The sequence below is a fragment of the Bowmanella yangjiangensis genome, assembly GCF_017255015.1.
GTDB lineage: Bacteria > Pseudomonadota > Gammaproteobacteria > Enterobacterales > Alteromonadaceae > Bowmanella > Bowmanella yangjiangensis.
The window spans coordinates 57,672-173,014 of sequence record NZ_JAFKCS010000004.1 but is presented as its reverse complement, the minus strand read 5'-3'; the positions used below and the strand labels follow the sequence as shown (position 1 = coordinate 173,014).

Here is a 115,343-nt window from a genome sequence, read left to right as displayed (position 1 = left end):
ATAACGCGGGGTTGGTGACGCTCAACATGGGTCGACGCTCTGGCTACTGCATGTAAAAGTGGATAATCACGACGCAAGATCGCATCATCGCTAATCACTGCAACTTTTACAGCGCTATCGGCAAAAGCCAACTGACAGTATTCAGCAAATTGTGGCGGCGACATGCGCTCAGGTTCAGTACCACAAAGATCACGAGCCAGACGACGCCCGGCTTCCACCGCCATCAACCAGTCACAATCTACTGGGCTTGCGCTGTAAAGACCAATAGTCTTAATCGGCTCAATCTCACTTTCATTCAGGGCTTCTCTGGCTTCCAACGGCTGCCATAAGGCTTGGCAGGCAGCCAGATAGGCAACTTCCAATGCGTGAACAAAAGCCGAGCTGTCCGGCAACGCCCCCAGCACCAACAGCGGGTTCATCGCACCGGCTTCGCGGGCCATCAACACCGCTTGTTTGGCCGCATCCGCAATACGTCTTACATCATCCATATCACGCTGCAGACTGCCAACTGGAGCAAACACCAAGCGCCCGCCCGCTACATCAGGGCTCACCATTAATACGGTTTCACGGCCAATTCTGGCGTCTACTTTTTGATGCTGCATGATCTGCTGCACAAGCTTAGGGTTATCAATGCTGTTTACATCTGATGCAAGAACAATCACAGCATCCCAGGTGCTGTCAGGGGAAATTGCACAAAGAAGATCATGTTCAACTTTTGCTTGGGGAAATGCCATAACTAGCCTCATTGTTTACACCACCCATTATGCAGGGCTGATGCATTGAATATGGCCAGCTATTTTGCCTGTCTGTTTAATGACACTCAACAGAGGATAAGGGTAGCTCCAGTTGTAAACTGTCAGCTTCAGTTGGCAGGGCCACATGTAATCCAACCAGACGAATGCCCCGGCCAGCCTGACGATTCAATGCTTCAGACAACAAGGCACGAAAAAAATCCTGTTCTAAGCGCCCATGCTTAAGTTCGACAGTTGTCTGCTGAAAATCAGCAAATTTCAATTTGATACCCTGATTTTGGATGATCATATCAGGCTGGCACTGACCAAGACGTTTACGCAACCGCGGAAACAACTCCTCGATCACCCGCCAACATTGATTGAAGTCCTGTATATCCTGCGGCAAGGTGACTTCCACACCAACAGACTTACGCTGCCTGTCATGATGTACGTTTCGCTCATCCAACCCGTGAGCACGCTGCCACAATACAGGGCCAAACTTGCCGAACTGCTTAAGCAATTTGTCGAAGGGGTACTGGCGCACATCGGCACAGGTTTTCAGCCCCATGCTCTGCAACTTATCCCAGGTCACTTTGCCTACCCCTGGAATTTTCTTCAGCTCCAACTTTTGAACAAACTCATCTAATTGAGCAGGTGGGACAACACATAAACCGTCTGGCTTATTCACATCACTGGCAATTTTGGCCACAAACTTACAAGGCGCCACGCCAGCAGAGGCTGTCAAGCCGGTTTCGGCCAGGATACAACGGCGTATATCCTCGGCAATGAGCGTGGCGCTGCCGCCAAACAACATGGAATCACTAACATCCAGATACGCCTCGTCCAGTGATAAAGGTTCAATGTGTGGGGTGTAGCGAGCGAATATTTCACGGATCTGCCTGGAAACCTGCACATAGACATCCATTCGACCGCGGCGCAACACCAAATCCGGGCATAGCTTGAATGCAAGCGCCGTAGCCATCGCAGAGCGCACACCAAACTTGCGCGCCTGATAGTTGCAGGTAGAAATCACGCCTCGCCGGTCAGCACTGCCCCCTATGGCCAGCGGCACATGACGCAACGCTGGGTCATCACGCATTTCCACCGCAGCGAAAAAACAGTCCATATCAATGTGAATGATTTTACGCATCTCAAAATACTGTAAATATAAACAGTATCAGTTTGACAATTTAACCGAGCTTGTCAATCGCTTTCAATCAATAGTCAGGAGCCATTGAACGGGTATTAGGGCCGTCACGAAGAGGTCAGGCCCAATACAATCTGCGGTAACGAAAGATTATCCGCCCAGGTGCTTGCTTAAGTACTGGCTGACAGCCTGATAATAATCTGCGCGATTAGCCGCATTAGAAAACCCGTGTGCTTCGGTATCTTTAATAAACCATTCATAAGGCTTATCGGCTTGGTCAAGTGCATCACGTAATCGTTCGGCATGCTCGATGGGTACACGCCGGTCTTTTTTATTGTGAGCAATCATAATAGCCGCCTTAAGCTTGTCGGCGTTATATACCGGTGAAAAGGCGCGTAACTGCGCTTCATCCTTACCTAACACGTCGGACAGATAGCTCTCACCGTAAAGTCGCTCCGGAATATCTCCTTTTTCGAACATCAGCGGTAGATCATAAACCCCTACGGTGCCTATCACACAGCGGTATAAATCAGGTTCAACGATGGCTGCCTGCATAGCGGCGTAACCTCCGAAGCTGCCCCCCATTATGCAAATTTTGCTCGCATCAATCCGCTCTTGCCCAGCAGCCCAACGAGTTCCTTCGATAATATCCCGCATCATCAGGCCGCCCCATTGCCTATGGCCCGCTTCTCTAAATGCACGCCCATAGCCATCGGAGCCGCGGAAATTCACCCGTAATACGGCATACCCCTGAGATGCCAAAAGCTGTACCTCCCGGTCGAAAGACCAATAGTCCCGCACACCATGTGGTCCTCCGTGCACCAATACAACCAGCGGAACTTTCTGCTCATTAGAGTCAGATTGTGGATAAGTGAGATATCCAGAGATGGTTACCTTATCAGAAGTAACAAAACTAACAGGCTCGGACTGCGACAGGTGCTCGGCTTTAAGATGTGACAAATTGGCAAACATCGGCCGAAGAGCATGCATTTCTTTGTCATACAGGTGGTAAGTACCGGCATCAATATCATTACTTGCATACAACAACCACCAGCGGCCATCATCACTGCGGCTGGTAATAGAAATTTTGTACCCAGGAAAACTATGTAAGAACTGGCGATAAAGTTCCGCTTCGGGATTGCTGCTATTGAGCATCACATAAGTAGGATAATCTGGGTCAACACGAAGTGCATAAATGCTATTGCCGTCCGAGCTATAGGTGACAGAGGTGATATCGACCTGGTCATCTGTGTAGATTTCCCGCTTAGCGCCGCTTAGCATATCCAGCTCAAACAGCCCTTTCAGATCCTTTTTTGGATCATCAAGGTAATAGAGTTTGTCACCCGCCTCGTTTAGTGCAAGTGGGTAAAAACCTGGCCCGAACTCTGCGCTGATTTCCTTCCACTGGTCGTTCTCGTAGCGAAAGGTTCGCCTTTCACCCTCAGCATCCAGGCCGAAGGCAATCTTCAGGCTACCATTGCCGTCGGTAATAAAACGCGCATAAGAGACTGGAGAGCGAGTTAAGGCACTACTCATTTTGCCATCGTAGACATTTAGCTTGTGTATAGTGGCTCGACGTTCACCACCATCAGACATGGGAGTTGACGAGATAAGAATATGCTTAGGGTCGCCCGGCAAGATGCTAATCACATCCCCCCAGCCAAAGGTGTCTTCCTTTTTACGTAACCTACTGGCTTTGCTCTCCCCCGCGCCTACCCCATAGATTAATTCACCATTTTTACCGTTATAGTCCACGGCATAAAGCTGGCCATAAAACTTCGGTTGCTCATCCCAGGGTTCACTCTCAAGAAGCTTAATCACCAGACGCTCATTATTCACCCAGTACGCTTGCCCTGTTTCCTGACGACCAGGAAACTTAGCCCCTCCCACCATTTTCTTGTCTTGGGTTCGGAAAATTGCCAGTTGACGCTTACCCTCATGAACGATAGTCACAGCTAATAATTCGCCATTAGGTGAAAGTTCGGTATCCACAAAAGAATGGTCAGCGGCAAAGTCAGCGGGAGTAAGAAACGGCGCAGCCGCAATACATAAAGGTAGAAAGCAAACCAGTAGCAGTATACGTCTGCATAGATGTGAATAATGCATAAAGTCCCTTTTAATTATTCTGCTTATCAGTATGGGCGAGCAGACCGCCGAAACCTCCAATTTATCAGTATTTATCTACTGCTAAAACAAAAAAAGGCCTGGTTAAACAGGCCTTTTAAATCTCGAAATCACAATATTTGATTGCGCTGCCATTCCTTGAGCTTTTCCTGGCGGGCTTGCTCACGGGCTTCTCTGGCTTTACGCCTGTCACAGGGCTCAGGGCAATCACAGGCTTTTTCAATACCCAGTGCACCCAGGCCGCCGCAACTGCCGGAAATGGTTTTTCTCTGCAGTAAATAGCCGACAGACATCGCCACAACTACCACAAGAAAAAATCCAAAGGCTAGAAAAAAGGTACTCACGTTAAGTTCCTACTGCAAAAAGGGCTCAAATTCCGCGCTATTATACGCCTTAAATCCGTCCTTTTCTCGAGTGATCAACAAAACGGCTAAATTATGTTCCTCGGCAAAGGCTTTACCCTTTTCCGCTCCCATTATATTGATAGCTGTAGCCAAACCATCGGCTGTCATACTGGACGGGTGCACAACAGTAACTGACACCAAATTATGTTGGATTGGATAACCGGTGGTCGGGTCAATAAGGTGCGAATAGCGAATGCCGTTTTCTTCAAAGTAATTGCGGTAATCACCGGAAGTGGCCACTGCGTTATTACCTACACTGATAATCTGCTGCACTGCACGCTCCGAAGACAGAGGTTTCTCTATCGCGACACGCCAAGGTGAGCTATTGGCTTTTACGCCCGACAGGCGCATTTCGCCACCTATCTCCACCAGATAATCATGGAGTCCTTTCGCATCCAAGATGTCGGCCACCACATCAACGCCATAGCCCTTGGCAATAGTAGATAGGTCGACATACAAATCCGGCTGAGTCTTGGATGCAGAACGGTCTTGCAGCAGCAACTTGTGCAAGCCTGTCTGCGCCTTGGCGTCATCAATTATCTGTTGCGCCGGCACATGCTCTGGTCTCGCCTTAGGGCCAAAGCCCCACAAATTCACCAAGGGGCCAACAGTTACATCCAACTTGCCACCACTGATCTCACCTAAGCGTTTGGCCTCACGCATCACTTTAAGGGTTTGCGGCGAGAGCGAAAAAGGTTCCAGGCTTTGCCATTGGTTAAAGCGGGATAATTCAGAATCAGGGTCATAGGTAGACATTTGCTTATTGACCAGGGCCAGGGCGTCGTCAATCTCACTTTGCAGCGCCTGTTCATCCAGCTTGGCATGGTTAACAAACTTGATATGGTAAGTGGTGCCCATGGTCTTGCCGGCCAGCGCCACTTCGGTGGGTGCGGGCGAACAAGCCGCCAGTAACAGCCACAACAAGCCGAGACTAAAGAGTCGTTTCATTGAGGTTCCTGAAAATAAATAAATCGGATAGATCATGCATCTGTGCAGACAAACAAAAAAGGGGCGCGATGCCCCTTCTTTACTTTAGCCGCCGAAGTCATCCAGCAGGATATTTTCGTCTTCAACGCCCAAATCTTTGAGCATGTTGATAACAGCTGCGTTCATCATGGGTGGTCCACACATGTAGAATTCACAGTCTTCCGGCGCCGGGTGATCCTTCAGATAGTTTTGCAACAATACCTGGTGGATAAAACCGGTGTAACCTGTCCAGTTGTCCTCTGGTTGAGGATCAGACAGGGCCACATGCCATTTGAAGTTTTCGTTCTCGGCCTGCAGCGTGTCGAAATCTTCTACATAGAACATTTCGCGCAGTGAACGGGCACCGTACCAGAAAGAAATCTTACGCTTGCTATTCAAACGACGCAGTTGGTCGAAAATGTGCGAGCGCATGGGGGCCATACCTGCACCACCACCGATAAATACCATCTCGGCTTCGGTCTCTTTAGCGAAGAACTCACCAAAGGGACCAGAGATAGTCACCTTGTCACCTTCTTTCAGACTCCAGATGTACGAGGACATCTTACCGCAAGGCAGGCTCAGGTTATTTGGCGGCGGAGTCGCAATCCGTACGTTCAGCATGATAATGCCTTTCTCTTCCGGATAGTTAGCCATGGAGTAAGCACGGATTGTTTCATCATCAACCTTAGATTCCAGGTTGAAGAAGCCGAAGCGCTCCCAATCGCCACGATATTTCTCAGGAACATCGAAATCTTTGTACTTAACGTGATGAGGTGGCGCTTCAATCTGAATATAACCACCGGCACGGAAAGGTACGCTCTCACCAGCAGGAATCGCCAACTTCAGCTCTTTGATGAAGGTTGCTTTGTTATCGTTAGAGATAACAGTACAGTCCCACTTCTTGATACCGAAGATTTCTTCTTCCAGCTCGATCTTCATATCCTGCTTGATGGCTACCTGACAGGACAGACGGCAACCTTCGCGCGCTTCACGCTTGCTGATGTGATCCAATTCAGTAGGCAGAATCTCGCCACCACCATCGTGAATATGCACACGGCACTGACCACAAGAGCCACCACCACCACAGGCAGAAGATACGAAAATACCAGCATTAGCCAGGGCACCCAAGAGCTTGTCGCCGGGCTGCGCCTTAATGGCTTTGTTTGGGTCGTCGTTGATCAGAATGGTCACTTCACCGGCCGGTACCAGCTTAGACTTGGCGAACATGATAATGAACACCAAAGCCAGCACGATAGCGATGAACATGCCGACACCCAGATAAATTTCTATTTGATTCATTAGAACCTCCAAGTGCAGCGCGTTACAGAGAAATACCGGTGAAGGACTGGAAGCCCAGTGCCATCAAACCAGCAATCATAAACACCGAGCCCAGGCCACGCAGACCATCTGGGATATCGGCATACTTGAGTTTTTCACGTACCGCAGCCAGCAGGGTTATAGCCAAAGCCCAACCGATGCCGCTACCTACACCGTAAACAATGCTCTCAGTGAAGTTGTACTCACGCTGTACCGCAAAAGCTACACCACCGAAAATGGCGCAGTTAACGGTAATCAGCGGCAGGAAAATACCCAACGCGTTGTACAAAGCAGGGAAAAACTTATCCAGTGCCATTTCCAGAATCTGTACCAATGCGGCGATAACACCGATAAAGGTGAGGAAGTTCAGGAAGCTCAGGTCAGCATCAGGGAAACCGGCCCACGCCAGAGCACCTGGTGCCAGGATGCTGGTGTAGATAACCTGGTTAACAGGTACAGAAATACCCAGTACCACCACTACCGCAACTCCCAGACCCATGGCTGTTTTTACTTTCTTGGAAACGGCCAGGAAGGTACACATGCCCAGGAACAAAGACAGGGCCATGTTCTCGATAAAGATCGAACGAACAAACAAACTCAGATAATGTTCCATGCGTTACTCCTTGGGCTCAACTTGAGACGGCTTATAGGTACGAATGACCCAAATCAACCCGCCAATCAAAATAAAGGAGCTGAAAGGCAGAATCAGCAGACCATTGCCCTGATACCAGCCACCGTTTTGTACCAGTGGCAGAATCTCGAAGCCCAGAATAGTTCCGAAACCGAACAATTCTTTAATGGTACCGACAATAATAAGGATAAAGGAGTAACCTAAACCATTTCCGATGCCATCCATGAAACTCATCATAGGCGGATTCTTCATGGCATAAGCTTCAGCCCGACCCATTACAATACAGTTGGTAATTATCAGCCCGACAAAGACCGACAATTGTTTAGAGATCTCATAGGAGTATGCCTTGAGGATCTGGTCAACAACAATTACCAGTGAAGCGATGATAGTCATCTGGATGATGATTCGAACACTTGACGGAATCTGGTTACGAATCAAAGAGATGAATAAGTTGGAGAACGCAGTTACCGAGGTCAGGGCCAAGCCCATTACCAAAGCAGTTTCTAACTTGGTCGTAATTGCCAGCGCCGAGCAAATACCCAGAACCTGCAATGCGATAGGGTTGTTGTCCAGAATCGGACCAAACAATACCTTTTTGGTTTCTTTAGACATTGCCATTATGATTATCTCCTCAGGACTTCCAGGGTTGCTTGGCCAAAAACGGACCAAAACCTTGCTCACCCAACCAGAAATCCAACGTATGCTGCACACCGTTGCTGGTCAGGGTCGCACCGGACAGCGCATCGACCGCGAACTGATCATCAGGCGAAGCATTTTTCTTCACCGCAATGGCTACGTCACCGTCTTTGAACAACTGCTTACCGTCCCACTTAGCTTTCCAGCTTGGGTTCAGTACTTCGCCGCCCAATCCGGGAGTTTCTTTCTGCTGGTAGTAGACCATTTCACGGGCAGTTTTGCCGTCAGCATCGACAGCCAGAAAACCATACATAAGATCCCACAATCCGCTGCCGTGCACAGGCAACACGATACGGCTTACGGCACCCTGTTCATCTTTAACAAGATAAACAGAAGCAACATTAGGCTTACGCTGAAAACCGACATTGCTACCTTCCAGCTTAGTACTGGTGGCAGGATCTTTGGCGGCTTTATACATGTCATAATCAGCTGATGGCTTCTCAACATAATCGCCAGAGTTAAGGTCAACAAAACGCTCTTCAACACGCGCCTTATAAGTTCCGGCAATGTCACCTTTGGCATCAGCCAGTAAACCGGCCGCTTCCAAAATGTTAGTTTGCTTGTCCAACGCCGCATTTTGCTGTTGTAAAGACCGCAGGCCTACAGCAGCACCAGATACTACGATGGAACAAACCAGACAGACAGCGACAACAACGCCGACTGTTCTTCCTAAAGTTTCTTTCTTAGCTGACACGTGCCATCCTCCGTTTGATATTGCCTTGAACAACGAAGTAGTCGAACAGGGGTGCCCACAGGTTAGCGAACAGGATCGCCAGCATCATACCTTCAGGGAAGGCGGGATTGAGCACGCGAATCATCACACACATAAAGCCAATCAACAGGCCATATGCCCACTTACCCTTATTGGTAAAGGAAGCAGATACCGGGTCGGTAGCCATAAACAGCATACCGAAGGCAAAACCACCAGTAACCAGGTGCCAGTACCAGGGCATGGCAAACATGGCATTGGTGTCGCTACCAATCATATTCAGCAGGGTGCTGAACAGTGCCATACCGGCCATCACACCCAGCACGATACGCCAGGAGGCGATGCGCAGATACATAATGAACAAACCGCCAATCAGCAGTGCCAGCGTTGACGTCTCACCAACAGACCCCTGAATGCTACCGAAGAAAGCATTCCACCACTCAGCATTCATACTCCAATCAGTGATTTGACCAGACGCCGCTTGGCTCAAGTGCGTAGCACCAGAGAAACCGTCGGCCGCCGTCCAGATAGCATCACCGGAGATTTGCGCAGGATAGGCGAAGTACAGGAAGGCACGGCCAGACAAGGCCGGGTTTAAGAAGTTACGGCCAGTGCCGCCAAACACTTCTTTTGCGATAACCACACCGAAACTGATACCCAGGGCAACTTGCCATAGCGGGATAGTCGCAGGCAAGGTCAGGGCAAACAGCACCGAGGTTACGAAGAAACCTTCATTAACTTCATGCTTACGGATAGATGCAAACAGCACCTCCCAGAAGCCACCGACCGCAAAGGTCACAGCATAAATAGGCAGGAAGAAGCAGGCACCATAACCAAACATGGCCAGCCAGCCGGTACTTTGCGTACCTAATTCGCCGCCAAGGGCTGCAAACAAACCAGCCTGCCAGTAACCTTCAACTGTTGCCGCCCAAGTTATCGCATCACTGCCAAGAATAGCGTGGTGCGCTTGGTAACCAACGTTATACATACCGTAGAACATGGCCGGGAAGGTTGCCATCCACACCATAATCATGATGCGTTTGAGGTCAATACTGTCACGTACGTGAGTAACGGACTTGTTCACCAGACCAGGGGTATAGAAAATGGTCGCCGCAGCTTCATACAGGGCATACCATTTTTCGTATTTACCACCCGGCTCAAAATTGGGTTCGATTTTCTCGAGATATTCTTTCAAGCTCATGGATTAGCCCTCTTTCTCTATCTTGGTCAGGCAATCACGCAGTACAGGACCGTAGTTGTACTTGCCTGGGCAAACATAGGTACACAAACCAAGATCTTCTTCATCCAACTCAAGACAACCCAGTGTTTGGGCACTGTCTGTATCGCCTGCCAGCAAATCACGCAGCAACAGAGTAGGAAGAATATCCAAAGGCATCACACGCTCGTAGTTGCCAATTGGCACCATGGCACGGTCAGAACCATTGGTGGTAGTGGTCATATTGAACAGACGCTTAGGACTGAGGTGCCCCAAGTAGGCGCGCGTTACAGAATGCTTGTCGCTACCTGGACGCAGCCAACCAAACAGCTCTTTTTCACGACCTTCCGCCAGCAAACTAAGTTGCAGGTGGAAACGCCCCAAATACGCATGTACGCCGTGAGCGTGAGTACCACACAGTACCGAACCCGATACCACGCGAACTTCACCTGCTTGAGCTTCACCGGCAGTGAGTTGCTCAGTGCTGGCACCCACAAGGGTACGCACCAAACGAGGTGATTTAGCCGCTGGGCCAGCTAAGGCAACAACACGGCGGTTGTCAATTTCACCGGTAGTGAAAAGATGGCCTATCGCGATGACGTCCTGATAATTCAGGTGCCATACGACTTTTCCGGCACCGGCTGAATCGAGGAAATGGATATGGGTACCCACTAAACCAGCTGGGTGAGGACCAGCAAACTCGTTCACTTCAACCTGGGCCGAGCCGACGGCAATATCAGCACCTGGTGCCTTGCTTACGTAAAGCTTACCTTCAGTCAGGCGACGCAATACGTTCAAGCCGTTTGCAAAGTCATCTTTGCGCTCGGCAATGATAATGGCAGGATCCGCCGCCAAAGGATTGGTATCCATGGCATTGACGAAAATGGCACGGGGCGTAGTACCCAATGCTGGCGCCTTGCTATAAGGACGTGTACGCAATGCAGTCCACAATCCGGAATCCACCAGATTCTTTTCTACATCGTCACGGCTTAGTGAAGACAACTGACCTGCATCGTACTTAGCAAAGCTTTCCTGTTCATCACCGGCCAACTCAATGACCACTGATTGCAGAACACGCTTAGCGCCGCGGTTAACTTCCACGACGGTACCTGCAGCTGGAGCTGTAAATTTAACACCGGGATTTTTCTTGTCTTCGAAAAGCACCTGGCCTTTCTTGACAGTATCGCCTTGGGCGACGGCCATGGTAGGCCGCATTCCGACGTATTCCTCACCCAAAACAGCGACCCGGGTAATCCGGGGACCGTCATGGATCTGTTGTTGTGGCGCTCCCGTGATAGGGAGGTCCAACCCTTTGGTGATTTTTATCATACGCAATTGCACTACTTATTTACTGAATACTCATCAGGATTCATCCTGAAGTCTCACCAAGGCCAATCCTGATGAGTATTCGAAACTAACCCCACCTGTTGTCTGTCATCCAGTAACAAGCGCCTGCAATTCTCTTTACGATTTTCCCAGCCACTACTGCAATATCAATGCAAAAAAGCCTGTTTGCATTGACGAGCAACATCCTGTACTCAACATCTGCGAACCTTTACAGGTTCACAACACGCCTTACCAATGGGAGGGATCTTTGAAAAAGATAGACCTATCTCTCAAACCCGGCATTTTAGCATTAAACCCCGTCTCTTCGCCATGCAAATGTTTGTTTATGCCACTCATTTTCTGATACTTTGGTAGTAGCCCAGAGGAACATGTGGAACTTTTTAAGGCCCCTACCCCAAAACAATTCAGGCATAAAAAAACCGCCTCAAGGGCGGTCTTTTATCAACTTACCATTCAGCCAGAGGACTGACATCGGCGCCGTAATCGACATCTTCAAAGCCAAATCCGAACAAATGCAGGAATTCATTGTGATAGCCCACATAGTCGGTCATTTCATCAATAGTCTCTGTTTGCACGCTGTCCCAAACCTGCTGAACCCGTTGCTGCACAGAATCTTCCAGTTCTTTGTAGTTCTGGAACAAATGACCGCCTTCGTCAAAACGGCGCTCCTCAGCATACAAGTTATCGGTAAACAGGCCATAAATCTGTTCGATGGTTCCCTCATAGGTACCATCGCCTTTCATCACCTTGAAAAGGGCCGAAATATATAGCGGCATAATAGGAATGGCAGAGCTGGCCTGAGTTACCACTGCATTCAACGAAGAGACAAAAGCCTCACCGTTAAGGTCAGCCGTCATTTCACGGATCACTTGGGTAGCGCGATCCAGGTCTTCCTTAGCTTTACCTATAGTGGCATGACCATAGATAGGCCAGGTAAGTTCTTTACCAATATAAGTGTAGGACGTAGTAATAAAGTTCTCGGCCAGCACACCGGCATCTTTCAATGCTTTGATCCACAGTTCCCAGTCTTCACCACCCATGACTTTTACCGTGTTGGCGATTTCATCATCGCTTGCCGCCTCTACAGTTACTTCGTCAATGATACGCTTGGAGGTGTTAAGGTTTTTGGTCGTAATGCTACCGCCTATGGGTTTGAGCGTCGACGAATATACCTCACCGGTGTTGGGATCGGTACGACGCGGAGAGGCTAAGCTGTATACCACCAGATCGATTTTGCCCAAATCCGCCTTGATGATATCAATCACATCCTGCTTCATTTGGTTTGAAAAGGCATCACCATTTAAGGTTTTAGCATAGACTCCGGCATCCTTAGCCTTGTTATGAAAGGCAGCGGTATTGTACCAGCCAGCCGTCGCGGTTTTAGTTTCTGACGCTTCTTTTTCGAAACATACGCCCAGCGTATTGGCGCCGTAGCCAAAACCAGCAACGATGCGCGAGGCTAACCCGTATCCGGTAGAGCAGCCTAACACCAGAACATTTTTGGGGCCTTGCCCCTGTACGCCATGCTGCTTGACGTAATCGATCTGTTTTTGAACATTAACCGCACAGCCCACTGGATGCGCATTGGTACAGATAAAGCCACGTATTTTCGGCTGAATAACCATAGGGACCTTTCCTTTATAAGAAGTGCCGACATTGTAAAGACACCCGCGCCAGAAACAACTCTGAACACTTTATTTCCACTTTCATGCCTCACTCATCTGTGCAAGGGCAGCAAATTATAAATAAGTGATAGCGCCAAAAAACCAAGGGACGCCATCGCGTCCCCTTAACAATGAGACCTGAATTATCATTTTGCCTGACGGTTCTTGTAATACTCCATCTCTGACAATTCATGATAGGCGCTAACCTGCTGCTGAAACTTAGCATAAGAAGCGTAAACTTTAGCAAATTGCGCGTCTTGGGCGGCTTGCTCTTGTAAAACATCCAATGATGCAGCACGAAGGGCCAGCATCACATCCTCGGGAAGCGGTAACACTTTGATACCGTGTTTGTCCCTAAGTGCGGCCATGGCTTCATTATTGCGAGCCGTATACTCATCCAGCATGTCCTGATTAACTGCGCGAGTTGCCACTTCCACTATGCTCTGTAAATCGGCAGGCAAGCTGTTAAAGGCTTGCTCATTTACGGTAAATTCCAGCATGGCACCGGGTTCATGCCAGCCAGAATAATAGTAATAGTCCGCTGCCTTATGTAGTCCGAAGGCTAAATCATTGTATGGTCCAACCCATTCAGTGGCATCTATCGCACCGGTTTGCAAAGCAGTAAAAATCTCCCCTCCGGTCAGCGCAACCGGTATGGCACCGACTTTCTTCAATACTTCCGCCCCCAGACCGGGCATACGTATTTTTAGACCTGTAAAATCGTCAATGCTGTGAATTTCCTTTTTAAACCAGCCGGCCATCTGCACCCCGGTATTACCGCCAGCGAAAGGAATCACACCGAAGGGTTTATAGACCTCTCTCCACAACGCCAAACCGCCACCATAGTGCAACCAGCTATTCGTTTCCGTTACATTCATGCCGAACGGAATAGCAGTAAAAATCTGCGCGGCGGGGGCCTTGCCCTTCCAGTAATAACTGCCTGCATGGCCCATCTGTGCGGTACCGCTGGATACGGCATCAAACACCTCAAATCCTGGAACCAGTTCTCCAGCGCCGTACACTTTCACTTTCAGTCTACCGCCAGACATCTCATCTACCATTTTGGCAAAGGTCTCAGGTCCACGACCAAGTCCTGGAAAATTCTTCGGCCAGGACGTCACCAATTTCCACTCAAAGTGTTGCTGCTTGGCCCCGCTTTGGTCAGTGTTCGTCGGTTCTTTACCACACCCCAGCAGTGTTAGTGCTGCTGCGCCAGCCCAAAAGGCCGAATAAAACCACTTCATGTTCATATCTCCATGTTAGATAGGCTAGCTATATAAAGTGTCGGGAAGCCAAGTCACCAATTCAGGCCAGATTGCCAGCATGACTAGCAACATAAGTTGAATAACAATAAAGGGGATTACCCCTTTGTACATATCCGCGGTTCTTACCGACGACGGCGCTACACCGCGCAGATAGAAAAGCGCAAAACCAAAAGGAGGTGTTAAGAAAGATGTCTGCAAGTTCACCGCAATCATAATGCCCAGCCAAACCGGATCAACGCCCATGGCTAGGAGCACCGGACCAATGATAGGCACCACCACAAAAGTGATCTCAATAAAATCCAGAATAAAACCAAGTAAAAAGATCACCAGCATGACCAGCAACATCGCCCCTAGTATGCCGCCGGGCAGCCCGGTGAAGAAATCCTCAATCAAGGTTTCTCCACCCAGTCCCCGGAATACCAGTGAGAACACCGAAGCGCCGATCAAAATAAGAAACACCATAGAAGTCACTTTGGTGGTACCAAGCATCACGTCTTTGAGTCTATTAAGGCTAAGCTGACGCGAAAACAACGCCAGCACAATTGCCCCCATCGCCCCTACCCCTGCCGCTTCAGTAGGTGTAGCCAAACCAGCCAAGATGGAGCCTAAAACCAACAGCATTAATACCAGCGGCGGCAGCAGCGCCTTTAACAAAGGCTTTAGTTGCATAGATACGCCTTTCTCACTGGTACTCTCGAACCAGTGAGGGCGCAGTTTGGCACTCAGCAATACATAGGCGAGGTATAAGCCAACCAACATCAGCCCAGGGACTAAGGCGCCGACAAAAAGGTCTCCGACCGACACAGAGTCCGGGGAGAAAATACCCATATTAAGCTGCGCTTGCTGATACGCACTGGAAAGCACATCGCCCAGCAATACCAGCGCAATAGAGGGTGGGATAATTTGTCCCAGCGTGCCGGTTGCACAAATGCTACCTGTGGCAAATGCAGGGTGATAACCACGTTTTAGCATGCTGGGTAATGACAACAGCCCCATAGTCACCACAGTCGCCCCCACAATACCGGTGCTGGCAGCCATTAACATACCCACTAAAATCACAGATAGTGCCAGCCCCCCCCGAAAACGGCCAAATACCTGCGACATGGCAGCGAGTAAGTCTTCCGCCACTTTGGACTTTTCCAACATCATGCCCATAAATACAAAAAGCGGCACGGCCAGCAAGGTTTGATTGGTCATTATGCCGTACAGACGACTGGGCAAGGCATGCAGGTAGGCCATATCAAAGGCACCAAACAAGGCGCTGACAGACGCGAATAACAGGGCTGTACCTGCCAATGCATAGGCAACCGGGTAACCCAGCATTAACACCAGGCAAACCAGTACAAACAAAATCAGGGCAAGATATTCCATCAACCAGGCTCCTGGCTTGACGGCAAGCTCGAACCACCCAAGACCCGCCAATTAATCCAACTTTGCGCCAGGGCTTGCAGGCTCATGGTAAGGCAAAATAGCGGGATTAAGCTTTTAAGCAAAAACACCAATGGCAGCCCGCCGGCTTCAGGAGAGTCCTCTAACAACCGCCAGGAGGTGGCTACGTAGTCCCAACTCATAAAAAAGATAAAAATATTAACCGGTAACAGCAGAAACAACGCGCCAGCCAAGTCAATCATGGCGCGGGTTTTGGCAGACCAGTTACGATAGAAGATGTCTACCCGTACATGTTCATCGGCTTTTAAAGTATGTGCACAGCCAAGCATAAATACTGCCGCATGCAAATACATCGCCGACTCCTGCATGGCAATCCAGCCTAGATTGAAGCCATAGCGCAATAATACGATGGTGAACACAAGCACCACCATCAGCAGCGTGAGCCAGCTAATGACTTTGCACAAATACAGGTTTATTCGGTCTATAACCAGAGAAGATGACGTTACAGGTTGCACGAGTCGACAGTTTATTTTTTTAATTTGCAGCAAGCTTTTAACAAAATCTTTACCAGATTGGAACGGTGAGCCGTACAACGGGCATAAAAAAAGTGTCCTAAGACACTTTTCGTTTCAAACCACCGAGGCAGGCGGGTGAATCAGGGGCACCACCATACAATCCTTGCCATTCACTGTCTGTGTAGGTGTGCAATGCTAATGCATGAATATGATTTGCCAATTCATCTTTGAGCACGGCATTGACGGCCCTGTGTCGGTTAATCAGGCGCTCGCCACTAAACGAAGGCGAAACCAGCACCACTTTGAAATGCGTTTCTGAACCCATAGGCACATTATGTTGGTGGCTTTCATTGATCACTTCCAGATACGCCGGCTGAAAGTGGGACAACAATTTTTCTTCGATTACGCTTTGAATATTCATCTCTCAACCCTTTTTACTGCCATTTTCCGGCATGCATTGAAGCATTTTTACGCCGCCGCCGAATAACGCTCCGGCTATCATCCCTCTGGTTTAAATTTAGCTTTCGCCAGCAAGGTTACAACCCTCATTTACCTCATAAAGCCGGGTTTCAATGATAACCACCTGAGCCGTCGAGATATATTTTTTAAGCGAGGATATATACACATTTATAACCTTAGATTCGTCTAAATCAGGCAAGCTGTCCCTAAGCCTTGATATAACGAAAGGTCAGATTGATTCGTCCATCACTGACCCGGCGCGTCTTGGCAATGGCATGTTGCCAATATTGCTGGGTAGCGCCTTGCATTATCAGCAGACTGCCATGAGCCAAAGCAATTCGGTACTTTTCGTTGCTGTGAATATGGCGAAAATCCAGATTGCGGCAAGCCCCCAAACTGACTGACGCAATAACAGGGTTGTCACCCAATTCAGACTCGCTATCTGCATGCCAGCCCATACTGTCGTTGCCATCGCGGTACCAATTCGCCAGCACCGAATTAAATCTATGCCCGCAAGCTTGCTCACAGCGTTGCTTTAGCTCCCAAAGCTCCTCAGTCCAGGGCAAAGGCGTCATAGTTAAGCCAGAGTAACGATACGTACAGTCTGCATCGCCATACCAGGCTTGTAATCTGGGGATTTTCACCACTTTACCGTAGAGTTTGATAGAATCCTGCCGCCAATTTAATGACTGGCGAAAGCACAATAACAAGGCATCGGCTTTTGCCTGTGAGAGAAAATCTGTCCGGTAGTCCAACTCAGCCTGAGGGAGCGAAATTTTACCGGGATTGAACAAAGACGGCTGCATCTATTATCAACTGAGAGCGACGAATCCATGAAGGTCATTCTAACTGCAAATGAGCGCAGCCTTAAGCTGCAACGCTATCCCGCCCGTTTACAGGATAAAAGTGAGCAGGCCTGGGATGCAGCAGATGAGTTGCTATTAGAAGAGATCAAAGAGCTGCAAAGACCTGCCAACTTGCTGATTTTCAATGATGATTGCGGTGCATTAGGCTGTTTTCTGGCAGCGTGGTCTCCCGCCTGGATAAATGACTCACAGGTAAGTCGCCTGGCCTTGGCACAAAACCTCAATACCAATGGCATAGATGAGTCGCAAGTACGCTGGTTTGACAGTTTGAGTTTACCTGATGAGCCTGCCGATATGGTTTTGCTGAAGATCCCCAAAACCTTGGCCCTACTGGAACATCAGCTTATTCAATTACAGCCCAAAGTGAGCGAAAGCACCCGAATTATCGCTGCCGCCAAGGTCAATCAAATTCAAAAATCGACCCTGGCACTATTTGAAAAATATCTGGGGGCCACACGTACTTCACTGGCACGTAAAAAAGCCCGACTGATTTTTTGCCAGCCGGAGCCACGAACACCGGCTGTCAGTCCTTTTCCAACCATCTGGCAATTGGAGGGCAGCGGCCTGACCATACACAACCATGCCAATGTATTTGCCCGTGCTCAGTTGGATATAGGTGCACGTTTTCTGCTTAGCCATCTTCCAGATACCCGTCATAAACGTGTGATGGATTTGGGCTGTGGTAACGGTGTGCTGGGTTTGAGTCTGTTGCAACAAAGCCCACCGAGCAAATTACTTTTCGTCGATGAGTCTCATATGGCGGTGGCCTCAGCGCAGTTGAATGTCGCCAGTAATATGCCAGAGCACTTAGCGGTTTGTGAATTTATTGCCAGCAATTGTTTGGAGCAGGTGCCAGCCCAGTCAGTGGATCTTGTACTGTGCAATCCGCCCTTTCACCAGCAACAACGCATTACCGATCATATTGCCTGGCAAATGTTTAGCGATGCCCGGCATATATTGCGTAGCGGCGGAGAATTACGCATTGTCGGCAACCGTCATTTAGGCTACCAGGATAAACTGAAACGACTGTTTGGCGGCTGCCGACAGGTTGCAGTGAACAATAAATTCGTTATCTTATCGGCGTTCAAGAAATAAGGAGCATCACCATGCCACGCATTCTGGCCTTGCTGTTAATGTGTTTTTCCCCTTTGCTACAGGCTGCCGACGACGGTTCACAACTGCAAAAGGGTAACCTGTTCCCGAAGGTAAAACTGGAAACCAGTATGGGTGATATAGTTGTCGAACTTGACCGGGCTGCCGCTCCCATCACCACCAACAACTTTTTGCTGTACGTTGATAAGCGCAGCTACGAAGGCACCATTTTTCACCGGGTGATTCAGGACTTTGTGGTACAGGGCGGTGGCTACGACCAAGAGTTCAACACCAAACCTGTGATGAAAACTATTTTCAATGAATCCGGGAATGGTAACAAAAACGAGCTATACACTATTGCCATGGCCAGGGAGAACGATCCCCATTCGGCGGGCAGGCAGTTTTTCTTTAATATGAATGACAATCCCAGTCTGGATCCGGGCCGCAAATGGGGCTACGCAGTTTTTGGCCGGGTGGTAGAAGGAACAGAGGTACTGGACAAAATAGCCGCTGTGGAAACCCAGGTACATCCTACCTGGGGCTGGCCGGATGTACCGGTAGAACCGGTGATATTGTTAAAAGCGACGCTGTTGCCCCAAGAATTTTAACCTGCCAGGCTATTTTTCCCGCTGCTGACGAATTAGCTCGTACGCCGCCTGAATATCCTGCGCTTTGTTTTTAGCAATCTCCATGGCCTGTTTTGGCAGGCCCTTGGACACTAACTTGTCAGGATGGTGTTCCGCCATAAGCTTGCGATAGGCTTTTTTAATTTGTGCCATGTCGTCCTGCTTACTTACCCCTAGAATTTTGTAAGCATCATCTAAACTGTTGGCATCGGTGTAGGTCTGCCGACCTGCTTGCCCACTATATGTGCGTCTTTGGTGACTACGCGTTCGAAAACGCAGTTCAGCTTCGTACACTGACAACAAATACAGCAATTCATGCTTACGAAAGCCCAGATGACTGGCTGCGCTTTCCAACACCTTTTGTTCCGCAGCATCGAGGCTGCCATCGGCATAAGCCGCCTGAATCAGGATTTCCAGGAACACCTGCATAATATCCCGGCGCCCATGACAGGACTCACGAAACTCGAGCAGAATGTCTTTCAATGGAAAATCAGCCGCTTTGCCCTCACGAAAGGCCTGTTGTGCTTCTCGGCGGGTATCACCAGTCAAGCCCATCTGGTCCATCAGGCTGGTCGCCATCCTGATTTCTTCGTTGGTGACCTGGCCACTGGCTTTCGCTACATGCCCCATACAAGCAAACAGCGCATGGAAAAAAATAGCTTGGCGTTTGAAGTCATCGCCTTGTCCGAAGAAGCGCCCAAAACCGCCCATCTGGTCAAAATTCTGGCTATAACCTTTGTCAAACAGATGGCCGACAATAAAGCCGAGAATAGCGCCGGGGATCCTGCCAAACATAAAGCCAAAAAACGTACCTAGCAGTTTTCCCCATATGGGCATGAAGCGTATCCTTGTAGAAAGTAGTCAAGCTAATGGTTGCGCGGCTAAATATAACGAATCGGGACTAGCAAATGAAGACGGCAAGTACCTAAGTGAAACAATCCGCAAATAAAGATCGACATCCAATTGTCTCACCGTCGCAGAAAAAATCGCAATTTCACCCTGCTTTTCTGTAACTCTGCTGGTAAAACTGGTCGAAACCCTTAAAATCTGGCCATTAGCCAATAGTCACTGTTTATTCAATCAAAGGGACTTCCCACCACCTATGAGAATGAAGCGCCTGTCTTTTGCCATTTTCTGGCTGTTCAGCTCGGCTGCAGCGGCGCAACAAACTGAATGTCCAGTTCCTTTGATGCCACAACTGCCGCAAACCAACTTGAGCAACCCAGGCGACATCCATGTAAAAGCGGCAAAAACACAAATACAGCAGGATACTCTGGCACAGTTTAGCGGTAACGTCGAAATCGTCAGTGAACAAGGACATATTCAAGCCCAGCGCGCTGAAATCAATAAAGCGGACAAAACCTTGCATGCCGACGGCAATATCCGCTTTTTGGATCAGCAAATTCAGGTAAACAGTGAACAGATTGATTTGGATTTAGCATCAGGCCAATTGCGTCTGGACAGTACAGAATATCAAATGCTGGGCTTTGCAGGTCGTGGGCGAGCTGACAGTATTCAGCTAGACAACAAAGAAGGGTTAGCACTTAAAGACGTCAGCTTTACGACCTGTCCGGAAGGTAGTGAGGACTGGCAGATTCGTGCCAGTAGTTTGGAACTGAGCCCAAATGACAATTGGGGAACAGCACGCAATACCCGTTTTTATCTGGGCGGTGTGCCGGTTTTTTATCTGCCGTATTTTAAGTTTCCTGTAACAGACGAACGTCAAACGGGCTTATTGTTCCCAAAAATGTCTACCTCAGACAAAGTGGGGGTGAGCTATGAGCAACCCTTTTATTGGAACATTGCGCCTAATTATGACGCGACCTTCAGCCCCCGTGTGATGACCGACCGTGGTGTACAACTAAAAACAGAGTTTCGTTATCTGACCGAAGAACATCAGGGTCAGATTGATGTGGAATATCTGCCTGACGATCGACGCTATGATTTGGATAAGTCCCGCTACTTCTATCGTTTCCTGCACCAGGGCAAGCTGTCTGAGAACTGGCAAGTAAGCGCAGAGATAAACGGCCTGAGTGATGACAACTACTTTGTTGATTTAGGCTCTGATTACTTTAACCGGGGGGATACGCATATGTATCAAACCCTGGCGGTAAACTACTACTCCGAGCCGTTGGACTTTTCCGCTGAGGTGCGAGACTTTGAAATCATCGGTGACCACCCAAGTGCCTACCGGGCCGTGCCCGAACTTAAACTGAACTACCGCCAACCGTTATCAGAATATCTGAACTTCAGGGTGCGTTCAGAGCTGGCGCATTTTGAAGACGGGCGTGACGATACGCCTTCGGCGACGCGTTTACACATGATGCCGACTTTGAGCGTACCGCTGCAAAATGCCTGGGGCGAGTTGCTCACCGAAGCCAGCTTATTGCAAACCTGGTACAAGCAGGATTTACCAGAAGGTTCAGCATTGCAGGAAAATGTCAGTCGCACTCTGGGGCAAGGGCGGATTTATGGTGCCATCAATTTCGAACGCGAAACGGAACTCTTTGGCAGCAACATGACTCAGACACTGGAACCAAAGTTTCAGTATTTGTATACCAGCTACGAAAATCAGGATGGCATAGGGCTGTATGATAGTAACCGCTTACTCAATGACTATACAGGGTTGTTCAGAGGGCAGGAGTTTGTCGGCCTGGACCGCATCAGCGACTCCAACCACTTAACGGTTGGAGTAACTACCCGCCTGCTGGATAAAAACCATCAGGAGAGATTCAAACTCAGTCTGGGGCAGATATTTTACTTCAACAATACCAAGCTGAAGGAATACAGTCGGGAAGATGACCGTTCAGCCTTGGCCGCTGAATTGGATTGGCGTCTAAGTAGTAAATGGGTGGCGCGTTCAGCACTGCAATTGTCTTCTTCCAATCAAAAAGTGGAGCGTAGCAATCTGACGTTGGACTATCAGATGAGTGCTGACAAATTAGTACAAATTAGCCATCGCTACGTCAGGGACATTTCTGGAGAAGAAATTAACCAGTTGGGTGTTACTGCCAGTTGGCCACTCAGTCAGAATTGGCACTGGGTTGGCCGTTGGTACAAGGATCTACATGGCAAGCGTACCATCGAAAGCTTCACTGGCTTACAATATGAATCATGCTGTTGGGCCTTACAGTTCGGTAGTATGCGCTACTTGAGTAATCGCTTTGATACCGCTGGTGGTCAAAGTACTGAAGAGTTTGATACCACTATCTTGCTCGAATTCGTATTTAAAGGGGTTGGCAGTAAGAAGAGTTCGCGTACCCTGTTAGACGAAGGGCTGTTTGGCTACAGACAACCGTATTTTTTGAATAATTAATGATGAAAACTATGAAAATAAAAGCAGTATTGTGTTCCGCGCTGATGCTGGCAAGCATGGGCATTCATGCTAAACAGGTCGAACTGGATAAGGTTGCCGTGATTGTTGACCAGGGCGTGGTTCTTGAGAGTGAAATCCAGGAACTTGTTTCGTCGGTCAAAAAGAACGCCGTAACTTCAGGTCAGGAATTACCTTCCGATGCGGCACTTCGCACCCAGGCCACTGAACGTCTGATTCTGACCAATCTGCAAATGCAAATGGCTGAACGTATGGGGATCCAAATCAGTGACCCTCAGTTGGAGCAGACCATCGCCAATATCGCCCGCCAGGAAGGGGTCACTCTCGATACTCTGCGGGAAAAGCTGGCCGAGGAAGGGGTGAGCTACGACAGCTACCGCGAAGAAATTCGCCGCGAGTTGATCACTGGTGAAGTGCGCCGCGCCAACGTCCGCCGCCGCATCTACATCACCCCGCAGGAAATCGATAGCCTGGTGAAACTGATTGAACAACAAGGTCAGCAACAAGCCGAATATCACCTGGGACATATTTTAGTTGGTTTTCCACCTGAACCGACACCAGAAGATGTAGACGCGACTCGTGCCCGCGCTGAAAAGGTTTTGGAACTGCTCAACAATGGCTCAGATTTTGCCAAGATTGCCATCGCTTCCTCTTCCGGCGCAAAGGCACTTGATGGTGGTGACATGGGCTGGATGAATATCAACGCCATGCCAACGCTGTTCGCCGAGGCGGTACAAGGTAAAAAACAGAATGAACTGATCGGCCCCATCCGCAGCGGTGCCGGTTTCCACATTCTTAAGATCATTGATTTGCGCGGCGTTCAAACGGTAGAAATCACAGAAGTAAATGCACGTCACATCCTGATCAAACCCTCGGTGATTCTGAGCGAGGAAAAAGCCGAACAGATGCTGAAAGATTTCCGTGCCCAGGTACTGGCAGGTGAAGCTGATTTCGCCGCCTTAGCCAAGCAACACTCAGCCGATCCCGGTTCAGCCTTAAAAGGTGGCGAGTTGGGCTGGGCAGACCCCGAAATCTACGTACCAGAATTCCGCGACACCTTAAATGTGCTGGCTAAAGATGAGATCAGCCAACCATTCAGAACCGTTCACGGCTGGCACTTGGCGCAGTTACTGGATAAACGCACCGGTGATGCCACTGACAAAGTTCAGCAGGAAAAGGCCTACCAGTTGCTGTTTAACCGCAAGTTTGCCGAGGAAACAGATAACTGGCTAAGAGAGATGCGCGACGAAGCCTATATCGAGGTTTTGGAGTAAGTCCTTGAGTCAACGTTCAGTCAGAATAGCCATCACGCCGGGCGAACCTGCCGGTATCGGCCCGGATTTGGTCATAAATTTACTGCAGCAACAATGGGATGCGCAGTTAGTTTTATTTGCCAGCGGTGACATGCTGGAACAGCGTGCAGCATTGTTAGGGCTTCCCCTAGAGTTACAGCCCTATTCCACCGACAATCACAGAGTCTTAGGGCCAGGACAAGCTTACCTGGTCGATATTCCCGCTGAAGCCAAGGTGGTGCCCGGAGAGCTAAACAGTGCTAATGGCCACTACGTAGTTGAAACACTACGTCAGGCCAGTGAGAAGAATATCAGCGGTGAATTTGATGCCGTGGTGACTGGCCCAGTGCACAAAGGCATCATTAATCAAGCTGGGATTTCCTTCAGTGGCCATACGGAATACTTTGCGCAGCAGGCAAATACCCCGGATGTGGTTATGATGCTGGCCACCGAGGGATTGAGAGTGGTGTTAGCGACCACTCACATTCCCCTGGCTTATGTTTCAAAAGCCATTACCCGCGAACGACTGCATAAAGTCATTCATATAGTAAATACGGACCTGAAACTGAAGTTTGGCATCGCCAAGCCGAAAATTTTTGTTTGCGGCCTGAATCCGCATGCAGGGGAAGGCGGCCACATTGGCCGCGAAGAGCTGGACGTCATCATACCGGCCCTTGATGAGTTAAGAGCCGAAGGGCTTGATTTACAGGGGCCCTTGCCGGCCGATACGATTTTCCAGCCCAAATACCTACAGCAAGCAGATGCGGTACTTGCCATGTATCACGATCAAGGTTTACCCGTACTCAAGTATAAGGGCTTTGGCGCGTCCGTTAATATTACCTTAGGCCTGCCTTTTATCCGAACCTCGGTAGACCATGGCACAGCCTTGGATCTGGCTGGCACCTCACAAGCCGATGTTGGCAGCTTCTCTGTGGCATTGCACAGAGCCATAGAATTAGCAGGTATTCGCAAATGAGTAAGCAACATTTAGGGCACACCGCCCGCAAGCGTTTTGGTCAGAACTTCCTGCACGATCAATATATTATTTCTCAGATTGTCAGCGCCATTGCTCCAAAGTCGGGCCAAAATCTGGTGGAGATAGGTCCTGGCCTTGGTGCCATTACCGAACCTGTCTGTGAGTTGGTAGATAAACTAACTGTAGTTGAGCTTGACCGGGACTTGGCAGCCAGGCTGCGCACCCATCCTTTCATCGCCAGCAAATTGAATATCATTGAAAGTGATGCCCTGCGTTATGATTTTACGCAATTACTCGAGGACGGTAATCCACTGAGAATCTTTGGTAACTTGCCGTACAACATTTCCACCCCGCTGATGTTCCATTTATTCAGCTTCGCAGACAAAGTGCAGGACATGCACTTCATGTTACAAAAAGAAGTGGTGAAGCGCTTAGCTGCATCACCAGGTGGTAAAGATTATGGACGTCTGTCGGTTATGGCGCAGTATCATTGTCAGGTAATTCCAGTATTGGAAGTACCGCCAGGCGCGTTTAAACCGGCACCTAAGGTCGACTCTGCGGTTGTCAGACTGGTTCCGCACAAAGTAAAACCTGTGCAGGTTAATCGTCTGGAAGATTTGAACCGTGTCTGCGCGCTGGCTTTCAATCAACGTCGCAAAACTATCCGCAATAGCTTACGCGAACTGATTGACGAGCAAACCTTTGAGACACTTGGTCTCAACCCCGATTTACGCGCAGAGAATCTAAGTCTAAAAGATTTTGCAGCACTGGCGAATCACATCAAGCCAGAAGACCAAGCATGAAAACACCTATAGTTGTTGAAGTTCAAACCGAGTACCTGGTAGACAGTTCACATCCGGCAGGGAATAAGTTTGCTTTCGCCTACCATATCAGCATTACCAATCAGAGTAATGAACCCGTCCAGCTGCTCAACCGCTATTGGTTGATCACCGATGCCAATGGCAAGACTACGGAAGTATCAGGCGCTGGCGTGGTGGGTAAGCAACCCATTATTCAGGTTGGAGAGACTTACCAATACAGCAGTGGTGCCATGCTCGATACACCGGTAGGCAGTATGCAAGGCTATTATGAGATGCAGCGCCCCTGCGGGGAGTGCTTTCAGGCGCCAATAGCCGTCTTCCGGCTGGCGGTACTGAACCTGATCAATTGAATATGACTACTTTTGTTGTCGGCGACATTCAGGCTTGCCTTACCCCTCTTATCTCTCTGCTGGAAAAAGCCGGATTCAGCTCGAACACTGACCGGCTCTGGGCCGTTGGCGATCTTATCGGAAGAGGGCCACAAGCGCTGGAAACTATGCAATTTTTGTATGGCATGGGTGATAGCTTCGATACCGTCTTGGGTAATCATGATCTGCATTTCTTAGCGGTTTATGCCGGTATCAAACGAGATAAACCGTCAGATGGCTTCCAAGCACTACTCGCGTCACCCAACATCAAACAATTGGTAGACTGGTTACGCCAGCGCCCCTTGGCCGTATTACTGGATGAGCATACCTTGCTGTCGCATGCGGGTTTATATCCAGGATGGCAATTTGCCGACGCCTTGTATTGGGCAAACCAAGTATCCAATGCCCTTTGTTCCGATAAGTGGCAGGAGCTACTTAGGAACATGTACGGAAGCGAACCCAAAGCCTGGGATGAATGCACCAGTGACGAAGAAAGACTGATCTTCACTATCAATTGTCTGACGCGCATGCGTTTTGTCAGCAACAACGGTCAGTTGGATCTGCAAACTAAAAGCGGCGTAACCTCAGCATCTGCTAATCAGTATCCTTGGTTTACGCATCCCTCCTTGCAGCTTTTACCATCGCAGCAGGTGCTATTCGGCCACTGGGCTGCCTTAGAAGGTCACACAGGCAATAAGCAATGCCTGGCTCTTGATACCGGCTATATATGGGGAGGTCAATTGAGTTTATACGCCCTTGAAACAGAAATTTTTTATCGCGTAGATCAGCAATAGGGCGATTATCTGCTGCCCTTCAGGTTAAATCTTTTGCGTCGATACAATAAGTTGTCTTATTGTTAAGCCTTTCACAAAAAATAAAAACAAGCGTTCTGTCGGTTTTTGATGAAGTAATACTGCAAATTTGCAACAATCTTCTGATACCAAGCCGTTTGTATGGAGATCCGTATGAATCTTACCGTAGCCATGCGTGTTATAGGTGGTTTTGCCATCATTACCTTGCTGCTATTTGTCGTCAGCATTTCCTCTCTTGTTAATCTGAGTGATGTGGATAGTGCTACTGAGGAAGTAAACACCTTGGCGTTGCCTACGCTTCAAAGTAGTAGTGCGTTAAAAGTGTCTTTTGTCAATATGGGCAGAATTACTTTTGAGGCTTATTACGAAACAGACTTAGCCCGTTTGGACGATGCACTGCAACGTTTCTCATCCAGTCGAACTAACTTTGAGTCAGGTATGCAAAAGCTGAAGCAAATAGTAAGCGGTCAGGCTGAACTAAAAGCAACCTTGTCCAGAGTTGAAAAGGTCTATGCAGACTACAACACCAACGTTACCAGTATGTTCAATAATCGTCGCGCTGATTTAGAGCTCGCTCAGCGACTTGGTAGCCAGCTATCTGACCTGGAGGACTATACAGACGATACCTCAACGCTACTGCTGGATTTTTCAGATCTGGGTCAAGCAAGAGGTAACGGTGCACTCGCCGAGGCGGCTAAATTGGGACGTGAACTGGAAACCGGACTGATGTCGTTGGTAACAGTTGGCAATCAATATAGCCGTACCGAAGATCTAACTAAGGCTGAGACCATTGGTAACGAGCTGAAACTCTTATTAAGTAATGCCAAAGCTAGTGCCGACCAAATGGAAAAATCCGCTGCTGGTCGTGATAACAGCGGCATGCTGGAAGAAATACTGGAAATGGTGAACAGTATCAGTGACACCATTTCATCCGCGAAGGGTGTTTTAAACAATCAGGTAGAAAGACTTAACCATCAAAACGAAGCTGTCCGCGCTTTGCAGAATTCCGAAGCTAACATCCAATCAGGTATTGCCGATTTAGACCAACTACTTAAACAAGCCAACGATATTACCAGTCGTGTGAAAGAAGACGTAGCTGACTCAGTCGCCAATGGTACAACCAGCACCTATGTCATCATGCTGATTTCAGCAGTGGTGGCAGCCGCCATCGCATTTTTCAGCGTACGCGCTATCACCGTGCCGCTGACCAAAGTCAACGAAATGCTGCACGTGGTTTCTTCAGGTGACCTGACGCAAAAACTGGATGACAGCTCCAAAGACGAATTTGGTGAGCTGGCCAGAAACTGTAACAACCTGATTGATAGCCTGAAGGCGCTTATATCTGGCATCAGTTCCCGTGCAACCCAACTGGCGGCAGCCTCTGAAGAAACCTCAACGGTTACTTCACAAACCACCCGCTCCATTCAAGAGCAAAAATCTCAAATCGCTCAGGTGGCAACTGCTACAACGCAGATGAACAGTACCTCTCAGTTGGTATCACAAAGTGCTGACGACACCCTAAAACAAATTCGCCACGCTGACGCTGAGGCCGAGAAGGTCAAAGTCATTTCCAATGAAAATAAAAACACCATTATGGTGTTGGCGCGTGAGGTGGAAAAGGCTGCGGAAGTTATCAATAAACTGCATCAGGATAGCGCCAGTATAGGTGGTATTCTGGATGTTATTCGCGGCGTTGCCGATCAGACCAATCTGCTTGCGCTCAATGCAGCCATAGAAGCTGCCAGGGCCGGTGAACAAGGTCGAGGCTTTGCGGTGGTAGCAGACGAAGTTAGAACTCTTGCCAGCCGCACTCAGGAATCCACACAGGAAATCCACGCCATGATTGAAATGTTGCAGGTGGGTGCTGAGAAAGCAGTATCTGTAATGCAACAAGGTAAGCAGCAGGCGGAGCTATGCGTAACTCAGACAGAAAAAGCCACATCTGCACTGGATTTAATCACCAATGCAGTACACAAAGCACACGATGTCTCGAGTCAGATTGAACAATCAGCCCGCGAGCAGTATCAGGTATCGCAAGAAATAAGTGAGAAGCTGGAAAATATCGTCGCCATTGCCGAAGAAACCGCGACAGGGGCAGAACAAACCACAGACTCGAGCCACGAAGTAGCGCGTCTGGCCGATGAACTGCAAGGCTCCATCAGACAGTTCCGCGTCTGATTGACAGCCAACCATAAAAAACGCAGCCTAGGCTGCGTTTTTTATATTCAGGGATGGACGGTATGCCACGGTTACATGGATGTAAATGAGTGGCGATATCCAAGGATGAATGGTATGTCGGTGTTGTCAGGAACATTCATCGACGATATCCACGCTAGGCATGTGTGGTGGTCAGAATTAAACTCGCTCTAGCGTTCTGAATGTCATGGCATAGGCATTGGATTCATCAGGGGATACCTGCTGCACAGCCACTTCCTGCCAATCTGCCACCGCTTGGTAGTCTGGGAAGGTGGTATCACCGTCCACTACCAACTCAATATCTGTGATATAGAGTCTGTGGCATTGAGGAAGAAAATGCCGGTAAATAGCGCCGCCGCCGATGATCATCAGCTCATTTGTAGCAGAATCCTGTGCAGCAGCTATAGCTTGCTCGGGAGACGTCACCACTGTCACGCCCTCTGGCTTGAAATCTTCAGCGCGGCTAATCACAATATTTAATCGACCCGGTAAGGGGCGACCAATAGACTCAAAGGTTTTACGCCCCATAACCACAGGCTTACCCAAAGTCACCTGCTTAAAATGCTTCAGGTCCGCCGGCAAGTGCCAGGGCATCTGATTATCCTTGCCAATCACCCGCCCTTTAGCCATGGCTGCAATCATCGAGATCTGCATACTCGCTTTACCTTCTGTAGATGACTTCGGCACTGTCCTCGTCATCTTCATCCCAATCGTCGTCGTCATCCCAGTCATCATCATCAAAATCATGAGTCTGTTGGTTACTTGGGGTGTCCCACTTAAATTCGGCTCTGACGGCTTCGCCCGCGTTTTCGTCCTCGGCAGGCAGTGTCTCAATATAGTTCATCACTTCCTGAGTCAGAGGTGCTGTACCCGAGGCACTGATGGCAGATATGCAATATACAGGGCCGTCCCATTCCATATCAGCAACGATACGCTGCTTGATTTCTTCGAGTTCTTCTTCCAACAGCAAGTCGGTCTTATTCAACACCAGCCAGCGAGGCTTGGCCGCTAATTTAGGGCTGTACTTCTCAAGCTCGGCGATGATGGCCAGCGCATTCTGAGCAGGATCTGAGCCATCAATAGGCATGATATCCACCAAATGTAATAGCACCCGGCAACGCTCTAAGTGTTTAAGGAAGCGAATCCCCAGTCCAGCACCGTCAGCAGCGCCTTCGATTAATCCCGGGATATCGGCAATCACGAAGCTGCGATTGCTGTCGACCCGTACCACCCCCAGGTTAGGCACTAGCGTGGTAAAAGGATAATCAGCCACTTTAGGCTTAGCGGCTGAAACAGCACGGATAAAGGTCGATTTACCGGCATTCGGCAAGCCCAGCATGCCGACATCAGCCAGCAGCATCAACTCCAGCTTGAGGTTGCGAATGTCGCCAGGCGTACCATTGGTTTGCTGCCTTGGCGCGCGGTTGGTGCTACTTTTAAACCTGGCGTTGCCCAAACCATGGAAGCCACCTTTGGCCACCATCAAGCGTTTACCATTGCGGGTCAAATCCCCCAGCACTTCGCCAGTATCCACATCTGTCGCTCTGGTGCCGACCGGAACACGCAGTTCCAGATCCGAACCGCCACGACCGGTACAATTACCACCAGAACCATTTTGGCCGCGCTCCGCGCGGTGAATACGTTCAAAACGGTAGTCAATCAGGGTATTGAGGTTTTCATCAGCGACCAGATAGACACTGCCGCCGTCGCCGCCGTCACCGCCATCCGGACCACCGAAAGGAATATATTTTTCCCGGCGGAAACCGACCACGCCATTGCCACCGTCTCCGGCTTCAACTCGAATCTCGGCTTCATCTACGAATTTCATTATCAAACCTCATGAGGACCATATGAATACTTTAGCAGAAAGGTGCCATCCTGAATGAGAAGACACCTGAAGTGCATAAGGCCGGTGTCTATGTGCAGAAAATGCACAACACCGCCCCTTTTTGCCATATAAAAAAGCCCCGCATGGCGGGGCTTTTAGTACATAAGAATAGGTGCTTACTCAGCAACGATGCTCACATACTTGCGGTTCTGAGGACCTTTCACTTCGAACTGAACTTTACCGTCAGACAAAGCGAACAAGGTGTGGTCCTTGCCCAAACCTACATTGTTACCAGCGTGGAATTTAGTGCCACGCTGACGAACGATAATGCTGCCAGCTAATACTGACTCACCGCCAAAGCGCTTTACACCCAGGCGTTTGCTTTCTGAATCACGACCGTTACGGGTACTACCACCCGCCTTCTTGTGTGCCATCTTTCAGTACTCCTCTTAGGCGCTGATGCTGGTGATTTTCACTTCAGTGAACCACTGACGGTGGCCCATCTGCTTGCGTGAATGCTTACGGCGACGGAACTTAACAATCTTAATCTTTTCGCCACGACCGTGGGTTACCACTTCTGCTGTTACTTTGCCACCGTCAACGAAAGGCGTGCCGATCTTAACATCGTCACCGTTGCTAACCATCAGGACACTGTCGAATTCAACAGATTCACCTGGTGCAACTTCAATCTTTTCGAGACGAACGGTTTGGCCTTCAGCCACACGGTGTTGTTTACCACCACTTTGGAAAACCGCGTACATACTTAACTCCGCTCTTTGCGCCCGCAGGACGCCAACAATTCTAAAACAGGGCGCGAATTGTACGTGAAGTGTGCAGGCATCGCAAGAGCAAATTCCCAGAAATTTAGCCCCCTTAGTGGGTTATATTTCTGATTGTATAGCAATAACCTGAACTCACTGGAACCAGGGGGCAATTTCTGCAAAAATGCCGCCAGTCTCCAGTCGACGTACCCTAGAGAAAATGAACAACCAGCAAATTCGCACACTTGCAGAACAAGACATGCAAGCGGTCAACCAACTGATTCAGCAGCAGGTAAGCTCAGATGTGGCTCTGATCAACCAGTTGGGTTTTTACATTGTAAACAGCGGCGGCAAGCGTATTCGCCCACTGATTACTGTGCTGGCTGCGCGTGCGCTGGGTATTCAAAGCCAGGATCATCATACCTTGGCTGCCATCATCGAATTCATTCATACCGCCACCTTGCTACACGATGACGTGGTGGACGAGTCTACCATGCGCAGAGGTCGCGAAACAGCCAATGAGCTGTTTGGCAACCAAGCCAGCGTACTGGTGGGTGATTTTCTTTACACCCGGTCATTCCAAATGATGGTCAGCCTCAAGCGTATGCGGGTGATGGAAATACTCTCGGATGCCACTAACGTTATAGCTGAAGGTGAAGTTTTGCAGTTGATGAATTGCAATGATCCTGACACCACAGAACACAGCTATATGCAGGTTATTTACAGTAAAACTGCACGCTTGTTTGAAGCCGCAACGCAATTAGCCGCGGTACTAACTGACCAGTCGGCAGCCATTGAGCAGGCGATGCAGGACTATGGAAAATACCTAGGCACGGCCTTCCAGCTGATCGACGATGTAATGGACTACAGTGCGGACAGCGAGGCCATGGGTAAAAATGTCGGAGACGATCTGGCAGAAGGCAAACCTACACTGCCCTTGCTTTATGCTATGTGGCACGGCACACCACAGCAGGCGGAGCTGATTCGAGGCGCAATTGAGAATGCCAACGGCCTGCCCCACTTAGCCGAAATACAACAAGCTATGCAGCAAACCGGTGCCCTGACATACACCAAAGACAAAGCAAGACAGGCAGCTCAGCAGGCAATACAGGCCATCTCTTGCATCCCGGAGTCAGAGTTCAAACAGGCCTTAATCGCACTCGCCAATCAGTCTGTTGAACGACTGGCATAGACTTAGGCGTGTTGACTTTAATGACGCGATTAAAAGCACCATAACCAGGTTAAAAAACAGGCAACAATTAAACATCACTGCTAACGTTTTACTTCCGCATCTGAACAAACAGGATGTCGAAGATGAAACACGCCTTAGCATTACCGATTAAATTAGACAGCACCTCAAATGGTGAGTTTTGTCCCCCAATATTGAGTGAGCGTGAGGCACAGATTAATCACCTGGCTGACCAGCGCATTGAAGCTCACAGTAACAAGCTAGGTCTAAGTCGTCGGGATTTTATGCTATCAAGCAGTGCCGCGGCCCTGACGTTGCTTTGCGCCAATGAAGTGAATGCAAAGGAGAACCTGCAGGGAGGTTTCTATGCGCTGGAAAGTGATAGTGCTTATGAAGCACAACTTGCTGACTCAGTGCTTAGTGGCAACGAATTTATCTTTGATATTCAGGGACATTTCGTTGACCCCAATGGTCGTTGGTTAAATCAGTTACCACAAGGCAGCCAGCCTTTTTCCAGCATGCCAAATGCAGACTGCCCCCTGGCATCACAGCCTGGAGACCGAAGCTATTTACAGTGCCTGGGCCCCAAGCAATTCATCAAAGACGTATTTATGGATAGCGACACCGACATGATGGTGTTGTCTTTTGTACCTTCTTTGCGTCAAAGCGAGCCGTTAACTATTGAAGAAGCCGATGCGACCCGGCGTATTGTAGATGAGCTGGAAGGACACCACCGACTACTGCTACATGGCAGAGTCAACCCCAATCAGGATGGCGACCTGCAAGGGATGGATGAGTTAGCAGAAAAATGGCAGGTAAGCGCCTGGAAAACCTATACCCAATGGGGTCCGGACGGTAACGGTTTTTTCCTGCACGATGAAGTAGGTACTGCATTTATTGAAAAAGCTCGCGCATTGGGCATTAAAAATATCTGCATTCATAAAGGTATCCCTTTTGGCTCTCAGTCTTACCAACACAGCCTGTGCACTGACATTGGCATAGTGGCAAAGCGCTATCCCGATGTTAACTTCATTATCTACCATTCGGGGTTTGACCCGGCGGTAGAAGAACGCGCTTATGTCAGCGGCAGTCATAGAGCCGGTGTGGATAGCCTGATACGTTCCCTGCAAGAAAACCAGGTCGACCCCAATTCCAATGTGTATGCCGAGCTTGGCTCCACCTGGCGCTTTGTTATGCGCCATCCTGAACAAGCCGCGCATTTGCTTGGCAAACTACTTCGCTATGTTGGTGAAAACAACGTGCTGTGGGGTACCGATTCCATTTGGTATGGTTCACCTCAGGATCAAATCCAGGCCTTTCGAGCCTTCCAAATCAGCGAGCTGTTCCAGCAGCAATATGGTTACCCAGCCCTAACGCAGGCATTGAAAACTAAGGTGCTGGGTTTAAATGCTTGTAAGCCTTACCAGATCTCGGCTGAAGAAATCGCTAAGGTAACCCGCCGCGATAAACTCGCGACTGCCAAAGAAAATTACCGTAATCACCCGAACCCGCATTTTCAGACCTATGGTCCAAAGAACCGCAGGGAATTTCTTAATTTGATGCGTTGGCAAAGTGTATAGAAAACCTTGTCGCCAAACTTGGGGAAGAGCAAGAAATCCACGAATCCATGGGTTGAGGAAGCTGAACTATCAAGGAGATAAAGGCGCAGAGCAGCGTAGCGTACGAAACACTATATAAGCGCTTTAACCAGACTGCTTAGCGGGTAAGCTAAACACGAGTAGCTTACAGTTTATCTACCCATTCAGACTAAACATCACCACTCCTTGGCATCCCTGCAATCGCGGCATACCGTCCATCCTTGGACATAAAAAAACCGCCATTCGGCGGTTTTTTAGAATCACTAGCGATTAGGCTTTGTTAACAAAGTCTTCGCCTAACTGGATATCACCACGCAGGCCACCCAACATATCGTCTTTGGCTTTCTGTTCAAATGCACTCAACTTGCCGTAAGACAGGATCTCTTCCACGCCGTTGGGACCTAAGCGAACAGGGTGAGCGAAGAAACGCGCATCGTCGCTGTTAGTTTCAACATAGGTGTACTCCACCACATTTTCACCGCGCATCGCAGCAACCAAAGACAAGCAGAAACGTGCCGCTGCCTGGCCCATAGACAAGGTTGCACTACCGCCACCCGCTTTAGCTTCTACCACTTCGGTACCTGCATTCTGAATACGGTGCGTGAGGCTAGCCACTTCTTCATCACTAAACTCTACGCCTTCAACCTGAGACAGCAGAGGCAGAATAGTGGTACCTGAGTGTCCGCCAATCACAGGAACGTGTACATTAGCTGGGTTCAAGCCTCTTAATTCAGCAACGAAGGTTTCCGCACGAATCACATCCAGGGTAGTGACACCAAACAATTTGGTCTTGTCGTACACGCCTTTGGCTTTCAGCGCTTCAGCAGCGATGGCTACCGTGGTGTTAACCGGGTTAGTGATAATTCCAATACAGGCTTTAGGACATGTGTCGGCGATAGCATCAACCAGATTACGCACGATGCCAGCGTTGATATTGAACAGGTCAGAACGGTCCATACCAGGTTTACGTGGCACACCGGCCGGGATCAACACGATGTCACAACCCTCTAGTGCTGTGTTCAAATCGTCCTTACCAAAACCTTTTACTTTCACATCGGTGGGGATATGGCTCAAATCAACAGCTACACCAGGGACTACTGGCGCAACGTCATACAAGGATAATTCAGAGCCTGCTGGCAACTGAGTCTTGAGCAACAGTGACAATGCCTGGCCGATACCGCCGGCTGCACCTAATACGGCTACTTTCATGTTTATCTCCTGTGAATGTGAGTTATTTCATCGACTGACGCCAAGGTCAGTGAACAATATCGATTAATTCAGCCCACCGGCAATCCCGGACACCGTCAGAGCTGACACCCAGGCTGAACGACGGAAAACATTGGGGGCAGAGTCTACTTTGTGGCCGGAGGCTTAGCAAGTGAACTGCGGACACTGATTGATAGGTAGCAATGCCTGATAACACAGCATATGCCACAGCCTTCTCTGACGCCAACCAAGCAGTTGATAACGCAACACCAACTGCAACAAACTAACTCACCGGACGTTTTACACAGGCTTAACGGCAGCTTAGCCATTTTGCGTACTCGAATTTCAAGCCACTAAGAATTGCATGGAGGATCTTTAATCTTCCAATAACTCAATAATTCTCCCGCTTGTCGAGCAACTAGAATAAGACCAAAGTATAAAAACATTGATTCATGTGGACTGGAAGGTAAAGTAACGGCTAATTTGATAGCCGAGCATCGAAGAGCGGAGCCCATGGCAGGAAAACAAGACGAACTAATCAAGTCATTCAAAGACATTCTGAAAACGGAAAACTTTGGCTCGCAAGGTGAAATTGTCGACGCATTAAAAGACCAGGGATTTGACAATATTAGTCAGTCCAAAGTCTCTCGTATGTTAAGCAAGTTTGGTGCAGTGCGGACCCGCAATGCGCTGGGAGAAATGGTCTACTGCTTACCGCCTGAACTGGGTATGCCAACAGCAAAAAGTCCGTTGAAGCAGTTGGTGTTAGACATCGTACACAACAATGTGATGGTGATTATTCGCACCAGCCCTGGCGCAGCACAGTTAATTGCCAGACTGCTGGACTCTTTAAGCCAGGCTGATGGTGTATTGGGTACCATCGCCGGTGACGACACCATTTTCATTGCGCCAGCTGATGTCAGCCGAATCGATGAAACCCTAAAACGGGTGGAAGCGCTGTTTGAAAATGTCTAACTGACACCACAAAGGTATATTGCCTGATTAGGTTGCAGACAAAAAGGCCGGTTTCTACCGGCCTTTTTTATAAATTTTTATTTAAATTGCAGTGCTAACCAAACCATTCGATGGTCGGATGAACTTTTTCTATCTTTTACCAGACGGAATAGCTCATCGGCTGGAGCCGGCCAGAACACACCACCATCAGTCACATCCCAACCATTAACGGATGGCAGTACATAGTCAGCTCGCATACGCCAGCCTGCGGTATGGGTATCGCCTAGTGGATTATCCGGGCTATGCTGTTTACCGCCCTCGCTGCGCGGCACAAAACCAGCGTTAACCTTGTCGTGGGTAATTAACCCAACGATGGCATCGCGTAGCGAGTCACCTTCCACCATGGATGAATTAAGGTCCCCCACTACCACGAAGGTATTACCGCGAAAGCCTCCCTTGCGGCCTTGATCATCGTACAAATAAGCAGATTGGCTGCCTCCAGACAGGTAATCCACCCAAAACCTGACTTCATCATGATTGCGTTTACCGTTTCTGTCTTCCGGGCCGTCGAACACAGGCGGCGTAGGGTGGCTAGCAAGCACATGAACCGTTTTTCCGTTTACCAGCACAGGGATGTCCCAGTGAGACTTAGACGATAGCCTCAGCACTTGCTGAGCGGCCTCTGAGTACCAAGCCTGTCCATCTTCCTTCATTACCTGGGTCATCAAGTTACCCGGCATATCTTTCCACAAGAAACGCTGAAAAGTGCGAACATTGTTATTGTCGATAGGATAACGACTAAGCAGCACCATGCCGTATTGTCCTGGATATTTGCCAAAGCCAAAGGCATCACCTTTTGTGCCAGAGGCAACCCCATCACCATCCAAATCCACGCCAGAGTCCACCCCAGTGTTCACTGGCGCCAGATAATAATAGGGATAATCAATAGGCTCAGCGCCACCCTGAGATTTACTCAGATAATGTTGAATAAAGGCTTCAACCCCTTTTTTCGGATCAGCATCATAATCAAATTCATTGAGAAGAATGATATCCGGTCTGACCCGCTGAATAATCTCAGCAGTATTTTTAATCTGCGGATGCAGACCGCCTTTTAGGTGCTCGAAAAGCTCCTGACCACTGACGGGTTGACCGCGCTCAACATAGTTGTCAGCTTCCATACTGACGTTGAACGTTGCTACACGTATATCGGCCGAAACCAAAGAAGTTGTTGTCATGGCGAAAAGTAACGCTATCTGTTTAATCATATGGTTATTTCCATCGGTATTGTCAGCCTACATTCCAATACTCTTGATGTATTGATACTGAAAAAGCCGGCACAAGGCCGGCTTTGTATTTTGCGATGATTTTACATCTTCTTAGAAGCTGTATTTCACACCGATACGTACTTCCCACAGAGAACCTGGGTTGAACACTGACTCGCTGGCTGGTTCAGGGTTTACGCCGTTGATAGTGTAAGAACCATCATCGTTCATCTCTGCATCAACAACAGACGCAGCGTTAAATGGTCCGCGACGCTGAATACCCCAATCACTGTTCAGCAAATTACCTACGTTTTTAATAACCAGGAATGCATTTGCACGATGATCAGCGGTAAAAGCAGGTAACTCTTGGTCGAAACGCAAGTCGAATCTGGTATACCAGCTAGATTCGCCAGCGTTACGTGGAACAATTTGTCCACGGTACTTCTCTAGACCTTCCTGTGCGATAAATGCATCAAATTCAGCTTGTACTTCCGCAGAGGCAAATGTCACATCATTTCCGTACTGGTCCATAGTTGGGATGTACAGAAGTGAGCGATAATCTGCCAGGTCAGAACCCGCCTCGAAGTTATCAAAGGTATAAGAGAAGTTACGACCCGCCTTTCTGTTGCCAAACAACGAGATTGTCGTGTTATAGCCATCGATGAATTCGGCGGTATAACGCAAACTTAAGGTAAAGTTGTGCGGAATCTCGTAGTTAGATGTAGCAATACCAGGGTTGTTCTGGTCTGAAACAGCGATGTTTGTGTAGTTAGAATACGCCACAGAGCTAGTCATTGGGTTATAGTCTTCGGACTTGTTATAGGCATAACCTAATTGCACGTCCAGACCGAAATCGTATTCTTTCTTCATCGCCAACGAGATGGTTGTTGAACTACCGTCCTCAGGGGCGTTAGTCAACAGCAAGTCACTGTAACGCGTGTTACGGGTTACATCACGACCATTATTCTGACCTAAAACCAATTTGTCATAAATGGGGCGGCCATCTATGGTGTCGCGGCCTGTATCAAAACTACTCAAATCGACGACAGTTGCTGAGTCACGCTTCTTGGTATATAGGAAATCAGCAGAGAAGATGTAATCATCCTCTGTCGCGTAGGTAACACCAACGTTGTACTTCCATTCTGACGGCATATCAAAGTCAGGATCTACTGCATTGGTAGAAGGCTCTTCACCCAACGGCGGATTATTAGCCGTTACCTGGTCGTACATGGCTTTGATTGGGTCAAACACCGGACGCCCTGCACCAAGCTTCTCGGCATCAAAAATATTGATGTCAGGACGATAGGTATCGATATTGGTTATACCATCGTTGGAGTAGCTGTTGGACAACCAAACATTAGGGTTACCACCAGAATACAGACCGATGCCACCTCGTACTTCAAGGTTGTCGTCAATGGCCCAGTTGAAACCAAAGCGAGGCTGCAGCAGGTCTTTGCCATCAAAGGTGGCTTGGTTAGTTACACCATAACGTTGCTCAAACAAGGCGTTGTGCTTGGGCTTATCACTGCTGGAAATCCAGTCATAACGCAGACCAAAGATCAGCGTCAGGTCATCCAGCGTCCACTTGTCCTGGATGTAAGCAGCATGTGTGGAGTATGAGAAGAATGCCGCAGCGTCAGCGGGATTATTGGTAACGGCGGAGTTGTTGTAGTAAACATCATCCGCTATGCCCAGCTCATAATCATCCAAACCGCTGGCACCACCGTTAGTATTGCGGTTTCTGTCACCACCGAAGCGATATTCACCAATGGTGTGCTGCATGAACAGGTTATAGATATCCAGGTTTTCTTGCTCGTAACCACCAGTGATGGTGTGCTCATCCAAGTAATAAGTACCGGCAATCTTTAAGGTGGTATTTTCCCAATCCATTTCATTCGACTGACGTGAGTCATCTGGACCAAGGAAGATAGTACCCCCATTTTCCAGAGAGCTGATTTGGATCTCACCAAAACCGCTGTCGGCATCGGTAGAACGCTGCTCATTAACCAGCTTAGTATGACCAATTCTTACTTCTGTCGAGAAATTGTCAGTCCAATCGGAATATACAGACATTACCACTGCATCAAGGGTTGCGCCTTTCTTGTAGAAGTGGTTAGACAAAGTCAGGTTCTGGCTGCTGTCATCTGACTGGTCAATTTCATAGCCGTCGTTGTAGTTATACACCAACGATGCCCGGTGACTGTCATTGATATTCCAGTCCATTTTCACCAGGAACTTTTCATCTTCTACTGGCGCAGAACCAGGTAAGCCACCTGCATCATAGCCATATACATCTTTAGAGATTTGAATTGCACGGTTCACTTCATCCATTGTTACCGCACCGGTTTGCAGCGCTTCGTAACTGAATATCTGTGCACCTTCTAACTTTTCGTAAGAAGCAAAAATGAACAAGGTATCTTCAATCAGCGGGGCGCCAACATTAAAGCCGTAACGTTTAATGGTGTAGTCACCCAGATCAACTTTTTCATCTTCGATCTTATCCCCGGAAAGGGAATCACTGGTGAAATCGAAGAAAACGCCGCCATGAATTTCGTTAGTACCTGACTTAGTTACGGCGTTAACATTACAGCCGGTAAATCCACCGTACTGAACGTCAAAAGGCGCAATCTCAACGGCAACCTGGTCAATCGCATCGAAAGAGAAAGGCATACGCACGGTAGGATAGCCGTTGTAGTTCAGGCCAAAGCTGTCATTCATTCTGACGCCATCAATGGTCAGACTGCTGAAGCGAGGGTGGCTACCGCCACAGATAATTGACTCCGAACCATTGTCCTCGGAAATACTGATACGCGGGTCGATTCGTACCAAATCTTTAATATCACGGTCAGCAGAGGCCGCCTGTTCCAAGTCGGATAAACTGAACGTTGAACCTGGACTGGTATTGCCAAACTCAATGCTGCTAAGTTTTGCGCCCGTCACTGCGATGCGCTCCACAGATTGTTCTTGTTCTAAGGTCACATTAAGGGGCAGCGCTTCACCAAGCGTCAGATAAACATCACTGATTGCAGTATCCTGAAAGGTGTCAGAATCTACAGTAATGGTGTAAGGCCCGCCAACACGTAAACCTTTTGCGGTAAACTGACCAGCCTCGTTAACAACAGCCGTCTTCACCGTACCAGAAGGGACATGGGTAATTTTAATAACAGTGCCTGGGGCAGGGTTACCTTGGGGTCCGACGACCTTTCCCGTAATACCGGATGAGGTTTCCTGAGCCATAACTCCGGCAGACATTCCCACTGACAGAGCCACAGCTAACGCAACGCGATTGAGCTTGGATTTCGTGAACATTGTGTTTTCCTAAGGTTTGTTGTGTGCAATTCACAGTTTAAGAGGCGATTATGACAACTTTGTTGTAGTAGACCTTAATGCAGAAAAGTCAAATTTCCCGCAGCACAGTCCGTACAAAAAACGCCCTACGCTTCAAATTCTCAGATGAAATTGTCCTTTCTCTGGTGAAAATAGGAAGGCCTCATAAAGATTCATAACTTCTTGTTCATATTTATTATAAAACAATAGGTTACGATGATTAAATAATTTTACCCGTTGAAACAAGTAAGATTAACTGGTGAAATGCATAGCATTACTCATCGGAGTTCTCTGAATACATGATGCTATCGGGCTTTAAGCTGTCAAAAACCAGCCTGGCGACTATCGCCACATTGCTGCTTGTACTTATGTGGTTGATTGGGAACGGAAATGTAAATACAGCCAAAGTTGAGTTTACACCTGTTATTGAACAGTTCTCGGAATGCCCAACCCAGGGCGGTAACCTAGGTGCCACGCTAATAGTTTTTGTCAATGCAGAGCCACTGGCTAAAAACCTGGCCCAGACGCTTTGTCAGGATCCTGTTGTAATTAAACAGTTTGGCCAGGTCAGGGCCGTATGGAACCATAGTGAAGACCAGGTATTACAGTATGTCGGCAAAGGTATTGCAGATCTGACACTAGTGAAGGAAAACCTGATGGCCGCCATCAGAGGCGAGTCAACCTATGGCTATCGCGTGGTTGCCGCTTATCCTGACTACTCCGCTTACCTCATATCCATGCGGGAAAAACCGCAGATTGACAAAGCATATTTACTAGGAAAACGCATCGGATTACTGGATTACCCTACCAGTCGCTCAGGCCATATTATTCCCATCGGAATGTTTAAAGAGCTGAATCTGAGCCTGGACAGCCTGCAGATAACCTATGCCAATTCTCATACAGAGCTTCGAAATCTCCTGATTTCCGGAAAAGTGGATATCATCTCGTCCTATTGGCAACAAGACAGAGATGAAGCCATTTTGTCCAGAAACTACATTACCCCAATCGAGCAGCAAGTCAGCGGCAGTAAGTGGTATTTAAAGATGGAAACCAACAACATAGACTTGTTTTGTGCGGTACAACGTACCCTGATTCAAATGGCTAAAGACGAAAATTCTGGTTACTTTAGTCGCTTAACACCAGAGCCAGATTGCCAGGTGAGTCCATGAGTAAACAAGCCGATGTGCGTTTGGCCAACAGCCTGCTGCTGTTTTTGATCAGTTTAATCATCCTCCAGATTATCTATTTTGTGGCGGCAAATCAGGCCCATCAACGTCAGGCCCAAACTTTGTCGCTGGCCTTGGAAAAGCGCATAGCCCTGGATTTACCCTGGTTAAGATTACCGAATGATGTGATGAACAGTGTCGCTGACGAACAGTCTGTACGGCGTTATCTGGATCAGCTTAACCAACAAGCAGCTGAAAATGGCTATGCAATAAGAGCCTTAGCGCTTCAGGGTATTTCGGCAACAGAACCGGATGGCGATTTTGCCAGCCAGGAACAAGCCAGAGAATTACATGTGCCAGGCCAAACACTGTCACTTAAGTTGGGATTTAAGACCTTTACCCTGCTGGATGGTTTATCCGCTTATCCTCTGTTGGCAGCGTTGTTGTTTACACTTTTAGTGACCCGTCCACATGAACAAAACGGCCAGCAGGACAACACAGATAGGGAACCTGAAGCGTTGCCAGCCGTTCCCAAACTGGTTGTCAATCTGCGGGAGCGCACCTTATGCAACAGTCTGGATGACAGGCAGGTGCAATTGTCCAACAAACCTTTCTGTTTTTATGTCGCCCTGCTGGAGTATTGCCTGCAACATGAAAACGCCGCACTGAACCATAACAAGAACATTCCTGACGAGTTGTTGGACCTTGCCAATCGTTATTTCTATCGCTTAATTGAATTGGGGCATACCATTCGCAAGCGTCCGGATTTCAGTACCAACCTGGATAAAATGCTCAGCGAAATTCGCGCTGCACTTGATGATGTGTTTCGTGATTGCCCTGAAGTAAAGGCCCCTTTTTATCCCCCAAAAGCGCAGGGTGAGGGCTCACGGTCAAAATTACACAACTATGCGCTGGAACAACTAAGGACAGAAGATTTGGAAATTATCGGCAAGTAAAGCGACATTTTGTCTGCCAAAACCTCAATATTCTTTTACGTAAAGATAATTCTGTCCATTAATTGAGCAGTCTCTAGCTTTTTCCGCCATCGCTGGTACTCTTTGCCACACCTGTCGTTGCTCAAAATCCCTAAACATGTCAAATACGCGAATTATCGCCATTTCCGGTGGCTCAGGCTCTGGGAAATCTCTGTTCACCCAAACCCTGATAGCAGAAATACTTGATGAAGGAATGGATATCCGCGTGCTGTGTGAAGATCACTATTATCGTGACCAGACACACTTAAGCATGGAAGAACGGCTGCAGACTAACTATGACCATCCGCACGCCTTTGAGCATGAGTTATTGGAAAAACACCTGGCGGAACTAAAAGCCGGGAACAGTATTGACTACCCTCAGTATTGCTTTAAAACCCATACTCGCCTGCCACAGACACAAACCATTACACCGGCCTCTGTAATTATCGTTGAAGGCATTATGCTGCTGGCAAGTCCGGAGCTGTTCCCTTACTTCGACATTAAAGTATTTATCGACACGCCGCTGGATATCTGCCTGTTGCGCCGTATTAACAGAGATGTCAACGAGCGCGGACGCTCCCTGCAATGCATCAGTGAACAATACGAATCAACGGTGAAGCCCATGTACCACAAGTTCGTCGCCCCCAGTCGTTTTACTGCGGATGTGGTCGTCACCCAAGGTGGCAAAAACAGAATTGCATTGGATGTTCTTAAATCTCACATCCAGCAGGTTCTTAAATAACAACAATAAAGGAAATGCTAACTGATGATTAGTCTGCTCGGTATCCTGCTACTCTTCGGTCTGGGTTATCTGGTATCCACCAACCGAAAGGCCGTTAACTGGCGCACAGTGTTAGGCGCATTTGCTCTGCAATTGGGCCTTGGTGCACTGGTTTTGTATGTCCCCTTTGGTAAAGATGTATTGCTATCCGTATCCAATACCGTATCGCAAATCATTGGTTACGCCAGTCAGGGCATAGAGTTTTTGTTTGGCGATTTGGGCAAAATGAAGCTTGGCTTCATTTTCGTTGTGCATGTGCTCCCCGTCATCGTGTTCTTCTCAGCATTTATCGCGGTGCTTTATTACCTGGGCATTATGGGGTGGGTGATCCGCTTAATCGGCGGTGGTATCCAACGTCTACTGAAAGTCAGTCGCCCAGAAGCCATGTCGGCTACGGCGAATATTTTTGTTGGCCAAACCGAAGCTCCATTAGTAGTAAAACCCTTTATTCCCACTATGACCCGCTCCGAGTTATTCGCTGTAATGGTGGGTGGCTTGGCCTCTGTCGCTGGCTCCATCCTGGCAGGTTATGCCGGGCTGGGTGTGGACCTGAAATACCTGATCGCGGCCTGTTTTATGGCTGCCCCCGGCGGTTTGATGATGGCAAAGCTGATCCTGCCCGAAACCGAAACACCTAAGAATGATCTGGCCGATCTCAGTCAACCCGAAGAAAAAAACGTCAATGTTATTGATGCCGCCGCGGCGGGTGCTGCCAGTGGTTTGCAGCTAGCTCTGAATGTGGGTGCAATGTTGTTGGCCTTTGTCGCGCTGATTGCACTTTTGAATGGCCTTATAGGTTGGGTAGGCAGCTTCTTCGGCGCCGGAGATCTCACTCTGCAGGTAATGCTGGGCTATTTGCTACAGCCTCTGGCGTTCGTGATTGGGGTTCCCTGGCAAGAGGCCCAGTTGGCTGGCAGCTTTATCGGTCAGAAAGTGGTTATCAACGAATTCTACGCTTACGCCGACTTCATCAATCACAGAGAGCAACTGTCCGAGCACAGCCAGGCTATTGTGACGTTCGCCTTATGTGGTTTTGCCAATTTCAGCTCCATCGCCATACTTTTGGGTGGGTTGGGTGGCATGGCACCATGCCGTCGTCATGACATTGCTCAGCTTGGCTTGCGTGCCGTAATGGCTGCAACTCTGGCGAACCTGATGAGTGCGGCCATTGCGGGTTTCTTCCTGTTCCTCTAGGACAGGCTCTATAGTTATTTTGTATTGCTAAACGGGTATTAAGATGAAATTGGTCGCCGTTGATTTTCAGGCTGAAAATGCCGACAAACTGTTTGTAGAATCTCTGCATCAAACCGGCTTTGGGGTATTGAAGAATCACCCCATTCAACAATCCATGGTGGATGCCATATATAAAAATTGGCAGCACTTCTTTGATTCCGAAGAAAAGCAGCAGTTTTTATTCAGTAAAGACACCCAGGACGGTTATTTCCCACCTTCGGTTTCTGAGACGGCTAAGGGTCATCAGGTCAAAGACATCAAGGAATACTTCCACTATTATCCCTGGGGTCGTTGTCCTGACGCACTGCGTCAGCAATTGGCCGATTACTATCTGGCAGCAAACCAATTGGCTGTTACCCTGCTGTCCTGGGTGGAGAAGCACTCTCCAGACGCTGTGTCATCGCGTTATTCTCAGCCGCTTTCAGGCATGATTGAAAACAGCGATAAAACACTGCTTCGTGTATTGCATTATCCACCGCTGACAGGTGGCGAAGAGCCAAATGCGATTCGCGCAGCGGCCCATGAGGACATCAATTTATTGACCATCCTCCCGGCAGCCAATGAACCTGGTCTGCAGGTTAAAAGTAAAGAAGATACGTGGCTGGATGTACCCTGTGATTTCGGCAACCTGATAGTGAATATCGGTGACATGTTACAGGAAGCCTCAGGGGGATATTTTCCATCCACCACACACAGGGTAATTAACCCCCAAGGCGCAGATCAGTCGAAATCGCGGATTTCCCTGCCCTTATTCTTGCACCCCAGACCAGACGTAGTGTTGTCTGAGCGCCATACTGCCGACAGCTACCTGAGCGAACGTTTGCGCGAGTTAGGCGTAATCTGAAAATTGACCGGCGTAGATACGCCGGCGTTACCAATGACGAGGACAGTATGAATAATGCAATACGCTTACTGGCGCTTTGCGCCTGTTTTAGCGCACCAGCATTTGCAGATAGCCCCAAACTGATTGTGCAGATCACAGTCGATCAGTTACGTGGCGATCTGCTGCATAAATATCAGCGTAACTTTTTGGACAAGCGTAACCAGAAAGGCTTCAAACGCTTTTTGAATGACGGCACGCTCTATATCAACGCTCACTATCGCAATGCCACCACGATGACAGCGGTAGGTCATGCCACACTGGCTACCGGTGCATTGCCTACCGAGCATGGTATTTTGTCTAATGGCTGGATAGATCGATACAGCGGCGAAAAAGTCTATTGCGTAGCCGATAAAAACACCCAATTACTAGGGGCAGATGGGTATAGCGCATCCCCAGCCAACCTGATGGCTTCCACTTTCTCCGATGAGCTATATCAGGCCAGCAATGGCAAAGCCAAAATCTACGCTGTATCAACCAAAGACAGGGGCGCAGTGCTGACAGGCGGTCACTTTGGCAAAGCGTTTTGGTTTGATAAGAACAACGGCAATGTCGTCAGCAGTAGTTACTACTTTGACACTCTGCCTGACTACGCGGTTAAGTTTAATGAGTCAGGCCTGAAAGACAGTTTTGCAGGTACGTCCTGGACACTTTCCCAGGAAGAAGCAAATTACCACAACGATGCAAGTAACCGTCCTTTCCAAATCCCCCCTAAGGGTTTTCGTTCGGGCTTTCCTCACCAGATGCCTGAAACTGCAGATAAAGCCTACTATGGCATGCTCGCCTACACACCTTTTGGCGACAAGCTGACCGCGGAGTTTGCCAAGCAGTTAGTAACACAAGCGGACATGGGTAAGGATGATATTACCGATTACCTGTCTGTCAGTTTCTCAACCAATGACTATATAGGTCATATGTTCGGCCCAAATAGTCTGGAGGCAGAAGATAATCTGATGAATCTGGACCGTACTTTGGCGGATTTCTTCAGCTTCCTGGATAAGCAGGTTGGCCTGGACAATGTACTGATTGCCCTGTCTGCGGATCATGGCGTGGACGCCATTCCTGAGTACAAGAAAAGCATTGGCTTTGCGGGTTTCAGAGGCAACACAGGTAAGCAGTTTGAGGCAATCAACCAAGAGTTAGCCGAACAATTTGGTATTGAAGGCAAGCTGGTAAGCAGAACCTCTATGCCATTTTTGTATCTGGACCTGGCATTGATTGAACAAAATAAACTGGATATCCACGCTGTGCAGTTGGCTGTGGCTAAACATGCCGCTACCTTGCCAGGTATCGCCCGCGTGTTTACCCGCAAGCAACTGATGACCGAAGATCTGTCTTTTGATCCTATTGGCAGTAAAGTTCAGCGGGCTTACGTACCCTCCAGGGCAGGTGACGTGGTCTTAGTTCAGTCACCTTCCAGCATGTTTGAAGGATACTCAGCTGCCACACACGGCTCACCGTATAAGTATGACACCCATGTACCAGTATTCTTCACCGGCTGGAAAGTCAAACCTCGCAGTATCAGTCGTCAGGTTTCACCTGAAGATGTGGCAGTCACCTTATCTGCGCTGATGAAGATTACCTACCCGGATAAGTCCACCGGACAGCCGCTGGACGAAGTGGTGTCACTGGCTAAATAATTGAAAAAGGGCATTTTGAATGCCCTTTTTTATGTTCCATCATTGCACTATTAACTTAGCTTAGCGTCTAGCCTCTTTTTTAATGAACTGAACAGAGGGTGCAAAAAATGCCGCACCGGTTTCAGGCACACTGTAGTCCAGTAAGCGGTCATAGTTACCTTGCCTGTCACCGACTATTCGACTGTGTAATATCTGCATAAAAGGCTTAGGGCTCTTGCAGCATGAGACGAAAAACAGTCCCTGATTCTGCATATCGCCATATGGCATGCTTTGCCGCAAGATCTCTATAGGGCGTCCGGTCGTAGCAACCAGATTGGTCCGGGTGCTATGGCTGTATAACACCCTATCTTCCAGTGGAAATTCCACATCATCCTCTTTGGTACGCCCGATGATCACTTCCTGTTCGGCAATATTGACCCTGTTCCACCTGTCCATGTCGTGACGGTAGCGTTGTACGTGCACATAACTGCCACCGGCAAAGTCAGGATCGTCATCCCCTACTATCGCCACCGACAGTTTCTTCATACCTTTTGGATTGTTACCGCCTTCGACAAAGCCAAGTAAGTCACGCCCATCCAGATAGCGGAATCCTTTGGTTTGCTCGACAAGTTCGGCCTGATCTTTCAGTAGCTCATAGACTTCCACGCCCACGGCGTGACAGATATCCGCTCGATCTGCGCGAATCTGGATAAACAAATCACAGGGCACCACCGGCGCCTGGCGATCTTCGCAGGCCAGATTCGGAAAAGGTGAGAGTTCCTTGGGGTTAAGGCCGGGATATAAATCCATCCAGTAGCTGCTGCCCACGGCAACCACTCCCGACACCATGGCTTCATAGTGTTCTTCATCATAATGTTCGAAAACATCGAGAATCTTAGCCAATTTGCGGCGTATCAAACCAGTATCGTCGTCGGTGACGTTAAATAGCAGATATAGCGCATGCAGGTTGGGCTCTGCACAGATACCCTTTTGCGGTTGCGACATGTGGTTCCTCTTCATTCCCCGAATAAAGGTCAGATGGTTGAGAATCTGCTGTTCTCTTTCCCGCCAACCTCATACTGTCAGATATGTATCAACAGCCTGATAAATGAATGCAACTTGTTGAAAATAATGTCATTGCACTGCTTTTCAGATAATTCGACATAATATACGCCAGAATCCACATAAAAAAAGCCCCGACAAACGCCGGGGCAAAGGACACAGTGGAAAAGTCAGCCAGCATGACTGGCAAATGTTCCCCTAAGAGAACGCAGTGAGGGTCAGAGCTTAATGTTGTTTTTATCCGGCTCTACCCCAAATCCCTTACTTACGTGAGCCAGTGAAATCCGGATAGGCTTCCAATCCGCAGTCCACCATATCCAGCCCTTGATACTCATCTTCTTCACTGACACGGATCCCCATCAGTGCTTTGAGTACGCCCCATACCACCAGACTGGCACCAAATACCCAGATGAAGATAGTAGCAGCGCCCATAATCTGACCGACAAAAGTCGAGCCATCGTTGGTCAGCGGAACTATCAGCAATCCAAATAATCCTGCCGTGCCATGCACAGAGATGGCGCCTACCGGGTCATCGATTTTCAGTTTATCCAGGGCAATAATGGAGAACACCACCAACACACCGCCAATTGCACCAAACAGGCTGGCCTGTAAGGCAGTTGGTGTGGAGGGCTCGGCCGTAATGGCAACCAATCCTGCCAGCGCACCGTTTAACACCATGGTCAGATCTGCTTTTTTGAACAATACCTTAGCCAGAATCAATGCGGCCACCGCGCCTGCTGCTGCCGCCGCATTGGTATTCAGAAACACCATAGCCACAGAGTTGGCATTGGCAATATCGCCCAGTTTCAAAACCGAACCACCGTTAAAACCAAACCAGCCCATCCACAGGATAAAGGTACCCAGAGTTGCCAATGGCAGGTTTGAACCGGGGATAGCATTAATTTTGCCGTCCTTGGTGTACTTGCCCTTACGCGCACCGAGTAGCAGCACACCGGCAAGCGCAGCAGCAGCACCGGCTAAGTGAACGATGCCCGAGCCAGCAAAGTCTGAGAAGCCCATGTCGCCCAGAACGTACATACCAAACACCGCCTGACCACCCCAGGTCCAGCTACCTTCCAATGGATAGATGAAGCCCGTCATTGCCACCGCAAACAACAAGAAAGCCCACAGCTTCATGCGTTCAGCGACCGCACCGGAGACTATGCTCATGGCAGTGGCGACAAATACCACCTGGAAGAAGAAATCAGAGGCTTTTGCATAGATTGCGCCGCCTTCGAAGCCATCCTCACGTCCGGCAAACTCACCTAAGGTTGAGGTCACATCCACACTGCCGATACCGGCCAGAAACAGCTCACCGTCGTACATGATGGCGTAACCGCAAACCAAATACATAATGCAGGCGATGGCATACAAAGCGACATTCTTGGTTAAAATTTCAGTGGTGTTTTTGGCACGAACCAAACCCGCTTCCAACATGGCAAAGCCGGCCGCCATCCACATAACCAAGGCACCACAGACCAGGAAGTAAAAAGTGTCTAGCGCATACTGAAGGTGAAATGATTGTTCCACGTTTATCGTCTCCTACTTCGGTTAAATGGCGTCGTTGTCAGTTTCACCAGTACGGATCCTGACGGCATGCTCAAGGTCAAAGACAAATACCTTACCGTCACCAATCTTGCCGGTTTTCGCCGCACCAACAATGGCTTCCACCAGTCGGTCAACGTGGTCATCCTGTACAGCGATATCCAGTTTGACCTTAGGCAGAAAATCCACCTGATACTCTGCACCACGATACAGTTCGGTATGTCCTTTTTGCCGCCCGAAGCCTTTAACTTCTGTCACGGTCAGGCCATCAATGCCGATTTCTGAAATCGCTTCTCGAACATCATCAAGCTTAAATGGCTTGATGATGGCACTGACTAATTTCATCTTGTTGCTCCTGAGATAATTGTTATGTGTCGACTCAGTTAGCTAAACAAATGCCGTGCCATCTGATTTATCCACATGAAATCAATTGGTTACAAAAATAAGACTGAGTAAAGTGAAGAGAAATTGCACCATCAGGGTGCTGGAGTATAAAAATGCACCAACGGAGTGCATGAGAGAATCAGGTTCATCGCGCCAGTCCGTTGGGGTAAACTGGAGCAGCACGCAGTCTATAAACAAGGAAATCGTCGTGAAGCGTAGCTGTTTACTGATACTTGGTTTTTTTCACACTATGGTATTTAGCCAGACAGAGTCGATAGAGCCCTCCGCCCCAGATGAAGACCAGCAAACACTGGTAACAGAGCGACTGGTGTCAGACAAAGCAGCCTTGGTCAACCCATACGCGATTACCCAGCATAAGCCTAACTTTTTGTTACCTGTCAGTTATCAAAAGAATCCCAATCAACTGGGCGATGATGGCTTTAGCCAGGGCAATATCGATCATATGGAAGCTAAATTCCAAATCAGTGTAAAAATGCCGGTCTATCGCCCTGATGAACAGCAGAGCCTTGAAGGGGTCTATTTTGGTTTCACTGCCAAATCGCATTGGCAAGTATATAACAGTGAAATTTCTAAGCCTTTCAGGGAAACCAATTATCAGCCAGAAGTGTTTTATAACTTTGATACTGATTTAAAACTGCTGGGCTACCGCTTTAATCTCGCCCAAGTTGGTATTGAACACCAGTCAAATGGCCAGAATCAGCTGCGCTCACGCAGTTGGAACCGTATTTATGGCTCGCTGTTATTTTCCGATGAAGACTCGTTTTACTACCTGCGGGCCTGGTATAGGATAAAAGAGGATGAAAAAGACGACCCGCTGGATCCAAGAGGAGATGATAATCCCGATATCACCCATTTCCTGGGTCATATGGAGGTAGGTTATGGCACCCAAATGGGCAACTTCAAGTTGATGACAATGATCCGCAATAACCTAAAAACCAGCGACAACAAAGGCAGCATAGAACTGAACCTGACCTATCCGCTGAACAATAGGTACGAAGTCCTGTTGCAATACTTTAATGGTTATGGGGACTCACTTATTGACTACAATCGCCACCAGCAACGCATCAGTTTAGGGATTCAACTGGCGTACTTTTAACAAGTAGCTGGTCAAGCTGTCTAAGCACAATCAAGGCGGTTTCGGCCGCCTTGCTAAAATAGTCCCTATCGATACGTTCAATCTCGTCTTCTTCGGTATGATAAAAACGATGTTCCCCCACCCCCAGATACAAATAGGGAATACCAGCCTGACCGAAAACTGCGTGATCACTAGCTCGATCGTAGTTAATCCAAGCCCTGCTGCGATAGCCCCTGGCAATGCCTTCCACTCCGGTTTTCAGCCTTAGCGGCGCTAACCCTATACTCGCATTCACGGCAGGGAGCAGCTGAGGATGTTTTTTGCTTCCTCCTACCCACAGCTTATTACCACTGCCGCCATAACCCAGCATATCCAGATTCAGGTTAACCACCATTGACGAAAGCGTTACCGGTGGGGCATCAACAAAAGCACGGGCACCGTACAAACCTCTCTCTTCTGCATCTGTGGCAAGAAATATAACAGAATGTTCAGCAGGATGAGTCTTCAGTGCCGCAGCCAGATAGAGCAATACCGAGACTCCGGAGGCATTGTCATCCGCCCCATTGAAAATACGATGGCCTTGTTTACCTAGATGATCATAGTGAGCACTGACCACAATAAAACATTCGGAATAGCCTTTGCCTGGCAACCAACCGACCAGGTTGACACCAGATAACTGGCCTATCACAAAATGATGTGTGAACGGCATCTCATAGCTGTTATGAAAAGTACGTAATCCGAGGTCGGTAAATACCTGTTTAATGTAAGAGCGCGCCAGCTCTGCGCCATGGCTGCCAGTTCGTCGCCCTTCCATCTCATCACTGCTTAACACCTGCAAATGACGCCATAGCAGTTCATCAGCAAAAGTAGGTAAAACCAGTCCAAACAACAGTAAGGTAAAGCCGGACCAGCGCATCAAAGTTTCGTTAGCAAATTCAGCTTACTTTGGTAACGATGCTCGTCATGATCATTAACGGAGCGCCGTTTAGCCAGCTTGAGATAACGTTCTGTCAGGGCCAAATCTCCCATTTCGTAATAGGCTTTAGCTAAACCAAAATAAAACTCATGCTGCTGACGATTAAGCTCTATGGCCCGACGATAGTGGCCAATGGCTGCACGCCAATGGGCCAGCTCATACTCCTGTTCACCCAGCAAAAAATGATAGTAAGGGTTATTAGTGCGTTGTTGCTCCAACTCCTGCATAATCAGAGCGGCCTGTTTCTCTCTACCGGTCAGGTTATAAATCACCGCCAAATTCTCCTTGGCACTGCGGCTTCCTTCCAGTTGTATAGCCCGTTGATAACTCCGTTCTGCTTCATCGAGCAATCCGTTCTGACGATACAGTACCCCCAAATTAACCCATGCCTCGGCCAACGAAGGATCTTGCAGCACAGAAGCACGAGAGTAGGCATAAGCGCGTTTAGCATCATTGTTCACCAATGCATCAGCCGCTTTGTTGTTATAAAACATGGCCAGTACTCTTTGTTTGGTCACTGTTCTGGTCGGAAGCTTGGCGCTTGCCACCTGCGGATCAAAATCCACTTCAACCGTTTGCGGATTGAAATAAATGGAATTAGGCGACAATTTTGGGGAAATACGCAGATTGACATGGCCATTGAGCATGCTGTAGCCATCCCGTCGAGTCCAAAACTCGGGCACATCAACTTCCTGAAACTCAATTTGCATCCCAGCCTGCTCAGCCAGTGCAAAAGTCATAATAGACATCGACAGGCAGTTAGCTGCACGATTGTGGAAGGTATCTCTGGCAATGGTATTGGCGTCATTGGCATAAAGCAGATTCAAATCTGCTCTTCCAAACACTGCGCGAACTAATTGTCTGGCGGCAACCTTAGGTTCTGCGGCCCCGGCACTGACCTTCTCGGCAAAATGCATCATCTCATCATCTAGCGCGAATACCTCATGCTCACTCTCAACCTTGAACTTTTCAAAGCCAGCAAAGTTTTCATCCATCAATAAAGACTGCGGTGAGTAGACAGCAGTAGATTTTGGGGTATTGGTACAAGCCATCATGCCTGCACTGAACAGGAAGACTAAAATTAGACGAAATAACTTCATCAGACCACTCCACACATAGCGCTTGTTTTACCTTAGTTGGCGATTAACCTCCTCTCAACATCTTTTGTTCCGTGAAACTGTAAGCTACCGTTTCAGCCCATTAATTCTCGGTTGTTCAATACGAAATAACAGTGGCTTAAGAGTCTTTTAGCATTCGTTTAATCATCTCTTACCAGCGTATTTTGACCACTGTCTTTAGCATGCAATGACTCATTTCATTGGAACAACAACATGTATTGCAATCGCTACAACATCTACACCTTAATTCATAAGGCGCTCAGGGCTAGCATGTGTGACACCCTTGTCATTCTTGGCAGCCTGGACGATACCGATCCTCAGGAGATTAAAGACCATCTGGAACTGGTGTCAGACCTTCTGACGCTCTGCCAGCACCATCTTGAACATGAAAATCACTTTATCCACGAAGCCATTCAACGGCAAAACCCACACTTACACATAGCAACAGTGCAGGAACATCAAGAGCATGAATACTGCATCAGAAAACTGAGCACACTGATTGCCCAGTGCCAGCTAAGCAATGCGACGCAGCAGCAGTCGGCACTACTTACTCTTTACCGCGAATTGGCACTCTTTATTGCCGACAATTTTGAACACATGCATGTAGAAGAAACCCACAACACGCAAATGCTCTGGGATTTGTTTAGTGATGAAGAAATTCACCAGATAGAACAACAGATTGTGGGTGCCATGGAGCCAATTGAACAACAGCGGGTGTTGATAATGATACTCACGCATATCAGCCATACGGAACGTCTTTATTTGTTACTTGGTATGCGTCAACACGCACCAGCGGACGTATTTAATGACGTGCTCAGCATTTTGCAACTGCAACTCCCGGCATCACACTGGCAGAAGTTGTCCAGTGAGTTAATTCAGGCCGCCTGACTTCACGACTAAGGAACAAAGATGCGCGCAATTGGCTTATTTTCGTTTTTACTACTTTGGTTTTTCAGCAAGGGGCTATCGGCGCTTGAATTACCTGTCCCCCAAGTTGAATACAGTGCTATTCGCGAAGTGCAGTCGGCACAAGGTAGCTTTCAGCAAAAATTATTCTTCGCCAGCGGTAAAGAGCGGCTGGAAATGGCGTTTGAGAACATGAAGATGATCCTGATCCAGCGCCCTGATAAAAAACTGGCTTGGCAACTTATGCCCATGGTGAATATGTATTCCACTATTAGCATGGATAAAGGACGGGAAATATCAGGTACGCCGCCAGACAACGTCAGTATTGAGCTACTCGGTGAGGAGAATATAAATGGGCAGATCTGCAAAAAATACAAATTGTTGATGAAAGACAAAAGTGCTGGCGGCTATATCTGGTTCAACGAACAGAATATTGCCGTGAAGATGGACTTTGTCGCTGTCATGGGGAAAGGCCGCGAACGCGTCAATATGCAGTTAAAAGACCTGCAAGTTGGAAAACAGGATCCTACTCTGTTCGAAATCCCCTCAGGCTATCTAGCCATGCCAGGCATCCCAGGATTTTAATTTTCAAAAGGAACTAACCCAATGCTCCTCAAACCACGCTTACTGATGGTGGGCTTGCTATACCTGGCTAGCCATACTTCGCTTGCAGATTGTGTAGGCGGCAGTTTTAAAGACAGAAAGAATGCGTTTCAGAATGCCGAGTCTTTTAGACAACTAAACCAGCCCTGGTTGGCTATTCAGAGCTATAAAGAAGCACAAGGATATATCTGTGACAAAGACAGCGAAAATATCTTTCAGCAAGCCATCCGTTACGCAGCACAAATTGGCAGAATGCATGGCGATATAGCCAAACAACAAGGCAACTTATTGGGTGGTCAAGGGCATCCACCAGGCGCCTTTGAATGGTATGAATTAGGTGGTCACTTTAAAGACGCGGATAATGCCCTGATAGCGGCAGTTAAAGCCAATCCTGGTGAATTGAGCACTGTGGATGCCGCATTGCAGCATTTTTCTCAACGTGCATTGCCGTCTTTTATTACAAATAACCAAGCGCAGATAAAAGTGACAGGTGCCTATCAGGTAAATCCTGATGATTTACATCTGGTAAGAAGCGTACCTATCACTCAGCTACAAGCTCTATTAAAGCAGACACAAGAAGCCGTGCCTGAGACCTATCTGGAGCAACGCCTGGAACTCGAAATAAAGCGGGACAGCCTAGGTAGAAATATTGCCAGTGCGATGCAGCTCAACCAGCAAGCAGCCAGCTTCGAGAAGAAGTGGCGTCCAGACCCGCTGGAACAGGTCGACAGCCTGCTATCTCAAGGCAGAGACTGGCTCAGATTGGTGAACCCCATTGCGACACAGGAGCAATACACTCAGCAACTACAACAACAGCATATCGCACTGGCAAAACGCCTGTTGCGATTTGCTCAAAGCCATGAATTATTGGCTGCGGCAGTAAGTCACATGCATATGGCAGATGCACAGAACATGCTCGAAAGCGCTAAAGCTATTGCGTCTGCACAGGGCGATAAGGCCATGACGCAAGGAATGCCGCAAAAGGCTATGCAGTTCTATCAGATATCAGAGGAATACGACAAAGAGAATCAAGCCAGTGCATTGCTTGAACAGCAAGCTGAGCAAGACGCACAGCAGGTAGAAGCTGACATGCCAGACTTTGCTGCCATGCAGGAGTTACTCAATGATCCTCAAGCTATCCAACGTCTGCAACAGCAAACATTGGAGATGCAAAAGCAGGCTTTGGAATTACAGAAAAGCCTTGAATCGCAGCAACAACAAGATACCGATTCGCTAGCTAAAGAACTGGGGTTGTAATGGCACAAAAACAGCTATCCTCTGTCCCGGCGCTGCAGCTCATTTTGTTAGCTTGCTGCAACACTCTACAGGCAACTGAAGACCAGGATTGGCTGTATGTCAGTTTACATATGTCGGGAAGCAGCGTGCCTGGCTGTTCAGGGGGCGACTGGAAACTACAGTGGAAGGACAAAGTCGCCATGGAGCAGGGGCCTTTGCTGGATTTGCTGGATAGCTACTCAGCCTTTGACAACAGCCATGAACATCAGGGCGCTCGGGTGAGTGCTCAGTTAGATGCCAATCCCGTGACATGCAGAGACGATGAGGGCAAGGTGGTGCTAAAAGCACAGATTGAGCCACTTAGCTCGGAACCGTCGTTCACGCTTAGTCTGGCGAACAACTCAGCTATCGCGTCCCCTTTTGTTACATTTGGCAGTGAAGCCGGCACCTGCTATTTAACTATGATGCCAGGTGGTCAGCAGCAACTGCCCGTGATGGTCGCCTTGGATAGTAGAATGCTCACGCCACTGTCGCCTATGCTTTCCTTTGACGAGCAAGCGATACTCGAGGGGTTTTCCAGGCGCTATCAGTTTACCGGTATAGTCGCTGGCGCACCTGCAATGTGTATGGGTGGCGAAATACTCACAGGCACATTGCAAATGCGTTTTCGCGCAGGTCCAGAAGATCCAGAGGTCAGTATGGAGGCCTGCCTGCACCTGGCAAAAGATGAAATACGCGCCGTCATCGCCGAGGGCACTCCTCCAGGCGGGAGCTACGATTTTGAATCAAGTGATTACCAGGTGCTGGACCCCAGCGTACAATTAGGCAATCAAACCATGGTTGTAGGCCAACACCCCGGTAACGCGGAGCTAACCGTTACCTATCAAAGGGACGGCAAAACTGCCCAGGCCAGCGTTGCGGGAAGTGTTGTCGAACTTGTCAGCATCAATAGCGGACAACCTCTACCGGAACTCACATTATTTGACGATGAGGCCGAACCTCGCAGCGACATTTATGTCTTTGATCTCAACGTTCGCCCCTCAGACGGCTATGTGCAGCTTTATTTAGACAACAATATCCTGGCCAGTGTGGCCAACACCGCCACCAGCGTGCAGATTCAGCCAATACAACCCGGTACGACACAACTCAAAGCGCGCACGCTGTGCGGGACCGAACTGGGGCAACCGCAGCCCATCAACATAGTGAAATGTAACAAGCAGACCCGCGATAAGCTTAAACAGCAAGCCAAACAGCTACGCATTCGTATCGACAATATCAGTAAACGTATTACTGATTTATTGTCAGATAGCGAGTTCAACCGCGCTGCTGACGAAATCAAGCAGACGACCATCGACATGGCGACCAAAACAGCTGAGTCTATTATTTCCACCTTGAGTCTGGCCCAATCCCAGAAAATTAACGTTGCCGCCAAAACCGGCGTGCAATTAAGCCGTACGATTCACATAAATAATCAGGCCATTGAAATCACCTCTCAGGCCTGGGATATCGGCAATTGGGGTAACGATGCCCAGTCAGCAATGGCCAACAGCACCGATTTGCAGGGTTACGTAAAACCTGCCATTGGAGCACTTTTCTTGCTGGCCGGAAGCGCCAGACTCTCACTTGCCAAGACCTATTTTGAAGCTTACCAGGTAGCAGAAAAATTTGGCCGGGATTTGGGGTTATTACAGGGCGTGGCCAATGAATTGGCCCCCCTGATAACCCTGTTGGATCAGCTAGCTGATGAACACGAAAAAATCATGCAAAAGCTAAAACGATGTGGCGAGGAAGAGTCGCAATCAGGCGAGCCGGATCAGGATATGCCACCGCCCCCCAAAAAACGTAAACCCAAAAAGCAGCCAGAAGAGCCTGAACTGCCGCCAGAAAACGAGCCAACGCCCCCGACTGCGCCCGAGGGTGATGACAGCGACTCGGATGATCCTATTATCGATGAACAGCCCACCAAGCGTTCATTTGGGCTGGCTTGTCAGGCCGACAGTCAAGATCCCGCCAAGCTGGCCAGGCAGTGGCAACATATGCATAAACTTGTCATAGCACAGCAGGCAAATATCACTGAAGGCCAGCAGAATCTGAATAAGATGCAGCAGCAATTAGACAATATTGAACAGTTACTCAACCAGGATGACCTGAGCTCGGAGCAACTCGGCAGTGCCATCGCCAGCTACCAAAGCCAGGCCGACGAGTTTCTGTTCCATCATGCCCAAATAGGCAGTGCCAGTCTGAACTACCTAGAAAATACAGAGAGCTGCGATGAAAAGTTCCGCGTAGATATCGACGATCTGCGTACCCAATATTAAATATGTGTAACAAATTGGTAATTCGTGCAATCTGCCATTTTCCCTTCTATAAAGTTGGTGGATAATTCGCCTCCTTTTTTTAGGGTTATTGGCCATGTCACAGAACAATGCAGCACAGATACTCGACCCGCAAATGGTTGAGCTACTCACCAGCCACATATCAATCCATGTGGCGTCCAGTACTGATCAGAATCAGGTTAGTCTGGTGCGGGGAGTAGGCTGTCGTGTCAACGCCCGACATGACCGGATTACCATTCTAGTACCGCGCTCTCAGGCCGAGCCGGTACTTCGCTCAATTGCTAAAAATGGCAGGATTGCTGCGGTATTCAATCAACCAGAAACCTATCGCACTGTTCAGTTTAAAGGCGTAGATGCACAGGTCGAAAATGCCACAGCAGAAGATATTGCAGCCCTGCCCGCTTACTTGCGCAGTTTCAGCGAACGCTTACTGAAATACGGTGTTAAAGAAATCTACGTACACACTTTATGTGGCTGCGAAGCAGATGACATGGCAGCCATTAGTTTTTCACCTTTAGCGGCTTATCTGCAAACACCAGGTGCCGAAGCGGGCTGCAAGTTGCCTTTAGGACGGCCATTACCATGATGCAAATGATTAGCCTTGAGTCCATTCGCAACTGTTTGGAAGGACTAGTTCCTTCCGGTGTGGCGACCTGTGGTGCCGATGGGATGCCCAATGTCACCTTGGTTTCTCAGACCATGTATGTGGATTCACACCATATCGCCCTATCCTTTCAGTTCTTCAATAAAACCCGCGAGAACATACTAGTCAACCCCATAGCTTCAGTGCTGATGATGGATCCAGACACCGCCGCACGCTACCGATTGATGGTGCATTATCTCAGAACTGAAACCAGCGGCCCGCTATTCGAAAGAATGCGCGCCAAGCTGGCGGGCATCGCTACTCATGAAGGCGTTGAAGATGTATTTAAACTGAAAGGAGCGGATGTCTACCGGGTGTTGAATATCGAGCATGTGCCTGGCAGGGAGCTGCCTTCCACGCAATATGGCGCTCCCATCCTACCAAGCATGCGACGCTGTATAGACAGTTTAGGCCAATACGGTTCGCTCGATGCATTAGTAGATAAATTACTCGACTCCTTGGACCGCTATTTTGACATTCGCCATAGCATGTTTTTGATGGCTGATGTGCCGGAAAATAAACTTTATACCCTGTGTAGTCGCGGCTACCCCACTTCCGGCATAGGCGCGGAGATCCCTTTTGGCGTTGGTGTCATTGGCGTAGCCGCCCGAGAGTGTGTGCCAATCCGTATCTTGTTTGCAGCCTCCGAATATCAGTACACCCGGGCGATGCATTCAGAAGCCATAAAGCAAGGTCTGAGCTCCGGTCTTGAGGCTGAAATCCCCTTTCCAGGTCTAACCTCGCCGGGCAGCCAGATGGCCGTGCCAATCATGAGTAATGGCCGCTTACTAGCCGTGCTCTATGTTGAAAGTCCACTCCCCAATCAGTTTGGCTACGATATGGAAGACGCTCTGGTCGCCTTATGTGCCAAAATGGGCGAATCCATACAGCTTTTGCAACTTCAAGCACAACAAGGTTACTCAACTAAGACTAACCCGACAGCGGCACAGCCTTGCTCCAACCGGGCCGAAGGTCCAAGTCTGAAAGTAAAATATTTCTCGCGCGATCACAGCTTGTTTCTCGATGAAGAGTACCTAATTAAAGGGGTGGCAGGTGCCATCCTTTGGTATTTGCTTAATACTATTCAAAAAGAAGGGCGCTGCGAATTCAGCAATCGCGAACTGCGCCTGGAAGGACAGCTTCCACTGCCGGATATTGCCGACAACTTGGACGCGCGCCTGCTGCTGCTATCACGCCGACTGCAGGAGCGCTCTGATTGCCTGGCCATTGAGAAAAGCGGCCGTGGCAGATTTAAACTCCTGTTGCAACGGCCGCTTGAATTAGTGAAAGATTAGTTAGCCTTCGTAGTCGTCGCATCCGGCATTTGTGGGACAAATAAGATGTAGGGTGTCTCTATGGGCTGACCTGGAATACGGTTTGCTGGCATCTCCTCGCCAGCGGGACCCAGTTCCCGTAAGTAAGCGTAAATGGCTTGTTGGTCTTGACTGGTCATCGCTTGCACTGAAGGCCAGGGCATAGGCGGTAAACCACCAGCCTGAATTCTTGCCTGCCACTGTGGCCAATCCATAGTCGCGGCTCTCAGTCTGAGATTGCCCGCATAACTAACCCCCCAGGGACCAGCAAAACCAACCTGGTCGCCAAGCAGCCATTGAGCCTCAGCGACCTTGCCGCCTAAAGGCGCATAATCTTTGGTATGGCAATCATTACAACCGGAAATTTTAATCAGATAACGGCCGCGCTCAACCACAGATTCGGCGACAGCACTTTGGTTGACCAACGCCAGCATCATGCTCACTATTAAGGATTTCATTTGAGTCTCCAGATTATCAAACAGGACAAGTCTAGTTGTTATTCTGAAATCAGACTCTTAGCCATTTATTACGCCATTCTTAATTAAACCTTAATCTGGACTGTGGGTTGGCGCGGTCCACATCCCTAACCGATTTAAACTCTGCGCTGTCTTACCATCTTGGACAAACATAACTATTGGCAAACAGCAGGAGAACACAGCTGGTCGGCCTATTCGCTCGCACTAAGAGTTAGCTTTCTCTATCTGTTGCAAAAGCCAGGTACGCGCTGAACCGATATCTGCAAAAAAGGCATGAGGCATGTCGGCTGCCACATAAATTTGATGCCACAATTGCTCCCCTAATCCAGGGTACTTAGTATCAGTGAGCACCACTGCCGCAGCGACCATACCACTATCACGCGAACGACCAATTGACAGATTCATCAACTGCACCGCATCGTGTGTCAGCAAAGACTCGCCATGCAACACCACCAGATTGCCCCAGGGCTCACCAGCTAACGCTTGCCTATGCTGCTGAACTGCCAACTGATATTGCTCAATCAACTCCGCATTGCCTGGCCCTTCGCCATGCAATAATAGAATCCGCCCTTCCACCTGCAAACTAAAACTGCCATGGGCTAAAAATTTATCCATACCCCTTATCGGCTCTCCTGAAGTAATTAGGCTGCATTGTAGCCAACCTTACTGGCATACCAGTAAACAATTATTCACTCGCCGGTTTGTTTTTTACCCTCAAATATGTCGGCTTCTTTTACAACAAAGAACTGGGGCATAATGTTACTCATTGAAATATAAAGAGTAAAAACAGGCGCAGAATATGCTTACTTCTAAAGAGATACTGAGACCTGTAGTTTAGGCCCCGGCAAAATATCGAATCTCACCATGGATGGCCGATTCACCATCTATGTTGGAGTCGAAAATGAATAGAAAGCTACTAGGTGCAGCCTTACTAGGCTGCGCTGTACAGACACAAGCCGCCATGATAGATCTCACCGGAATTGGTTATGCTACCTATGGCGACTTTAATTCTTATTCGCTTCCCATTGGCCAGTTGCAACAAGGCTGTGTCGGCCCTGGATGCCCGCTTCATATACCCTCTTCTCCTGGACAAATCAGCGATTTAATCGTGGTTGCGACAGGCTCCTCCGGTGTCCCCGTGAACACAAACTTCGCCGGTATGGATAATGCTTATGCAACTCCCTCTGGCGAGAGTGGTTCAAACTTTTTCAGTACAGGTACCACAACAGACGCCGACCAAGTATCTGACTTTTTTGGCGACCAGAGTAATACCTGGGATTCATCACTATTGGCTCTGAAAACCTTTCTGGCCGGCGACCAAATGGTGATGTTTTTTAATAATAACAACCTGAACGGCGGAAACTTGCAAAGTTTGGCTGCCTGGGCACAACTGGAGATCACTGACGACAATGGTGACCGGGTAGCAATATACGACTTCACCAATAACAATAACTCCTATGCATTGGTGTCTGAAGGCGGTGGCGGTGAGTTTCTCGGCGACCCAACGGCTTACACATCAACCGGCGCAGGCCCCACCATCGGTGACAATAATACGACAGACTACGTGCTGTCCGGTGGCCCCATTTGTATTGATTATGATTTGATACCTGGCGTGCCAAGCCCCGTTTCTTGTTCATCAGCTGACGCCGATGAAGGGCCGATAAACCACAACCTGGGAGCGGATGAAGCAGCCTATGCCATTGTAGCTCCAGAGTTAAATATGCTACTTGCAGGCTTATTCGGCCTTGATGATGCCACCTTGGCCAATTACACCATGCACATTGATTTAAGACTGGGTTGTGACCCTATATTCGGAACCGCAACAGATGAAATCTGCACCGGTGCAATTTCTGGCTATGGCAAAAATATCAATAACGGTTATGAACAGCTGTTTATTGGCACCGCCACCTTTGATCAACCGCCTCCCCCAGAATTCCTGAGCCACAAATGCTAATGCTGTTCGCATTGGGTTTGTTGTCACTTGGCGTCAGCAGATTTAGAAAAGTAGCAGCTTAACGCTGCTACTTTTTATTCCAAACCTAAAAACCCACCGGTCTGATGTGCCCATAACTTGGCGTAAATACCATTTTTTGCTAACAGTTCAGCATGAGTACCAGACTCCACCACCCGGCCTTGATCAAGCACCAATAGCCTGTCCATTGCTGCGATAGTGGACAGGCGGTGGGCAATGGCCAACACGGTTTTATTCTCCATCACTTTATTCAGGCATTCCTGAATGGCCACTTCCACTTCCGAATCCAGTGCAGAAGTGGCTTCATCCAGAATCAGAATCGGCGCATCTTTTAGCATTACACGAGCAATGGCGATGCGTTGGCGCTGGCCACCTGAGAGTGTCACACCACGCTCCCCGACATGGGCATCGTAGCCGGTGCGACCATGTAAGTCGGATAGGTTTTGAATAAATTCATGGGCCTCAGCCTGCTTTGCAGCATTAATCATATCCGCTTCGCTGGCATCCAGTCGCCCATACAAAATATTTTCCCGCACCGATCTATGTAACAAGGAGGTATCTTGCGTCACCATACTGATGTGCTCACGCAAGCTTTCCTGACTCACCTCTCGAATGTCCTGACCATCAATCAGGATCTGCCCGGAGTTAAGATCGTAGAAACGCAGCAACAAATTTACCAGTGTCGATTTACCTGCACCTGAGCGTCCTACTAATCCCACTTTTTCACCGGGTTTGATGTGAATATCCAGGTCATCAAATACCTTATTACGATTGTCGTAGGCAAAAGAGGCACGACGAAACTCAATGCCTCCACCGCGCATCGCAAGAGGAGAGGCGTTGCTCACGTCCTTCACCGCAACAGGTTTGGATAAGGTGTTCATGCCATCCTGCACCGTACCTATGTTCTCAAACAGCCCAGCGACTTCCCACATAATCCATTGCGACATGCCATTCAAACGCAGGGCCAGACTTACCGCCACCGCAATATCTCCAGGTGTCGCCAGTTCATGCAACCACAGGTACACGGCCAGCGCACTGGTCGAGAAAATCAATAGCGCATTGCTAAACCACACACAGGCATTGAGTACGGTCACCAGACGCATTTGAGGGTAGACGGTGGCAAGAAAGGTATCCATGCTGTCTTTGGCATACTGCGTTTCGCGATTGGTATGAGAAAACAACTTAACCGTAGTTATATTGGTATAACTATCAACCACCCGACCGGTCATGATGGAGCGCGCATCCGCCTGTTGCTCTGAGACCTTCTTCAAACGTGGCAGCAATACTTTAAGAATGCCCACATAAACCAAAAACCAAAGCGCCAAGGGCAAGCTCAACCGCCAATCAACGGCAAACACCACCACAAAAGCACTAATAAAGTAAACGCTCACATACACCATGAGATCCAGTAACTTAAGTACCGTTTCTCTTACCGACAGCGCGGTCTGCATCACTTTGGTGGCCACTCTCCCGGCGAATTCATGCTGGAAAAAGCCAAGGCTTTGAGACAATAGATAGCGATGCGCCTGCCAGCGAATTCGCATCGGGAAGTTCCCCAGCAAGCCTTGGTGATTGACCAGCGAATGCAGAAGTATCGCTCCCGGTAATAACACCAGGATCACCACTGTCATCCACAGCAAACTTTGCCCTTCTTCTTGCAAAAAGGTGGCTCGTTCGCGTGTGGCAAACCAATCAACCAGTTGGCCCAGGTAGCCAAACAGACTCACTTCTAGAATGGCAATCAGAGCGCTGAGCAACGACAGACTAATAAGTATCCCCGCCATACCGCGGCAGTAGTACAGGCAAAATGCCAACAGACTCGCTGGCGGCTGCTGTGGCGCATGGGCAGGAAAAGCCTTTACCAGGCGTTCAAACAATCCAAACATCGATCTACCTTTTCAAGCGGGCTTGTGTTGTAAGACAACAAGCACACTGATATTTCCAGTCAGATGAAACGGCCAACACTGCCTCTTTGCTTATCAACTGAGCGATAAGGCACTATCAGCACTATAGAGAGGTTATTTAGGCTCAGAGCTTTTTCGCGCGATACCGTCGACCTTTGATTTTCCCTTCTCGAAGATAAGCCAAGCACCGTTTAACGCTGCGCGCTTTGATTGCCACGTAGGTTTGATTATCTAACAGGTTAATCTGCCCAACATCCGCTCCTTCAATGCCGCCATCTTTGGTGAGGGCACCCAGGATATCTCCCGCTCGCAGCTTATCCTTGCGACCACCGTCTATACAAATAGTACGGAATGCCGGTTCCTTAATAGCACGGCCATTGTATCGAACTCGTTCGATATCCGCCCAGGTGATAGCCTGCTGCTGAGACTCTTCAACCATAGCGGCGCGCGGCGCTTCCTGAGGAGAGCAAAGGGTCAGCGCCAGTCCTTTATTCTCAGCACGGCCGGTACGGCCAATGCGATGAATGTGCGTATCAGCATCACTGGCCAGGTGATAATTAATCACTGCATCCACATCTTTAATATCCAGTCCCCGAGCCGCAACGTCGGTTGCGACCAGAACATTTAAACTGCGCTGGGCAAATTGCAGCAGCACTTCCTGGCGTTGCCGCTGCTCGAGATCACCATGCAGTGCCAATGCGCTAAAGCCTTTTTCCTGCAAATCATCAGCAACTAGCTGACACTCGGCTTTGGTATTGCAGAAAACAATAGTGGCTTCAGGTTCAAAATGCGTAAGTAAACAGCGCAATGCATGCAAACGCTTATCTTCGCTGACTTCATAGAAAAACTGGGTAATCTTGTCCTGACTATGCAGCGTTTCTACCTGAATACGCTGCGGCTGTTTCTGCAAGCTACGGCTAATTCGCTCTATCCCTTCGGGGTAAGTGGCAGAAAACAGTAAAGTCTGGCGGCTTGATGGCGTTGAACGCACCAACGCATCCAGGTCGTCAGCAAAGCCCATATCCAACATACGGTCGGCTTCATCCAATACCAGGGTATTCACCTTGCTCAGATTCAGATTACCCCGACGTACATGGTCGAGCACCCGTCCGGGCGTGCCTACTACAATCTGTGCGCCATGTTGCAATGATGCAATTTGACCGGCCATAGGTACGCCGCCATACAAAGGCAGCACTTTGATATTGTCTAAAAACTTGGCTAACTTGCGGATTTCACCACAAACCTGCTCGGCCAGCTCCCGGGTGGGACAAAGCACTAAGGCCTGGGTCGAGGATGAACCAGGTTCGAGTCGGCAAAGCAAGCCGATACTGAATGCCACGGTTTTTCCACTGCCGGTACTGGCCTGGGCAGTTACATCTTGCCCGGTAAGTATGCAAGGCAGACTGGCTGCCTGAATAGCCGTCATATTGGCATATCCCAAAGCCAGCAGAGTGTCCTGCATGGCGGCGGGTAATGATAATGTGGAAAACGCGTTACTCATTTACTCTAACCAAAGCAATCAAAACGACCGCTAGTTTACCTTATCCTGCTGATACAAATTGGATTAATTCCACCGACCGTCTTGTAATTCAGTACGCCGCCCTCACTTTAGGCTCGTCCATCGGTAACCAGATAAAATTCATGCATTCCCAGCCATCAACACAAACAAGCTCCCCCTCTACCTCCGCCGTGCAGCGTTTGCTTGAGCAGCCATGGTTTAGCAACAGCATTATTGCTTTGATTTTACTCAATGCAGTAACCCTGGGATTGGAAACGACTGCATTTGGACAGGCCAATATCCGCACCTTACATTGGCTGGACGGCATTATTCTATGTGTATTTACTCTGGAGCTGAGTCTCAAACTCTTCGCCTACAGGCAGCAATTTTTCCGTTCAGGCTGGAACTGGTTTGACTTAATTATCGTGCTGGTTTCCTGGTTGCCAACCAGCGGACCGCTGGCCGTATTGCGGGCGTTCAGAATATTAAGGGTGCTGCGTTTATTCTCAGTGGTACCGCAAATGCGTCGCGTGATAGGCGCACTAGGTCATTCTTTACCAGGTATGGCCTCTGTGGTTGGTGTACTAGGGATTATTTTCTATGTTTCAGCGGTGTTGGTTACCAAGCTGTTTGGTACGCATCCTGATGCCAATATGCAGGAATGGTTTGGTAGTATCGGCGCATCGGCCTATACCCTGTTCCAGGTTATGACGCTGGAGAGCTGGTCTATGGGCATTGTGCGCCCCACTATGGAGCTTTTCCCCTGGTCATGGTTATTCTTTGTGCCATTTATCATCATCACCAGTTTTGCGGTGCTGAATTTATTTATCGGTATTATTGTGGATGCCATGCAGGTTATGCACGAGGAGGATGTCAGCCGTCATCCAGAATCGGCCCCTGCCAGCAAAGAAGACATTAAAATGCTGCAGCAGCAGTTGCAGGCATTGACCGAAAAATTGGACGCAGCGAACAAAACGGATAAAAAAAGCGGCATCTAATGCCGTTTTTTTTATCCTGCAGTCTCACAGCACATTCCGCTTAACGCCATAGGATGGCTTCCCTGAACTGTGCAAAATACATAGTGTCGGCCTGCAGCTCCAGAGTAAATCCAAACTCCTGGCGATAACGATTAAGCCAGTAGTCCGCTAAAAGTCTGAATGCCTGACTTTCCTTGTAACGTTGCGCTGCCGCTTGCCATTGCCGAACATCTTCCAGACTGGTGCCATGCTTTGACATAGCAAGATAGGTGGTTTCTACCTGATGCTGATAAATATTCACAATTTCACTGCAGTCTTCTTGCAGCTGCATACAGAAATAACTGATACCAGCAGCGGAGAAAAACAGGGCATTGACTCTATCTTTAAGAAGCGCCCCCATTGCCTGTTCCCAACTGGTGTAAGACACAATATTTTCCAACCCGGCATCGATCATAAGTTGTTCACGAAAATCACCTCGCTGCACACCAACAGCAGGCAAGGCAGCCAGATCGGTTAGGGAATGGATTGTTTTCTTGGTTGATTTTTTAGCAAACAAACCATGAGGATTGCGGGTGATGGGGGTTATCCAATGGAAATTCTCCTCACGGTCTGCATTACGCACCATGGAGAACACCATCAGATTGGGTTCGGTACTGGCGCGTAAATATACCCGCGCCCAGGGATGTAATAAAATAGGCGCATGACTATTCGCTTGCTCCTGAATTGCCCGCACCAATTGTACGGCGTAGCCGTCCAGCTCTCCTTGCGTGTTAGTAAAAACAAATGGTGGTTCGGGGTGGGTTAAAATCGCCAGGGACTCATCCCTTGCCCACCCCAGGTTGTAGACCATTAATCCTAGCGCTAATAACCATCCCTGTTTCAAAGCCATGCTCCGCCTGCGTTCACTGACTAAGCTACTTTTAACTTCCAATTGACCAACTGCCCGGCGTGGAAAGGCACAATAGGATTCCCATTAGGTAAAGTAATCTGTTCGGGAATCTGCCAAGGCTCCCTTACCAGCTTGATAGTGCCGTTATTGCGCGGCAGACCATAAAAATCTGCACCGTAATGGCTGGCGAAACCTTCCAGCTTGTCCAGGCAGCCGAGCTCTTCAAATACCTGAGCATACAATTCAATGGCGCTCCAGGCACTGTAGCAACCGGCACAACCACAAGCGGATTCCTTACGATGCTTCTCGTGAGGCGCAGAATCTGTTCCCAGGAAGAATTTTTCTGATCCAGAAGCGACAACATCACGCAAGGCCTGCTGATGCGTGCTGCGTTTCAAAACCGGTAAACAATAGTTATGTGGGCGAATACCGCCAACCAGCAGATGATTGCGGTTAAGCATCAGGTGCTGAGGGGTAATAGTAGCGGCAACATTATCCGATGCGCCACTAACGAACTGCGCCGCATCAGCTGTTGTAATATGCTCCAACACCACTTTCAATTGGGGGAAGTTGGCGACAATTCGCTGCAGATGACGGTCAATAAATACTTTTTCACGGTCAAAAATATCAATTTCCGCATCAGTTACTTCACCATGTACCAATAGCAACATGCCCTGTTCTGCCATCTCAGCAAAAATAGGAAATAATGCATCTAAGGCCGAAACGGCGGCGTCTGAGTTGGTCGTGGCACCTGCGGGATAAAGCTTGGCAGCAACCGCGCCAGCGGCCTTGGCCGCTCGAATATCCTCGGCGCTGGTTTGATTGGTTAAATAAAGGGTCATCAACGGTTCAAAACTACTCTCAGCAGGTCTGGCGGCCAAAATACGCTGACGATAGGCCACCAGCATTTCGGCATTGGTCACAGGCGGCACCAGGTTGGGCATGACAATAGCCCGATGGAAGCAGCGTGCGGTAGCAGGAACAGTTTCTTTTAAAAAATCGCCATCGCGAAAATGCAAATGCCAATCGTCTGGCGTAGTGATGCTCAATTCTGTCATGAAATCCTCTGTTTTATCCTGTTACGTGAACCTAATGTACCCGACCATTATGCCAGAGCTGGTTGTGCTGGTGTTGAGCAAAATCACATAATTTTAATGCATGCCGTGACAGCACATCCGCGTAAATAGTAGACTGCGCAGAACTTTTTTTGTGCATCCTGACGCAAAAGTAACAAACTCAAGTGACTACCGGACCAAACCGGCCGGCTTATGACCGACTCATAATCAGTGGCTAAAACTGAATTGATAAGGTTCGCGCGATACAACAAGGAGTAATGTTGATGTGTTTACGTCCGCTACTGGCGCTGCTAGCTATGCTGACGGCGATGGGTGCCGCTCAGCTTGCCTGTGCTGAGCCACTGCGTGATTATTTTGTCGAAACCTGGACCACCCAAGATGGCTTGCCACATAATAGTGTAAATAGCATTACCCAAACTCCAGACGGTTACATCTGGTTTGCCACCTGGGAAGGGGTTGTTCGCTACAACGGTCGGCAATTCAAACATTTCGGTTGGGGGAAAGACACCCACTTGCGCGATTCAGGCATTCGTACACTGGCCGTCAATAGTCAGGGCGAACTGTTAGTTGCAGGTTCCAGAGGCAGTTTTGCCCGTTACGCCGAACGTGACTGGCACGCCATGCCGCAATTGGATGCGCGTATCAATCAGGTCTTGGTCGATCACAAGCAAAATTTATGGATTGCCACTAACAATCAAGGCTTGTTTGTCCAAGATGTCCATGGCGAGATCACCCACTTTGGCATCCCCGCTGGCTTACCCTCATTGAGCATTAAGGCATTGCTTGAGGATACGGACGGGCAACTTTGGATAGGTACTACTGCAGGTTTGGCTTATTTTGACGGCCACGCCTTCCAACTGCAACAAGATATCCCCCAGCTCCCTGTGGTCAGCCTTGCCAAGGATAAAGAGGCACGACTGCTGGTGGCATCAGAAACCGGTATTTATCGCCAGACACCAAATGGCTTCGCCGCCTTTCATCATGACTCAATCTCACATGGTGTAAGTCAGATCCTCATCGACAACCAGGATGCCTTATGGATTGGTACCATCAATCATGGCTTATACCGACTGTACAACGGGCGTCTTGATCACAAAGGCGTGTATGAAGGTCTACCTGACAGCCGCATCAAGGCCTTGTTTCAGGACAGAGAAGGCAGCATTTGGATTGGCACAAATGGGGGCTTAGTCAGGCTCAGAAAAGCCAACTTCACCACCATCAGCACTAAAAGTGGATTAGTCGGCGACTATGTTCGTACAGTACTGGCTACTAAAGATAAGGCCTTGTTGGTTGGCACAAGCAATGGGCTCTCCCGTATATCTGAGGGAGATGTCAACACAGTATCATTGCCACTGCCTAATAACGATGTACCTTCCGTTCTGAGTCTGGCAGAAAATGCAGATAGTTATCTAATTGGCACTTACAGCCATGGTCTGCTGATGCTGAGTAAAATCACAGGCAAGATTCAACAAATGGGTACCGAGCAAGGCCTGCTGGCGAACCACATACGTTCATTATTTGTGGCCTCAGATAACAGCATCTGGATTGGTACTACCCGAGGATTAAGTCATTTGGTAGACGGCCAGCTAAGCCATTTTGATAAACAAAAAGGCCTGACCGATGAATACACTATGGCTATCAACGAAGGGCCCGGCGGCGAGATCTGGATAGGCACCGAAATGAGCGCCCAGGTTATCCGGGGGGGGCAAATCGTCAATATTGACATTACCCAACATGATCAGGCTCGTTCTGTTTACGGCTTCTACCCTGGTAAAGAAGGTCGTTATATGTGGATGGCCACCGACAGGGGGCTGATTCGTTATCGTTATGAAGATGGTCAAACCCGATTAATTGGTCGCCAACAAGGTCTGCCCATCGACAAATTCTGGCAAGTTGCCGAAGACAATCAGGACTATCTTTGGTTGACGTCAAATCTTGGTATTGTCAGGCTGCCACTTGAATCTGCCAACTCAGTAGCAGATGGTAAAACGGAGAAAGTGGCATACCGGGTATTTGCAGACGGTGATGGAATGCAGAGTTTCCAAGCTAACGGCACCACCAGCCCGGCCATTGCCAAAGACCCAGCCGGTGATATTTGGGTTGCCACTGCAAAAGGTATTGTCAGAACCCGTCCTGCCAATATCAGACGCATGAATCCCTCAAACCTGCCCATGCAAATGGAGCGGGTGGAAGTGGACGGTGTGAATATGACATCGAACCTGCCGAGCCAGTTACCTGCCCACACCAACAGAATCAGTTTTGAATTTGTAGCATTGGGCTACATTATGCCGCAGACCATTCAATACAAAACGCGGTTGATGGGGTTTGATAAAACCTGGGTGGAGCGAAATAACAACAATATTGCCGAATACACTAATTTGCCACCCGGCGATTACGTATTTGAAGTCGAAGCGACCTACCCCACTTCCGAGGAAGGAAAAGGTGTAGGTAAACTTCGTAAAGCATTCAGTATTGCGCCGGCATTCTGGCAGCGAAAAGATGTCTTTGCCATCACCCTGATATTGGCCATAGCCCTCCTGTTTATCGTCATCCGCACCAGAGAGCATATCCTGAAGCATCAATCCGAGCAGCTTAAACGACGCGTTCAGGAACAAACGCAGGCACTGCAAGAACAAGCGCAGCGTTTTGAGCGGCTCTCATTACAAGATCAATTAACCGGGCTGGAAAACCGTCGTTCCTTTGATAGCTTTCTGAAAAACCTCGACCGACATAACAACCGCAATGTGCTGGCCTATGTAGCGATTCTGGATATCGATCACTTCAAACGCATTAATGACATGTGGTCCCACGACACTGGCGACCAGGTACTGCGTGAAGTAGGACGAATTATCACCCGTAATACACGACCAGGGGATCACGCTGCTCGCTGGGGGGGAGAAGAGTTTTCACTGATCATCAAAGATGTGGACGAGTCAACTGCGGTAAGCATCTGCGAACGTATCCGTCAGCAGGTAGAAGCCACCGACTTCAACCATATCGCGCCAGGCTTGAATGTGACTATCAGCGCCGGACTAAAGCGCTGCGATGATACCGGCAACCATCATCGCACTTTGGTACTGGCAGATCAGGCGTTGTATCACGCTAAAGAAAACGGCCGTAACCAGGTTCAACTGTGGCAGGCCGATTTACCGGCTCGCAATAGCCATACCAGCAGTGTAGAAAGTTAGGATTCTGTGGTGAGCAATTGCAGGATATTCTGTTCTGTCGGATATTCCTGCTTGCTCCAGCCCAACCGCACAAAAACCATATCCAGCGACGGAATGATCATCACCACCTGTTTGCGGTTGCCTAACATCGCATAGGCATCAGCCGGCAGTTGCGGCCATCGCCAGCTTGACTTGTCTTCTCTATCAGCCGCATTTAACCAAAATTGATAACCATATCTGCGATCGTTGTCACTGCGATTGGGCTGCTGCGTGCGCTGTACCCAATCGGCAGACAGCAGGGTCTTGCCCTGCCAAACCCCCTCAGCCAGCATCAAGTTCCCCAGTCCCGCCCAGTCACGCCCGCTGGCATAAATGTAAGAGCTGCCGACCAGCACCCCGCTGGGATCCGGCTCAATCACTAAGGTTGTCAGCCCCAGCGGTGCGGCTAACTGCTGATAAAGCATGTCCAGTAACGCTTGCTCACTGCCAAGTTGGTCACGCATATAGCGCATCAGCAGGTTAGTGGTACCGGATGAATAATCGAAGTAAGAACCGGCTTTGTAAGCTGCCGAGCTAAGCAGCGGTAGCTGCGCCGCCGCATGAGCACCAAACAACATTTTTGTGGCATCCGTGCCGGGGGCGTATGTTTCATCAAATCCCAGACCGCTGGTCATCTGCAGCATATTTTCAAGGCGAATACCCGCACGCGCATCGTTTTGCCAATCACTAAACAAGGCATTCTGATTGATTTTTACTGCGCCCAGAGTCTGCATTCTACCCAATAGTATCGCTGTGACACTTTTGCCCATAGACCAGCCAAGTAAAGGTGTGGAATCCGACACACCGGGCCCATAACTCTCAGCGATTATCTGCCCATCCTTCACCACCAGCAGCGCTCTGGTATCCAACCCCTGTTGATTGTCCTGGGCTAGCAGCGAATCCAAACTGGCCTGCCAGGCAGGACGAATGCTAACAGGTATCGCCGCATTGTTGTTCGCCAGATCAGTGGGTTTGCCCTGTAACCCTTCCAGTCCATGCGTGTTGCCAATATCCAGTGTACAACCCAAGCCGGGTCGATAAGTTGCACTGGCCTGACTTATTCCCAGCAAGTCCGCCGTTGCGGTGTTGGCAGTGTAAGTTAAGGTCAACAGACTATTGGCCGGCGAGTAGGAAGCCAAATCGGATAAAATACGCTGATCCTCAAATCCACTAATGAAATGGCCGGAACACCCCAACTTGGCCCCCATACTGACCGCCACATCCACAGCGTCGGGCAAACGCCATAAGCCAAATCCCAACCATGCAGGTGAAGAGGCAACTAATCCGCCTAACAGCAATAATGCCACGCCTGTTTTTTTCATAAAATGCTCCAGCTTAATGACCTCTAATCCTGTATTTTCTCGTTATCTTAATGCATTGACCCAAACCCAACTAACGTGCTTAGAATGACTGCCAGCAGTGGGAGGGAATGAATGAAAGCACATATTTTGGTTGGGATCCTGACGATTTTCGCAGCCGTGGCATGCCGTCAGGCACCGGAACCTCAGCCCTTGCCGCTCCCAATTCCTCAAAGCGTTTCATTTGAACAGGATATTAAACCCATTCTGGATAGTCGTTGCCTGGCTTGTCACGGGTGTTTTGATGCGCCTTGCCAGCTCAAATTCGAGTCTGCACAAGGATTACAGCGAGGTGCTCATCATCTGGAAGTATATAACGGTACACGTAGTGAAGCGCAAAGACCGACGCGGCTAGGCATTGATGCACATACGGAGCAACAGTGGCGCGAGTTAGGTTTTCATTCGGTGCTGAATGAAGATGAACAAGGCCAGTCACTCTTATACAAAATGCTACAGCTAGGCAAAAAACACCCCTTTCCTCCCAACAGCAAGCTACCGGATAACATTGAACTTGGCATCACGCGGCAAAATCAGTGCCCGACTGACGACCAGTTTGACACCTATGCCAAGCAGCATCCGCAAGAAGGGATGCCACTGGGCATGGCCGCACTGAGCGATCAGGAGTATGCCAAATTGGCAGCCTGGCTTGAGCAAGGCGCACCTTTAGATACTAAGCCAAGGTCAATCAGTCAGGCTGACGCCGAGCAAATTCAGCAATGGGAAAGCTACCTCAACCAAAGCAGTAAAGAGCGGCAACTCGTTGCACGCTGGCTTTATGAACATCTGTTCCTGGCGCATCTATATTTTGCCGACCAAGGGCAGAAAACGCGTTTTTTTACCCTGCTGCGCTCCAGCACACCGCCAGGACAACCTGTTCAACCTATTGCAACGGCACAGCCTAACGGGCCCTACGAAGGGGCTATTTATTACCGCTTACAGGCGATAGATGACACCTTAGTACACAAACGCCATATAGCCTTGTTGCTCGATGAGGCGAAGCGCGAACGCATTGAATCACTGTTTTTTGCTAATGACTGGCATGCTGAGCAATTACCGGACTACGATTATCACGCCAGAGCCAACCCTTTTATTACTTTTGCCGCTATACCAGCCGACGCCCGTTATCAGTTTATGCTGGATAACGCAGAGTACTTTGTTCGTACCTTTATCCGTGGCCCGGTATGCCGTGGCCAAATCGCCACCGACGTGATACGCGATCACTTCTGGACACTTTTCCAATCCCCCGAGCACGATCTGTTTATCACACATCCAGACTATGCAGAAAAAGCGGCCCCTTTGCTGGGTTTGCCGGGTCAGGACGACGACTTACTGGAAGCAGGAACAAACTGGTTTACCTATCAAGAGAAACGCAATCGTTATGCTGAGCTTCGCACTGAAGCTTATCGCCAATATGCGCCAAAGGGAGCGGCACTTGAGCACATCTGGGATGGAGAGGGCGTTAACAGCAACGCACTACTGACTATATTCCGGCATCATGACAATGCATCGGTGCAGCGTGGCCTGTTCGGCAAATTACCGCAGACCATCTGGTGGATGGACTATCCTCTGCTTGAACGTACTTACTACGAATTGGTAGTGAATTTTGATGTATTTGGCAACCTCGCCCATCAGTTACAAACCCGTTTGTATTTTGACTTGATTCGTAATGGCTCAGAACAAAACCTATTGCGGCTGCTGCCGCCGCAACATCGTCAGCACTATCTTGAACAGTGGTACCAAGGTACCGGATTGCTCAAACGCAAGTTCAGCTATGTGCCCATGGACAGCCAAAGCCCAGCAGCTGTTCAATATCAGACCGATAAACCCTATACAGAACTGGGTCAGATGTTGTTAGACCAATTTGCCGACATCAATACCTTTGAGCAAGACCCGCTCAACCGCTGTCAGCAAAAAGTCTGCGCGCGTTCGGGTCAGTCGCCCTGGATCCAACAAGCGGATCAGCAACTGGCTGAACTCAGTAACTGGCGTCTGAAAACCACACCAGCGCTGCATTGGCTGCCAGAAGTGACCCTACTGCGAGTTCACCAGGATCAGGAGCAGACTCTTTACAGCCTATTGCGAAACCGTGCACATTCCAACGTTGCCTTTATGCTCGGCGAATCGCTGCGTCATCAGGAAGAACGCGACAGTCTGACGCTTTACCCTGGTCTGCTTGGCAGCTACCCAAACTTTATTTTCGATTTACCGGCTAAGAGCCTGCCGTTATGGTTGGAGACAATGAAAGGGGTAAAAACAGATAAGGACTTTGAGCAGGTTGTGCATGCGTTTGGCATACGACGCACCCACCCCAAATTCTGGCAGGTGCTAGAGGCCGTTCAAGCCTGGCATTTGCAGCAACAACCGTTGGAAGCGGGTGTATTGGACATTAATAGGTATAAAAATCTGTAGACCGCAGCGTGGCTGCGGTTTGGCATAAGGGATGAAGCAATTCAGTAACTGCGCAGCAAAAATACAATGCCCACAACACAACCAAGCAAAATCATCGCCCAGCCGGCTGACAGTAAAAAATAAGGTTCAACATGATAGGGAGCCGGAACGGCATCTATTTCACCACCCCACACTTCCAATGTGAGCAGACAGCTACTACCGAGCAACAGAAACAAACCACAAAGCCCGGGGAAAGAAAAAACTTTTCGTACCACAATAACCTCCTTGCTTTACACGAAAAATATTCACGGGGAGTTCCTGCCCCGCAGCCTTACCTGGCTGGCGCTGATAATACCTCTTTCAGGCACAATTTGAAAAGCCCAATAGCCTGACTCATCTGTCGTTCATCGCGTTGAGAATAGCCAAGAATAAAGCCGTTAACCCGACTTCCAGTAAAATAGTGTGAAGACAAACAGTTAAGTTTTAACCCCAATTGCTCGGCTCGCTGCGCCACCAACTTATCCCAGGCCAAACCACTAGCATGTTTGCCCTGCCAGGGTTCACGCAGGTAAGCCACCAAATGCATGCCCCCGGTGTTCTTCTCCCACTGCAACCAGGTCGACAGCCCATCCAGGGCATGTAAAAGATGATCTCTTTGGGCCAGATAAAAACGTCGCATTTTACGCAGGTGACTGGCAAAACCGCCCGTCGCCATAAACTCCGCCAACGCCGGCTGCATACCCAACGCGGATGATGAGCCCAGAAAATATTGGCTATCCATCAGCCGTCTAACCTGTTGCGGCGGCGCAACGATAAAGCCCAAACGCAGACCGCGAAATAACACCTTGGAGAAACTACCGACAAAAAAGGTCCCTTGCTGCCGGTCAAGTTGCATTAAAGGTACATGGGTACGACCCTGGTAGACAAATTCGCTGTCGTAGTCATCCTCAATTAACCATAATCGCTTACCTTGCTCGCGCATGGCCTGTTGTTGATCAAGCCAGGCCTGACGACGCTGCGGACTCATCACTATGCCCAAAGGATATTGCCGATTAGGGGTGATCACCGCCATCCCATGACAGGTCTGTGGCACTGTCGCTCCCTCGTCATCCAGTGGTAATGCATGCAAGGGCTTCCCCAGCAAAGTAAACAGAGAAGCCATTTGTGCATAACAGGGGTTTTCCAGCCAAATAGCGTTGTTCGGCATCATCAAAGCCTGCACCAGAATGGTCAGGGCATCTCTGTTGCCAGCAGTAATCAACACCTGCTCGGCCAGACAGTCCAGTCCTCGCAAGTCTCTTAAGTAGTCTGCCACCCGCTGTTTAAGCAAAGGCCAGCCACTGGGATACTCGCCCATCATCAAGCCGGCATCCGGCTTAAGCCAACTGCGCCGTAAGCAAGAAGCCCACTGCCTGGCCGGGAAGGTTTCCACATTGGCCACCGAGTCAAACCCCAGCATTGGCTTCTCTGGCTTTGGAAAAACCGACACGGGCAAAGATTGCAGCTCGATCACCGGCAGGTTCTGTGCCACAAACACGCCCCGTTTGGCGGCACTGAGCAGAAAACCTTCAGCAATCAGATTATCGTAAGCCTTTAAGCTACTGGTGCGGGATATTCCCAGCGCCTGCGCCAGCTCCCGGGATGACGGCAAACGCTCACCTTTCTGCAAGCGCCCCTGTTGAATCAAGCTGCGCAGCGCATCTTGCAGTTGCAAATAAATGGGCTGCCGGGCGTGGTGATCCAGGCTAATAGATAAAGTAGCGGCTGACATCTGGTATCTAAAAATTTTATCAATCTGGATATTTTTAACACATCCAGAAAAGATAACCTAGCATCCTAACGAAATCAGCAGGACGCCTATATGCAAGCTCCCAGTCAAAGAACCCAGGTAAAACGTGGCCGTAAACGGGCTGACTATGATCCACAATTGGTTAAACAGATAATTGACCAGTCTTTGCTCTGCCACGTGGCACAGATCCACGAAGGCTACCCTGTGGTCACTCCAACTTGTCACTGGCGCGATGGTGATATGCTGTATTGGCACGGCCATGCCAGAGCCAGAAATGTGTACGCCAGTCAGGGCCAAAGTGTGTGCGTTAACATCAGCCAGTTGGATGGCCTGGTTTTGGCCAGGAGCGCTTTCCATCATTCGGTTAACTATCGCTCAGTTACCCTTTTCGGTGTTCCACAACTTATTGAAGACGAAGTAGAAAAGCGTCGGCAATTGGAATTGTTTGTCGAACGTTTATCCCCAGGTCGCTGGCAACAGCTCAGGCCCATAAACGAACAGGAAATGATGCTCACCGCCGTGGTCGCCATACCGATTAATGAAGCCTCGGTTAAGGTGCGTAGTGCCCCTCCCTCAGACGATGATGAAGATTACGGTTGGCCGGTATGGGCAGGGGTTATGCCTATCCAACGTCAGTGGGGCGTTTTGCAGCAAGACCCACTGCAAACAGAAAATATGGCCTACCCTTTACCCCTTAGTCCGGCCAATGGAGCCATTTAATGCAAGCCAAGCAAAGCATGACGTTGGCCCAGGCTCGAGATTTGATGGAGCACTATCCCTTTGCCAGTATGATCAGCGAAAGTTGGCAGGTCAGCCAGCTTCCCTTTCTGCTGGACGAACAGGGGATGGTGCTTTACGGACATCTGGCGGGCAATAACCCGCATTGCGAGACGTTAGACGGCGGCCGCCAATTGGTGTTGTTTCGCGGTCCGCATGCATATATTTCGCCGACCTGGTATCACCGCAAGCCCGCGGTGCCTACCTGGAACTATGTGAGTTTGCAGGTATCCGGTAAGACAACCTTACTTAGTGAACCAGAAGCAGATGCCTGTATGAACAGACTGCTGGATAAGTTTGAGCAAGGATTGGCAGCATCTACTCAGGCTCAGGCCGGTGAACTGCGTGCTTATATGCAAAGGTTAGCAACTTTCGAATACTGATATTTGTCCTCACTAAGGAGATTTTATGTTTGCGGTTATTTTTCGTGCAGAGATCGGCGAGCTGGATCAAGAATACTCTGAATTAGCTGGCAAGTTACGGCAATTGGCTATGGATAAATATGGCTGCGTGGAGTTTTTTGCCTTATGCGAAGGCAATCAGGAAGTGGCCATCTCTTATTGGCCGGATATGACTTCCATTCAGGCATGGAAGGCGGATCCTCTGCATGCCCAGGCGCAGAAAAAAGGCCGGGCGGGATGGTACAACCGCTACCTGGTCCAGGTCGCCGAGATTCATCGTCAGTACCAGGTACCGGCTGAATAACAGAACTTCCCGTTGCCCGAGCAGTAAATGCAGGGCATTTTTTGTTGCGCTATTGACCATTTCATTACCACCCCATAACATCCCAAAAAAGAAACATTATTTCATATTCGAAATGAACACCGAGAAACGTCTAGCCGCGTATTTACTTAAACTGCGTCAACAGCACAAGATGTCACTGGACACGCTGGCAACAAACAGTGGGATCAGCAAAGCCACCCTGTCACGCATGGAAAATGCCAGCACCAGCCCAACCGCTAGCCAGTTAAACAGCCTGTGCAATATCTATGGCATCACCTTGTCACAATTGATGTATGACGCTGAGTCCGGCGGTATTAGCTTGTTTCGGGCCGCGCAGATGCCGGAGTGGACCGACCCACAAAGCGGCTATCAGCGCCGTTTGCTGTCTCCGCCGGCCAACGGCTTCAATATTGAACTGCTGGAGATCAAATTACCGGCTGGGGCCCTTGTCCAATTTGCTAAGCCGCCGCTTCCGGGACTGGAACAACACCTGGTGATGCAGCAAGGTTGCCTGCAACTGACACTAGATACGCAACATTTTGAATTACACAGTGGCGATGCCATACGTTTTAAATTGTTCGGCACCAGTCAGTTCCATAATCCGGGTAAGCACACCGCCCAGTATTTGTTAGCTGTAGGAAATCCCTGATGAAAATAACTAACGCCGACCTTAGCCATCCCCAGGTTATCGGGCTGTTGCAAATACACCTGGCTGGCATGTATGAAAACTCGCCGCCCGAACAGGTATTCGCCCTGGATTTATCCGCGTTTAAGCAGCCCGGGATCCAACTTTATTGCGCCTGGCTTGAGGATATCGCTTGCGGCATCGGTGCACTGAAAACCCTGAATACTGACGAAGGTGAAATTAAATCCATGCGTACCCACCCCGATTGCCTTAAACAAGGGGTAGCAAGCAGGTTGCTGGAACATATCATCCAGCAGGCCAAAATAAGAGGTATAGGTCGACTAATGCTGGAAACCGGCTCAGGCGAGGCATTTGACCCCGCTATCCGCCTATACCAGCGCTACGGCTTTATAAGTGGCCCAGCCTTTGGTGATTACGAGAAAAGTCCGTTCAATCAGTTTTTCCATCTGAATCTGGACTAGAGCCTGTTTTGCCAACACCAATGAGATCCCACAAAAAAATCACCTAAAAACCTTGCGCCAGATCAATAAACATTTATAATTTTCAGAAATTACTGAAACTTCAGAAAAACCATGAATCTGACTCCAAACCTCACCAGCTTTGTGATGCACTTCGGCGAAATGGGCAGCCGCTGGGGCTTTAACCGCACCGTCGGGCAGATGTACGCCCTGCTGGTGATCAGTGCAGAGCCGCTGACCGCCAATGATATCGCTGAAACCCTGAATATCTCCCGCGGCAACGTCAGTATGGGCCTGAAAGAATTGCAGTCCTGGCAGTTGGTACAACTGTCTCACCTGCCAGGGGACCGCAAGGACTATTTCCGCGCTATCGGCAGTATCTGGGATATGGCTAAGCGGGTGATGGAAGAGCGCCGTAAACGCGAAATTGATCCTACCCTGTCGCTGCTGCGCGATATGCTGCTAGACAAGCCTTCCAACTCACAAGAGCAGCACGCCCAACAACGTTTGCAGGAAATCCACGACCTGCTTGAATCTGTGACCAAATGGACCAACGAGTTGCAGCGCTTAAGCCCGGATAACCTCAATACCCTGCTTAAACTCAGTTCCGGTGTCGGCAAAGTGCTGGATATGAAAGATAAGTTTATCGGCAAGGAAGAGCGCAAAGAAAACCGCTAACCTGCGGGCCGCTGCGCCGACTTAAAGTCCGGCCGGGTTGGCCGGACAGTTCTAACCCCAATCGGAGAAACCGGATGGAAGACGTACTGTTGCTGTCCCGGCTGCAATTTGCCGCCAATATCAGTTTCCACATTTTATTCCCGACTATTACCATCGCCCTGTGCTGGCTGCTGTGCTATTTCAAAATTCGTTTTGATCTGTCCCGCGATCCGGTCTGGATGCGCGCCTACCGGTTTTGGGTAAAAGTCTTCGCCTTGAGCTTTGCGCTGGGCGTGGTTTCAGGTATTACCATGTCTTTCCAGTTTGGCACCAATTGGCCGGGCTTTATGGAGAAGGTTGGCAATATTGCCGGTCCGCTGCTTGGCTATGAAGTGCTGACCGCGTTTTTTCTGGAAGCCACCTTCCTTGGCGTGATGCTGTTTGGCCAGGGCCGGGTACCTAACTGGGTACACACCCTGGCGACCTGCATGGTGGCGATTGGCACCTCCTTATCGGCATTTTGGATCCTGGCACTCAACTCCTGGATGCAGACCCCGCAGGGTTTTGAAATGCGCGATGGAGTGGCACATGTGCTGGACTGGTGGGCGGTAATCTTTAATCCATCCTTCCCCTATCGTTTAGCCCATATGTTGCTGGCTTCCGGCCTGACCGCCAGTTTCCTGATGGCAGGTCTATCGGCCTATCGCATCTACCGGGGCGACAGTAAACGCGCTCCCCGTCTGGCCCTGAAAACTGCGCTGACCTTTGCCGCCATACTGATGCCACTGCAGATTCTGGTGGGCGACCTGCACGGCCTGAACACCTTTAAGCACCAGCCACAAAAAGTCGCTGCTATGGAAGGGGTTTGGGAAACCGAACAAGGCGCCCCGCTGCTACTGTTCGCCATTCCTGACGAGGCGCAGCGCACCAACCATTTCGCCATCGGCATTCCCAATATGGCCAGTCTGATTCTGACCCATGAAATGGACGGTGAAATTCGTGGCCTCAACGAATTTATCGGCGAGCACCCGCCGGTAAAACCGGTGTTCTATGGCTTTCGCATTATGGTCGGTATTGGCATGCTGATGCTGTTGGTAGCCTGGGTTGGTAGTTATCAACTGTGGCGTAAAGGCCAACTATCGCCCTGGATGCTGAAGACCACGATGGCCATGACATTCTCTGGCTGGCTGGCGACCCTGGCGGGTTGGTATGTGACAGAGATTGGCCGTCAGCCTTATCTGGTCAGCGGTGTGCTGCGTACCGCCGATGCGGTTACCGATATTGCCTCAGGCAATGTGTTGCTGACCTTTATTCTGTATATCAGCCTGTATGCCTTTTTACTGGTGGCTTATATCCGTACCCTGATGCTGATGGCTCGCAAAGCAGTGGAAATAGAAGAAATTCAACCCGAAGAGCACCCCAATTACAAAGACAACGCGCCTCTGGCCCAAGGAGCAAACTGATGATTTTGGACGCACATCTGCCCTATATCTTTGTTGGCCTAATGGGATTAGCCATCCTGGTTTACGCTATTCTCGACGGTTACGATTTGGGTGTTGGCATGTTACTGCCCTTGAAGCATGAGCAAAAAGCCGACCAGATGATCGCCTCAATCGGCCCGTTCTGGGACGCCAATGAAACCTGGCTGGTACTGGCCGTCGGCTTGCTCTTTATCGCCTTCCCCAGTGCCCACAGCCTAGTGCTTAAAGAGCTGTACCTGCCCGCCACCTTTATGTTATTTGGCCTGATATTACGGGGGGTAGCCTTTGATTTTCGCGCCAAGGTCAAGCAAACCCGCAAGCCAAACTGGGATAAGGCCTTTAAGTTTGGCTCCCTGCTGGCGTCCTTTATGCAGGGTTACATGCTGGGCATGTATATCATGGGCTTTGAACATAGTCTGCAAGCCGAAGTATTTGCCCTGCTTAGTGGTTTCGGCGTTACCGCCGCCTACTGCTTTATTGGTGCCTGCTGGCTGATTATGAAAACCGAAGGTGAACTGCAACTTAAAGCCATTCACTGGGCGCGTAAAACCGGCTGGATCTGCTTTGTTGGGGTGCTGGCGGTGTGCCTGGTCAATCCGCTCATCAATGCCGCGGTGTTGGAACGTTGGACCAGCCTGCCCTTTGCCCTGTTTATCTGGCCGATTCCCTTTGTCAGCCTCTGTTTGTTTGTTATCTGCCATCAGGTGCTCAAGCGCATGCCGCTGGCTGACGACTCAGGTTGCTGGGTGCCCTTTATAATTGCCCTGTTTATCTTTTTGTTCTGCTTCCAGGGTCTGGCATTCAGTTTCTTCCCCGATATTGTACCGGGCAAAATGACCATCTTTGAGGCAGCCAGTGCGCCGGCCTCTCTGCGCTTTATTCTGGTGGGCGCCCTGATTGTGGTACCCTGCATCCTGGCCTATACCCTCTGGTCGTACCGGGTATTTTGGGGCAAGGTACGCGAACTGCGATACTACTGACGCCATAAGAATCACAGTCACCCGCCATTTTTGCATGATACTGTTATGAATAATGGAGAATTAAATATGGACAACCGCGTTTTAATCACAGGCGCCACAGGCAGTATAGGCTCTGCCGTTGTAGCCGAGTTATTAGTCCACCAGTATCGGCTGACCGCACTTTGTCGAAGTGCAAAAAGTGCATCCTCACTACCCGACAATGTCAGCACATTGATAGGTGACATTAACGCACCGGAAAACTGGGTTGATGCGCTTAGCGAAGTTGATGTGCTGATTCATACCGCCTGTGGGTTTGGTGATGACATGGGGGACGTCGACCTACGCTTAATGAAGGCTGTAGGGAATGCCGCCGCAACACGCACCGAGCCCCTGCTGATTGTCTATACCACAGGTTGCTGGACCTTTGGTAGCCAGCCAAGCCAGATCAACGAACAAAGCCAGCCCCAGTCAATTCGTGACTTTCAATGGATGCTGGATAACAGCACTTGGTTAGCTACACAGCCAAATATTCGTTTGCGCAGGATCAGTCCGGCCAATGTGGTTAGCGAGGCGCAGCAATTTGCCATGCCAATCCTGCATTGGGAACTGGAACGTCACGGCCAGCCCACTATTCCTGATATCGAGAATCTCAGTTGGCCTATTGTGGAACGGCGGGATTTAGCCAGGCTTTATCGCTTGGTAATTGAACGGGGCCAAGATGGCGAGGAGTATATTGGTTGTGCGTTGCATATACCGGCAGTAACACTCGCCGGGCGACTTGCCGACAAAGCGGTAAAACGCGTCCCTATCAGCGACTGGCTTGCTACCTACGGCACCTGGACTGAAGGCTATGGACTGCATCAACAACTGTGCAGTGAAAAAGCCAGAACGAATCTTGGCTGGCAGCCGGAATTTTTAGGCACATAAAAAAAGACCGTACCAAAGTGGTACGGCCAAAACACCTTCAGGGAATGGCACTCTTAAGGGCGAATGCCGGCCCGTTTGGAGCTCGTCGAGTCGGAGGAGTGGCACCAACTCGTCGAGTTACTAAATACATATCAAGATGCGGGCCAACTTTTATTTCTCTTTATTTTCAAAAGGTTATCCATATTTCAATAAAAATATCGGGATATGGTTGTTGCCAATTCCCGACACCCTTATTGTTTACTAAACAACCAACAGGGTGACAACCCTGTCGGCACTAGCGATCAGGGGAAATCAAGCACTGTTGTTTGCCCAGCAGACACTGCGGCTTCCTTAGCCTGCATCAGTACAAAGCCATCATCCAGCCCCTCATCAGTCTCAGGCATATCCAGATCCGCGCGGCAAGTAAAGGCCAGGGTATAATCACCTGCGGCGACATAACCAACCTGATAACGATAAGTTGACGTGGCTTCATCAAAGTTTACGGCTGCCATGCTGTACGGTGACACTTCATTGGTATCAGTCGGGCTGTCGGCATCATCACCTAGGTTATCAAATGCTATGTCCTTACCGGCATACAGATAAACCGCGTTACCCACCAGAGGGTCAACCTTATCGGCACAGCTGGCATCCTCAATCAGGCTTGATGCTACAGTGCCTTCCAGTACGCCCACCTCGCTGTTAGCAACCAGCCTGACACCACGGGGCTTAAGGAAAATAACCTGTTGACCAACGGGATCGACAAGGGACTTACGTAAATCAAATTCCAGGGTGTAAGCAGCCTGCACATTAGGCAGGGCGGTAAAGCCATCCAGCTTCAGTTCACCGCTGGGAACTTTTAATGGAAAGGTGCCTTCATTCATTTCGATGTAGGACGCATCGGTAACGGATACGCGCAGTTGCGAATAGGTTCCTAGCGGGATTTCCGTCGCAGATACAATGGACTCAAAAGCACTCCCTTGCACAGACAACAAATCTACTTTTCTGGGATTTCCACTTTCATCCGTGACAGAAAAACGCTGATTACCTTCACTACTTATCAGCTCCACCTCATCAAAATACACAACCACCGCCTGCGCCTCATCAACCGGCGCATCGGAAACGGCCAGAGAAAAGAAAGTTGAGGTAGAGGTAAGTGTTGGTGGAACCGGTTCGCTATCACTGCCAGAGCCTCCACAAGCGCTTAACAGCAGGGCTAATGGAAAAACGGATAACATGGGTTTCATAGGGTGCTCCTATATTTCAGTTACTACTCGGCGGGTAGCCAATCAAGAACTGAACCAGTTATATATTCACTAGCCAAAACATAAAGTTAATCAAACATACATGCCCTACTCCGTGCATAACTGTCTCAAATTGCCGACAGCCATTGTGCAAAGCAGGTGGTTTCCCAAGAGATCCCTTTATCAATAGGAACACAAGGATGTCCCCAAATTGAGACACCCAAGATTAGGCATTAATAATCAATGAGTTAAAAGAAAGGTGGTGCAGATCGATATTGCACCGATCTGCTGAAATATCAGGCTGGTACGACTTCAAAGGTTAAAAATAGTGAGGCCCGCTCAGTATCTATCCCCTGAGTATCAGATTCGCGGTTTACCCCAGCTTCCAGCAAGTACATACCGGCATGCTCCAACGACACTTGAATAAAACCTTGCGCATCGGCTTTAAGCTGGATGTCCCCTCGCTCGTTACGATAGCGGGTACCGGCACGCATTAATGTCACTTCGGTGCCTTCAGCTACCGGCTTGCCGTCCTGCAATAACTGCCAGCGAATGGTTTCACCGGTGAACAGATCATTGGGATGGGTGCCGCCACCCAGTTCCAGTCCCTGGCCGGTGGGCTTGATGTCGGTAGTTTGGTTGCGACTGACAAAGGTTTCCACTCTGGCCTGCATTCGTGTGGTAGACAAAGCGGTGGCGCCTGAGGGTATCTCCTGGCTGTCCTTACCACCGAAAACCCGGCCGCGCTCACCCTTAGCATCCTTAAAAAAAGTAAACAAGGTAGCGGGTTGTTCCAAACCAATACGATAAGTGCCGGACTGGCTCAGCGTTACACCAGCCGCGCTTTTTCGAAGTAAGTCCACATACGCGATTGCGTCACTGCGGCTGCCGTCTGGCGCAGTGGCGATAAGCTGAGGTTTACTGCGCCCGCCTGGCCCCTTATCAGTGGAATTGCCATAGCTTTTGTCGGCATGAAAAATATCATTGGAAATACTCAAGTCCAGCGCAATGGCATGGGCTTCCTGGCCAGACAGATTAGTATGACTGGGCACCAACCAACGGGCGTGAGCCAGCGCCGCTTGGCTGCTTAACATCAGACCGGCAAGGCCAGCCGCTTTAATCCATAGCGCTATGGGTTTTATACGCATTGCAACATTCCTTCCTATTTCACACTGATTTGAATTGGGCCCAGTTCAATTTTGGCCGGTAAGTTAATTTGCCCTTGTTTGCCAAGCTCAAAGGCCACCCTGTGGTAGTCTCTGCCGCCTTCTTCCCGTGACGCTTCGACGTTCAGTAAATATTCTCCGGCAGGCAGCGGCTTACCTTGGCTGTCCTTACCATCCCAGTGCAACAGATGGTCGCCAGGGCGACGTGTGGCACCGGTGACCGCATCGATCTCACTACCAGCATTACGCCCCACCTTACGCCAGTACTGGCGCAGGTCTTTGAGCCATTTGTCGCCTTCTTCCAACTGCTTCCACAGCGCAATAGTGGCAACCGCATTGCGCTGACTATCTTCCACCCATACGGCAATGTAAGGGCGGTGATAAGGCTGAACATCGAGTGCTGGCTGATTCAGGGTTATTTCAAGCTGTGCAGCATCGGCATAGCCGCCAATCAGAGTGGCGGCAAGCACCAGAGCAGCATATTTCATCCTTAAACTCCCAAAAGTGTTGGTACAAACAGAACATAAATCAGTACCGGTGTGATCACGCCTAAGGCTGCTGCTATCAGCCCGGAGCGACGTTTGGTACGGTTTTGCAACAGGATCACCATGCCAGTGAGGGCAAACAGCAGCATCAGAACCGCTGACACATCAATCACCCAGGACCATGCCTGGCCACTGTGCCGGCCTTTATGCAGATCCCCCCATACCGACAACCAGTTGCCTTTATGGAACTCAAGCAGCAATTCTCTGCCCTGGAGGTCCAACGTGACTAAGGCAAAGCCCGCTGGTAAGGCGTAGTCCATTACCAGCTCCTGGTCATCGGCTGACCACTCCACTGCGCGAGGAGCGCGCAGGTTATGCTGGTTTTGCAGGTATGCTCCTACCTCAGCGATTAGTTGCTCAGGAGCGGCTTCCAGCGTGTACCACGAAACCGGAAGCTCAAGACGTTGATCGCCGGCCTCGCCCGTGTCATCCAGCCAACTGATATGATTGAGCACAACGCCGCTGATACAAAAAAACACCAGCAATGCAAATAAGGCGGTAGACAGGTAAATATGCAGCCAGCGGCTGCTGCTGTAAAAGGAGCGAAGCGCACCTCTGGACATAACAAAACATCTCGGCTGACAACCCCGTTAACGGGTCAATGTCGCAGACTTTAAACGGATACAATTAAATATGCAAATCATTCCTATTTGCGAACTTAATAATTTGGCGCAACCTTATCAGCGTTTGTCGTAATAATCCTGGGCGGGGTCATCTGGCATCAAAGGGGAGGCATCGGCTCGCGGGTCTAACTCTGCCATCACCGGGGTGTTAGGCGTACTGGTGGAGAATGCCACATGATCTTCCAGTGGCACGGGTTCTCGTACCAAGCGCCGCCAGATAAGGAAAAGCAAACAAATTGCCGATGCACAGGCAAAGTAAATAAAGATGCCTTGCGGGCCAAATTGGTGAATAAACACAGGTGCCAACAGTGGACCACTCATGGCCCCTATGCTGTAACACAGTAATAAACCCTGATTAGCCGCCACGACCTGAGAGGGGTTGAGTTCATCACAGGCCTGGCTGAGACTGATGGGGTAAACCGCGAAAATCACGCCACCCAGCATCAGGGTTAATATGGCGGCTTGCGTGCTGTTGCCACTTGGATGCAGTAATACAAATGCCAATCCCACCAGCAAGATGCCACTGAACAGACAGATCAATACCAAACGCCGGTCAAAACGGTCAGACAAGCGTCCAAGAGGGTATTGCAGGCAGAGTCCGCCAAGTATCAGGTAGGCCATCATATCGGCGATGTCTTTGATCTGCATACCGGATTTAGCATAGAAAAACGGCAACAGGCCATATGCCACACTGAGGATAAGGCCGGAGATAAAGCAACTGAATACGGCTGTAGGTGTGAGGCGAATCAGACTGAAAAAGGGCAATTTTTCATGGCGCTCCAGATGCTGCACACTGACTTTAGAGAGCACCAGCGGCAATACAGACAAAGAACAGGCCAGTGCTGCAAAAACAAAAGGCAACAATGTCATAATATCGAGCTGCTTCAAAGCCATTTGCCCCAAGATCATGGCCGCGTAAAACAGCACCATATACAGCGCCATAATGCGCCCCCGGTGCGCTACAGGGCTACTGACAATGATCCAGGATTCAATCACCACCAGTAATCCCCCGGTCGCAAACCCACCGATAAGACGCAGCAGCATCCATGATTCCGGGGCGACAAAAATGCCGAACAATAAGGCCAGACTGCAAAGGATTGAAGCATAAGCCGCATAGGCACGGATATGCCCTACCCGCATAATCACTTTACTGTTGATAAAAGAGCCCATCATCAAACCGGCAAAATAGGCCGTTGAAATCATACCAATCAGGGTTGGCGAGACATCTTCCGCAGTCATTCTAAGGGTCAGTAAGGTCGTCAGCAGTCCATGACCAATGGAGTACACCAGTAGACTGAGAAGAGGAGATGCCAGTGTGGTAAGGGTTGCTCTGGGCATGAGGAGGTCTTGAATTTACAAGAGAAACTAAGGCTATTGGATAGCAATAATCTGCGCGAAATGACAATGAAATTTTACTTAATCGACCATTTAGCTAAAAAAAACCCCGCAAAGCGGGGATTTTCAATTCGAAGATGATGAATCTAGTTGCTCGGCGACTCAGAACAGATAATTGGCCGACACCCAGAAGCTACGGGCTTTTTCCGTAGTGTTGTAGTCAGACGCGCATTCATATCCCAGTTCATCTGCCGACAACAAGCAAGTACGGGTAGACAGGTTTTCATCTAACAGGTTGTTAATACGACCATGAATGGTCAGCTTGTCGTTGACCTGATAACGCGCTGCCAAATGCAGCAACTCATAAGCCTTATAGTAAAGCTCGACAGTTTCTGACCCCTGTGGCCCCTGCACATCTGCGGTGCCGCGGAAGCGTTTACTGCGTACCTCAGCAATTAACGACAGGCTCAGGTCCTCCAGTACTTGCCAGTTAAGGGTAGCGTTCAACATATTTTTGGGTGTGCTGACCAGCGGTAAACCCGCGTCACGGCCGCTTTTCACTTCGCTGTCGGTATAGGTGTAGTTGGCATTCAGGCTCAGGTTGTCGGTAAAGCTTAGCTTACCAGCCAATTCCACTCCGCGGGTTTCAGCCTTATCCACATTATCCGCCTGAGAGAAACTGGTATAGCCTAAACCAGCCCAACCTGGACCAATATCAACACAAGCCTGTCCATTTGCCGCCACTTCACAATTTGGCAGATTATCCTGATTAATTATCTTGTCTTTAAAGTCGTTATAAAACAGTGTGATGTTACCGCTTAACCAGGCGTTGCCCTGATAGTAGGCAGCCACTTCGTAGTTCACACTGGTTTCAGGCTGCAGATCCGGGGTGCCGACAAAAGGGCTAACACCTTGGCCGCCAAAACCGACGATACCGGGGAACAACTGATTGGGCTTAGGGGTTTTATACCCCGTGCTGATGCCACCTTTAACCGTCCAGTCTTCGTTCAGACTCACATTGAGATAAGCACGAGGACTAAACTGACCACCAAAGATGTTGTGATCATCATAACGACCACCAAATACTGCAGTGAGTGCGTCGCTCAGATCCCAGCTGTCTTCAGCAAAAACAGCCCACTGTTGGTGTTTCTGGCTGGTACCCTGCCGGAAACCGTCGCCATACATGCCGAAGACGCCGTCTTCCATTTCCGCGTTGAAGTACTGACCACCAACGACGAAATAGTGATTTTGCCACTGAGATTCTAGCTTGGTATCCAGGATCAGATTGTCGATTTTCAGATTGCGTAAGGGCCTGGGCAAGAACTGCTGTTCCAGTTTGTTGTACAACGTCTCGGTCAACTTAGGATTGTTGCTGCCCTGATCAAGCACAGCCTGATCCCAGATAGCTTGTAAATCACTGCGCTCCTGCACTGTCAGAGGTAATGAACGACCGAAGTTTTCGCTGCGACTACGCGTTAAACTGCTAGTCAGGGTACCCTGCTCCCAACGGCCGATATGCGACAAGACAAATTGTTCACGCTCTACACGTTGGTAAGGGGTGTAACCTACCCTTGGCTGAATGATACCGCCACGGCTACGCCACAGGCTGACGGGACTATCCAGGGTGCCAGTCTGCCCTTGCGTATTGTCATAACGCTGCTTGGCAATGTCATAATCAAAGGCCAGTTCCTGGGTGTCACTAAGGGCATAGTTCAGACTAAACCCCGCATTCCAGTTTTTTGCCGCGACAATTTTCTTGTCACCAAAACTGCCTTCATCCGTCCAGGTACCACCTCCTGGTAAAGGCAAGCTATCAGCATAAGTCGGTTCGCTTTGCTCACGGTCATAGATACTGGCCCTCAGGGTATAGGCCAGATTATCGATACCGCTGGGGCCAGTCAGATAGAAGTCCGCTTTTTGGTCATCACCATATTGGTCATCTTGCTGGAACGTGGAGCCGAGACTCAGGCTGCCAACGGTTTCTTCCATCTGTTTGCGGGTAATAATGTTAATGACACCACCTATGGCATCGGCACCGTACAAGGTAGACATAGGCCCGCGCACCACTTCGATTCGCTCAATGGCCTCCAGTGGCGGCATATACATAAACTGGCTATTGCCAAAGTTGTTGGGACCAATGTCACCAATGTCTGATTGGCGGCGACCGTTGATCAGGACCAAGGTGTAGTCAGAGGGTAAACCGCGCATAGTGATGCTGATGTTACCGTTTTTATCCTGACCACTACCCACATCAATGCCTTCAATGTCACGAAGCGCATCTGCAAGGCTGGTAAAAGGTTTATTTTGTAGTTCAACACGGCTGATCACAGAAACACTGGCAGGGGCATCTACCAGCTTCTGCTCAAATCCCGACGCTGTTACCACTATGGTTTCTACATCCTGAGAAGGAACCGGGTTGGCAATAACGGGTAAAGATAAACCTAGGGCAACAGCAGTAGACAGATATTGCAGAGAAAACTGTGACATGAACCACTCCATACAAAAATAACCAGACGGAATTTCCACACCCCGCCAAACAACACAAATGATAACGACTTGCATTTGTGTTAGCAATTTATATTTATGCGAAAATAATTCTTATTACTGCCGCGTGTAGTTTGAATCCAGGCAGGATAATCTCAAAAAGTCTTGTTCGCTTTATGGAATCTTCCATAAAGCGAACAAGACACAGAGGAACTGCATCATGACAAAGAGTTTCAGACTTTCTGCCCTCTCAATCGCGCTGACGACGCTGACTGGACAATACCTTAATCACTATCAGCGCAGTGACCAAACTGCGTGAATGTATGGGTAACGGCTTATACTGTGACTCGGTTAACCCTGTACGCAGCAGCAAGTGTGCCGGTGTGATTGCCGGGGTAGATGTGTTTAATGGAAACCTCGGCGGTATTAACCGTCGTGGCTTGGATGCTGAATTTGTCTATGACATTGGCAGCACCGCTATCGGTGACTTTCAAAGCATGCTGAACTGGTCTTATGTGGGTCTGCATGATGGCTTAGCAGGCTGGGCGCAGCAGTTGCAATAATCTTGGCATTTGCGCCGCATCCAAAGGTGCCGACCAATGAAACCCTTGCCCCTTGTCACAGCCCAGGCTAGTCAGAAAATCGGCCGTCGGTTTATCTTCTATACCTTCAGCAATAGTCGTCAGGCCCAGACTATGAGACATATTAACGATAGCCGTGACAATCGCCTGGTTCTCGGCGCTATCCAGCAAATTGGTCACAAAGGAGCGATCAATCTTCAGCTGTGCAACCCTGAATTTTTTCAGATAAGCCAGGTTGGAGTAGCCAGTACCAAAGTCATCAATAGCCAGATTCACCCCCAGCCCCTGCACGGTGGACAAACACTGCTGCAATTCCTGTTTGGCTTCGATGAAAACCGACTCGGTCAGCTCCAGCAACAGAAAGCGCCCTTCCAGCCCATACTTTTCTAATAAACTCGCGAGCGTGCGGGCAAAACGCCCACTGAGTAACTGCATGGGGGAAACGTTCACTGCCACAGACAACTCCGGCAAGCCGGCCTTATGCCATTCCACACATTGAGAAATCGCATTTTCCAACACCCACTCACCCAATACACCAATTTGTCCACAGCGTTCAGCCAGGGGAATAAATACATCGGGGCTGATCCGGCCAATCTGCGGATGGTCCCAACGTAGCAAGGCTTCAACCGACTCAATTTTGCCGCTGCGAAGACAGACTTTAGGCTGATAATGAATGGACAATTGCTTAAGCTCGATGGCATTTCTAAGGCCACGTTCCAGGCCTAACTGCTTGGAGAGTTGCTCACTCATATTGGGCTGGAAGTAACGGTACTGATTACGACCACTTTCCTTCGCCGTATACATGGCTAAATCGGCTTGCTGGCAAATGTTGTCAAAATCATTGCCGTCTTGCGGCACCATTGAGATGCCCATGGAACAGGTCAGGGTCAGCTCATGGCCGTCAATTTCCAGTGGCATGGCACTGCATTGCAAAATACGCATGGCCAGAGCGTCGACTTGCTTGCTGTGCGTGAGGTTAGTACTGATGATGACAAACTCGTCTCCACCAAAGCGACACAAATGGTCGGACTCACGCAAGGTCGATTTGAACTTGTTGGCAACTTGCTGAAGATAGATATCTCCTAATCTATGACCTAATGAATCGTTAATAGACTTGAAGTTATCCAGATCCAGAAAGGTCAACGCCACCATAGTTTGGTTGGCTTTCGCCGCGTGCACGGAAGTTTCGAATATTTCTCGGGCTTTTAGCCGGTTGGCTAAACCGGTGAGGGGATCATGATGAATAAGCTGCGCCACTTGTACCTGAGAGTCTCTATACCTGGCATTTTCCAGACGTAATTCATCCAGGGTGGTGCGCAGTTGAGAAACCACTGTCCAGATACCGTAAGCGGTCATGCCCAGCAGCAGTAACATTAAAAAGGCACTATTGAGGTCTTGTTCTGGGATGACACGATGCCACTGGGAAAAATGCCCCACACTACCAAGCAGCAGCAAGTTAATGGCATTCAAAGCGAAACTCCACAGCATAAGCCGCATACCGCTTAGCATGGCGGCAAAGAACATGACTGCTGGCAACAGCATCACCACTTCATCTCGCAGCCCGTAAAACACCCACATAAACAGCAAAGCACTAAAATTCACTATCCCCAGGAATAGGGCAATACCCAGCTCCATCCGGCCGCAAGAGGCTATGCGATAGCTGATGTACAGGAGTACCGAGACACAGGGTACATATGCGGTAACAACCCATTCGCCAATCCAGGTCCAGTGTAAAAACACAACGACCAAACAAAGCTGGGTTAAAAATTGTAGTTCCCTAAGTCTTTTCAGCCTGAAGGTATTAGTTGGCTGCATATTTTATTTTTATTTTTCATCTGCTTTGGTCGACAGCTATTTTGACTGTTCTACATCCGCAGATTGTTGATTATGCGAACAATTTGAACGGATATATGCTCGTATTACAAGCATTAAAAACGAAAAACAGCCACTTTTAGCGGCCAAACAAGAGAGATTCTTTGTTTTACTATGTTTTTACTAGTTGATTCTTTTTTCCGATATCAAACTAGTTGATTTAGCGCATAAACATTTACCCACATATTTTTAAATAATGTCAGTAGGGTAAAGACAATTGGTATTCCTACCATAGGCTATTAATAGGCTTAACAATGATGGATTGAATGGCCTTTTCAAAGCTCCAGCCCTCGAATGTAAGTGCCGACAGATTATACTTGTAGACCAAATCCGGCTCATAAGTATCCGCCAGATAGCTGAGGAAAAAGCCGGGCTTGGTATGAGCAACACCCACCATGGACTGGATCAGCAAGTCACCAAAGTCTGAGCGGCCGATTCCTGAAAAATGGGTGTGTGAAAAACCCAGCATAGTGGTATCGTCTTGATGATAACCGGCACAGCCTTTGTAGATTTAAGGTTGCGGGTCAACACCGCGGAACACGGCCTCAGTATCCAGACTTAGCAGCATCATGCCGAAAGACACCACAGCACCGGGGAAACTATGACCGTCACCACCTGTACCGATGAAAGGGTCAACAAACTGACTGTTAGCGATTTTAGGAGGAGTACTTGCTATGGCAGGTAAATGTATCAGGCCGCTCAGCAACCCCGCCAGACAAAGCTTAAGCCATTTTCCTGTTGTCGGTAGATGGGACATCGCCAAAGCCTTCTTAGTTAATAAAGCCACAATCAGGATTGTTCATCGTAATTCAATAAATCAAGGAACCTTCCAAAATTGTTAACAAGTTAAAATAAGCCTATCGTATTGTTCAAGGCATTTCGGATCGATGCCGGACGATAAAACCACGATTTATTCCAATGACAATAAATAGCAACAAAAACATAACAGTTTTCGACGTCGCCAGACAGGCAGGCGTTTCCAAATCCACCGTCTCTTTGGTGTTAACGGAAAGCGACAAAGTCAGTGACCGCTCCAGAGAAAAAGTCTTAAAAGCCATTGATGAACTGGGCTACGTGTATAACCGTGATGCTGCAGCCCTGCGCAGTCGCCGCTCCAATCTGGTCGGTATCGTCATCAATGACCTGACTAACCCCTATTCGGCCCAGCTGGCAGTGGGTTTGGAGAGGCATATCCGTGCCATGGACTATATGTCCGTACTGGTAAACAGCGGTGAGGACTTTGCCACCCAGAAACAACTCGTGCAGAAGCTCAAAGAATACCGCTTGGCTGCGCTGATCATTTGTCCGGCTCCCGGAACTGATGCCGCCTGGGTTAACCAGCAAATAGATGCCGGTATCCCAGTTATCCATATCATGCGGGATGTTGCCGGTGCCCGTGCTCCCGTGGTGATCCCGGATAACATCAGAGGAACCCGTTTGGCCACTCAGCATTTGCTCAACCGAGGCTTTAAACACATTGCCTTTATCGGTGGTAACGAAAGTATTTCTGACTTCCATGAGCGCTTGTGTGGTTTCAATCAGGCTGTCGACGGTGCAGGCTTAAATAAGCAACATATCACCCGTATCCAGGCTCAAACCAACCGTCATGGTGGACGACAAGCCGTAATTCAGGCGCTGGAAGCCGACCCTTTGCTGCAAGCCTTGGTATGCTTTAACGATGTGATTGCCTACGGCGCCATTGAACAGCTGCGCGCCTTAGGCCGGATTCCCGGACAGGATATTGCGGTGGTGGGCTTTGATGATCTGGAAGACTCCTGCCGCATGTCTCCGGCGTTATCCACCGTGCATATCGATGCCGACAAAATTGGTCGCGCGGTATGCAGACTACTAGGCAATAAAAAGGATGCGGTCGCCTCTGAGGGACGTATTTTGGTAGATGTGGAGTTTATTCCACGCAGCTCTGGTTAAGGTTGGCTGCACGTTTGCCCGGGTGGTTGTTCCATTCGGTTAGCCAGACGGGTTATCTTCTTGATAAAACACGATGATCTGCAAGCGGTGAATAGCCCAGATGTGAACCAAACTGGTTAAGATAGCGCATCCAAAATGCTCACTTAGTCCTTTGTGATGGAATGGATTGCGGTACTACTGGCTGGATTTTTCGGCGGGCTGTTAAATGCCGTTGCGGGCGGGGGGAGTTTTTTCACCCTGCCAGTTCTGGTCTTTGCTGGTCTACCTGGCATTTCAGCCAATGCCACAGGCACGGCGGCATTACTGCCTGGCTATATTGCCAGCGCCTGGCGATTTCGACGTGATATCCAGTGGCCAGCCAATATGGGCCTTTTTACCTTAAGCATCTTAGCTATAGCCGGCGGAAGCCTCGGTGCGGCGGTGCTACTGGTGTCCAGTGAACAGTTGTTTGCCACGCTCATTCCCTGGCTGATCCTGTTTGCCACCTTAGCATTTTTGTTCGCCCCCCGGCTGTTGCAAAGGCTGCAAGCCAAGACCAATCAAGTTCCTGTAACCACGAGAAAGTCTCAGTTACTGAATATCAGCATATTATTTGCGGTCTGTGTGTATGGCGGCTATTTCAACGGGGGTCTGGGCATTATCCTGCTGGCTGCGCTAGGGTTGATGGGGCAAACCAATTTGCACGGAATGAACGGGGTTAAAAACCTTATCTCCGCGCTCTTAACTAGCATAGCCGTCGCCGTTTATGCAGTAGGGGGCGCCATCTCTCTTCAGCATCTGCTGGTTACGGGTGTCGCTGCCCTCGCAGGCGGCTACGCAGGGGCCGCATTTGCCTACCGAATTCCTCAGACCTACTTGCGCTATTTTATCGTCGCCGTGGGCCTGGGTATGGCATTCGTCTTTTTCATTACCTCGGCATAACCTCTTTACTGGTTTCATTAAGCTGTCATGGTTTTGGGCTGGAATAGCCTGTCCTCCCCCTCAATGAGTCTTGTGCCTTGAAGTTATCTTGCCTCACTGCCTGTATATTTTTGTCTATGCAGCTCCCAAACATTGCCCAAGCTCACCCACAGGGCTGGCAAGCCAAGTTGGCCGGTCAACTGCGCTTGGATCAACGTTCGGGTACAGACCTGCGCTACCAGTATCGCCTGAGGTTTTATCCCGCCTATCAGATGAACCAGGACTGGAGCCTGCAGGCCTTTATCGCTACAGGTCAGGGGTTTGCTTCCAGCCACAACACCCTAGATGATGGTAAGGCCGATCACCTGTATCTGCGCCGTTTGTATGTGCGCCACGAGACCAGCGAGGGTAAAACCGAGATTGGCGTTATCCCTACCTACAAGGGGGACGTAGCCTCGACCGGGCTTGCAAAAGACGGCTGGATTAGCGGTCTGCGCCGGGTGCAAAAATTTAATGCTGACTCACGCCTGGAACTGGTAGTAGGTGAACTGGCCCATCTCGATAACGCCAATGCCTGGCAAAAGTGGCATAGCCTGAACTATGCCGAACTGGAGCTGAGCAGTCGTCTCAGCCAGGCCATAAGCTATGAACTGAGCCTGGAGCATATGCTGGGCGATAATTTCCTGCGTGGCGAGCTGCGCTATCACGCCAAGTCAGGACAAACTTATGCGCTGGAACTGATAGACCGACTGGACAGCAACAGAGTAAAGCTGGTGCTAAGTTTCGCTGCGTCCCTGCCCTGGCTGGGCACTGATACCGAACTGTTCAGCCATTACAGCTACGCCGACAAAAGCTTTGGCCAGCGCGCGGAACTTACCGAAGACTTTCTGGATTATGGTCATGCTATTGCCCTGGAGCTGGATGGCAAATTAGCTACACAGTCCTGGGGATGGTTCGCCAAATTTGAGCACTACGCCGCGCACAGCACCAACCGGGCGCAGATGGGAATTAAGTTTTCATTCTAACCGGGCAAGCCCAGTGGCAATACGGCCAGACAGCCCGGCGTATTGCCCTGCACATAAAAACGGCGCAGCTGCGCCGTTTTTCTTATCTATCAGGCCGGTGTTTTTCGCTGCACTAAGGTCATCAGTACAATCAACACTATTACCGCCGCCTGAGAAGCCAGGGTGACGCCATCGGCATAAATGCCCAGCCAGGTAGCTTCTGGCAGGTTCAACGGAATACTGACGATACTGCCGGTTTCCTGCAACGCCGCAATTCCGCGCCCGGCAAAGATCACCGCCAGAGCAAACATAATGGCAGCGTTGACTTTGAAGAACATGGCCACCGGCACACGCATGGCCAGCTTAAAGATCACAATACTCAGCACCACCAACAGCACGGTAGCCGCCAACATGCCAAACAGCACAGCCTGTTGCCCTTCCACACCAGCCTGTAACCACAAGGCTTGATAGAACAGAATTATTTCAAAGATTTCACGATACACGGCAACAAATGCCAGTACCGCAAAGCCGATGTTTTGTCCGGAACTGAGGCTGGCACTTAACTTCTCTTTGATATATTGCTGCCAGTTACTGGCATGGGCTTTGGAATGCATCCAAATGCCTACCCACAGCAAAATGGCAGTGGCCAGCAAGGCTGTCATACCCTCGGTCAACTCACGGCTGGCACCTGAAATATCAAACAAGTAATTGGCGACCGCCCAGGTTGCCACACCGCAGATCAGCGCGGCTATCCAGCCTCCATGCACATATTTCAGGCTGCCAGAGGCACCAGAGCGGCTCATAAAGGCATAGATAGCCGCCAGTACCAGAATGGCTTCCAGCCCTTCACGCAACAGGATAATCAACGACGCCACAAAGCTCAGCAAAGGTGACAAGCCGCCTTCGGATAACAGAATCTGTGCTTTGTCGAGGCTTGACTGGGCAAGCTGATAACGTTGTGCTAACACAGCTTCTGGCAGTCCATCACGCAGTCCGTCCCGATAGGCAAACATGGCCAACTCGATGTCCTTACGCAGGGTTTTGTCCAGATTGTCGAGACTGGCTTCCACCAGCTCAAAACCTTCCAGATAAGCGCCGATAGACAATTGATAAGCTTTGTCCAGGTTACCCGACTCTACCGCCAGCCAGGAATCAGCCAATGTTTGTTTAGCGTATGCCAAAGGAGATGGTTTATCCGATTCGATACTGTCCGGGTGGGCGCGCAGCTGCACAAACTTAGCAACATCCTGGCCACGAGCTGCAACCTGGGCGGGGGTCAGGGTAGCCAGCTCATCCAGACTAAAGGGCGATTTTACTTTCTGTTCTGGTGCTTCGGTCACATACCCTGCCACAAAAGCGGCCAGCGACCAGCGCTCGGCTTCTGACAGATTGGTATAACTAGCCATTCCTGTCCCTTCCACCCCCAAAGTAATAGTGTTGTACAACCCGAATAAGGTCAGCTCATTCATACGCTCGTTATCATGGAAGTTGGCGGGTGCAGGTTCCATTCCGGCCCCGGCGACACCATCTCCAAGACCGGTTGCACCATGACAAGCCGAACACATTTGCTGGTAGAGATTACTGACGCTGGCAGGTACAGGGGTACCCCGTGGTGCCAGTTTAATATCATAGGCCAGGGTCACAGCTTCACTCAGCGCCTCCGTCATGGCCTTGATCTCTGCACCGGGTCTCTTTTGTTCAATAAGCTGCTGCAGGGTGCGACTGTCCGCCAGCAATTGTGGCGTTTTTTCTGTAGCAGGCAGGCTTTGCAATATGGCCTCAACCGCCTCGGCAAACTCCACCTGCTCGACATATTCACCTTGATCGACCACCTGACCGTCAGCCACCGTCATGGGATAATCCACACCAACATAGGACAACAGATGCAAAATACGCTCTGGGCCTGGGCCGGAGGCAAACGCAAGCTGGCTTATCAAGCAGAATAACAACACCAGCGGTTGGATTATCCTCTTCATTAAATGCACCCTCTATTAATAACAATTCTCGTTTATTATTTCATCCCGCCTCAATGAGAACAACTCTCCTTTACAGATGAATTTTCACCACTGGCCGTTTTTCTTCACAAGTTAATTTGTCACCAATTATTGAAAGTAAAATGTTAATTAGTTGCAGAGCAACACGGAATTGAGTAGCTTCTGTTCACCCTTTCCAACATGGACTTGTGATGTCTACTTTGACTTCTGGAAGAATACTTTCCATCGATCTGTTCCGTGGCCTGACGATTCTGGTCATGGTGTTTGTTAACGAACTAGCAGGCATTGCCGACATCCCCGCCTGGATGAAGCACGTTGCTGCCGATGCCGACACTATGACCTTTGTCGACTTAGTGTTTCCGGCTTTTCTGTTGATTGTCGGTATGTCCATTCCCTTCGCAGTGCAAGCCAGAGTCAGCAAGGGGGATAACAGCTGGGAAGTATTCAAGCATGGCCTGGTCAGGGCTTTGGGTCTGATTATTATCGGTTTTTACATGGTCAACAGTATCGGCGGCTACGACGCGTCGGCTATGGCTATCAGCATTCCACTTTGGACCTTCTGTATGTACATCTCTGTGCTGCTGGTGTGGTGCAGTCTGCCCAAAGACTGGAGCAATGCATTACAACTCAGTATCAGAGCTGTTGGCATTGCCGGTCTGGCCATATTGTGGTGGTTGTTTGAAGGGCCGGACAATACCTGGATGACCTACCAGTGGTGGGGCATATTAGGCCTTATCGGCTGGGCATATCTGTTTGCCTTGATTGCTTATTTGCTGGTTGGTCAGCGCCCTTTGCTGATTGGTCTGGTCGCCCTGGGTTTTATTGGTCTATTCCCACTCTTTGCCCAATTCGAAGGCCAGTCGGGTTTACTGGGCTGGTTTGCCCAGGAAAATCGCAACCATACGCATACTGCCATGGTATTGGCTGGAACCCTGATGTCGTTGCTGTGTTTTGATAACCGTTATCCAAAGCGTCACCTGAATCTTGGACTGTATATTCTGGTCAGCGGTATTCTGGCTTATGTCAGCTGCCAGCTGTGGCCAATTTCTAAAATATGGGCCACGCCAAGCTGGGCGTTACTGAGCATCTTCTTTTGTAGTGTGCTGTTTGCACTCTTCTATCAGCTGTTGGAAGTACAAAAATACACCGGCATAGTTAAAGTATTTGAGCCTGCGGCCAATAACCCGTTGCTGATCTATATTCTGCCTTACATTCTTGCCGCTGGCTTGGGCAGTCTGGGTCTGACTTTGCGCCCAGAAGCGCTGTCTTCCGGTGTCCCGGGCATGCTGTGGAGTGTGGCTTTTGCCCTGGCGATGATGGTATTGGTCACCCTGCTCAACCGGGTAGGTGTGAGGCTGAAGCTATAACTGTCAGAAGCGATGAACCTTGGGCGCGCTGAGCAAATTAGCGCGCCTTTTGCTTAGCCTGCAAATAAAGCGACACAAATACTAAAACTCAGCCAGGCAGGAAAAAGCTGACTTTAAGCCCCCCACCCGCGCGATTGGATAAACTGATCCGCCCGTCATGGGCTTCAACAATTTCCCGGCAAAGCGCCAATCCAAGGCCAGTCCCTTCTCCCTTGGTGGAATAGAATGGCAATAAAGCTTGGGTTAATACCGCCTCAGACATACCACTGCCGCGGTCGCAAACCTCCACCAGCACGCCATTCTCCAGCGTCTTCACCTGTAAGCTGATATCGTCCCCGATAGAGCCTGACTCCGCAGCATTCTTGAGCAAATTGATCAGCACCTGTTGCATTTGGGCCGGGTCGAAAAAGCCTGGGGTGTCAGGCAAACTGCCTTCTACTTTAAATGCCCATTGGCCTGCCAGGCTGTCGACAAAGCCCTGCCAGTCAACCCGACTGCGATTAGGCTGCGGTAATTTGGCAAATTTGGCGTAACCCAGAATGAAGCTGTTAAGATGGCTTGCCCGCTCACCTATAGTTTCAAAAACTTTAACCAGCCTGGTATCCCCGTGCTGCTCCGCCAGCAAACGCCCGGAATGGACCATGGATGAAATAGGTGCCAGGGAATTATTCAACTCATGGCTGATAACCCGGATGACCTTTTTCCAGGTTTGCACTTCCTGGCGACTAAGCTCTCGGGTCAGTTGCTTAAACAGCAATAATTTATGCTGGTTACCGTTCATCAGAAAGCTGCCATGGGACAGATGCCAGGCCTCGCTACCTTGCTCGTCATCATCCTTCTGGACACTGAACAAACCGTCCCGCCCGGAGCGTATCGCCTCGACCATGGTCTGTGGCAGCGTCTCGAGCAAGCTTTCCAACGCCGCGCCTTCTATACGGCTCCCTTGCGCCAACAGCTCTCTGGCACTGGCGTTGGCGAAGATCACCCGTTCACTGTTGTCCAACAACATGACGGCCAGCGGCGAACTTTGCAGCACCTTATCCAGCATCAGTTCGCGCTGATAGATCCATTGCTTCTCCTGGCGCAGCTTATTCGAGGTTTCGTTATATAAGGCAGCCAGATGACTAATTTCATCCTTACCATCCACCGCCAGGCTGACACCAAATTCATTGTCACGGAAATTCAGCAATCCGGTTTCGAGCGCCACAAAGCGCTTGGCGACCCCATCAAACACATAATGGCAAAGCACGATGGCAACTAACGAAGCAAACCCCGTCACCAGCAATAACTGTGCAAAAGACACATCCAACACCAAGGCATACAGCGCAGCACTGGCCCAAACCGCAATCAGAGTGCAAACAATAAGTTGGTACTTAAGCTTAAACGTCATAGCAGCTCAAATTTCTCAAGCCGGCGATACAAAGCCTGGCGGCTTAGTCCCAGTTCACGGGCCGCTTTTGCAACTACGCCTTTGTGTTTGTCCATGGCCTGTTGAATCTCCTCAGGGCCAGGTTCAAGGCTTTGCTGTAGCGGCACATTTTTCCCTTGAATGGCAAAGTGCTCGGCTTCCAGAACGCCCACAGGATGCAGCACATTGGCCCGCTTGCAGGCATTTTCCAATTCACGCACATTACCTGGCCAGCTATAAGCCAACAATGCCCGTTCTGCTGACAAAGAGCATTCCCGCCCCGGCAAAAAATGCTCAACTAAGGGTAAAATATCGTCAGGACGCTGAGCCAGAGGCGGTAAACTGAGCTCAACGACATTCAGCCGGTAATACAAATCCTCTCGGAAACGACCGGCTTGAATATCGTCCTGTAAATCGGCATTGGTGGCCGAAATTAAACGCACCTTCACCTTTTGTGTAGTGGTAGAGCCCAGACGCTCAAATTCGCCAGTTTGCAGCACACGCAGTAGTTTAATCTGTCCAGATAAAGGCAAATTACCGATTTCATCCAAAAACAAAGTGCCACCATCGGCCGCTTCAAAGCGCCCGGCCCGACGCGCATTGTTGCCGGTGTATGCGCCTGCTTCAGCGCCAAATAACTCTGCCTCAATCAGCTCTTGGGGTAATGCCCCGGCGTTAACCTTGATAAAGGGTTTATCTTTTAACGGGGAATTGGCCTGAATAATATCGGCAATCCTATCTTTACCAGCACCATTGGGGCCGGTAATCAACACCGACACATCGGATTTAGCCAGTTGTAATGCCATATCCACCAAACGTTGCATGGTATGACTGCCATAGACCAAACCACAGAGGTCTTTTTCACTCAGCTCAGCCTGCTGCTGACGCTGACGCTGGCGAAAATGCTGATTTTCCTTTAACGCATTACCCAGTTCCAGCAAGTTGCTGATACTGGTTAACAGCTTGGTGTCATCCCAGGGCTTGGCCAGATAATCGGCCGCACCGTCTTTTACCAGTGATACTGCACTTTCCAGTTCGGTCCAGGCAGTAATCAGAATAATCGGCAGGTTGGGATTAAGCTCCCTCAGTTGGTAAAACAGTGCTTTGCCCTCCTCACCGGAGGTAGTGTCGGCGGTAAAGTTCATATCCTGGATAACCAGGGCAATGCGTTGATACATAACCGCTTGTACAGCCTCGGCAGGGTTACTGGCAAGCACAGGTTGATAACCATGAATTTCCAGCAACAAACTGAGGGCCTGCAACACCGCCTGGTTATCATCCACTATGAGGATTTTTTCCATTATCTCTTAACTTTCTCTATTCATTAGCAGGTAGCCGGGCGTACCCGGCTACTCTTATGACTGTTCAACACTTTGCCGTTATACGCTACGGGTAGCAATACTGGGTGAAATCAACGTGGCACGCTGAGCTGGCCAATACACTGCCAATACTCCCATCACGTAGATGCCAGCCAGGCTGTACAGGATAAACCAATTATCCAGACGGGGCAGAGAGTAATGACGCATCAATACATCACTCATGGCCAGCGCCAGTCCAACCCCCAGCACAATCCCAATCAAACTCACCAGAGTGTTTTCCAGCAGGAAGTAGCGCACGATGTCCGACTTTTTCGCGCCAAGGGCACGGCGGGTGCCAATCTGACGGGTGCGACGGCCAACATTAAACAACGCCAGACCACAAATACCCAATGCCGTAACCAGCAGTAGCACAGTGATTAATACCAACAGCATGTTCTTCATCAGGCGGTCCTGACTGGTCTGTTCTAGTAACAGCTTATCAACACCAGTGATACGGCTAACCACACGCTCCGACTCAGAAGCCAACAGCACCTTTTCCACTTGTTGCATTACTTCACCACGACGACCTGGTTCGGTTCTAATCAAAACCCGCTTAAAGGGTGCCGCCATCACTTGTGGAATCAAAGCCACATTATCGGCCTGTTCATCGTCCAGCCAAGGTCCCTTCATTGGCGCAATAATGCCGATGATTTTAAAAGGATTATCGCCAAGGTAGATGGTCTGCCCCAATCCATCACCGTCCGGAAACAGTTCATTCACGTAACTACGGGTTGCCAAAAGAACATTGGCGGTTTTATCGAAACCTTGGGAGTAAACCACATCAGCAGCCTCAAAATTACGCCCGTCTTCCAGCTTTACATCCAATGTATTCAGCAGGTTTTCGTCGGCCATAAAGAAGGCTGCACGGGCACCTCTGCTCTGTTGTGGTGTTGGCTTAAGATGGAAGTTGGTTGAGTCACCGCTGCCTGACAAAGGCACCTGATTGATGACCACCGCATCTGCCACACCGGGAATGGCACGCAGTAAGGTTTCATCTATTTCTTGCTGTTTAGCAATATCGACATTCTTGCCAAAGGTGTAGAGATTAAACCTGAACAGGTCTTCGGCCTTAAGACCGGTATCCTGATTCAGAAAGCTTACCCTGTCATGGATGATAAAAGCAGCATTACTAACGATAGCCAGGGTGACAGCAATCTGTACTATCAGTAACAGTGCACCGGTTTTACTGCGCCACAAGGCGTTAAATATGGGTTTAAGTTCAGACATAGCGGCGCTCCTATTGGGTTTTCAGATACAAGGCTGGGGTAGTGCGGCAGACTTTCCAAGCCGGGTAGCAGCCAGCCAGTAAGCAGGCCAGAATAGAAATAGTCGGCGCCGCCAGCCACATCGTGAGATCCATCTGGGCTACCGCTTCGTAACGACTGAAACCGCTGCGCAGCAAGTACAGACCAAGCTGCGCTATCAGCAACCCCAGCGCCCCTCCCGCCAGACCTAACATACCCACTTCCACCAGGTGCTGAGCAAACACCTGGGTTTTACTCGCCCCCAGGGCACGGCGTACACCAATTTCAGGAGCGCGCTTGAGAAACTTAGCCAACAGCAAGCTTAAAATGTTGGCCAGACACACGAACAGGAACATAAAGCTCAAGCCCACCAGAATCTTGTTGTCAGCACTGACAATCTGGCGATAGTCCAACCACTGGCTAATATTCTTAATATCCCCCTCCGCATCATCTCGCTTGAAACGCCCCAGTTTCTGCTGCTCCTTAATATAGCCGGCCATATAATCTCGAAAGTCCTGTTGTGCCTGCTTATCTTTTAATTCCACTTTGTATTGCAGCCAAACTACCTCCGAATTCAGCTTATCCTGATAGGTATTCTCCTCTTCGTATTTCCAGCCGTTGTTATTGCCCCAGCTTTTCAGCTCCTGAATAGGGAGCAGAGAGAAAGGAATAAACAGCTGTTCATTCTGCCCCCAGGCGCCATTGTTCAGGTCGTAGATCTGCGGCTCCAGCTTCCACGCTTTGAGAATACCCACGATCCGATACGACACTGAGTCCAGCACTATGTCCTTGCCCACATTATTGCCACCACCAAATAACTTTTGGTTAAGCTCATCACCAATCACCGCAACAGCTTCGCCTTGCAGATCCACCGCTTTGTCCCAAGCGGCCCCATAAGCAAAGGGGACCTCGTACATGGCGAAAAAGTCACTGTCAGCCGCTCTGGCCGTTTCAATAAAAGGCGGAATATCCGGATTGGCCGGTTTGACACCAAAACCGGTTTTCAGCATCGCAGTCTGGCGAAAAGGCACCGAGCCTTTACGCAAATTCATCGCATCCTGGTAAGTTAGCTGGAATGGCAGATTATCCGAAGTCCACCAGTCGGCTCCCTGGTCCATAGTGCGCAGTTGGACAGCAAACAGTTGGTCGTTTTTATGCGGCATGGGGTTAACCGACATCATGTGGTAAACCGACAAACTGGTCATAGTGACACCAATACCAATCGCAATAGCCAGCAGCATCAGTAAACTCACCACCGGAGTACGTCTCAAACTGCGCCAGCCTAAGTCAATATAGTGCAAGAACATCTCAGACCTCCGCACCGGCGCGCTGCTTTTCCAGCCCACCCTGATAAAGTTTGAAGTCACAAATCTGACCGTCCACTACCTGAATATTACGCTGGGCACGACGGGCCAGCTCGGGATCGTGGGTGACCATAATAATAGTGGCGCCGTCTTTGTTGATGTTCTCAAGCAGTTCCATCACCTGGCGGGCCATCAAGCTGTCCAGGTTACCGGTCGGTTCATCTGCCAGCAGAAAGCGAGGCTCGCCAGCCAGCGCCCGGGCTATGGCCACCCGTTGTTGCTGACCACCAGAAAGCTGCGCGGGTACATGTTTAGCGCGAGCGCCCAGACCAACCTGCTCAAGACAACGCTCAATACGACGCTTACGTTCGGCCGCTTTGATACCACGGTAGCGCAACGGTACTTCAACGTTTTCATACAGGTTCAGATCCGGGATCAAATTGAAGCCCTGAAAAATGAAGCCGATTTTCTGATTTCTCAGTTCAGCGCGGCCATTGTCAGACAGGCGCCCCACGTCAATGCCGTCCAGTTGATAGGTACCGCCGGTGTAGGTTTCAAGCATGCCAGCGATATTCAGAAAAGTGGTTTTTCCTGAACCGGAGGGACCAGTCACGGCGATAAACTCGCCTTCGTTGACTTGAAAATTAAAATCCCGCAGGGCATTGGTTTGTACCATTTCACTGCGATATACCTTGCTGATATTAGTCATAGATAGCATGATTTTTCCTTCTTAACTTTGTTGTTCGTTGCTGTCATGCCGCTTAACGCAGCATGACTTTATCTTGATTTTCAAAGGGATCCAGACTGGAGATAATCAGGGTGTCACCTTCTTTCGCACCGCTTAGTAATTCCACGTGGCTGATGCTGCTGACGCCGGTTCGAATGGCAGTACGATAGGCGGTCTCGCCATCCACCCGATAACTCAAACTACCGCCACTTTGTAAAAAGGCACCGCGTTTAACCATCAGCGTATTGGGACGATTCTCCAGCAGAATGCGCGCTGACAGGCGCTGGTTCTGGCGTAATCCCTGAGGTTGATCCAGTAACTTGACCCTGGTGGTCACCTGGCGGTCACGAACCTCAGGAGAAATGGCTTTTAACTGCCCAATCAGATTCACGCCAGCCAGTTGCAGCTCAACGTCCATACCCAAGCCAAGTTCGTCTGCATAGCTCTCTGGCACCTGCAATTCCGCTTCAAAGGCACTTAAGTCTACCAAGGTGATCAGGGGCTGGCTTTGACTCACGGCGGCCATTTGTTCAACCAAATGATTACCAACAATGCCGCTCACCGGCGCTCTAATTGCCAGGCTATCCACCTGACGCACAAGTTCTTGCACGACCAACTGCTGACGTTCGATAGCAATACCTGCACTTCTTAATTCAAACGCCAGAGTGTCTTTGGCAATTTGCACTTCCTGTCCGGCCAATCTGTAGTTGAGTTTGGCCCTGGCAAGTTCATCAATAGCCTGATCAAAATCACGTTGGCTTATCAGCTGTTTTTGCATGGATTGCTGAGCGCGGCGCTCTTCGCGCTGGGCCGCATCCAGGTCCACTTTGGCCAGTTCCAAAGTCCGGGTCAGCGCAAGTTCCTGCGCTCTGGCGTCCAAACGACGTCCTTCCAACTCGCCTTGTAAGGAAGCCAACACGGCTTGTTGTTGCTGAAGACTGTTGGCCAGTTCAGGGCTATTCACCTCTGCGACCACCTGATTCACTTCCACTTGATCTCCTGGCTGTGCTAACAGGCGCACATGACCGGACTGTGGGCTGTAGAGTATCGGCGCATTAGCCGCCACGATGTGGCCGGTCGCCGCGACATCCCTTATCAAGGTTCCACGTTCCACTTTCGCCGTAACCAAACGTGAAGCATCAACTGACTGGCTGGCATCCCGGCCGCCCAGCCATACCACGGTACCGGCTGCAGCCAACATCACAGCTGCTAGTGTAAAAGGTTTGCGCCAGCGTTGCGTGATAGAGCTACTGATCAGGGTATCCTGGCCACTGGTATCGCGAATCATTGTTGCCCCCTGCCGGTTAACTCAATACACAGATCGATAACCGGGGCGATAAGGCAAAGCATCAAAGGGACAGTGAGATAAATGGCTAACAGTTGCATAGCTTTCTCCAATTTCATTTCCGTTCTGAAATACTTAAAGCCAAGCTTGTGCCAACTTCACAGAAAAAGATAACCAATTGTTAAATATGAACATTTCTAATTTTCCAAGTTAATTAATGCTGTCCGCGGACAGAAAAACTGTCCGGCGCGGACACATTTGTACGGACACTTACAAACTCACATGGACCATTAACAACTATTTCACCAATTGCAGCGACACTATATGTGGGCAATGTGCCCGTATATTTGAGGAGTTAGATATGTCGCCCCTGCAAAAACTCACTTGCACTGTATTATTACTTTCACCTTTGTGTGTATCCGCTAAGAATGTCTATGTCGCCGCAGATGACATGGTAACCACTAAGCTATGCGTTAGCGCTGCAATGGACACGCCGATTCGCTTTCACATTCTTCAACAGCACTCAGGCCTGAGTGCCCGCCACATTGCTAACGATGTCCAATGTAATGGTAAGAATATCGGTGATTTTGCTTATCAAGCTGGCAATACTAAAATCGCGAAGCGGTTGAACCGTCTGAACCCCAGCGCCACCTATACGGAAATCCAGGATATCGCCAAGCAAGGAGAAGCAAAGGGAGATAAGATTATTCACGTCAGTGGCAGTTAACATACTGCTATCACTGCCCGTTTCAGGGGACGGGCTAGCTGAAGGACAGACGCAGCTAAATAGCATCTCTAGTTAGTGTGCGTCTGTCATCAATCGCTCAAAGCCTTGTTTTACCAGCGGCAGAAAATCCTCAACCAAATCAGATTGAGCAGCGGGATAAGCAGCATATAAAGGACGTACCTGACCTTTTTCCCCAACTCTCTGCAAGTCAGGTTTAACTGAGTCAGTTCATCCTCCGGTTAGCAGCCTGGCTGCCGCAGCAAAAACTTGTCGAACCCATGCCATAATTCTCCATGTTCTATGCCCGTAGTCTGCTATGATAGCCGCAACAATCAAAAGCCAGCACGCGGTCAAGGTTTGCAAACCAGCAAACACAAATATGCGCCGAGCCGGCAGGCAGGTCTGCTGCCACCTATTCCCTGGTGCAACACAACGACTTAACCTGGTTAACTCTGTGTGTTAAAACCGATCTCGAAAGTAGAACAATGTCAGGAGCCTTAAGAAATATGTCAGCATTTGGCACAGTATTTACCCCGGAGATGATTATCTCCCGTTTTGAGAATAACAGCTGGAGCACACCTCAGACTGTCAAATCAGACAGTATCAATCTGCACCCTGGAGCCCACGTGCTTCATTACTCCAGCACCTGTTTTGAAGGCTTGAAAGCCTTTCGTCATGCTGATGGCGGCATCTATGTTTTCCGTATGGACAAAAACGTCGCTCGCATGGCGCAGAGTAGTGAATTGTTATCTTTGCCAAAAATTGATCAGGCTATGCTGAGCAACATGATCACTGACATAGTTCGTCGATATGCTGCTGATGTGCCTAATCCTCCGGGCTCTATGTATATTCGCCCGACTCATATTGGCACAGAACCATCCATCGGAAAGGCTGCAGCCCCCAGCATGCAGTCATTAATGTACGTGCTGCTTTCTCCTGTGGGCGATTATTTTGCCGGCGGCGCCAAGCCACTGCGACTGTTGCTGGAAGATAATGCCCGCTGTGCCTCGCATATGGGGATGGTGAAAAGCGGTGGTAACTATGCCAGTGCATTACAACCTATCATGAGAGCCCGCGCGGCTGTGCAAGCCGATCAAGTTCTGTTTTGCCCCAACGGTGATGTACAGGAAACGGGCGCGGCGAATTTCCTGCTTATCGATGGCAACGAAATTATCACCAAAGCACTGGATGCCAGCTTCCTGCATGGTGTCACCCGTGATTCTATCCTGACCTTGGCTCGCGATCGCGGTATGACAGTATCAGAGCGCCAGCTAACAGTAGACGAATTGCTGGAACGTGCAGCCAAACCCGGTGCGGAAGCCGCCCTGTCTGGTACTGCCGCAGTACTGACCCCAGTGGGTACCTTAATTCATAATGGAAAAGAGCATACTGTGGGTAACGGCCTTGGCGGCCCCACCACTAATGCTTTGCGTCAGGCGCTGAATGAGGTTCAATGGGGTCAGGCTGAAGACAAGCATGGTTGGCTAACCAAAGTCTGCTAACACTCAGACACTAAAAATCTGCACTTCATAAGTAAGCCGGACACTTGTCCGGCTTTTATTTCCCCCCAGGAAAGAGACACCAACATTCAGCAACAGCGCCTGTCTATCATCCCGCATCAATCTGAAACCGACCCAAAGCGTATCTCAGCCTGCTAGCCATATTGCTGACAGCCGATGAAAAATCATAAATATCAATAAATTGACACTTTCTTAAAAATTATTATTGCGAATCATTCTCATTTATTGCAATATAAACCTGCACTACACACCCAAGTCTACTGGTCTTTCTTGGGATTCTTACCGGGCGAGTTCTCCATGGCCCGCCCGGGTTTTTCTCTTCGTTATTATTGAGACCAGAACATACTCAAGAAAGTACTTACAGATTGCTCCCCCGTATTTCGCCCTCAGTAGAAAGTAAGCTTGTCATCAGGTTTTACAATTTCACTACAATTTAGACGGAACCTAACGCTCCCCTGCAAACACAGCTTTGATACAATCCGGCGCAATTACAGATAGATAGGGATCACAGCATTGAGAAGGATAACTGCGGCAGCATGCTTGCTGGCTTGTCTCGCCTTGCCAGTGCTGGCCGAAGAACAGCCCAAGGAACCAAGTGACTGGAGCTGGCAGATATCCCTGGGCTTATCTGCCTGGGATGAAAAATCGTTACTCAAAGGCTCACCAGGGAATAGTGAACTGCCAGTTTTACCTACCTTACAAATTGACGTCAGTTATAAGGATTTCTTTGTCGAAACACCCAGCAGGCGTTTAACCAGCTTAAGCAATTACGCCTTGTGGGGTTACCACATCTACCAGGATGAACATTGGCAAATCGACGCTATCAATGGTTCATACATGCCAATTCTGAGCGAAACCGGCTATTCGCAACACGGTTTGGAGGTGATAGAGGAACTCAGAGGCATTGAAGAAAGAGACTCCGACGGCAGTCTCGGCATTCGGATCCAGCGCTTTGACGCCAACAGGCATTACTCCATTGAAATCGCGCGGGATTTCAGTGGTAGCTATAACGACTTCTTACTGCAGGCTTACTACAACTATATTATTCAGGCACGTAACTGGGATATTCAACTAACTTTAGGGCTTAATCTTTATAGCCGTGACTTGGTTGACTACTATTTTGGCATTCGCCCTTCTGAAGCCACGTCAACCCGGCCAGTCTATCAAGGAAAAGCCGCTTATCGACTGCATTTTGGTGTATCCAGTCTTTACCCCATAAACGAGAAATGGTTACTTGAATTGGGCTTTGGTGTAAGTCAATACAGTCGGGGCGTGTCCGATAGTCCAATTGTGGCGAGTGATATGGAAACCCTCGGCATGGTCAATGTGCGTTATGTATTCTAAGGGATTAGTACTATTAGTACTGGCCTTCGGGCTACACGCTGAAACGTCGCAATCCCCGTTGCCGGAACAGATGCAAGTTTCGCCAGATACTTGTGTTGCCATCAACAAAGGACGCACTTGCTATACCCATGTCAGTGTTGTCTGGCAGTTACCGTATCAGGGTGACTACTGCCTATTTTTGGAAGGCTCAACAGATCCTTTGGCCTGCTGGCAAAACCGCCGGCAAGGGGAATGGCAATTTGAATTCTCTTCATCCACCAGCACGACATTGCTGCTTAAGCAGGGTAACGACACGTTACTGAGACGGGAAATTCAAGTTAACTGGGTGTATGAATCTCAGCGCAGAAAGCGCAACTGGCGTTTGTTTTAAGAGGGCTAACGATGCAGCTTTATGGAAAAATCTTGCTAGTGGAAGACGACGCATCACTGGCACAATGGGTATTAGAGTACCTACAAAATCAGGGCTTTGATGTGTACCTTGAAGCCCGTGGCGATCAGGCAATCGCAGCTTATCGTCAATGTCAGCCAGATCTTATTCTGCTGGATCTTATGCTACCGGGTTTAGATGGTATTTCCGTGTGCAAGGAAATCCGCCGTATTAGCCAGGTACCTATCATCATGCTGACCGCCCAGGGGGAAGAGCTTGATGAAGTGATTGGCCTGGAAGTCGGTGCCAATGACTACTTGGTCAAGCCTGTCAGACCCAGGGCCTTGCTGGCCCGTATTAAAGGTCAGTTGCAGCGCAGTGAAAGTGGCGACAAAGATAACCAGAGTCACATTCTGCAATTTGGTACCTTGAGCCTGAACCGGGATGCAAACCGTACCCTACTCGACGGCCAGGAAATTGAGTTATCCAGCAACGAATTCGCCATGCTCTGGTATTTGGCCAGCCACGCCGGACGAATTATCAATCGCGAAGAAGCGTTCCGGGAGCTCAAGGGCCGCGAATATGACGGTTTAGATCGCTGGTTTGATGTCATGATTTCCGTGTTACGCAAGAAGTTGGGGGACGATACCGATCCTCCCAAGCGCATAAAAACAGCCTGGGGAAAAGGTTATCTGTTTGTCGCCGATGCGTGGGATGTGGCAGGTTGAGCCACATATCCCTGCAAGTTCTTCGCAATTATTTACAACATGGTGAATCACAACTCGCTAAGATCAGCTCATCTACGCCGTTTAATTTAGCCTATCGGCAGATCTGTCAATGAGCCGTATTTATATCAGTTTGCTGTTTACTGCCCTGCTCACCTTGTTCTTACTGGGCTGGGGTATTGATAACTGGGTTGAACAACACCGGGAAAGCCAGCACCCGCAAGACTACCCTCACCTCAGTCAAATGTTTGCCGCACTAACAGAAAAAATTGCGCAAAGTGACACCGATCTGAAGCAACAGGTGGAACAACTGAACCAGTTCCTTCCTGTGCCTTTGACCTTGGAGTCTTCATCAAACCTGGCCGTTCCAAAAGATTTGCGCGAAGCACTGCGCCAGCCAGGCGGCTTGCTGCTGGATTCAACCAATGGTCCCTATCTGTTAGCCGAACTCCCCTCTCACCCCGACTATTTATTGCGAATGGCGCTACCGCCGGTCGAACAGGGAGATATGGACCGCGATCTTATGCTAACCCTGGCGGTATATTTGGGCCTGGCACTGATGATGGGCATTTGGCTACTACCTTTAACCAGACGCTTATCCTTATTAACCCGCACCGCCCATCAGTTTGGTCAGGGAGATTTACATGCCAGAGTCCCGGCCAGCTCACTGTCCTATATTCAGGATCTGGAGTTCAGCTTTAACCAAATGGCTCAGCGCATCGAACAACTGATAGCTGAAAACCGACTGTTGGCCAGCAGTCTGTCCCATGATTTGCGCACCCCGCTGGCTTGTTTCCGCTTTGGTTTGGAAGCCGCACTGGATAGCCAGGAGAATGAAGAAAAAAATGCCTATTTGCACAGATTAGAAAACGATCTGGAGCGGATGGAAAACTTGGTTGCGGCTTTTCTTGATTTCGCCAGCCTTGAGCGCCAGGCCGCCAAAATACAGCCCAAGGTTTTAAACCTGACAACACTGCTTACCGATGCCACGGAGCAAAACACCCCGCTAGCGCTTAAAAACAAGCTGACGCTCAATGCTGACATTGGTGAAGAGCCCCGTTGGGTGATGGGTGATGCCATATGGCTGCATCGTGCCATCAGCAATATCATTAGTAACGCCACTCGCTATGCAAATAGCTGCGTCACCATGAGCCTGCATAGCTTTAAAGAAAGGTTAGAAATTCATATTGAAGA

Annotated in this window: 103 protein-coding genes and 1 pseudogene (2 of these 104 cut by a window edge); 50 read left to right on the top strand and 54 right to left on the bottom strand. The window is 49.4% G+C overall.

The genetic code is table 11. The annotated features are described in order from the left end of the window. The 17 genes from J0A65_RS06560 to J0A65_RS06480 form a co-directional block, all read right to left on the bottom strand. Window positions 1-734, bottom strand: partial view of a M17 family metallopeptidase gene (locus tag J0A65_RS06560; protein WP_206593339.1) — the 5' end (the start) only. Its footprint begins 823 nt before the window's first position; 734 of the gene's 1,557 nt are visible here — the first part of the coding sequence; the start codon lies at window positions 732-734; its stop codon lies off the left edge, out of view. A gap of 76 nt (window positions 735-810) precedes the next feature. Further along, a complete protein-coding gene (gene dinB, locus J0A65_RS06555; RefSeq protein ID WP_206593338.1) occupies window positions 811-1,881 on the bottom strand; it encodes a DNA polymerase IV in 1,071 nt (356 codons plus the stop codon). Between the two features lie 147 nt (window positions 1,882-2,028). Next, entirely contained in the window at window positions 2,029-3,984 is a 1,956-nt protein-coding gene (locus J0A65_RS06550; protein ID WP_206593337.1) for an alpha/beta hydrolase family protein, read from the bottom strand. Between the two features lie 128 nt (window positions 3,985-4,112). Further along, window positions 4,113-4,346 carry a (Na+)-NQR maturation NqrM gene (gene nqrM / locus J0A65_RS06545; RefSeq protein ID WP_188689220.1) on the bottom strand — a complete coding sequence of 78 codons (234 nt, stop codon included), beginning with the start codon at window positions 4,344-4,346 and terminating at the stop codon, window positions 4,113-4,115. 9 nt (window positions 4,347-4,355) lie between these two features. Then, complete coding sequence (locus J0A65_RS06540) at window positions 4,356-5,354, bottom strand: FAD:protein FMN transferase (protein ID WP_206593336.1); 999 nt, start codon at window positions 5,352-5,354, stop codon at window positions 4,356-4,358. Window positions 5,355-5,438: 84 nt separating this feature from the next. After that, window positions 5,439-6,671 carry an NADH:ubiquinone reductase (Na(+)-transporting) subunit F gene (gene nqrF / locus J0A65_RS06535; protein WP_206593335.1) on the bottom strand — a complete coding sequence of 411 codons (1,233 nt, stop codon included), beginning with the start codon at window positions 6,669-6,671 and terminating at the stop codon, window positions 5,439-5,441. A gap of 22 nt (window positions 6,672-6,693) precedes the next feature. Then, entirely contained in the window at window positions 6,694-7,302 is a 609-nt protein-coding gene (gene nqrE / locus J0A65_RS06530) for an NADH:ubiquinone reductase (Na(+)-transporting) subunit E (RefSeq protein WP_102797494.1), read from the bottom strand. A gap of 3 nt (window positions 7,303-7,305) precedes the next feature. Next, window positions 7,306-7,938 (bottom strand): NADH:ubiquinone reductase (Na(+)-transporting) subunit D, encoded by a 633-nt coding sequence (locus J0A65_RS06525; RefSeq protein WP_206593334.1) that lies wholly within the window; start codon window positions 7,936-7,938, stop codon window positions 7,306-7,308. Window positions 7,939-7,951: 13 nt separating this feature from the next. Beyond that, window positions 7,952-8,710: a Na(+)-translocating NADH-quinone reductase subunit C gene (locus J0A65_RS06520; RefSeq protein ID WP_206593333.1), complete on the bottom strand. Its 759-nt coding sequence runs from the start codon at window positions 8,708-8,710 to the stop codon at window positions 7,952-7,954. Beyond that, window positions 8,700-9,926, bottom strand: a complete 1,227-nt coding sequence (locus tag J0A65_RS06515) for an NADH:ubiquinone reductase (Na(+)-transporting) subunit B (protein WP_206593332.1) — start codon at window positions 9,924-9,926, stop codon at window positions 8,700-8,702. The genes J0A65_RS06520 and J0A65_RS06515 overlap by 11 nt, the downstream gene beginning before the upstream one ends. A 3-nt stretch (window positions 9,927-9,929) precedes the next feature. Beyond that, window positions 9,930-11,270 (bottom strand): Na(+)-translocating NADH-quinone reductase subunit A, encoded by a 1,341-nt coding sequence (locus J0A65_RS06510; protein ID WP_206593331.1) that lies wholly within the window; start codon window positions 11,268-11,270, stop codon window positions 9,930-9,932. Window positions 11,271-11,734: 464 nt separating this feature from the next. Further along, complete coding sequence (gene fabV, locus J0A65_RS06505) at window positions 11,735-12,913, bottom strand: enoyl-ACP reductase FabV (protein WP_206593330.1); 1,179 nt, start codon at window positions 12,911-12,913, stop codon at window positions 11,735-11,737. Between the two features lie 185 nt (window positions 12,914-13,098). Further along, window positions 13,099-14,196 carry a TRAP transporter substrate-binding protein gene (locus J0A65_RS06500; RefSeq protein ID WP_206593329.1) on the bottom strand — a complete coding sequence of 366 codons (1,098 nt, stop codon included), beginning with the start codon at window positions 14,194-14,196 and terminating at the stop codon, window positions 13,099-13,101. Window positions 14,197-14,220: 24 nt separating this feature from the next. Beyond that, complete coding sequence (locus tag J0A65_RS06495) at window positions 14,221-15,588, bottom strand: TRAP transporter large permease (protein WP_206593328.1); 1,368 nt, start codon at window positions 15,586-15,588, stop codon at window positions 14,221-14,223. Beyond that, the gene (locus J0A65_RS06490) at window positions 15,588-16,025 is read right to left on the bottom strand and encodes a TRAP transporter small permease subunit (protein WP_332874304.1); all 438 of its coding nucleotides are present in this window, start codon (window positions 16,023-16,025) and stop codon (window positions 15,588-15,590) included. Before J0A65_RS06490 ends, J0A65_RS06495 begins: the two co-directional genes overlap by 1 nt. Before the next feature lie 193 nt (window positions 16,026-16,218). Beyond that, entirely contained in the window at window positions 16,219-16,542 is a 324-nt protein-coding gene (gene bolA, locus J0A65_RS06485; protein WP_206593327.1) for a transcriptional regulator BolA, read from the bottom strand. 244 nt (window positions 16,543-16,786) lie between these two features. Next, window positions 16,787-17,386 carry an alpha-ketoglutarate-dependent dioxygenase AlkB family protein gene (locus J0A65_RS06480; protein WP_206593326.1) on the bottom strand — a complete coding sequence of 200 codons (600 nt, stop codon included), beginning with the start codon at window positions 17,384-17,386 and terminating at the stop codon, window positions 16,787-16,789. A 27-nt stretch (window positions 17,387-17,413) separates the two neighbouring features. On the opposite strand from J0A65_RS06480, the gene J0A65_RS06475 reads away from it, so the two are divergent. Together J0A65_RS06475 and J0A65_RS06470 are read left to right on the top strand one after the other, a co-directional pair. Next, window positions 17,414-18,541 carry a methyltransferase gene (locus J0A65_RS06475; RefSeq protein WP_206593325.1) on the top strand — a complete coding sequence of 376 codons (1,128 nt, stop codon included), beginning with the start codon at window positions 17,414-17,416 and terminating at the stop codon, window positions 18,539-18,541. Window positions 18,542-18,552: 11 nt separating this feature from the next. Continuing rightward, entirely contained in the window at window positions 18,553-19,146 is a 594-nt protein-coding gene (locus J0A65_RS06470; protein WP_206593324.1) for a peptidylprolyl isomerase, read from the top strand. Between the two features lie 9 nt (window positions 19,147-19,155). On the opposite strand, the gene djlA is transcribed toward J0A65_RS06470, so the two are convergent. Continuing rightward, a complete protein-coding gene (gene djlA, locus J0A65_RS06465; RefSeq protein WP_206593323.1) occupies window positions 19,156-20,001 on the bottom strand; it encodes a co-chaperone DjlA in 846 nt (281 codons plus the stop codon). Between the two features lie 265 nt (window positions 20,002-20,266). Here djlA and J0A65_RS06460 point away from each other — a divergent pair, with 265 nt between their 5' ends. The 7 genes from J0A65_RS06460 to J0A65_RS06430 all read left to right on the top strand — a co-directional run bounded on the left by J0A65_RS06460 (window position 20,267) and on the right by J0A65_RS06430 (window position 28,945). Continuing rightward, entirely contained in the window at window positions 20,267-22,480 is a 2,214-nt protein-coding gene (locus J0A65_RS06460; protein ID WP_206593322.1) for an LPS-assembly protein LptD, read from the top strand. A gap of 11 nt (window positions 22,481-22,491) precedes the next feature. After that, window positions 22,492-23,772, top strand: a complete 1,281-nt coding sequence (gene surA / locus J0A65_RS06455; RefSeq protein ID WP_206593321.1) for a peptidylprolyl isomerase SurA — start codon at window positions 22,492-22,494, stop codon at window positions 23,770-23,772. Window positions 23,773-23,776: 4 nt separating this feature from the next. After that, window positions 23,777-24,766, top strand: a complete 990-nt coding sequence (gene pdxA, locus J0A65_RS06450) for a 4-hydroxythreonine-4-phosphate dehydrogenase PdxA (protein WP_206593320.1) — start codon at window positions 23,777-23,779, stop codon at window positions 24,764-24,766. Further along, window positions 24,763-25,569, top strand: a complete 807-nt coding sequence (gene rsmA, locus J0A65_RS06445) for a 16S rRNA (adenine(1518)-N(6)/adenine(1519)-N(6))-dimethyltransferase RsmA (RefSeq protein WP_206593319.1) — start codon at window positions 24,763-24,765, stop codon at window positions 25,567-25,569. Before pdxA ends, rsmA begins: the two co-directional genes overlap by 4 nt. Further along, complete coding sequence (gene apaG, locus J0A65_RS06440) at window positions 25,566-25,937, top strand: Co2+/Mg2+ efflux protein ApaG (protein ID WP_206593318.1); 372 nt, start codon at window positions 25,566-25,568, stop codon at window positions 25,935-25,937. Before rsmA ends, apaG begins: the two co-directional genes overlap by 4 nt. Before the next feature lie 2 nt (window positions 25,938-25,939). Continuing rightward, window positions 25,940-26,749: a symmetrical bis(5'-nucleosyl)-tetraphosphatase gene (locus J0A65_RS06435; protein ID WP_206593317.1), complete on the top strand. Its 810-nt coding sequence runs from the start codon at window positions 25,940-25,942 to the stop codon at window positions 26,747-26,749. A gap of 171 nt (window positions 26,750-26,920) precedes the next feature. Next, entirely contained in the window at window positions 26,921-28,945 is a 2,025-nt protein-coding gene (locus J0A65_RS06430; protein ID WP_206593316.1) for a HAMP domain-containing methyl-accepting chemotaxis protein, read from the top strand. 177 nt (window positions 28,946-29,122) lie between these two features. Here the strand turns inward: J0A65_RS06430 and folA are convergent, their stop codons facing one another. From folA to rplU, 4 genes are all read right to left on the bottom strand, one after another. Beyond that, window positions 29,123-29,617 (bottom strand): type 3 dihydrofolate reductase, encoded by a 495-nt coding sequence (gene folA / locus J0A65_RS06425; RefSeq protein WP_206593315.1) that lies wholly within the window; start codon window positions 29,615-29,617, stop codon window positions 29,123-29,125. Window positions 29,618-29,624: 7 nt separating this feature from the next. After that, window positions 29,625-30,791, bottom strand: coding sequence for an Obg family GTPase CgtA (gene cgtA / locus J0A65_RS06420; RefSeq protein WP_206593314.1), 1,167 nt, complete (start codon window positions 30,789-30,791; stop codon window positions 29,625-29,627). 176 nt (window positions 30,792-30,967) lie between these two features. Next, window positions 30,968-31,225 (bottom strand): 50S ribosomal protein L27, encoded by a 258-nt coding sequence (gene rpmA / locus J0A65_RS06415; protein ID WP_188689319.1) that lies wholly within the window; start codon window positions 31,223-31,225, stop codon window positions 30,968-30,970. Between the two features lie 15 nt (window positions 31,226-31,240). Beyond that, window positions 31,241-31,552 (bottom strand): 50S ribosomal protein L21, encoded by a 312-nt coding sequence (gene rplU, locus J0A65_RS06410; RefSeq protein WP_206593313.1) that lies wholly within the window; start codon window positions 31,550-31,552, stop codon window positions 31,241-31,243. A gap of 220 nt (window positions 31,553-31,772) precedes the next feature. Between rplU and ispB the strand changes: the two genes are divergently transcribed. Then, the gene (gene ispB / locus J0A65_RS06405) at window positions 31,773-32,744 is read left to right on the top strand and encodes an octaprenyl diphosphate synthase (RefSeq protein ID WP_206593312.1); all 972 of its coding nucleotides are present in this window, start codon (window positions 31,773-31,775) and stop codon (window positions 32,742-32,744) included. Window positions 32,745-32,866: 122 nt separating this feature from the next. Beyond that, window positions 32,867-34,321, top strand: a complete 1,455-nt coding sequence (locus J0A65_RS06400) for an amidohydrolase family protein (protein WP_206593311.1) — start codon at window positions 32,867-32,869, stop codon at window positions 34,319-34,321. Between the two features lie 288 nt (window positions 34,322-34,609). Here J0A65_RS06400 and mdh read toward each other — a convergent pair whose 3' ends face one another. Further along, the gene (mdh, locus tag J0A65_RS06395; protein ID WP_206593310.1) at window positions 34,610-35,548 is read right to left on the bottom strand and encodes a malate dehydrogenase; all 939 of its coding nucleotides are present in this window, start codon (window positions 35,546-35,548) and stop codon (window positions 34,610-34,612) included. Between the two features lie 510 nt (window positions 35,549-36,058). Here mdh and argR point away from each other — a divergent pair. Beyond that, window positions 36,059-36,520, top strand: coding sequence for a transcriptional regulator ArgR (argR, locus tag J0A65_RS06390; protein ID WP_206593309.1), 462 nt, complete (start codon window positions 36,059-36,061; stop codon window positions 36,518-36,520). A gap of 77 nt (window positions 36,521-36,597) precedes the next feature. Here argR and J0A65_RS06385 read toward each other — a convergent pair whose 3' ends face one another. Together J0A65_RS06385 and J0A65_RS06380 are read right to left on the bottom strand one after the other, a co-directional pair. After that, window positions 36,598-37,764 (bottom strand): endonuclease/exonuclease/phosphatase family protein, encoded by a 1,167-nt coding sequence (locus tag J0A65_RS06385; RefSeq protein ID WP_206593308.1) that lies wholly within the window; start codon window positions 37,762-37,764, stop codon window positions 36,598-36,600. Between the two features lie 111 nt (window positions 37,765-37,875). Next, the gene (locus J0A65_RS06380) at window positions 37,876-41,070 is read right to left on the bottom strand and encodes a TonB-dependent receptor (protein WP_206593307.1); all 3,195 of its coding nucleotides are present in this window, start codon (window positions 41,068-41,070) and stop codon (window positions 37,876-37,878) included. A 317-nt stretch (window positions 41,071-41,387) separates the two neighbouring features. Here J0A65_RS06380 and J0A65_RS06375 point away from each other — a divergent pair, with 317 nt between their 5' ends. The 6 genes from J0A65_RS06375 (at window position 41,388) to J0A65_RS06350 (ending at window position 47,762) form a co-directional block, all read left to right on the top strand. Continuing rightward, on the top strand, window positions 41,388-42,257 hold the full coding sequence (locus J0A65_RS06375) for a substrate-binding domain-containing protein (protein ID WP_206593306.1): 870 nt from the start codon (window positions 41,388-41,390) through the stop codon (window positions 42,255-42,257). Further along, a complete protein-coding gene (locus J0A65_RS06370) occupies window positions 42,254-43,210 on the top strand; it encodes a hypothetical protein (RefSeq protein ID WP_206593305.1) in 957 nt (318 codons plus the stop codon). The genes J0A65_RS06375 and J0A65_RS06370 overlap by 4 nt, the downstream gene beginning before the upstream one ends. Window positions 43,211-43,346: 136 nt before the next feature. After that, entirely contained in the window at window positions 43,347-43,970 is a 624-nt protein-coding gene (udk, locus tag J0A65_RS06365) for a uridine kinase (protein WP_206593304.1), read from the top strand. A 24-nt stretch (window positions 43,971-43,994) separates the two neighbouring features. Further along, on the top strand, window positions 43,995-45,203 hold the full coding sequence (locus J0A65_RS06360; RefSeq protein WP_206593303.1) for a NupC/NupG family nucleoside CNT transporter: 1,209 nt from the start codon (window positions 43,995-43,997) through the stop codon (window positions 45,201-45,203). Window positions 45,204-45,246: 43 nt separating this feature from the next. Beyond that, complete coding sequence (locus J0A65_RS06355) at window positions 45,247-46,086, top strand: isopenicillin N synthase family oxygenase (protein ID WP_206593302.1); 840 nt, start codon at window positions 45,247-45,249, stop codon at window positions 46,084-46,086. A 47-nt stretch (window positions 46,087-46,133) separates the two neighbouring features. Beyond that, the gene (locus tag J0A65_RS06350) at window positions 46,134-47,762 is read left to right on the top strand and encodes an alkaline phosphatase family protein (RefSeq protein WP_206593301.1); all 1,629 of its coding nucleotides are present in this window, start codon (window positions 46,134-46,136) and stop codon (window positions 47,760-47,762) included. Between the two features lie 60 nt (window positions 47,763-47,822). On the opposite strand, the gene J0A65_RS06345 is transcribed toward J0A65_RS06350, so the two are convergent. The 3 genes from J0A65_RS06345 to glnK form a co-directional block, all read right to left on the bottom strand. Next, window positions 47,823-48,746, bottom strand: a complete 924-nt coding sequence (locus tag J0A65_RS06345) for a Dyp-type peroxidase (protein WP_206593300.1) — start codon at window positions 48,744-48,746, stop codon at window positions 47,823-47,825. A 318-nt stretch (window positions 48,747-49,064) separates the two neighbouring features. Continuing rightward, window positions 49,065-50,333, bottom strand: a complete 1,269-nt coding sequence (locus J0A65_RS06340; RefSeq protein ID WP_206593299.1) for an ammonium transporter — start codon at window positions 50,331-50,333, stop codon at window positions 49,065-49,067. 21 nt (window positions 50,334-50,354) lie between these two features. After that, complete coding sequence (glnK, locus tag J0A65_RS06335) at window positions 50,355-50,693, bottom strand: P-II family nitrogen regulator (protein WP_206593298.1); 339 nt, start codon at window positions 50,691-50,693, stop codon at window positions 50,355-50,357. A 247-nt stretch (window positions 50,694-50,940) separates the two neighbouring features. Here glnK and J0A65_RS06330 point away from each other — a divergent pair, with 247 nt between their 5' ends. Continuing rightward, window positions 50,941-51,849, top strand: a complete 909-nt coding sequence (locus tag J0A65_RS06330) for a phospholipase A (protein ID WP_332874303.1) — start codon at window positions 50,941-50,943, stop codon at window positions 51,847-51,849. On the opposite strand, the gene J0A65_RS06325 is transcribed toward J0A65_RS06330, so the two are convergent. Both J0A65_RS06325 and J0A65_RS06320 read right to left on the bottom strand, forming a co-directional pair. Further along, complete coding sequence (locus J0A65_RS06325; protein ID WP_206593296.1) at window positions 51,818-52,744, bottom strand: M28 family peptidase; 927 nt, start codon at window positions 52,742-52,744, stop codon at window positions 51,818-51,820. The two genes, J0A65_RS06330 and J0A65_RS06325, sit on opposite strands and share 32 nt — an antisense overlap. Continuing rightward, entirely contained in the window at window positions 52,744-53,904 is a 1,161-nt protein-coding gene (locus J0A65_RS06320; protein ID WP_206593295.1) for a tetratricopeptide repeat protein, read from the bottom strand. The genes J0A65_RS06325 and J0A65_RS06320 overlap by 1 nt, the downstream gene beginning before the upstream one ends. A gap of 231 nt (window positions 53,905-54,135) precedes the next feature. Between J0A65_RS06320 and J0A65_RS06315 the strand changes: the two genes are divergently transcribed. The 6 genes from J0A65_RS06315 (at window position 54,136) to J0A65_RS06290 (ending at window position 60,941) form a co-directional block, all read left to right on the top strand. Further along, window positions 54,136-54,810 carry a hemerythrin domain-containing protein gene (locus tag J0A65_RS06315; protein ID WP_206593294.1) on the top strand — a complete coding sequence of 225 codons (675 nt, stop codon included), beginning with the start codon at window positions 54,136-54,138 and terminating at the stop codon, window positions 54,808-54,810. Window positions 54,811-54,831: 21 nt separating this feature from the next. Then, the gene (locus J0A65_RS06310) at window positions 54,832-55,413 is read left to right on the top strand and encodes a DUF4412 domain-containing protein (protein WP_206593293.1); all 582 of its coding nucleotides are present in this window, start codon (window positions 54,832-54,834) and stop codon (window positions 55,411-55,413) included. A 21-nt stretch (window positions 55,414-55,434) separates the two neighbouring features. Further along, window positions 55,435-56,688 (top strand): hypothetical protein, encoded by a 1,254-nt coding sequence (locus J0A65_RS06305; RefSeq protein WP_206593292.1) that lies wholly within the window; start codon window positions 55,435-55,437, stop codon window positions 56,686-56,688. Continuing rightward, on the top strand, window positions 56,688-58,985 hold the full coding sequence (locus tag J0A65_RS06300) for a hypothetical protein (RefSeq protein ID WP_206593291.1): 2,298 nt from the start codon (window positions 56,688-56,690) through the stop codon (window positions 58,983-58,985). The genes J0A65_RS06305 and J0A65_RS06300 overlap by 1 nt, the downstream gene beginning before the upstream one ends. Window positions 58,986-59,079: 94 nt before the next feature. Beyond that, the gene (locus tag J0A65_RS06295; RefSeq protein ID WP_206593290.1) at window positions 59,080-59,589 is read left to right on the top strand and encodes a pyridoxamine 5'-phosphate oxidase family protein; all 510 of its coding nucleotides are present in this window, start codon (window positions 59,080-59,082) and stop codon (window positions 59,587-59,589) included. Next, on the top strand, window positions 59,586-60,941 hold the full coding sequence (locus tag J0A65_RS06290; RefSeq protein ID WP_206593289.1) for a GAF domain-containing protein: 1,356 nt from the start codon (window positions 59,586-59,588) through the stop codon (window positions 60,939-60,941). The genes J0A65_RS06295 and J0A65_RS06290 overlap by 4 nt, the downstream gene beginning before the upstream one ends. Here the strand turns inward: J0A65_RS06290 and J0A65_RS06285 are convergent. Together J0A65_RS06285 and J0A65_RS06280 are read right to left on the bottom strand one after the other, a co-directional pair. Then, complete coding sequence (locus J0A65_RS06285) at window positions 60,938-61,417, bottom strand: hypothetical protein (protein WP_206593288.1); 480 nt, start codon at window positions 61,415-61,417, stop codon at window positions 60,938-60,940. The two genes, J0A65_RS06290 and J0A65_RS06285, sit on opposite strands and share 4 nt — an antisense overlap. Window positions 61,418-61,639: 222 nt before the next feature. After that, the gene (locus J0A65_RS06280) at window positions 61,640-62,050 is read right to left on the bottom strand and encodes a hypothetical protein (protein ID WP_206593287.1); all 411 of its coding nucleotides are present in this window, start codon (window positions 62,048-62,050) and stop codon (window positions 61,640-61,642) included. 286 nt (window positions 62,051-62,336) lie between these two features. Here J0A65_RS06280 and J0A65_RS06275 point away from each other — a divergent pair, with 286 nt between their 5' ends. Both J0A65_RS06275 and J0A65_RS27890 read left to right on the top strand, forming a co-directional pair. Then, window positions 62,337-63,389, top strand: coding sequence for a hypothetical protein (locus tag J0A65_RS06275; protein ID WP_206593286.1), 1,053 nt, complete (start codon window positions 62,337-62,339; stop codon window positions 63,387-63,389). After that, window positions 63,383-63,451, top strand: coding sequence for a hypothetical protein (locus J0A65_RS27890; RefSeq protein ID WP_206593405.1), 69 nt, complete (start codon window positions 63,383-63,385; stop codon window positions 63,449-63,451). Before J0A65_RS06275 ends, J0A65_RS27890 begins: the two co-directional genes overlap by 7 nt. Window positions 63,452-63,463: 12 nt before the next feature. On the opposite strand, the gene J0A65_RS06265 is transcribed toward J0A65_RS27890, so the two are convergent. Together J0A65_RS06265 and dbpA are read right to left on the bottom strand one after the other, a co-directional pair. Further along, window positions 63,464-65,293 carry an ABC transporter ATP-binding protein gene (locus tag J0A65_RS06265; RefSeq protein ID WP_206593285.1) on the bottom strand — a complete coding sequence of 610 codons (1,830 nt, stop codon included), beginning with the start codon at window positions 65,291-65,293 and terminating at the stop codon, window positions 63,464-63,466. A 142-nt stretch (window positions 65,294-65,435) separates the two neighbouring features. Then, complete coding sequence (dbpA, locus tag J0A65_RS06260; RefSeq protein ID WP_206593284.1) at window positions 65,436-66,812, bottom strand: ATP-dependent RNA helicase DbpA; 1,377 nt, start codon at window positions 66,810-66,812, stop codon at window positions 65,436-65,438. Window positions 66,813-66,952: 140 nt separating this feature from the next. Here dbpA and J0A65_RS06255 point away from each other — a divergent pair, with 140 nt between their 5' ends. Continuing rightward, window positions 66,953-67,807 (top strand): ion transporter, encoded by an 855-nt coding sequence (locus tag J0A65_RS06255; protein WP_206593283.1) that lies wholly within the window; start codon window positions 66,953-66,955, stop codon window positions 67,805-67,807. Between the two features lie 40 nt (window positions 67,808-67,847). On the opposite strand, the gene J0A65_RS06250 is transcribed toward J0A65_RS06255, so the two are convergent. Next, a complete protein-coding gene (locus J0A65_RS06250) occupies window positions 67,848-68,675 on the bottom strand; it encodes a substrate-binding periplasmic protein (RefSeq protein WP_206593282.1) in 828 nt (275 codons plus the stop codon). A 20-nt stretch (window positions 68,676-68,695) separates the two neighbouring features. Further along, complete coding sequence (pyrC, locus tag J0A65_RS06245; protein WP_206593281.1) at window positions 68,696-69,733, bottom strand: dihydroorotase; 1,038 nt, start codon at window positions 69,731-69,733, stop codon at window positions 68,696-68,698. 281 nt (window positions 69,734-70,014) lie between these two features. Between pyrC and J0A65_RS06240 the strand changes: the two genes are divergently transcribed. Next, entirely contained in the window at window positions 70,015-72,939 is a 2,925-nt protein-coding gene (locus J0A65_RS06240; RefSeq protein WP_206593280.1) for a ligand-binding sensor domain-containing protein, read from the top strand. Here the strand turns inward: J0A65_RS06240 and J0A65_RS06235 are convergent. Further along, complete coding sequence (locus J0A65_RS06235) at window positions 72,936-74,279, bottom strand: serine hydrolase domain-containing protein (RefSeq protein ID WP_206593279.1); 1,344 nt, start codon at window positions 74,277-74,279, stop codon at window positions 72,936-72,938. The genes J0A65_RS06240 and J0A65_RS06235 overlap by 4 nt on opposite strands. 111 nt (window positions 74,280-74,390) lie before the next feature. Between J0A65_RS06235 and J0A65_RS06230 the strand changes: the two genes are divergently transcribed. After that, a complete protein-coding gene (locus tag J0A65_RS06230; RefSeq protein ID WP_206593278.1) occupies window positions 74,391-76,724 on the top strand; it encodes a fatty acid cis/trans isomerase in 2,334 nt (777 codons plus the stop codon). Between the two features lie 41 nt (window positions 76,725-76,765). On the opposite strand, the gene J0A65_RS06225 is transcribed toward J0A65_RS06230, so the two are convergent. Next, window positions 76,766-76,978: a hypothetical protein gene (locus J0A65_RS06225; RefSeq protein ID WP_206593277.1), complete on the bottom strand. Its 213-nt coding sequence runs from the start codon at window positions 76,976-76,978 to the stop codon at window positions 76,766-76,768. Between the two features lie 56 nt (window positions 76,979-77,034). Beyond that, the gene (gene pdxR, locus J0A65_RS06220; protein ID WP_206593276.1) at window positions 77,035-78,474 is read right to left on the bottom strand and encodes a MocR-like pyridoxine biosynthesis transcription factor PdxR; all 1,440 of its coding nucleotides are present in this window, start codon (window positions 78,472-78,474) and stop codon (window positions 77,035-77,037) included. Window positions 78,475-78,564: 90 nt separating this feature from the next. On the opposite strand from pdxR, the gene J0A65_RS06215 reads away from it, so the two are divergent. The 9 genes from J0A65_RS06215 to J0A65_RS06175 all read left to right on the top strand — a co-directional run bounded on the left by J0A65_RS06215 (window position 78,565) and on the right by J0A65_RS06175 (window position 85,120). Continuing rightward, window positions 78,565-79,212, top strand: coding sequence for a pyridoxamine 5'-phosphate oxidase family protein (locus J0A65_RS06215; protein WP_206593275.1), 648 nt, complete (start codon window positions 78,565-78,567; stop codon window positions 79,210-79,212). Further along, window positions 79,212-79,652 (top strand): FMN-binding negative transcriptional regulator, encoded by a 441-nt coding sequence (locus J0A65_RS06210; protein WP_206593274.1) that lies wholly within the window; start codon window positions 79,212-79,214, stop codon window positions 79,650-79,652. Before J0A65_RS06215 ends, J0A65_RS06210 begins: the two co-directional genes overlap by 1 nt. Window positions 79,653-79,677: 25 nt before the next feature. After that, the gene (locus J0A65_RS06205) at window positions 79,678-79,974 is read left to right on the top strand and encodes an antibiotic biosynthesis monooxygenase family protein (RefSeq protein WP_206593273.1); all 297 of its coding nucleotides are present in this window, start codon (window positions 79,678-79,680) and stop codon (window positions 79,972-79,974) included. 112 nt (window positions 79,975-80,086) lie between these two features. Further along, window positions 80,087-80,641 carry a helix-turn-helix domain-containing protein gene (locus J0A65_RS06200; RefSeq protein WP_206593272.1) on the top strand — a complete coding sequence of 185 codons (555 nt, stop codon included), beginning with the start codon at window positions 80,087-80,089 and terminating at the stop codon, window positions 80,639-80,641. Continuing rightward, complete coding sequence (locus J0A65_RS06195) at window positions 80,641-81,099, top strand: GNAT family N-acetyltransferase (protein WP_206593271.1); 459 nt, start codon at window positions 80,641-80,643, stop codon at window positions 81,097-81,099. The genes J0A65_RS06200 and J0A65_RS06195 overlap by 1 nt, the downstream gene beginning before the upstream one ends. 111 nt (window positions 81,100-81,210) lie before the next feature. After that, a complete protein-coding gene (locus J0A65_RS06190; protein WP_206593270.1) occupies window positions 81,211-81,774 on the top strand; it encodes a GbsR/MarR family transcriptional regulator in 564 nt (187 codons plus the stop codon). Window positions 81,775-81,848: 74 nt separating this feature from the next. After that, a complete protein-coding gene (locus J0A65_RS06185; protein ID WP_206593269.1) occupies window positions 81,849-83,216 on the top strand; it encodes a cytochrome ubiquinol oxidase subunit I in 1,368 nt (455 codons plus the stop codon). After that, the gene (locus tag J0A65_RS06180) at window positions 83,216-84,214 is read left to right on the top strand and encodes a cytochrome d ubiquinol oxidase subunit II (RefSeq protein WP_206593268.1); all 999 of its coding nucleotides are present in this window, start codon (window positions 83,216-83,218) and stop codon (window positions 84,212-84,214) included. The genes J0A65_RS06185 and J0A65_RS06180 overlap by 1 nt, the downstream gene beginning before the upstream one ends. A 66-nt stretch (window positions 84,215-84,280) precedes the next feature. Beyond that, on the top strand, window positions 84,281-85,120 hold the full coding sequence (locus J0A65_RS06175) for an NAD(P)H-binding protein (RefSeq protein ID WP_206593267.1): 840 nt from the start codon (window positions 84,281-84,283) through the stop codon (window positions 85,118-85,120). Window positions 85,121-85,401: 281 nt separating this feature from the next. On the opposite strand, the gene J0A65_RS06170 is transcribed toward J0A65_RS06175, so the two are convergent. The 6 genes from J0A65_RS06170 to J0A65_RS06145 form a co-directional block, all read right to left on the bottom strand. Then, a complete protein-coding gene (locus J0A65_RS06170; protein WP_206593266.1) occupies window positions 85,402-86,343 on the bottom strand; it encodes a DUF4382 domain-containing protein in 942 nt (313 codons plus the stop codon). Between the two features lie 293 nt (window positions 86,344-86,636). Further along, window positions 86,637-87,488, bottom strand: coding sequence for a DUF4198 domain-containing protein (locus tag J0A65_RS06165; RefSeq protein ID WP_232849773.1), 852 nt, complete (start codon window positions 87,486-87,488; stop codon window positions 86,637-86,639). A 14-nt stretch (window positions 87,489-87,502) separates the two neighbouring features. Beyond that, window positions 87,503-87,994 (bottom strand): DUF2271 domain-containing protein, encoded by a 492-nt coding sequence (locus J0A65_RS06160; protein WP_206593265.1) that lies wholly within the window; start codon window positions 87,992-87,994, stop codon window positions 87,503-87,505. 2 nt (window positions 87,995-87,996) lie between these two features. Continuing rightward, window positions 87,997-88,614 carry a PepSY-associated TM helix domain-containing protein gene (locus J0A65_RS06155; protein WP_206593264.1) on the bottom strand — a complete coding sequence of 206 codons (618 nt, stop codon included), beginning with the start codon at window positions 88,612-88,614 and terminating at the stop codon, window positions 87,997-87,999. Window positions 88,615-88,731: 117 nt separating this feature from the next. Continuing rightward, on the bottom strand, window positions 88,732-90,012 hold the full coding sequence (locus tag J0A65_RS06150; RefSeq protein WP_206593263.1) for an MFS transporter: 1,281 nt from the start codon (window positions 90,010-90,012) through the stop codon (window positions 88,732-88,734). 159 nt (window positions 90,013-90,171) lie between these two features. Further along, window positions 90,172-92,496, bottom strand: coding sequence for a TonB-dependent receptor domain-containing protein (locus J0A65_RS06145; RefSeq protein ID WP_206593262.1), 2,325 nt, complete (start codon window positions 92,494-92,496; stop codon window positions 90,172-90,174). Between the two features lie 299 nt (window positions 92,497-92,795). Here J0A65_RS06145 and J0A65_RS06140 point away from each other — a divergent pair, with 299 nt between their 5' ends. Then, the gene (locus tag J0A65_RS06140) at window positions 92,796-93,056 is read left to right on the top strand and encodes a hypothetical protein (protein WP_206593261.1); all 261 of its coding nucleotides are present in this window, start codon (window positions 92,796-92,798) and stop codon (window positions 93,054-93,056) included. On the opposite strand, the gene J0A65_RS06135 is transcribed toward J0A65_RS06140, so the two are convergent. Together J0A65_RS06135 and J0A65_RS27290 are read right to left on the bottom strand one after the other, a co-directional pair. After that, entirely contained in the window at window positions 93,027-94,709 is a 1,683-nt protein-coding gene (locus tag J0A65_RS06135; protein WP_206593260.1) for a putative bifunctional diguanylate cyclase/phosphodiesterase, read from the bottom strand. The two genes, J0A65_RS06140 and J0A65_RS06135, sit on opposite strands and share 30 nt — an antisense overlap. A 630-nt stretch (window positions 94,710-95,339) precedes the next feature. Then, window positions 95,340-95,703, bottom strand: a pseudogene (locus J0A65_RS27290) (glycoside hydrolase family 92 protein); the annotation flags it as partial. A 161-nt stretch (window positions 95,704-95,864) separates the two neighbouring features. On the opposite strand from J0A65_RS27290, the gene J0A65_RS06125 reads away from it, so the two are divergent. The 3 genes from J0A65_RS06125 to J0A65_RS06115 all read left to right on the top strand — a co-directional run bounded on the left by J0A65_RS06125 (window position 95,865) and on the right by J0A65_RS06115 (window position 98,800). Continuing rightward, entirely contained in the window at window positions 95,865-96,875 is a 1,011-nt protein-coding gene (locus J0A65_RS06125; protein ID WP_232849772.1) for a LacI family DNA-binding transcriptional regulator, read from the top strand. A 156-nt stretch (window positions 96,876-97,031) separates the two neighbouring features. Then, window positions 97,032-97,796: a sulfite exporter TauE/SafE family protein gene (locus tag J0A65_RS06120; RefSeq protein WP_206593259.1), complete on the top strand. Its 765-nt coding sequence runs from the start codon at window positions 97,032-97,034 to the stop codon at window positions 97,794-97,796. Window positions 97,797-97,912: 116 nt separating this feature from the next. Beyond that, window positions 97,913-98,800 carry a hypothetical protein gene (locus J0A65_RS06115; protein WP_206593258.1) on the top strand — a complete coding sequence of 296 codons (888 nt, stop codon included), beginning with the start codon at window positions 97,913-97,915 and terminating at the stop codon, window positions 98,798-98,800. Window positions 98,801-98,889: 89 nt separating this feature from the next. On the opposite strand, the gene J0A65_RS06110 is transcribed toward J0A65_RS06115, so the two are convergent. After that, complete coding sequence (locus J0A65_RS06110; protein ID WP_206593257.1) at window positions 98,890-100,755, bottom strand: FTR1 family protein; 1,866 nt, start codon at window positions 100,753-100,755, stop codon at window positions 98,890-98,892. A 209-nt stretch (window positions 100,756-100,964) separates the two neighbouring features. Here J0A65_RS06110 and J0A65_RS06105 point away from each other — a divergent pair, with 209 nt between their 5' ends. Further along, window positions 100,965-102,140, top strand: coding sequence for a DUF5009 domain-containing protein (locus J0A65_RS06105; protein ID WP_206593256.1), 1,176 nt, complete (start codon window positions 100,965-100,967; stop codon window positions 102,138-102,140). A gap of 88 nt (window positions 102,141-102,228) precedes the next feature. Here J0A65_RS06105 and J0A65_RS06100 read toward each other — a convergent pair whose 3' ends face one another. The 6 genes from J0A65_RS06100 to J0A65_RS06075 form a co-directional block, all read right to left on the bottom strand. Continuing rightward, window positions 102,229-103,530 carry a sensor histidine kinase gene (locus tag J0A65_RS06100; RefSeq protein WP_206593255.1) on the bottom strand — a complete coding sequence of 434 codons (1,302 nt, stop codon included), beginning with the start codon at window positions 103,528-103,530 and terminating at the stop codon, window positions 102,229-102,231. Continuing rightward, complete coding sequence (locus J0A65_RS06095; RefSeq protein ID WP_206593254.1) at window positions 103,527-104,849, bottom strand: sigma-54-dependent transcriptional regulator; 1,323 nt, start codon at window positions 104,847-104,849, stop codon at window positions 103,527-103,529. Before J0A65_RS06095 ends, J0A65_RS06100 begins: the two co-directional genes overlap by 4 nt. Window positions 104,850-104,927: 78 nt before the next feature. After that, window positions 104,928-106,133, bottom strand: a complete 1,206-nt coding sequence (locus tag J0A65_RS06090; protein ID WP_206593253.1) for an ABC transporter permease — start codon at window positions 106,131-106,133, stop codon at window positions 104,928-104,930. A 10-nt stretch (window positions 106,134-106,143) separates the two neighbouring features. Next, on the bottom strand, window positions 106,144-107,457 hold the full coding sequence (locus J0A65_RS06085) for an ABC transporter permease (RefSeq protein ID WP_206593252.1): 1,314 nt from the start codon (window positions 107,455-107,457) through the stop codon (window positions 106,144-106,146). Between the two features lies 1 nt (window position 107,458). Next, the gene (locus J0A65_RS06080) at window positions 107,459-108,172 is read right to left on the bottom strand and encodes an ABC transporter ATP-binding protein (protein ID WP_206593251.1); all 714 of its coding nucleotides are present in this window, start codon (window positions 108,170-108,172) and stop codon (window positions 107,459-107,461) included. Between the two features lie 43 nt (window positions 108,173-108,215). Next, window positions 108,216-109,469, bottom strand: a complete 1,254-nt coding sequence (locus J0A65_RS06075) for an efflux RND transporter periplasmic adaptor subunit (RefSeq protein WP_206593250.1) — start codon at window positions 109,467-109,469, stop codon at window positions 108,216-108,218. Window positions 109,470-109,827: 358 nt separating this feature from the next. Between J0A65_RS06075 and J0A65_RS06070 the strand changes: the two genes are divergently transcribed. The 6 genes from J0A65_RS06070 to J0A65_RS06045 all read left to right on the top strand — a co-directional run. Then, window positions 109,828-110,193, top strand: a complete 366-nt coding sequence (locus tag J0A65_RS06070) for a DUF3718 domain-containing protein (RefSeq protein WP_206593249.1) — start codon at window positions 109,828-109,830, stop codon at window positions 110,191-110,193. Between the two features lie 485 nt (window positions 110,194-110,678). Further along, the gene (locus J0A65_RS06065) at window positions 110,679-111,695 is read left to right on the top strand and encodes a branched-chain amino acid aminotransferase (RefSeq protein WP_206593248.1); all 1,017 of its coding nucleotides are present in this window, start codon (window positions 110,679-110,681) and stop codon (window positions 111,693-111,695) included. Window positions 111,696-112,253: 558 nt separating this feature from the next. Further along, the gene (locus J0A65_RS06060) at window positions 112,254-113,057 is read left to right on the top strand and encodes a MipA/OmpV family protein (RefSeq protein ID WP_206593247.1); all 804 of its coding nucleotides are present in this window, start codon (window positions 112,254-112,256) and stop codon (window positions 113,055-113,057) included. Window positions 113,058-113,127: 70 nt separating this feature from the next. Continuing rightward, a complete protein-coding gene (locus J0A65_RS06055; protein ID WP_206593246.1) occupies window positions 113,128-113,427 on the top strand; it encodes a DUF3019 domain-containing protein in 300 nt (99 codons plus the stop codon). Between the two features lie 11 nt (window positions 113,428-113,438). Next, window positions 113,439-114,152: a response regulator gene (locus tag J0A65_RS06050; protein ID WP_206593245.1), complete on the top strand. Its 714-nt coding sequence runs from the start codon at window positions 113,439-113,441 to the stop codon at window positions 114,150-114,152. Between the two features lie 109 nt (window positions 114,153-114,261). Further along, window positions 114,262-115,343: the 5' portion of a sensor histidine kinase gene (locus J0A65_RS06045; RefSeq protein ID WP_206593244.1), read on the top strand. Its footprint extends 214 nt past the window's final position; only the first 1,082 of its 1,296 coding nucleotides appear in the window; the start codon lies at window positions 114,262-114,264; the stop codon falls past the right edge of the window.

What these genes read in the sequence shown, in the direction of transcription:
- dinB (WP_206593338.1), bottom strand. Translation starts at nt 1,881, where the DNA reads ATGCGTAAAATCATTCACATTGATATGGACTGTTTTTTCGCTGCGGTG.
- J0A65_RS06325 (WP_206593296.1), bottom strand. Translation starts at nt 52,744, where the DNA reads ATGCGCTGGTCCGGCTTTACCTTACTGTTGTTTGGACTGGTTTTACCT.
- J0A65_RS06510 (WP_206593331.1), bottom strand. Translation starts at nt 11,270, where the DNA reads ATGATAAAAATCACCAAAGGGTTGGACCTCCCTATCACGGGAGCGCCA.
- J0A65_RS06540 (WP_206593336.1), bottom strand. Translation starts at nt 5,354, where the DNA reads ATGAAACGACTCTTTAGTCTCGGCTTGTTGTGGCTGTTACTGGCGGCT.
- udk (WP_206593304.1), top strand. Translation starts at nt 43,347, where the DNA reads ATGTCAAATACGCGAATTATCGCCATTTCCGGTGGCTCAGGCTCTGGG.
- bolA (WP_206593327.1), bottom strand. Translation starts at nt 16,542, where the DNA reads ATGAATATTCAAAGCGTAATCGAAGAAAAATTGTTGTCCCACTTTCAG.
- J0A65_RS06550 (WP_206593337.1), bottom strand. Translation starts at nt 3,984, where the DNA reads ATGCATTATTCACATCTATGCAGACGTATACTGCTACTGGTTTGCTTT.
- J0A65_RS06285 (WP_206593288.1), bottom strand. Translation starts at nt 61,417, where the DNA reads ATGAAATCCTTAATAGTGAGCATGATGCTGGCGTTGGTCAACCAAAGT.
- folA (WP_206593315.1), bottom strand. Translation starts at nt 29,617, where the DNA reads ATGCAGATCTCGATGATTGCAGCCATGGCTAAAGGGCGGGTGATTGGC.
- J0A65_RS06085 (WP_206593252.1), bottom strand. Translation starts at nt 107,457, where the DNA reads ATGTTCTTGCACTATATTGACTTAGGCTGGCGCAGTTTGAGACGTACT.
- rsmA (WP_206593319.1), top strand. Translation starts at nt 24,763, where the DNA reads ATGAGTAAGCAACATTTAGGGCACACCGCCCGCAAGCGTTTTGGTCAG.
- J0A65_RS06380 (WP_206593307.1), bottom strand. Translation starts at nt 41,070, where the DNA reads ATGTTCACGAAATCCAAGCTCAATCGCGTTGCGTTAGCTGTGGCTCTG.
- J0A65_RS06375 (WP_206593306.1), top strand. Translation starts at nt 41,388, where the DNA reads ATGATGCTATCGGGCTTTAAGCTGTCAAAAACCAGCCTGGCGACTATC.
- J0A65_RS06305 (WP_206593292.1), top strand. Translation starts at nt 55,435, where the DNA reads ATGCTCCTCAAACCACGCTTACTGATGGTGGGCTTGCTATACCTGGCT.
- djlA (WP_206593323.1), bottom strand. Translation starts at nt 20,001, where the DNA reads ATGCCCATATGGGGAAAACTGCTAGGTACGTTTTTTGGCTTTATGTTT.
- J0A65_RS06385 (WP_206593308.1), bottom strand. Translation starts at nt 37,764, where the DNA reads ATGATTAAACAGATAGCGTTACTTTTCGCCATGACAACAACTTCTTTG.
- J0A65_RS06300 (WP_206593291.1), top strand. Translation starts at nt 56,688, where the DNA reads ATGGCACAAAAACAGCTATCCTCTGTCCCGGCGCTGCAGCTCATTTTG.
- J0A65_RS06165 (WP_232849773.1), bottom strand. Translation starts at nt 87,488, where the DNA reads ATGCGTATAAAACCCATAGCGCTATGGATTAAAGCGGCTGGCCTTGCC.
- J0A65_RS06525 (WP_206593334.1), bottom strand. Translation starts at nt 7,938, where the DNA reads ATGGCAATGTCTAAAGAAACCAAAAAGGTATTGTTTGGTCCGATTCTG.
- J0A65_RS06495 (WP_206593328.1), bottom strand. Translation starts at nt 15,588, where the DNA reads ATGGAATATCTTGCCCTGATTTTGTTTGTACTGGTTTGCCTGGTGTTA.
- J0A65_RS06315 (WP_206593294.1), top strand. Translation starts at nt 54,136, where the DNA reads ATGTATTGCAATCGCTACAACATCTACACCTTAATTCATAAGGCGCTC.
- J0A65_RS06215 (WP_206593275.1), top strand. Translation starts at nt 78,565, where the DNA reads ATGCAAGCTCCCAGTCAAAGAACCCAGGTAAAACGTGGCCGTAAACGG.
- J0A65_RS06185 (WP_206593269.1), top strand. Translation starts at nt 81,849, where the DNA reads ATGGAAGACGTACTGTTGCTGTCCCGGCTGCAATTTGCCGCCAATATC.
- J0A65_RS06050 (WP_206593245.1), top strand. Translation starts at nt 113,439, where the DNA reads ATGCAGCTTTATGGAAAAATCTTGCTAGTGGAAGACGACGCATCACTG.
- J0A65_RS06250 (WP_206593282.1), bottom strand. Translation starts at nt 68,675, where the DNA reads ATGGCTTTGAAACAGGGATGGTTATTAGCGCTAGGATTAATGGTCTAC.
- J0A65_RS06090 (WP_206593253.1), bottom strand. Translation starts at nt 106,133, where the DNA reads ATGTCTGAACTTAAACCCATATTTAACGCCTTGTGGCGCAGTAAAACC.
- J0A65_RS06275 (WP_206593286.1), top strand. Translation starts at nt 62,337, where the DNA reads ATGAATAGAAAGCTACTAGGTGCAGCCTTACTAGGCTGCGCTGTACAG.
- J0A65_RS06120 (WP_206593259.1), top strand. Translation starts at nt 97,032, where the DNA reads ATGGAATGGATTGCGGTACTACTGGCTGGATTTTTCGGCGGGCTGTTA.
- J0A65_RS06210 (WP_206593274.1), top strand. Translation starts at nt 79,212, where the DNA reads ATGCAAGCCAAGCAAAGCATGACGTTGGCCCAGGCTCGAGATTTGATG.
- J0A65_RS06435 (WP_206593317.1), top strand. Translation starts at nt 25,940, where the DNA reads ATGACTACTTTTGTTGTCGGCGACATTCAGGCTTGCCTTACCCCTCTT.
- J0A65_RS06470 (WP_206593324.1), top strand. Translation starts at nt 18,553, where the DNA reads ATGCCACGCATTCTGGCCTTGCTGTTAATGTGTTTTTCCCCTTTGCTA.
- dbpA (WP_206593284.1), bottom strand. Translation starts at nt 66,812, where the DNA reads ATGAGTAACGCGTTTTCCACATTATCATTACCCGCCGCCATGCAGGAC.
- cgtA (WP_206593314.1), bottom strand. Translation starts at nt 30,791, where the DNA reads ATGAAATTCGTAGATGAAGCCGAGATTCGAGTTGAAGCCGGAGACGGT.
- J0A65_RS06475 (WP_206593325.1), top strand. Translation starts at nt 17,414, where the DNA reads ATGAAGGTCATTCTAACTGCAAATGAGCGCAGCCTTAAGCTGCAACGC.
- surA (WP_206593321.1), top strand. Translation starts at nt 22,492, where the DNA reads ATGAAAATAAAAGCAGTATTGTGTTCCGCGCTGATGCTGGCAAGCATG.
- J0A65_RS06230 (WP_206593278.1), top strand. Translation starts at nt 74,391, where the DNA reads ATGAAAGCACATATTTTGGTTGGGATCCTGACGATTTTCGCAGCCGTG.
- J0A65_RS06190 (WP_206593270.1), top strand. Translation starts at nt 81,211, where the DNA reads ATGAATCTGACTCCAAACCTCACCAGCTTTGTGATGCACTTCGGCGAA.
- J0A65_RS06310 (WP_206593293.1), top strand. Translation starts at nt 54,832, where the DNA reads ATGCGCGCAATTGGCTTATTTTCGTTTTTACTACTTTGGTTTTTCAGC.
- pdxR (WP_206593276.1), bottom strand. Translation starts at nt 78,474, where the DNA reads ATGTCAGCCGCTACTTTATCTATTAGCCTGGATCACCACGCCCGGCAG.
- ispB (WP_206593312.1), top strand. Translation starts at nt 31,773, where the DNA reads ATGAACAACCAGCAAATTCGCACACTTGCAGAACAAGACATGCAAGCG.
- J0A65_RS06240 (WP_206593280.1), top strand. Translation starts at nt 70,015, where the DNA reads ATGTGTTTACGTCCGCTACTGGCGCTGCTAGCTATGCTGACGGCGATG.
- apaG (WP_206593318.1), top strand. Translation starts at nt 25,566, where the DNA reads ATGAAAACACCTATAGTTGTTGAAGTTCAAACCGAGTACCTGGTAGAC.
- J0A65_RS06135 (WP_206593260.1), bottom strand. Translation starts at nt 94,709, where the DNA reads ATGGAGCTGGGTATTGCCCTATTCCTGGGGATAGTGAATTTTAGTGCT.
- J0A65_RS06125 (WP_232849772.1), top strand. Translation starts at nt 95,865, where the DNA reads ATGACAATAAATAGCAACAAAAACATAACAGTTTTCGACGTCGCCAGA.
- rpmA (WP_188689319.1), bottom strand. Translation starts at nt 31,225, where the DNA reads ATGGCACACAAGAAGGCGGGTGGTAGTACCCGTAACGGTCGTGATTCA.
- J0A65_RS06065 (WP_206593248.1), top strand. Translation starts at nt 110,679, where the DNA reads ATGTCAGGAGCCTTAAGAAATATGTCAGCATTTGGCACAGTATTTACC.
- J0A65_RS06195 (WP_206593271.1), top strand. Translation starts at nt 80,641, where the DNA reads ATGAAAATAACTAACGCCGACCTTAGCCATCCCCAGGTTATCGGGCTG.
- J0A65_RS06345 (WP_206593300.1), bottom strand. Translation starts at nt 48,746, where the DNA reads ATGTCGCAACCGCAAAAGGGTATCTGTGCAGAGCCCAACCTGCATGCG.
- J0A65_RS06150 (WP_206593263.1), bottom strand. Translation starts at nt 90,012, where the DNA reads ATGCCCAGAGCAACCCTTACCACACTGGCATCTCCTCTTCTCAGTCTA.
- J0A65_RS06235 (WP_206593279.1), bottom strand. Translation starts at nt 74,279, where the DNA reads ATGAAAAAAACAGGCGTGGCATTATTGCTGTTAGGCGGATTAGTTGCC.
- J0A65_RS06265 (WP_206593285.1), bottom strand. Translation starts at nt 65,293, where the DNA reads ATGTTTGGATTGTTTGAACGCCTGGTAAAGGCTTTTCCTGCCCATGCG.
- J0A65_RS06515 (WP_206593332.1), bottom strand. Translation starts at nt 9,926, where the DNA reads ATGAGCTTGAAAGAATATCTCGAGAAAATCGAACCCAATTTTGAGCCG.
- nqrF (WP_206593335.1), bottom strand. Translation starts at nt 6,671, where the DNA reads ATGAATCAAATAGAAATTTATCTGGGTGTCGGCATGTTCATCGCTATC.
- J0A65_RS06295 (WP_206593290.1), top strand. Translation starts at nt 59,080, where the DNA reads ATGTCACAGAACAATGCAGCACAGATACTCGACCCGCAAATGGTTGAG.
- mdh (WP_206593310.1), bottom strand. Translation starts at nt 35,548, where the DNA reads ATGAAAGTAGCCGTATTAGGTGCAGCCGGCGGTATCGGCCAGGCATTG.
- J0A65_RS06080 (WP_206593251.1), bottom strand. Translation starts at nt 108,172, where the DNA reads ATGCTATCTATGACTAATATCAGCAAGGTATATCGCAGTGAAATGGTA.
- pyrC (WP_206593281.1), bottom strand. Translation starts at nt 69,733, where the DNA reads ATGACAGAATTGAGCATCACTACGCCAGACGATTGGCATTTGCATTTT.
- J0A65_RS06175 (WP_206593267.1), top strand. Translation starts at nt 84,281, where the DNA reads ATGGACAACCGCGTTTTAATCACAGGCGCCACAGGCAGTATAGGCTCT.
- nqrE (WP_102797494.1), bottom strand. Translation starts at nt 7,302, where the DNA reads ATGGAACATTATCTGAGTTTGTTTGTTCGTTCGATCTTTATCGAGAAC.
- J0A65_RS06105 (WP_206593256.1), top strand. Translation starts at nt 100,965, where the DNA reads ATGTCTACTTTGACTTCTGGAAGAATACTTTCCATCGATCTGTTCCGT.
- J0A65_RS06360 (WP_206593303.1), top strand. Translation starts at nt 43,995, where the DNA reads ATGATTAGTCTGCTCGGTATCCTGCTACTCTTCGGTCTGGGTTATCTG.
- J0A65_RS06320 (WP_206593295.1), bottom strand. Translation starts at nt 53,904, where the DNA reads ATGAAGTTATTTCGTCTAATTTTAGTCTTCCTGTTCAGTGCAGGCATG.
- J0A65_RS06145 (WP_206593262.1), bottom strand. Translation starts at nt 92,496, where the DNA reads ATGTCACAGTTTTCTCTGCAATATCTGTCTACTGCTGTTGCCCTAGGT.
- J0A65_RS06280 (WP_206593287.1), bottom strand. Translation starts at nt 62,050, where the DNA reads ATGGATAAATTTTTAGCCCATGGCAGTTTTAGTTTGCAGGTGGAAGGG.
- J0A65_RS06180 (WP_206593268.1), top strand. Translation starts at nt 83,216, where the DNA reads ATGATTTTGGACGCACATCTGCCCTATATCTTTGTTGGCCTAATGGGA.
- J0A65_RS06205 (WP_206593273.1), top strand. Translation starts at nt 79,678, where the DNA reads ATGTTTGCGGTTATTTTTCGTGCAGAGATCGGCGAGCTGGATCAAGAA.
- J0A65_RS06110 (WP_206593257.1), bottom strand. Translation starts at nt 100,755, where the DNA reads ATGAAGAGGATAATCCAACCGCTGGTGTTGTTATTCTGCTTGATAAGC.
- J0A65_RS06115 (WP_206593258.1), top strand. Translation starts at nt 97,913, where the DNA reads ATGCAGCTCCCAAACATTGCCCAAGCTCACCCACAGGGCTGGCAAGCC.
- J0A65_RS06370 (WP_206593305.1), top strand. Translation starts at nt 42,254, where the DNA reads ATGAGTAAACAAGCCGATGTGCGTTTGGCCAACAGCCTGCTGCTGTTT.
- J0A65_RS06500 (WP_206593329.1), bottom strand. Translation starts at nt 14,196, where the DNA reads ATGAAGTGGTTTTATTCGGCCTTTTGGGCTGGCGCAGCAGCACTAACA.
- J0A65_RS06160 (WP_206593265.1), bottom strand. Translation starts at nt 87,994, where the DNA reads ATGAAATATGCTGCTCTGGTGCTTGCCGCCACTCTGATTGGCGGCTAT.
- J0A65_RS06070 (WP_206593249.1), top strand. Translation starts at nt 109,828, where the DNA reads ATGTCGCCCCTGCAAAAACTCACTTGCACTGTATTATTACTTTCACCT.
- J0A65_RS06480 (WP_206593326.1), bottom strand. Translation starts at nt 17,386, where the DNA reads ATGCAGCCGTCTTTGTTCAATCCCGGTAAAATTTCGCTCCCTCAGGCT.
- J0A65_RS06355 (WP_206593302.1), top strand. Translation starts at nt 45,247, where the DNA reads ATGAAATTGGTCGCCGTTGATTTTCAGGCTGAAAATGCCGACAAACTG.
- J0A65_RS06200 (WP_206593272.1), top strand. Translation starts at nt 80,087, where the DNA reads ATGAACACCGAGAAACGTCTAGCCGCGTATTTACTTAAACTGCGTCAA.
- J0A65_RS06400 (WP_206593311.1), top strand. Translation starts at nt 32,867, where the DNA reads ATGAAACACGCCTTAGCATTACCGATTAAATTAGACAGCACCTCAAAT.
- J0A65_RS06350 (WP_206593301.1), top strand. Translation starts at nt 46,134, where the DNA reads ATGAATAATGCAATACGCTTACTGGCGCTTTGCGCCTGTTTTAGCGCA.
- J0A65_RS06290 (WP_206593289.1), top strand. Translation starts at nt 59,586, where the DNA reads ATGATGCAAATGATTAGCCTTGAGTCCATTCGCAACTGTTTGGAAGGA.
- rplU (WP_206593313.1), bottom strand. Translation starts at nt 31,552, where the DNA reads ATGTACGCGGTTTTCCAAAGTGGTGGTAAACAACACCGTGTGGCTGAA.
- fabV (WP_206593330.1), bottom strand. Translation starts at nt 12,913, where the DNA reads ATGGTTATTCAGCCGAAAATACGTGGCTTTATCTGTACCAATGCGCAT.
- argR (WP_206593309.1), top strand. Translation starts at nt 36,059, where the DNA reads ATGGCAGGAAAACAAGACGAACTAATCAAGTCATTCAAAGACATTCTG.
- J0A65_RS06075 (WP_206593250.1), bottom strand. Translation starts at nt 109,469, where the DNA reads ATGATTCGCGATACCAGTGGCCAGGATACCCTGATCAGTAGCTCTATC.
- glnK (WP_206593298.1), bottom strand. Translation starts at nt 50,693, where the DNA reads ATGAAATTAGTCAGTGCCATCATCAAGCCATTTAAGCTTGATGATGTT.
- J0A65_RS06155 (WP_206593264.1), bottom strand. Translation starts at nt 88,614, where the DNA reads ATGTCCAGAGGTGCGCTTCGCTCCTTTTACAGCAGCAGCCGCTGGCTG.
- J0A65_RS06055 (WP_206593246.1), top strand. Translation starts at nt 113,128, where the DNA reads ATGCAAGTTTCGCCAGATACTTGTGTTGCCATCAACAAAGGACGCACT.
- J0A65_RS06255 (WP_206593283.1), top strand. Translation starts at nt 66,953, where the DNA reads ATGCATTCCCAGCCATCAACACAAACAAGCTCCCCCTCTACCTCCGCC.
- J0A65_RS06100 (WP_206593255.1), bottom strand. Translation starts at nt 103,530, where the DNA reads ATGACGTTTAAGCTTAAGTACCAACTTATTGTTTGCACTCTGATTGCG.
- J0A65_RS06170 (WP_206593266.1), bottom strand. Translation starts at nt 86,343, where the DNA reads ATGAAACCCATGTTATCCGTTTTTCCATTAGCCCTGCTGTTAAGCGCT.
- J0A65_RS06460 (WP_206593322.1), top strand. Translation starts at nt 20,267, where the DNA reads ATGAGAATGAAGCGCCTGTCTTTTGCCATTTTCTGGCTGTTCAGCTCG.
- J0A65_RS06095 (WP_206593254.1), bottom strand. Translation starts at nt 104,849, where the DNA reads ATGGAAAAAATCCTCATAGTGGATGATAACCAGGCGGTGTTGCAGGCC.
- J0A65_RS06430 (WP_206593316.1), top strand. Translation starts at nt 26,921, where the DNA reads ATGAATCTTACCGTAGCCATGCGTGTTATAGGTGGTTTTGCCATCATT.